This is a genomic window from Erythrobacter sp. S259, assembly GCF_057364965.1.
In genome coordinates, this window is the sequence record NZ_CP200286.1 from 1195034 (window position 1) to 1310376 (window position 115343).

Annotated in this window: 103 protein-coding genes, 2 tRNA genes and 2 pseudogenes (2 of these 107 running past the window's edge); 61 read left to right on the top strand and 46 right to left on the bottom strand. The window is 56.4% G+C overall.

What is annotated here, in order from left to right:
• Positions 1 to 366: the end of a glutathione synthase gene (gene gshB / locus AC0V60_RS05655; RefSeq protein ID WP_486177531.1), read on the top strand. The gene continues 585 nt to the left of window position 1, outside the view; the window shows 366 of its 951 coding nt (coding positions 586–951); the start codon falls outside the window, past its left edge; it ends in the stop codon at positions 364 to 366.
• On the opposite strand, the gene AC0V60_RS05660 is transcribed toward gshB, so the two are convergent.
• A complete protein-coding gene (locus AC0V60_RS05660; protein ID WP_486177532.1) occupies positions 363 to 1274 on the bottom strand; it encodes a tyrosine recombinase XerC in 912 nt (303 codons plus the stop codon). The genes gshB and AC0V60_RS05660 overlap by 4 nt on opposite strands.
• On the bottom strand, positions 1271 to 2422 hold the full coding sequence (hemW, locus tag AC0V60_RS05665) for a radical SAM family heme chaperone HemW (RefSeq protein WP_486177533.1): 1152 nt from the start codon (positions 2420 to 2422) through the stop codon (positions 1271 to 1273). Before hemW ends, AC0V60_RS05660 begins: the two co-directional genes overlap by 4 nt.
• 174 nt (positions 2423 to 2596) lie before the next feature.
• On the opposite strand from hemW, the gene AC0V60_RS05670 reads away from it, so the two are divergent.
• A complete protein-coding gene (locus AC0V60_RS05670; RefSeq protein ID WP_486177534.1) occupies positions 2597 to 3022 on the top strand; it encodes a CAP domain-containing protein in 426 nt (141 codons plus the stop codon).
• Here the strand turns inward: AC0V60_RS05670 and rdgB are convergent.
• Together rdgB and rph are read right to left on the bottom strand one after the other, a co-directional pair.
• Entirely contained in the window at positions 3019 to 3654 is a 636-nt protein-coding gene (gene rdgB / locus AC0V60_RS05675; protein WP_486177535.1) for an RdgB/HAM1 family non-canonical purine NTP pyrophosphatase, read from the bottom strand. The genes AC0V60_RS05670 and rdgB overlap by 4 nt on opposite strands.
• Positions 3639 to 4364, bottom strand: a complete 726-nt coding sequence (gene rph, locus AC0V60_RS05680; RefSeq protein ID WP_486177536.1) for a ribonuclease PH — start codon at positions 4362 to 4364, stop codon at positions 3639 to 3641. The genes rdgB and rph overlap by 16 nt, the downstream gene beginning before the upstream one ends.
• Before the next feature lie 83 nt (positions 4365 to 4447).
• Here rph and hrcA point away from each other — a divergent pair, with 83 nt between their 5' ends.
• Both hrcA and grpE read left to right on the top strand, forming a co-directional pair.
• Positions 4448 to 5512 (top strand): heat-inducible transcriptional repressor HrcA, encoded by a 1065-nt coding sequence (hrcA, locus tag AC0V60_RS05685; RefSeq protein WP_486177537.1) that lies wholly within the window; start codon positions 4448 to 4450, stop codon positions 5510 to 5512.
• A gap of 20 nt (positions 5513 to 5532) precedes the next feature.
• Positions 5533 to 6123 (top strand): nucleotide exchange factor GrpE, encoded by a 591-nt coding sequence (gene grpE / locus AC0V60_RS05690; protein ID WP_486177538.1) that lies wholly within the window; start codon positions 5533 to 5535, stop codon positions 6121 to 6123.
• 179 nt (positions 6124 to 6302) lie between these two features.
• On the opposite strand, the gene AC0V60_RS05695 is transcribed toward grpE, so the two are convergent.
• Both AC0V60_RS05695 and AC0V60_RS05700 read right to left on the bottom strand, forming a co-directional pair.
• Positions 6303 to 6740, bottom strand: coding sequence for a vgr related protein (locus AC0V60_RS05695; RefSeq protein WP_486177539.1), 438 nt, complete (start codon positions 6738 to 6740; stop codon positions 6303 to 6305).
• A 101-nt stretch (positions 6741 to 6841) separates the two neighbouring features.
• Positions 6842 to 7324, bottom strand: a complete 483-nt coding sequence (locus AC0V60_RS05700; RefSeq protein ID WP_486177540.1) for a copper chaperone PCu(A)C — start codon at positions 7322 to 7324, stop codon at positions 6842 to 6844.
• Between the two features lie 202 nt (positions 7325 to 7526).
• On the opposite strand from AC0V60_RS05700, the gene dnaK reads away from it, so the two are divergent.
• The 3 genes from dnaK to AC0V60_RS05715 all read left to right on the top strand — a co-directional run bounded on the left by dnaK (position 7527) and on the right by AC0V60_RS05715 (position 11676).
• Positions 7527 to 9464, top strand: a complete 1938-nt coding sequence (gene dnaK / locus AC0V60_RS05705; RefSeq protein WP_486177541.1) for a molecular chaperone DnaK — start codon at positions 7527 to 7529, stop codon at positions 9462 to 9464.
• Between the two features lie 69 nt (positions 9465 to 9533).
• Positions 9534 to 10676 (top strand): molecular chaperone DnaJ, encoded by a 1143-nt coding sequence (gene dnaJ / locus AC0V60_RS05710; protein WP_486177542.1) that lies wholly within the window; start codon positions 9534 to 9536, stop codon positions 10674 to 10676.
• 118 nt (positions 10677 to 10794) lie between these two features.
• Positions 10795 to 11676, top strand: coding sequence for an MBL fold metallo-hydrolase (locus AC0V60_RS05715; protein ID WP_486177543.1), 882 nt, complete (start codon positions 10795 to 10797; stop codon positions 11674 to 11676).
• Here the strand turns inward: AC0V60_RS05715 and AC0V60_RS05720 are convergent.
• The gene (locus tag AC0V60_RS05720; RefSeq protein ID WP_486177544.1) at positions 11673 to 14000 is read right to left on the bottom strand and encodes a patatin-like protein; all 2328 of its coding nucleotides are present in this window, start codon (positions 13998 to 14000) and stop codon (positions 11673 to 11675) included. The genes AC0V60_RS05715 and AC0V60_RS05720 overlap by 4 nt on opposite strands.
• 74 nt (positions 14001 to 14074) lie before the next feature.
• Here AC0V60_RS05720 and radA point away from each other — a divergent pair, with 74 nt between their 5' ends.
• The 8 genes from radA (at position 14075) to rnr (ending at position 23817) form a co-directional block, all read left to right on the top strand.
• Positions 14075 to 15442, top strand: coding sequence for a DNA repair protein RadA (gene radA, locus AC0V60_RS05725; protein ID WP_486177545.1), 1368 nt, complete (start codon positions 14075 to 14077; stop codon positions 15440 to 15442).
• A 14-nt stretch (positions 15443 to 15456) separates the two neighbouring features.
• Positions 15457 to 15990: a CvpA family protein gene (locus tag AC0V60_RS05730; RefSeq protein WP_486177546.1), complete on the top strand. Its 534-nt coding sequence runs from the start codon at positions 15457 to 15459 to the stop codon at positions 15988 to 15990.
• A 23-nt stretch (positions 15991 to 16013) separates the two neighbouring features.
• Positions 16014 to 16451: an iron-sulfur cluster assembly scaffold protein gene (locus AC0V60_RS05735; protein WP_486177547.1), complete on the top strand. Its 438-nt coding sequence runs from the start codon at positions 16014 to 16016 to the stop codon at positions 16449 to 16451.
• Positions 16452 to 16527: 76 nt separating this feature from the next.
• Positions 16528 to 18198: an MFS transporter gene (locus tag AC0V60_RS05740; RefSeq protein WP_486177548.1), complete on the top strand. Its 1671-nt coding sequence runs from the start codon at positions 16528 to 16530 to the stop codon at positions 18196 to 18198.
• Positions 18185 to 19219 carry an alanine racemase gene (gene alr, locus AC0V60_RS05745; protein WP_486177549.1) on the top strand — a complete coding sequence of 345 codons (1035 nt, stop codon included), beginning with the start codon at positions 18185 to 18187 and terminating at the stop codon, positions 19217 to 19219. Before AC0V60_RS05740 ends, alr begins: the two co-directional genes overlap by 14 nt.
• A gap of 94 nt (positions 19220 to 19313) precedes the next feature.
• Positions 19314 to 19901 carry a polyhydroxyalkanoate synthesis repressor PhaR gene (phaR, locus tag AC0V60_RS05750; protein ID WP_486177550.1) on the top strand — a complete coding sequence of 196 codons (588 nt, stop codon included), beginning with the start codon at positions 19314 to 19316 and terminating at the stop codon, positions 19899 to 19901.
• 52 nt (positions 19902 to 19953) lie between these two features.
• Positions 19954 to 21498, top strand: a complete 1545-nt coding sequence (proS, locus tag AC0V60_RS05755) for a proline--tRNA ligase (protein WP_486177551.1) — start codon at positions 19954 to 19956, stop codon at positions 21496 to 21498.
• A 33-nt stretch (positions 21499 to 21531) separates the two neighbouring features.
• Positions 21532 to 23817: a ribonuclease R gene (gene rnr, locus AC0V60_RS05760; RefSeq protein ID WP_486177552.1), complete on the top strand. Its 2286-nt coding sequence runs from the start codon at positions 21532 to 21534 to the stop codon at positions 23815 to 23817.
• A 16-nt stretch (positions 23818 to 23833) separates the two neighbouring features.
• Here the strand turns inward: rnr and AC0V60_RS05765 are convergent, their stop codons facing one another.
• Positions 23834 to 24286: a universal stress protein gene (locus tag AC0V60_RS05765; RefSeq protein WP_486177553.1), complete on the bottom strand. Its 453-nt coding sequence runs from the start codon at positions 24284 to 24286 to the stop codon at positions 23834 to 23836.
• Positions 24287 to 24458: 172 nt separating this feature from the next.
• Between AC0V60_RS05765 and AC0V60_RS05770 the strand changes: the two genes are divergently transcribed.
• The 3 genes from AC0V60_RS05770 (at position 24459) to lpdA (ending at position 27879) form a co-directional block, all read left to right on the top strand.
• A complete protein-coding gene (locus AC0V60_RS05770; RefSeq protein ID WP_486177554.1) occupies positions 24459 to 25859 on the top strand; it encodes a 2-oxo acid dehydrogenase subunit E2 in 1401 nt (466 codons plus the stop codon).
• A gap of 10 nt (positions 25860 to 25869) precedes the next feature.
• Complete coding sequence (locus AC0V60_RS05775; protein WP_486177555.1) at positions 25870 to 26298, top strand: hypothetical protein; 429 nt, start codon at positions 25870 to 25872, stop codon at positions 26296 to 26298.
• Positions 26299 to 26466: 168 nt separating this feature from the next.
• Entirely contained in the window at positions 26467 to 27879 is a 1413-nt protein-coding gene (gene lpdA / locus AC0V60_RS05780; protein ID WP_486177556.1) for a dihydrolipoyl dehydrogenase, read from the top strand.
• Between the two features lie 44 nt (positions 27880 to 27923).
• Here lpdA and AC0V60_RS05785 read toward each other — a convergent pair.
• Positions 27924 to 28013: transfer RNA gene (locus AC0V60_RS05785), tRNA-Ser, on the bottom strand.
• 69 nt (positions 28014 to 28082) lie between these two features.
• Here AC0V60_RS05785 and AC0V60_RS05790 point away from each other — a divergent pair.
• The 11 genes from AC0V60_RS05790 to mazG all read left to right on the top strand — a co-directional run bounded on the left by AC0V60_RS05790 (position 28083) and on the right by mazG (position 37840).
• Positions 28083 to 28997 (top strand): aminotransferase class IV, encoded by a 915-nt coding sequence (locus AC0V60_RS05790; RefSeq protein WP_486177557.1) that lies wholly within the window; start codon positions 28083 to 28085, stop codon positions 28995 to 28997.
• 5 nt (positions 28998 to 29002) lie between these two features.
• The gene (locus tag AC0V60_RS05795; protein WP_486179450.1) at positions 29003 to 29737 is read left to right on the top strand and encodes a sulfotransferase-like domain-containing protein; all 735 of its coding nucleotides are present in this window, start codon (positions 29003 to 29005) and stop codon (positions 29735 to 29737) included.
• Between the two features lie 53 nt (positions 29738 to 29790).
• Positions 29791 to 30852, top strand: a complete 1062-nt coding sequence (locus tag AC0V60_RS05800; protein ID WP_486179451.1) for a lytic murein transglycosylase — start codon at positions 29791 to 29793, stop codon at positions 30850 to 30852.
• A 55-nt stretch (positions 30853 to 30907) separates the two neighbouring features.
• Positions 30908 to 32080, top strand: coding sequence for a D-alanyl-D-alanine carboxypeptidase family protein (locus AC0V60_RS05805; RefSeq protein WP_486177558.1), 1173 nt, complete (start codon positions 30908 to 30910; stop codon positions 32078 to 32080).
• Positions 32077 to 32733: a dTMP kinase gene (tmk, locus tag AC0V60_RS05810; protein ID WP_486177559.1), complete on the top strand. Its 657-nt coding sequence runs from the start codon at positions 32077 to 32079 to the stop codon at positions 32731 to 32733. The genes AC0V60_RS05805 and tmk overlap by 4 nt, the downstream gene beginning before the upstream one ends.
• 49 nt (positions 32734 to 32782) lie before the next feature.
• Complete coding sequence (locus AC0V60_RS05815) at positions 32783 to 33703, top strand: DNA polymerase III subunit delta' (RefSeq protein ID WP_486177560.1); 921 nt, start codon at positions 32783 to 32785, stop codon at positions 33701 to 33703.
• Positions 33696 to 35261, top strand: coding sequence for a methionine--tRNA ligase (gene metG / locus AC0V60_RS05820; protein ID WP_486177561.1), 1566 nt, complete (start codon positions 33696 to 33698; stop codon positions 35259 to 35261). Before AC0V60_RS05815 ends, metG begins: the two co-directional genes overlap by 8 nt.
• Complete coding sequence (locus tag AC0V60_RS05825; RefSeq protein WP_486177562.1) at positions 35261 to 36037, top strand: TatD family hydrolase; 777 nt, start codon at positions 35261 to 35263, stop codon at positions 36035 to 36037. Before metG ends, AC0V60_RS05825 begins: the two co-directional genes overlap by 1 nt.
• Complete coding sequence (locus tag AC0V60_RS05830) at positions 36034 to 36816, top strand: MBL fold metallo-hydrolase (protein ID WP_486177563.1); 783 nt, start codon at positions 36034 to 36036, stop codon at positions 36814 to 36816. Before AC0V60_RS05825 ends, AC0V60_RS05830 begins: the two co-directional genes overlap by 4 nt.
• A complete protein-coding gene (locus AC0V60_RS05835) occupies positions 36813 to 36995 on the top strand; it encodes a hypothetical protein (RefSeq protein WP_486177564.1) in 183 nt (60 codons plus the stop codon). The genes AC0V60_RS05830 and AC0V60_RS05835 overlap by 4 nt, the downstream gene beginning before the upstream one ends.
• A 68-nt stretch (positions 36996 to 37063) precedes the next feature.
• A complete protein-coding gene (gene mazG / locus AC0V60_RS05840) occupies positions 37064 to 37840 on the top strand; it encodes a nucleoside triphosphate pyrophosphohydrolase (RefSeq protein ID WP_486177565.1) in 777 nt (258 codons plus the stop codon).
• A gap of 13 nt (positions 37841 to 37853) precedes the next feature.
• Here the strand turns inward: mazG and hflX are convergent, their stop codons facing one another.
• The 8 genes from hflX to dusB form a co-directional block, all read right to left on the bottom strand.
• On the bottom strand, positions 37854 to 39152 hold the full coding sequence (gene hflX / locus AC0V60_RS05845; protein WP_486177566.1) for a GTPase HflX: 1299 nt from the start codon (positions 39150 to 39152) through the stop codon (positions 37854 to 37856).
• 17 nt (positions 39153 to 39169) lie between these two features.
• Positions 39170 to 39763, bottom strand: a complete 594-nt coding sequence (hfq, locus tag AC0V60_RS05850; RefSeq protein ID WP_486177567.1) for an RNA chaperone Hfq — start codon at positions 39761 to 39763, stop codon at positions 39170 to 39172.
• 172 nt (positions 39764 to 39935) lie between these two features.
• Positions 39936 to 41321 (bottom strand): nitrogen assimilation response regulator NtrX, encoded by a 1386-nt coding sequence (gene ntrX / locus AC0V60_RS05855; protein WP_486177568.1) that lies wholly within the window; start codon positions 41319 to 41321, stop codon positions 39936 to 39938.
• A gap of 87 nt (positions 41322 to 41408) precedes the next feature.
• Positions 41409 to 43202 carry a sensor histidine kinase NtrY-like gene (locus AC0V60_RS05860; RefSeq protein WP_486177569.1) on the bottom strand — a complete coding sequence of 598 codons (1794 nt, stop codon included), beginning with the start codon at positions 43200 to 43202 and terminating at the stop codon, positions 41409 to 41411.
• Positions 43114 to 43656, bottom strand: coding sequence for a hypothetical protein (locus tag AC0V60_RS05865; protein WP_486177570.1), 543 nt, complete (start codon positions 43654 to 43656; stop codon positions 43114 to 43116). Before AC0V60_RS05865 ends, AC0V60_RS05860 begins: the two co-directional genes overlap by 89 nt.
• 84 nt (positions 43657 to 43740) lie before the next feature.
• Entirely contained in the window at positions 43741 to 45174 is a 1434-nt protein-coding gene (locus AC0V60_RS05870) for a sigma-54-dependent transcriptional regulator (RefSeq protein ID WP_486179452.1), read from the bottom strand.
• Positions 45175 to 45204: 30 nt separating this feature from the next.
• Positions 45205 to 46275, bottom strand: a complete 1071-nt coding sequence (locus tag AC0V60_RS05875) for a two-component system sensor histidine kinase NtrB (protein ID WP_486177571.1) — start codon at positions 46273 to 46275, stop codon at positions 45205 to 45207.
• Complete coding sequence (gene dusB / locus AC0V60_RS05880; RefSeq protein WP_486177572.1) at positions 46272 to 47294, bottom strand: tRNA dihydrouridine synthase DusB; 1023 nt, start codon at positions 47292 to 47294, stop codon at positions 46272 to 46274. The genes AC0V60_RS05875 and dusB overlap by 4 nt, the downstream gene beginning before the upstream one ends.
• 62 nt (positions 47295 to 47356) lie before the next feature.
• Between dusB and AC0V60_RS05885 the strand changes: the two genes are divergently transcribed.
• The 3 genes from AC0V60_RS05885 to AC0V60_RS05895 all read left to right on the top strand — a co-directional run bounded on the left by AC0V60_RS05885 (position 47357) and on the right by AC0V60_RS05895 (position 49727).
• Positions 47357 to 48595: a bifunctional 2-C-methyl-D-erythritol 4-phosphate cytidylyltransferase/2-C-methyl-D-erythritol 2,4-cyclodiphosphate synthase gene (locus AC0V60_RS05885; protein WP_486177573.1), complete on the top strand. Its 1239-nt coding sequence runs from the start codon at positions 47357 to 47359 to the stop codon at positions 48593 to 48595.
• On the top strand, positions 48595 to 49140 hold the full coding sequence (locus AC0V60_RS05890) for a hypothetical protein (protein ID WP_486177574.1): 546 nt from the start codon (positions 48595 to 48597) through the stop codon (positions 49138 to 49140). Before AC0V60_RS05885 ends, AC0V60_RS05890 begins: the two co-directional genes overlap by 1 nt.
• A gap of 74 nt (positions 49141 to 49214) precedes the next feature.
• A complete protein-coding gene (locus AC0V60_RS05895; RefSeq protein ID WP_486177575.1) occupies positions 49215 to 49727 on the top strand; it encodes a CinA family protein in 513 nt (170 codons plus the stop codon).
• Here the strand turns inward: AC0V60_RS05895 and AC0V60_RS05900 are convergent.
• Both AC0V60_RS05900 and lipA read right to left on the bottom strand, forming a co-directional pair.
• Positions 49688 to 50149, bottom strand: coding sequence for a type II toxin-antitoxin system RatA family toxin (locus AC0V60_RS05900; protein ID WP_486177576.1), 462 nt, complete (start codon positions 50147 to 50149; stop codon positions 49688 to 49690). The two genes, AC0V60_RS05895 and AC0V60_RS05900, sit on opposite strands and share 40 nt — an antisense overlap.
• Positions 50149 to 51105 (bottom strand): lipoyl synthase, encoded by a 957-nt coding sequence (lipA, locus tag AC0V60_RS05905; RefSeq protein ID WP_486177577.1) that lies wholly within the window; start codon positions 51103 to 51105, stop codon positions 50149 to 50151. The genes AC0V60_RS05900 and lipA overlap by 1 nt, the downstream gene beginning before the upstream one ends.
• 141 nt (positions 51106 to 51246) lie before the next feature.
• Here lipA and AC0V60_RS05910 point away from each other — a divergent pair, with 141 nt between their 5' ends.
• Genes AC0V60_RS05910 through AC0V60_RS05920 form a run of 3 tightly spaced genes read left to right on the top strand, consistent with a single transcriptional unit; the run spans position 51247 to position 53221 of the window.
• Positions 51247 to 52233 carry a sodium-dependent bicarbonate transport family permease gene (locus AC0V60_RS05910; protein WP_486177578.1) on the top strand — a complete coding sequence of 329 codons (987 nt, stop codon included), beginning with the start codon at positions 51247 to 51249 and terminating at the stop codon, positions 52231 to 52233.
• Complete coding sequence (locus tag AC0V60_RS05915; RefSeq protein ID WP_486177579.1) at positions 52230 to 52541, top strand: P-II family nitrogen regulator; 312 nt, start codon at positions 52230 to 52232, stop codon at positions 52539 to 52541. The genes AC0V60_RS05910 and AC0V60_RS05915 overlap by 4 nt, the downstream gene beginning before the upstream one ends.
• A gap of 38 nt (positions 52542 to 52579) precedes the next feature.
• Positions 52580 to 53221: a carbonic anhydrase gene (locus AC0V60_RS05920; RefSeq protein WP_486177580.1), complete on the top strand. Its 642-nt coding sequence runs from the start codon at positions 52580 to 52582 to the stop codon at positions 53219 to 53221.
• Between the two features lie 77 nt (positions 53222 to 53298).
• Here the strand turns inward: AC0V60_RS05920 and AC0V60_RS05925 are convergent, their stop codons facing one another.
• Positions 53299 to 54672, bottom strand: a complete 1374-nt coding sequence (locus tag AC0V60_RS05925; protein WP_486177581.1) for a hypothetical protein — start codon at positions 54670 to 54672, stop codon at positions 53299 to 53301.
• A 334-nt stretch (positions 54673 to 55006) separates the two neighbouring features.
• On the opposite strand from AC0V60_RS05925, the gene gyrA reads away from it, so the two are divergent.
• On the top strand, positions 55007 to 57790 hold the full coding sequence (gene gyrA / locus AC0V60_RS05930) for a DNA gyrase subunit A (RefSeq protein ID WP_486177582.1): 2784 nt from the start codon (positions 55007 to 55009) through the stop codon (positions 57788 to 57790).
• Positions 57791 to 57840: 50 nt separating this feature from the next.
• Complete coding sequence (locus tag AC0V60_RS05935) at positions 57841 to 58668, top strand: TauD/TfdA dioxygenase family protein (protein ID WP_486177583.1); 828 nt, start codon at positions 57841 to 57843, stop codon at positions 58666 to 58668.
• Here AC0V60_RS05935 and AC0V60_RS05940 read toward each other — a convergent pair.
• Positions 58665 to 59378, bottom strand: a complete 714-nt coding sequence (locus tag AC0V60_RS05940) for a lysoplasmalogenase family protein (RefSeq protein ID WP_486177584.1) — start codon at positions 59376 to 59378, stop codon at positions 58665 to 58667. The two genes, AC0V60_RS05935 and AC0V60_RS05940, sit on opposite strands and share 4 nt — an antisense overlap.
• On the opposite strand from AC0V60_RS05940, the gene trmFO reads away from it, so the two are divergent.
• Positions 59377 to 60762, top strand: a complete 1386-nt coding sequence (gene trmFO / locus AC0V60_RS05945; RefSeq protein ID WP_486177585.1) for a methylenetetrahydrofolate--tRNA-(uracil(54)-C(5))-methyltransferase (FADH(2)-oxidizing) TrmFO — start codon at positions 59377 to 59379, stop codon at positions 60760 to 60762. The two genes, AC0V60_RS05940 and trmFO, sit on opposite strands and share 2 nt — an antisense overlap.
• Here trmFO and AC0V60_RS05950 read toward each other — a convergent pair.
• On the bottom strand, positions 60759 to 61223 hold the full coding sequence (locus AC0V60_RS05950; RefSeq protein ID WP_486177586.1) for an EF-hand domain-containing protein: 465 nt from the start codon (positions 61221 to 61223) through the stop codon (positions 60759 to 60761). The two genes, trmFO and AC0V60_RS05950, sit on opposite strands and share 4 nt — an antisense overlap.
• A 43-nt stretch (positions 61224 to 61266) precedes the next feature.
• Positions 61267 to 61929: a hypothetical protein gene (locus AC0V60_RS05955; RefSeq protein WP_486177587.1), complete on the bottom strand. Its 663-nt coding sequence runs from the start codon at positions 61927 to 61929 to the stop codon at positions 61267 to 61269.
• Positions 61930 to 62145: 216 nt separating this feature from the next.
• Here AC0V60_RS05955 and AC0V60_RS05960 point away from each other — a divergent pair, with 216 nt between their 5' ends.
• The 3 genes from AC0V60_RS05960 to AC0V60_RS05970 are packed head-to-tail and all read left to right on the top strand — an operon-like array spanning position 62146 to position 65527.
• On the top strand, positions 62146 to 64227 hold the full coding sequence (locus AC0V60_RS05960; protein ID WP_486177588.1) for a Tad domain-containing protein: 2082 nt from the start codon (positions 62146 to 62148) through the stop codon (positions 64225 to 64227).
• Entirely contained in the window at positions 64224 to 64826 is a 603-nt protein-coding gene (locus tag AC0V60_RS05965) for a TadE family protein (RefSeq protein WP_486177589.1), read from the top strand. The genes AC0V60_RS05960 and AC0V60_RS05965 overlap by 4 nt, the downstream gene beginning before the upstream one ends.
• Positions 64823 to 65527, top strand: a complete 705-nt coding sequence (locus AC0V60_RS05970) for a TadE/TadG family type IV pilus assembly protein (protein ID WP_486177590.1) — start codon at positions 64823 to 64825, stop codon at positions 65525 to 65527. Before AC0V60_RS05965 ends, AC0V60_RS05970 begins: the two co-directional genes overlap by 4 nt.
• A 56-nt stretch (positions 65528 to 65583) precedes the next feature.
• Here AC0V60_RS05970 and AC0V60_RS05975 read toward each other — a convergent pair whose 3' ends face one another.
• The 4 genes from AC0V60_RS05975 to AC0V60_RS05990 all read right to left on the bottom strand — a co-directional run bounded on the left by AC0V60_RS05975 (position 65584) and on the right by AC0V60_RS05990 (position 69783).
• Complete coding sequence (locus AC0V60_RS05975; protein ID WP_486177591.1) at positions 65584 to 66936, bottom strand: pyruvate dehydrogenase complex E1 component subunit beta; 1353 nt, start codon at positions 66934 to 66936, stop codon at positions 65584 to 65586.
• A gap of 3 nt (positions 66937 to 66939) precedes the next feature.
• Positions 66940 to 68046 carry a pyruvate dehydrogenase (acetyl-transferring) E1 component subunit alpha gene (pdhA, locus tag AC0V60_RS05980; protein WP_486177592.1) on the bottom strand — a complete coding sequence of 369 codons (1107 nt, stop codon included), beginning with the start codon at positions 68044 to 68046 and terminating at the stop codon, positions 66940 to 66942.
• Between the two features lie 173 nt (positions 68047 to 68219).
• Positions 68220 to 68519: an FtsB family cell division protein gene (locus AC0V60_RS05985; RefSeq protein WP_486177593.1), complete on the bottom strand. Its 300-nt coding sequence runs from the start codon at positions 68517 to 68519 to the stop codon at positions 68220 to 68222.
• A gap of 103 nt (positions 68520 to 68622) precedes the next feature.
• On the bottom strand, positions 68623 to 69783 hold the full coding sequence (locus tag AC0V60_RS05990; protein WP_486177594.1) for an acyl-CoA dehydrogenase family protein: 1161 nt from the start codon (positions 69781 to 69783) through the stop codon (positions 68623 to 68625).
• A 180-nt stretch (positions 69784 to 69963) separates the two neighbouring features.
• Here AC0V60_RS05990 and AC0V60_RS05995 point away from each other — a divergent pair, with 180 nt between their 5' ends.
• The 6 genes from AC0V60_RS05995 (at position 69964) to ggt (ending at position 79262) form a co-directional block, all read left to right on the top strand.
• The gene (locus tag AC0V60_RS05995; protein ID WP_486177595.1) at positions 69964 to 70827 is read left to right on the top strand and encodes a mechanosensitive ion channel family protein; all 864 of its coding nucleotides are present in this window, start codon (positions 69964 to 69966) and stop codon (positions 70825 to 70827) included.
• A 49-nt stretch (positions 70828 to 70876) separates the two neighbouring features.
• Entirely contained in the window at positions 70877 to 71788 is a 912-nt protein-coding gene (locus AC0V60_RS06000) for a haloalkane dehalogenase (protein WP_486177596.1), read from the top strand.
• 29 nt (positions 71789 to 71817) lie between these two features.
• A complete protein-coding gene (locus tag AC0V60_RS06005; protein ID WP_486177597.1) occupies positions 71818 to 73041 on the top strand; it encodes an MFS transporter in 1224 nt (407 codons plus the stop codon).
• 510 nt (positions 73042 to 73551) lie between these two features.
• Positions 73552 to 76836: a VPS10 domain-containing protein gene (locus AC0V60_RS06010; RefSeq protein WP_486177598.1), complete on the top strand. Its 3285-nt coding sequence runs from the start codon at positions 73552 to 73554 to the stop codon at positions 76834 to 76836.
• A 55-nt stretch (positions 76837 to 76891) separates the two neighbouring features.
• Positions 76892 to 77461 carry a PepSY domain-containing protein gene (locus AC0V60_RS06015; RefSeq protein ID WP_486177599.1) on the top strand — a complete coding sequence of 190 codons (570 nt, stop codon included), beginning with the start codon at positions 76892 to 76894 and terminating at the stop codon, positions 77459 to 77461.
• A 10-nt stretch (positions 77462 to 77471) separates the two neighbouring features.
• On the top strand, positions 77472 to 79262 hold the full coding sequence (gene ggt / locus AC0V60_RS06020) for a gamma-glutamyltransferase (protein ID WP_486177600.1): 1791 nt from the start codon (positions 77472 to 77474) through the stop codon (positions 79260 to 79262).
• Positions 79263 to 79355: 93 nt separating this feature from the next.
• Here ggt and AC0V60_RS06025 read toward each other — a convergent pair.
• The 4 genes from AC0V60_RS06025 to grxC all read right to left on the bottom strand — a co-directional run bounded on the left by AC0V60_RS06025 (position 79356) and on the right by grxC (position 81082).
• Positions 79356 to 79432, bottom strand: a tRNA-Arg gene (locus tag AC0V60_RS06025).
• Positions 79433 to 79484: 52 nt separating this feature from the next.
• Positions 79485 to 79979: a DUF1178 family protein gene (locus tag AC0V60_RS06030; protein WP_486177601.1), complete on the bottom strand. Its 495-nt coding sequence runs from the start codon at positions 79977 to 79979 to the stop codon at positions 79485 to 79487.
• Between the two features lie 9 nt (positions 79980 to 79988).
• On the bottom strand, positions 79989 to 80807 hold the full coding sequence (locus tag AC0V60_RS06035; RefSeq protein ID WP_486177602.1) for a carbon-nitrogen hydrolase family protein: 819 nt from the start codon (positions 80805 to 80807) through the stop codon (positions 79989 to 79991).
• Between the two features lie 11 nt (positions 80808 to 80818).
• The gene (grxC, locus tag AC0V60_RS06040; RefSeq protein WP_486177603.1) at positions 80819 to 81082 is read right to left on the bottom strand and encodes a glutaredoxin 3; all 264 of its coding nucleotides are present in this window, start codon (positions 81080 to 81082) and stop codon (positions 80819 to 80821) included.
• A 173-nt stretch (positions 81083 to 81255) separates the two neighbouring features.
• On the opposite strand from grxC, the gene AC0V60_RS06045 reads away from it, so the two are divergent.
• Positions 81256 to 81744: an Hsp20 family protein gene (locus AC0V60_RS06045; protein WP_486177604.1), complete on the top strand. Its 489-nt coding sequence runs from the start codon at positions 81256 to 81258 to the stop codon at positions 81742 to 81744.
• A 466-nt stretch (positions 81745 to 82210) separates the two neighbouring features.
• Here AC0V60_RS06045 and pyrG read toward each other — a convergent pair whose 3' ends face one another.
• From pyrG to tpiA, 3 genes are all read right to left on the bottom strand, one after another.
• On the bottom strand, positions 82211 to 83848 hold the full coding sequence (gene pyrG / locus AC0V60_RS06050) for a CTP synthase (protein ID WP_486177605.1): 1638 nt from the start codon (positions 83846 to 83848) through the stop codon (positions 82211 to 82213).
• Positions 83849 to 83955: 107 nt separating this feature from the next.
• Positions 83956 to 84351 (bottom strand): preprotein translocase subunit SecG, encoded by a 396-nt coding sequence (gene secG, locus AC0V60_RS06055; RefSeq protein ID WP_486177606.1) that lies wholly within the window; start codon positions 84349 to 84351, stop codon positions 83956 to 83958.
• Between the two features lie 134 nt (positions 84352 to 84485).
• Positions 84486 to 85250: a triose-phosphate isomerase gene (tpiA, locus tag AC0V60_RS06060; protein WP_486177607.1), complete on the bottom strand. Its 765-nt coding sequence runs from the start codon at positions 85248 to 85250 to the stop codon at positions 84486 to 84488.
• 293 nt (positions 85251 to 85543) lie between these two features.
• Between tpiA and AC0V60_RS06065 the strand changes: the two genes are divergently transcribed.
• The 10 genes and pseudogenes from AC0V60_RS06065 (at position 85544) to lexA (ending at position 96057) form a co-directional block, all read left to right on the top strand.
• Positions 85544 to 87481 carry a peptidylprolyl isomerase gene (locus AC0V60_RS06065; RefSeq protein ID WP_486177608.1) on the top strand — a complete coding sequence of 646 codons (1938 nt, stop codon included), beginning with the start codon at positions 85544 to 85546 and terminating at the stop codon, positions 87479 to 87481.
• A gap of 78 nt (positions 87482 to 87559) precedes the next feature.
• Positions 87560 to 89072, top strand: a pseudogene (locus AC0V60_RS06070) (anthranilate synthase component I family protein).
• Positions 89069 to 89914 (top strand): phosphodiester glycosidase family protein, encoded by an 846-nt coding sequence (locus AC0V60_RS06075; protein ID WP_486177609.1) that lies wholly within the window; start codon positions 89069 to 89071, stop codon positions 89912 to 89914. Before AC0V60_RS06070 ends, AC0V60_RS06075 begins: the two are co-directional and overlap by 4 nt.
• Entirely contained in the window at positions 89914 to 90888 is a 975-nt protein-coding gene (pip, locus tag AC0V60_RS06080; RefSeq protein ID WP_486177610.1) for a prolyl aminopeptidase, read from the top strand. The genes AC0V60_RS06075 and pip overlap by 1 nt, the downstream gene beginning before the upstream one ends.
• Positions 90885 to 91493, top strand: a complete 609-nt coding sequence (locus AC0V60_RS06085; protein ID WP_486177611.1) for an anthranilate synthase component II — start codon at positions 90885 to 90887, stop codon at positions 91491 to 91493. The genes pip and AC0V60_RS06085 overlap by 4 nt, the downstream gene beginning before the upstream one ends.
• On the top strand, positions 91490 to 92482 hold the full coding sequence (gene trpD / locus AC0V60_RS06090; RefSeq protein ID WP_486177612.1) for an anthranilate phosphoribosyltransferase: 993 nt from the start codon (positions 91490 to 91492) through the stop codon (positions 92480 to 92482). Before AC0V60_RS06085 ends, trpD begins: the two co-directional genes overlap by 4 nt.
• Positions 92483 to 92494: 12 nt before the next feature.
• Complete coding sequence (gene trpC, locus AC0V60_RS06095; protein WP_486177613.1) at positions 92495 to 93283, top strand: indole-3-glycerol phosphate synthase TrpC; 789 nt, start codon at positions 92495 to 92497, stop codon at positions 93281 to 93283.
• A gap of 161 nt (positions 93284 to 93444) precedes the next feature.
• Positions 93445 to 93933 (top strand): cyclic pyranopterin monophosphate synthase MoaC, encoded by a 489-nt coding sequence (moaC, locus tag AC0V60_RS06100; RefSeq protein ID WP_486177614.1) that lies wholly within the window; start codon positions 93445 to 93447, stop codon positions 93931 to 93933.
• A gap of 5 nt (positions 93934 to 93938) precedes the next feature.
• The gene (locus AC0V60_RS06105) at positions 93939 to 95120 is read left to right on the top strand and encodes a molybdopterin molybdotransferase MoeA (RefSeq protein WP_486179453.1); all 1182 of its coding nucleotides are present in this window, start codon (positions 93939 to 93941) and stop codon (positions 95118 to 95120) included.
• A gap of 228 nt (positions 95121 to 95348) precedes the next feature.
• Positions 95349 to 96057 (top strand): annotated as a pseudogene (gene lexA / locus AC0V60_RS06110) (transcriptional repressor LexA).
• Between the two features lie 34 nt (positions 96058 to 96091).
• Here lexA and AC0V60_RS06115 read toward each other — a convergent pair.
• Positions 96092 to 98335 carry a ComEC/Rec2 family competence protein gene (locus AC0V60_RS06115; RefSeq protein ID WP_486179454.1) on the bottom strand — a complete coding sequence of 748 codons (2244 nt, stop codon included), beginning with the start codon at positions 98333 to 98335 and terminating at the stop codon, positions 96092 to 96094.
• 88 nt (positions 98336 to 98423) lie between these two features.
• On the opposite strand from AC0V60_RS06115, the gene gltX reads away from it, so the two are divergent.
• Both gltX and AC0V60_RS06125 read left to right on the top strand, forming a co-directional pair.
• Positions 98424 to 99854 (top strand): glutamate--tRNA ligase, encoded by a 1431-nt coding sequence (gene gltX, locus AC0V60_RS06120; protein WP_486177615.1) that lies wholly within the window; start codon positions 98424 to 98426, stop codon positions 99852 to 99854.
• A 42-nt stretch (positions 99855 to 99896) separates the two neighbouring features.
• Positions 99897 to 101186: a citrate synthase gene (locus tag AC0V60_RS06125; protein WP_486179455.1), complete on the top strand. Its 1290-nt coding sequence runs from the start codon at positions 99897 to 99899 to the stop codon at positions 101184 to 101186.
• A gap of 69 nt (positions 101187 to 101255) precedes the next feature.
• On the opposite strand, the gene AC0V60_RS06130 is transcribed toward AC0V60_RS06125, so the two are convergent.
• From AC0V60_RS06130 to AC0V60_RS06145, 4 genes are all read right to left on the bottom strand, one after another.
• Complete coding sequence (locus tag AC0V60_RS06130; RefSeq protein WP_486177616.1) at positions 101256 to 102725, bottom strand: sensor histidine kinase; 1470 nt, start codon at positions 102723 to 102725, stop codon at positions 101256 to 101258.
• Between the two features lie 10 nt (positions 102726 to 102735).
• A complete protein-coding gene (locus AC0V60_RS06135; protein ID WP_486177617.1) occupies positions 102736 to 103665 on the bottom strand; it encodes a hypothetical protein in 930 nt (309 codons plus the stop codon).
• Positions 103666 to 103726: 61 nt separating this feature from the next.
• Entirely contained in the window at positions 103727 to 104914 is a 1188-nt protein-coding gene (locus AC0V60_RS06140; RefSeq protein WP_486177618.1) for a hypothetical protein, read from the bottom strand.
• Between the two features lie 108 nt (positions 104915 to 105022).
• Positions 105023 to 105340 carry an Hpt domain-containing protein gene (locus tag AC0V60_RS06145; protein WP_486177619.1) on the bottom strand — a complete coding sequence of 106 codons (318 nt, stop codon included), beginning with the start codon at positions 105338 to 105340 and terminating at the stop codon, positions 105023 to 105025.
• Between the two features lie 73 nt (positions 105341 to 105413).
• On the opposite strand from AC0V60_RS06145, the gene AC0V60_RS06150 reads away from it, so the two are divergent.
• Complete coding sequence (locus AC0V60_RS06150) at positions 105414 to 107990, top strand: ATPase (RefSeq protein ID WP_486177620.1); 2577 nt, start codon at positions 105414 to 105416, stop codon at positions 107988 to 107990.
• A 41-nt stretch (positions 107991 to 108031) separates the two neighbouring features.
• Here the strand turns inward: AC0V60_RS06150 and AC0V60_RS06155 are convergent, their stop codons facing one another.
• The 7 genes in view from AC0V60_RS06155 to nuoL are tightly spaced (at most 37 nt apart) and all read right to left on the bottom strand, a layout consistent with a single transcriptional unit that may run on beyond the window.
• Positions 108032 to 108322: a DUF1467 family protein gene (locus tag AC0V60_RS06155; RefSeq protein WP_486177621.1), complete on the bottom strand. Its 291-nt coding sequence runs from the start codon at positions 108320 to 108322 to the stop codon at positions 108032 to 108034.
• Positions 108322 to 109986: a ribonuclease J gene (locus AC0V60_RS06160; RefSeq protein WP_486177622.1), complete on the bottom strand. Its 1665-nt coding sequence runs from the start codon at positions 109984 to 109986 to the stop codon at positions 108322 to 108324. Before AC0V60_RS06160 ends, AC0V60_RS06155 begins: the two co-directional genes overlap by 1 nt.
• 37 nt (positions 109987 to 110023) lie before the next feature.
• On the bottom strand, positions 110024 to 110821 hold the full coding sequence (locus tag AC0V60_RS06165) for a type III pantothenate kinase (protein WP_486177623.1): 798 nt from the start codon (positions 110819 to 110821) through the stop codon (positions 110024 to 110026).
• 27 nt (positions 110822 to 110848) lie between these two features.
• Positions 110849 to 111574 (bottom strand): biotin--[acetyl-CoA-carboxylase] ligase, encoded by a 726-nt coding sequence (locus tag AC0V60_RS06170; RefSeq protein WP_486177624.1) that lies wholly within the window; start codon positions 111572 to 111574, stop codon positions 110849 to 110851.
• Entirely contained in the window at positions 111571 to 113052 is a 1482-nt protein-coding gene (gene nuoN / locus AC0V60_RS06175; protein ID WP_486177625.1) for an NADH-quinone oxidoreductase subunit NuoN, read from the bottom strand. The genes AC0V60_RS06170 and nuoN overlap by 4 nt, the downstream gene beginning before the upstream one ends.
• Positions 113052 to 114596 (bottom strand): NADH-quinone oxidoreductase subunit M, encoded by a 1545-nt coding sequence (locus AC0V60_RS06180; RefSeq protein WP_486177626.1) that lies wholly within the window; start codon positions 114594 to 114596, stop codon positions 113052 to 113054. Before AC0V60_RS06180 ends, nuoN begins: the two co-directional genes overlap by 1 nt.
• 15 nt (positions 114597 to 114611) lie before the next feature.
• Positions 114612 to 115343: the final stretch of an NADH-quinone oxidoreductase subunit L gene (gene nuoL / locus AC0V60_RS06185; RefSeq protein ID WP_486177627.1), read on the bottom strand. The gene runs 1263 nt beyond the window's last position; the window shows 732 of its 1995 coding nt (coding positions 1264–1995); its start codon lies beyond the right edge, outside the window; the stop codon is at positions 114612 to 114614.

The window sequence follows — 115343 nt, forward strand, 5'->3', positions numbered from 1 at the left end:
CCCCATATGGTGCAGCCGTTCCTTCCCGAAGTGGCAGAAGGCGACAAACGCATCGTCTTGATCGACGGCGAGGTGGCAGGCGCGATCAACCGCATTCCGGGCGAGGGCGAGTTTCGCTCAAACCTTGCCATGGGCGGCAGTGCTGAGAAGTCCGACCTGACCGAGCGCGAACTTGAAATCTGCGACGCGATGGGGCCAGAGCTCAAACGCTTGGGACTGACCTTTGTGGGGATTGATGTGATAGGCGGCAAATGGCTCACCGAGATCAACGTGACCTCGCCCACGGGGATCGTGGCGATTTCCGAGTTTGACGGGACGGATCTGGCCGGGATGATCTGGGACGCGATTGAGGCGCGGTTGAACTAATCGCTTACCCGCGATTTGCGCGCTCTTGGATGTGCGCCTCGGTACGTCTCCAGCAAACTCGCAGCATCGACCTTCGTATAAATCTGCGTTGAGCCCAGAGATGCATGCCCCAAAAGCTCCTGCAAAGACCGCAAATCCGCACCCGCACTCAGCAAATGTGTCGCAAAGCTGTGCCGCAAGGCGTGGGGTGTTGCCGTATCCGGTAAACCCAATGCCCGCCGCGCTTTGGCCATCGCCTTTTGCACCATGCCAGGGGAGAGCGGCCCGCCTTTTGCGCCTTTAAAAAGCGCCTCGTCCGCGTCCATTGGATAAGGGCATTGGCCTGCATATTCTGCCACAGCTTCTGCCGTGATCGGCAGGATAGGCACGACCCTTTGCTTACCACCTTTGCCCATTACCATAAGCGTCTCACCCATTGGCACATCGCGGCCTTGCAGGGACAGCGCCTCGGCTATTCGCAGGCCGGAGCCGTACATGAGCAGCAAGACCGCACGGTCGCGCGCACCGATCCAGTCCTCTGCCGCTGTCCCGTCGATCAGGTCAGCGATGTTGACTGCATCATCAGGCGTCACAGGGCGGGGCAGCCCCTTTTTAAGCCGAGGTCCTCGCAGCCGTGGAGCGGCCGGATCTGGGTCGCCGCTTTGTGCTCTAGCAAAGGCGATAAATGATTTGAGCGCTGACAGTTCGCGTGCAGCGCTGGTATTGGCAAGTCCCTCTGAACGTCTTGCCGCCAAATGAGACCTGAGGTCTGCCGCTTCCACCTCGGCAATATCGGTCCATGAGTTTGCGCCCTTGGCATGCACCAAACGCTGAGCCGCTGCGACATATGCTCTGACAGTATGCGGCGAGCGCCGCTTGGCATCGGTGAGATGCGCGCGCCAAGCAGCGATAATCTGAGGCGCCTTCACGCTAGCACCAAGTCTTCAGAAACTACCTCGCCCAGAAGCGCATCGAGAAGGGGCAATCCTTTTGCTGTGACCCCGGCTCGCGTGCCGTCTCTCCAGAAAAAATCAAGGGACACCATCTGTTCAAGCTTATCGGTTTTGACCAACGAGGTGGGCGGCAAACCGAAGCGCTTTGCAATAACGCCAAGATCAATCCCTTCGACTAAGCGAAGGCCCATCAAAAGCGCCTCTGCTGCTTGCTCTGACGTCCTCAGGCTCTGTTGCACATTGATCCCGTGCCCCTTTTCCAGGATGGCGCGCAGATAATTTTCTGGTTTCTTGTGCCGCGTCGTCGCGAACCCATCTCGTCTGCCATGCGCGCCCGGGCCGATTCCGGCGTAATCCTGATACCGCCAATAGGTGAGGTTGTGTCGGCTCTCCTCGCCCGGCTTTGCGTGGTTGCTGATCTCGTAGGCGGGCACGCCTTTGGCAGCAGTCATCTCCTGCGTAATATCAAAAAGTTCGGCGGCAGCATCGTCATTCAGTGGCTCAAATACTCCGCGGCGCACATCTGTTGCAAAACGTGTTCCGGGCTCAATGGTAAGTTGATAGAGCGAGAGATGCGAAGTCCCCAGGCTCAGCGCGCGGGTTAATCGCGCCTCCCACGCCCGAGGTGTTTGATCGGGCAGGGCGTAGATCAAATCGAAGGTCACACGCCCAAAGTGCTCCTGCGCCACATTCAGGGCCGCCAATGCCTCTTCAGCGCCGTGCAGCCGCCCGAGCCACAAAAGCTCTTCATTGTCGAGTGATTGAACCCCGAGCGAGATCCGGTTGACGCCTGCGTTCGCCAAACCTGCGAAGTTGGCGGCTTCGACCGAGGAGGGGTTGGCCTCTAACGTGATTTCGATCGATGCATCAAAGCCCCAAAGCGCCTCTGCCTCAACGAGCAATTGCCCGACCACTTTGGGCGGCATCAGTGAAGGGGTTCCTCCGCCAAAGAAGATTGACGTCAAAGGACCGCTGCGCGCCGCTTTGGCCTCGGCGCGCATATCCGTCAGCAACGCCTTTGCCCAAACCTCATGATCCACCCTCGCTCGGATGTGACTGTTGAAGTCGCAATAAGGACACTTTTTGGCGCAAAATGGCCAATGGATGTAAAGTGCGCGGGCCAAGTTTGAGCTTTCAGTCTTTCGTTAAGGATTGCGTGCGCATTACCTAGGGCATGAAGACGCCTGCTACAATTCTGTCCGCATTGGGAGCTATAGTTTTAAGCTTTGGCGCCTCTGTCGCGGAGGCCAAAGATGGTCTTTCACGCGAGCAATCTGATTGGCTTGACGCTCATAACGATGCGCGCGAGATCCTTTGGTACGGCGCCGCTTCGTTGGTCGAAAGAGCTTGAACGCGGTGCCCGCCGTTGGGCTGACCGGCTTGCTCGTGAGAACACCATGCGCCATTCGCCGCAAGATACGCGCGGGCGTACGGGTGAGAACCTTTGGATGGGAACAAGCGGATATTTTACCGCGCGCGGCATGATCCAGTTTTTTGTCGATGAACAGCGGTATTTCCGGGCTGGCCGGTTTCCGCAGGTCTCCGCCACTGGCCGGTGGTCAGACGTCGGACACTACACCCAAATTGTATGGGGTGAGACCCGCGAGGTTGGCTGCGCCAAATCCAGCAATGCGCACAATGATGTGCTTGTGTGCCGTTATTATCCCGGCGGCAATGTTCTAGGGCAAATGATCGCGCCGCAGCGTCAGGTTGCGAAGCGCTAGCCCCCGAACTGATCCGCGACAAGTTTTGCAAAAGCATCGGCCCTATGGCTTATTCTGTGCTTCTCGGATGGCTCGATTTCAGCAAATGTCTGTGCACCGCTGAGGGCAGACGGCACAAACACCGGATCATAGCCAAAGCCCATTTGCCCTCGCGGGGGCCAAGTGAGCGCGCCTTTGCATCGCCCTTCGAATACGGCATGCTCGCTGTCCGGCCAAGCGATTGCAAGAACGCAGTGGAAGGCAGCGCTCCGGTCGGTATCCCGGCCCAGCTGCTGAAGCATGCCTTCAACCTTGCCCATCGCCATGTACCAATCACGGCCCGGATCACCTTCAAACCATTGCCGTTCAGCCCAATCGGCGGTGTACACGCCGGGGCGACCTTCTAAAGCATCAACGCCAAGTCCGCTGTCATCAGCAAGCGCAACAAGTCCGGAAGCCTCCGCAGCAGCGCGCGCCTTGATAAGCGCATTTTCCACGAAGGTCTTGCCAGTTTCAGGTGGCTCAGGCAGTCCCAAGGACCCGGCAGATATGCACTTCAATCCATAAGGATCGAGCAGCGCCGAGATTTCCTTGAGCTTGCCTTCATTGTGGGTCGCAATAACCAACGACCCGCCGCCTAGCTTGCGTGGCACTTTGTCGCTTCCAATTGCGCCTTGAAGATCGCATCGCAGCCAATGTTTGCGAGACGCAAAAGGCGCAAAAGGCCTTCTTCGTCGTAAGTTGCGCCCTCAGCGGTCGCTTGAACCTCTGCAATTTGCCCGCCGTCGATCAAAACGAAGTTTGCATCGGCATCCGCATCGCTGTCCTCTGGATAGTCGAGATCGAGGACCGGCGTGCCTTTGTAAATCCCGCAAGAGATCGCTGCGACCTGTGCGGTGATGGGATCTTCTTTGATAGCGCCCGCTTCCATCAGCGAATTGACCGCGAGCCTTAAAGCGACCCATGCGCCAGAGATCGAGGCGGTGCGAGTGCCGCCGTCGGCCTGGATAACATCGCAGTCGAGCGTGATCTGACGCTCGCCCAGCTTTTTAAGGTCCACGACCGCGCGTAAAGAACGCCCTATAAGCCGCTGAATTTCCTGTGTACGGCCAGATTGCTTACCTCGAGCAGCTTCGCGTGATCCGCGCGTGTGCGTTGCGCGAGGAAGCATAGAATACTCGCCCGTCACCCAGCCTTCACTTTTTCCGCGGAGCCAAGGCGGAATGCGTTCTTCAACAGACGCGGTACACAGCACGCGTGTATCGCCAAAGCTGATCAGGCAAGAGCCCTCTGCGTGTTTGGTAAAACCGGTCTCGATAGTGATAGCGCGCATTTCATCCGCGCTACGTCCTGAAGGGCGCATTATGGGACTCCGAATTAGATTTTCTGAAAGCCAAGTGACAGCCAACTCTTGCCGCTGCAAGCGCAAACACTAAGAATGAGAGCATGAGCGGTCCATCCATCACAGAACTCACAAGCCGAGCGCGCGATATTTTTCAGCGGGTGGTGGAAGAGTATATCGAAAACGGGCAACCTGTCGGCTCGAAAACCTTGGCCGCTGACGGGGCGCTCAATCTGTCACCTGCATCCATCCGGTCCGTTTTGGCGGAACTTGAAGGGTTAGGCTTTCTTGCTGCACCCCACACCAGTGCAGGCAGAATGCCCACGGACGCAGGACTTCGTATCTTTGTCGACGGTATGATGCGCGTGGCCGAACCATCGCGCAACGAACAAGCTCAGATTGAGGCGCGCATCGCCGAAAGCGGACCGGTTGAGCAGGCATTGCAGCAGACAAGCGCCCTTTTGTCGGAATTGTCGGGCGCAGCGGGCATGGTGATGGTGCCAACCCGCGAACAGCGCCTTTCTCAATTCAGCCTGGTTGATCTGGGGAAAGGGCGGGCGCTTGCGGTTCTGGTGGGAGACGACGGAGGCGTCGAAAACCGTGTTGTCGAGTTCGGACTTTCGCAAACGGGCTCGCTTGAGGCGGCCAGCAATTACATCAATGCGCACCTTGGCGGGCGCACGCTTGCCGAAGCTGCCGGTGCAATGCGCAAAGAGATCAAGGCGGGAAAAAGCCAGCTTGATGCAGCGAGCCGGGACCTGGTTGAACGCGGCCTTGCGGTGTGGAGCGAAGATGCGAACGAACGCCCTGTCCTTATCGTGCGGGGTGCCTCAAATCTGATCGACGAGACAGCGATGAGCGATATCGAGCGTGTACGATCGCTGCTCGATGATCTGGAAGACAAACAGTCCGTTGCGACGCTTTTAGAAAGCGCAAGAGAGGCCGATGCGACGCGCATTTTCATCGGCAGCGAGAACCGACTGTTCGGTCTTTCAGGCTCTTCTGTGATCGCCTCACCGTACCGCGATATGGAGGGCAGGGTGGTCGGCGTTCTGGGGGTGATTGGCCCCACACGCTTGAATTACGCCCGCGTGGTCCCCATGGTGGATTTAACGGCCCGTTCGCTAAGCAAATCGCTTGGTGGATCATTGGGCAAACTGATCGCGTAAACCGCAGGAAAATTAGACACATGAACGACGAAAATAAGCCGCAGGACGATGCGGCGGCTGAAGCTGAACTAAAAGGCGTGCCCGAGGAATTTCTCGAAGATGGGGGCTGCGAGGCACAAGATGACAGTGCAGATGCTATGGCTGAGGCGCTCGACGGCCTGCGCGGTGATTTAGAGGCCGCCAAACAAGACGTCCTTTACGCAAAGGCCGAAGCGCAAAATGTGCGCCGCCGCGCTGAAAAGGACATTCAGGATGCGCGCAACTATTCAGCCACCGGATTTGCGCGCGATGTGCTGAGTGTTTGGGACAACCTCAGCCGCGCGGTCGATGCCATCCCTGATTCTTTGCGCGAAGATGAAAAGATGAAAGGTCTTGTAGTCGGCCTCGAGGCAACCCAGCGCGAGCTTGAGAAAGTGTTCAAACAGCACGGGGTTGAACGTGTCGCCGCCGTTGGTATGCCGCTTGACCCCAATCAGCATCAAGCAATGATGGAAATCCCCTCCAACGACCACGAAGCGGGCACAGTAATTCAAGAGATGCAATCAGGCTGGGTAATCAAAGACCGCTTGCTGCGCCCTGCAATGGTGGGCGTCGCCAAAAAGCCGGATTGATCAATTTGTGAGCGGGTCTGGGGCCTTTATCGGACTGGCATTTATTGGGCTGGTGGCTTTGCTGCTTTGGGAGCAGGATTTGACGTCGCGAGATACTACGAATGCTCTCGTAGTGTTGAATATGGGGAGCCAATCACCCTAGCTTTCACCGAATTGCTGGATACGATGATTGGCGGCGGTTAGCTCTTCGTTGCTCCCGGGAACTGGACAAGTCTGTCATACGCAGCCTTGTCACCAACCCCCGGTATCTGCGCCCCGCGCCGCAGTAGAAATGCGTGTTTCACAATCTCGGCTTGCTGCTCAATTCCATAGGCAGCCAGCGGCGCGCCGGGTTTGAGCGAATAGGTGTAGCTGCAAAAGGGATGCCGGTGGAGGATAAGATACCAGCGCCCTCGTGTTTGTGTCTGCCAGACGTGCGTCAGTTCGTGGATGAAGAACGCCTGCACCTGCAGCGCGGCAGCGGCAAAATCATCGCAATAGGCATGCCCGCTGGGGTGGAAATACATGTGGCCATTGGGCGCCATGGTTATGCGGCGCGGTTGAAATGGCCACCATTTGCGGCGTTTGATCCGAACACTGCTGTAGTCAATTGCATCGCCAAAAATGGTTTTGGCCATAGTAATTTCGCCTATGGTCATGCTCCGCTCACCGCCAACCGGGCATTGCAGGGCCAAAGTATCTGCCTGCACCGATCGTTCAGTTGAAGGTGATGTGATGCTCAGCGCTCGTCTCCTGCGCTGCGTACTTCTGCTTGGAACGTCGTTTTAGTCCCATCAGACATGGAAAGCGTCACTCGCACCGTTTCCCTCGCCTTAATCTCCGCAGGGACACCCATCGCCATGACGTGCAGTCCGCCCGGCTCGAACTCGGCGGTCTCACCTGGAATAAGCTCTAAGCCCTCGACCTCGTTCATGATCATGCCATTTTCGGCGGCCTGAGTCCGGTGGATCATCGTATCCATCGCCCCCTCAACCGAGACACTTTCCAGCGTGAGTGCCGTATCTGCCGCGTAGGTAATATCGAAATACACCGCCGCAGGATTGCCCGACACAGGCGATAAAACCAAGCGCGGGTTTGCTATGTTTACGCCCTCAACCAATGCGTCAGTAGCGTTTTCGTCCAAGGCCTCTGGTCCGCTTGCTGCTGGCTGGCACGCACCGAGCAGGATTGCCGCTACAAGGCTCATCGCGATATTTCTCATTTCGGTTCCCATTTTAGGCGCGGATGGCGGGGCAAGGAAAATCGCCCTCGCTTGTGGATGATGCAAAAAGTAGGGGCCACAGTGCCTTGTGCCAAGCAAAACCGCACCTATATCCGCCTCATATTCGAGCCGCCGAGCTGTCTCGCCGCTTAAGGGAGGCACAAAGGCGCGGTGTCCAACAATGTACTAGGATCGACATAATATGGGTAAAGTAATCGGTATCGACCTTGGCACGACCAACAGCTGTGTCTCGGTTATGGATGGTGGCAAACCAAAGGTCATCGAAAATTCGGAAGGTGCACGCACAACGCCTTCGATTGTGGCTTTCACCAAAGACGGTGAGCGTCTGATCGGTCAGCCGGCCAAGCGCCAGGCAGTCACCAATCCCGACAATACTCTTTTCGCAATCAAGCGCCTTATCGGCCGCCGTTTCGACGACCCGCTGACCAAGAAGGACAAGGAGATCGTCCCTTACGACATCGTCAAAGGTAAAAACGGCGATGCTTGGGTGGAAGCGAATGGCGATGACTATTCGCCATCACAAATCTCTGCCTTTATTCTGCAAAAGATGAAGGAAACCGCTGAGAGCTATCTTGGCGAAACCGTTACGCAGGCGGTTGTGACCGTTCCAGCTTACTTCAACGATGCACAGCGTCAGGCGACCAAAGACGCAGGCGAAATCGCTGGCCTCGAAGTCCTTCGTATTATCAACGAGCCGACTGCTGCTGCCCTTGCTTACGGCATGGACAAGGAAGACGGCAAAACTATCGCTGTTTACGACCTTGGCGGCGGTACGTTTGACGTCTCGATCCTTGAGATTGGCGACGGCGTTTTCGAAGTGAAATCGACTAATGGCGACACCTTCCTTGGCGGTGAAGATTTCGACAATGCGATTGTTGAACACCTGGCCGATGCCTTCCAGAAAAAAGAAAACATGGACCTGAAAGCCGACAAGCTCGCGCTTCAGCGTCTTAAGGAAGCGGCAGAAAAGGCCAAAATTGAGCTTTCATCCTCGGCTACAACCGAAGTGAACCTGCCCTTCATCACCGCACGCATGGAAGGCGGCGCATCTACTCCGCTTCATCTTGTTGAAACCATCAGCCGCGCTGACCTTGAAAAGCTCGTCGGCGGTCTGATCGACCGCACGCTGGAGCCTTGTAAGAAAGCTCTCAAAGACGCTGGCGTATCCAAAAGCGAGATCGACGAGGTTATCCTTGTCGGCGGTATGACCCGTATGCCGCGCGTTCGCGAAGTGGTTGAGAAGTTCTTTGAAGCCAAGCCCCACACCGGCGTGAACCCGGACGAAGTTGTCGCCATGGGTGCCGCTATTCAAGCGGGCGTTCTTCAGGGCGACGTTAAAGACGTTCTGCTTCTCGACGTGACCCCGTTGTCACTCGGCATTGAAACGCTGGGCGGTGTCTTTACCCGGATGATCGACCGCAACACGACGATCCCGACGAAAAAGACGCAAACCTATTCAACCGCCGAAGACAATCAGAACGCCGTGACGATTAAAGTCTTCCAAGGTGAGCGTGAGATGGCCGCGGACAATAAAATCCTCGGCAATTTCGACCTCGTCGGCATTCCGCCAGCACCGCGCGGTGTGCCTCAGATCGAAGTGACCTTCGACATTGACGCAAACGGCATTGTCTCGGTTGCGGCGAAAGACAAAGGCACGGGCAAAGAGCAGACCATCAAGATCCAGGCCTCTGGCGGTCTTTCCGACAGCGACATCGACCAGATGGTCCAGGACGCTGAGAAGTTTGCCGAAGAAGACAAGAAGCGCCGTGCAGGTGCGGAAGCTCGTAACCAGGCGGACAGCCTTGTCCACGCGACTGAAAAGCAGATTGCGGACAATGGCGACAAGATCGACGCCGAGACCAAGACTGCCGTTGAGGAAGCAATCGCTGCGACCAAGACTGCGCTTGAAGGCGACGATCCTGAAGAGATCAACGCAAAGGCTCAAGAGCTGACGCAGGCCGCCATGAAAATGGGCGAGCAGATCTACAAGCAAGAGCAGGATGCTCAGGCTGCGGAAACGCCTGCGGGCGACGAGCCTAGCGCTGCTGACGAAGCCGATGAGGACGTTGTTGATGCCGAGTTTTCGGAAGTCGACGACGAGAAGAAAGACAAAGAGTAAACTTTGCGATCCCCCTGCCCTGAGCCAGCGTAATGCGGCTTAGGGCAGGGCGGTCTAAAGGGCATTCTCATGGCTGATTACTACCAAACCCTCGGTGTTTCCCGCGATGTTGACGCGGGCACGCTTAAATCCGCCTATCGCAAGGCTGCGATGAAGTGGCACCCGGACCGCAATCCGGGCGACGCGGAGGCTGAGGCAAAATTCAAGGCGCTTGGCGAGGCGTACGAAGTCCTCAAAGACCCTCAGAAGCGCGCCGCATATGACCGCTTTGGTCACGAAGCCTTTACCCAAGGCATGGCTGGCGGTGGTGGTCCCGGAAGCGGATTTGGTGGCGGCCAAGAGGGCTTTGGCGATATCGGCGATATTTTCGAGACCATTTTCGGCAGTGCCTTTGGTGGCGGCGGCGGAATGGGCGGCGGGCGCCAGCGTCAACGCCGTGGCGCCGATCTTCGCTATGATATGGAGATTAGCCTCGAAGAAGCATTCGACGGCAAAACCACCGAGATTGAAATCGAAGTCAGCACCGGTTGCAACAGCTGCGACGGCTCTGGCGCTACGCCGGGCACAGGAGAGCGCACCTGTACGACATGCCGCGGTGCAGGCGCTGTTCGCGCCAAGCAGGGCCTTTTTGTAGTCGAACGTCCGTGTCCCACTTGCGGCGGGCAGGGCGCAATCATCGAAGACCCATGCGGCGACTGCCGGGGTGAAGGCAGGGTCGACAAGGCCCAAACTCTTGAAGTTGAAATACCGCCCGGCGTCGACACCGGCACGCGCATTCGCCTTTCTGGTAAGGGCGAAGCAGGCGGCAGAGGCGCCCCTGCTGGCGATTTGTACATCTTCATTCACGTTAAGCAGCACGCATTGTTTGAGCGCGAGGGAACCACTCTTGCGACGCGCGTGCCCGTTACTTTCACCACGGCGGCGCTGGGCGGAAGCGTAGACATTCCCGATCTTGATGGTTCGACCAACACCATCGACATCCCGGTTGGCATCCAATCGGGCAAGCAGCTTCGCGTGCGCGGTGCCGGTATGCCTGTGCTCCAAGGGCGAGGGCGCGGTGACTTAGTCGTGGAAATTAAGGTCGAAACTCCGACCAAGCTTTCGCGTAAGCAGAAAGAGCTGCTCGAAGAATTCCGCGAAACGGAAACAGGCGACGAGTGCCCCGAAAGCAGAAGCTTTTTCACCAAGCTCAAGGATGCGTTTGGCGCTTAAACTCTAGGGCTGCTTAGGGCTCGAAAGAGTCGCCCTCAAATTGCAGTCATATGTGTCAGTATTGCTCGACACCCTTGCTCCGATTTCCTACGATCTGCGGGTCAAAGGAGTCATTGAGATGAAAACTATCCGCCGGATCACCACCACAATAGCCGCCGCAACATTGCTAGCCTCACCCGCATGGGCACAGCGTAATTTTGACGGCGTCGAGATCACGGCAGAGGAAATCGCGCCGGGTATCGCGGTCCTGTTCGGTGCAGGGGGGAACATTGGGGTGAGCCATGGCAGCGAAGCCACTCTTATAATTGACGATCAGTTTGCGCCGCTATCTACCAAGATCGAGCGCGCTATTGCGAATTTGGGAGCAACCCCTGTGAAGTATGTGGTGAACACCCATTGGCACTTCGACCACACGGGCGGAAACGAGCATTTCGGCAAGACAGGCGCGACGATCTTTGCGCACGACAATGTGCGCGTGCGTATGGCGAAAGGAACCGAGCGGATACCAGCTGCCTCGGCTGAAGCCTTGCCGGTTGTCACCTATGCGCAAGGCCTTCGCATTAATCTCAACAATGACACGATCAATTTGATGTTCTTCGGCGGCGGCCATACCGACGGAGACAGCGTCGCGATTTGGGAGAACGCCAATGTGATCCACATGGGCGATCTTTATTTCAACATTCCTGGATATCCCTTCATCGACACCAATTCTGGCGGCAACGTCTACGATGCGCTGCGGACGCTCGATGTTGTGCTTGCTATGATTGATAGCGACACCAAAGTCATTCCCGGTCACGGTCCGATGTCCAACACCGCAGAGCTTACCGCTTACCGTGCTATGATTGGTGAAGCCGTTGCCCGCGTTGATGCTTTGCGTGAGAAAGGGATGACCCTCGAAGAAACAGTCGCTGCAAAGCCATTGGACGGCATCGACCGAGGTGAGGGCGGATTCATCAGCGCTGACGCATTCGTCACGGCGATCTGGGACAGCAACCGCTAGCCCAGTTTCGCCTTCACCTCGCCCCGCAGTTTCGCGATGAGACCTTTTTCGCATCTCCCCGCTGCACTTTCCTCGTCTAAAATAGCGAGGAACACATCGCGCTTTGCTTTGCGCATGGCGACAGTTGGCATGGGGTGATCAAGGGTCGAGGTGATGAGGTCAATCATCCGTTCCGCCCCGTGCAAACGTCCCCACAGATAATCGTTCTCCCGGTAACTGCGGCTGAAGAACGCACCAAAGTTATAAAACTCAGTGCCTCGCAATGTGGCCTGTGTCCCGCCTTCTCGGATAGACCGTGCATCATCTGGTGAAATCCGGTCGATCTTGATCGGATTGTATTCATCAAGCCGCTCACTTTGCATCAAAGGCAAGGTTGCCACGTCGTAGAATGGGAAACCCAAATAGGTGAGGAGCATGCGTCTGCGCAGATTGCGGGGCATGTCTGATAAGGCTTCGCTTAAAAGCGTCTCTGCCTTGTCGTCCAGTTTCGCCTCCAGACGATGGACCGCCAGATAGTCAAGAACCGCCGCCGGGTTCACCAGCACATCTGCCGCTATCGCTGCGAAATCCTCTCCAAAATACAGCGGGTCATAAGCCTGGTTGTACATGGCCAGAATTTCGTAGATCTTGGTCCGCGCAATATCGAGAGCATCGTCCGGGATCTCCGGATCAATCTCCCAGTCACGAGATAGGCGCCGGGCTAGCAATTGCAGGCGCCGAACCCGGAAACCGACATCGTGCTTCTGGAAAAACGCAATCGCCTCAGCACTTGCGCCGCCCGCCTCTTGGCATAGATTAGCCAGCCCTTGAGCCTCGAGCTCGCGCCGGAACACTTCTGCGATGGTGGCTGTATCAGAAGTCTCGCCGCCGTCGGATGCGTCTAGGGTCAACTTCGCAAGCCGTTCCAATATCACGCTGTACTTGGTTTGAGCATAGGCGCTGAATGTATAGCCCGCGCGCTCGGCTGCTGCCTGCTGAGCTTTTGACCGCCAGCTTGAAAGCCGCTTGGGCGTTGGGCTGTCGAGGAAGAAAGTAAGCCCAAACAGCTTTTCCACCGCGCGGTCAATTTCTGGCCTTAGCCCAAGGATGATTTGGCGCAGACGGTGAGCATCGCGTGATTGCTTTTCAATCCGTTCAAGATCATCGCGGATTGGCTGCTCGCGCGGGATCGTTGAAAGCGCACCAAAGATGGTGCCGAACCAGCCCAGCGGGTCAGGCTTAGCCCGCTCAACGCCTTCGGGAGTGCTTACCGGCGCGCGGTCAGGCCTCGGCTCAATATAGACAAAACGGCGATCAACCTCGCGCTGGGATGTGCGTCCCTCCATCGCCTTTAGTGCGGCTCCAAACGGGGCATTCACCAGAACAGCGCCATCAATGAGGGCGACCTCGTCAATCGTACCGCTTCTCATATGGGCAGGCATCGTGCGCGCCAGAAAAGCACCGCGTGAGGCCCAGTGATGGCCTTTCGATGCGCCAAGCTGGTCTATTTCATCGAGGATTAGCGGGGGAAAGGCGCCTGGAAAACTGGCTGTCGCGCGCGCGGCTACAACAAGCTCAAGCCGGTCTGCCAATTCCTGACCACCGCTTACCGGAGCGTTCGAACAAAATTCAATTGGCATGCGGTGTTCAGTTTCCTGGACTACCTCAGGAGAATTCAGCCGCAGCCGCTCTGCGTGGCCTCTGAAATCCGTGGCAGTCACAAACAAATTCACCGGGTGGTGAGGCGGCAGGAGCACAGGGCCATGCTCACCCGCACTCATGCTTTCGAGCGCCTCGAACAGCATCTCTGAAAAGCGTTCGCCTGAAAATGGCGGCCCAAACCATCGCCCTCGCACCAGTGACGAAACCTTGTCCCGCACTTCATTGCGCGTTTCTGGGGCTACGGTTTCATCCACCGCATTCCCGTTTCTTCGCAGGAACAAGTCTGCAAACGGCTGCGCCCAAAACTTTGCAAAGCGCCAGACCGGTTTAGCCTCTGACGCAGTAAGCTCGCTAACGTCTGCATTGCGCAGCCAGAGGTCAGTGATGGGATCTAGAGATCCGCCAGAATACAGAGCCTGCGCCAGAAACACGGCGTTGATCCCGCCAGCGCTCGCTCCTGTCAAAATATCAGGGATAATCCTAAGACGCAGCTCATGCTCGGTTTCGATGCGCCCAAGCAGCGTTTTGTAGACCCCCGCCACACCGTCCAGCTCTTCGCCATCAAGGTGCGCGCGGCTGGCTCTGGCGACGTGCCAAATTTCTTTAGTGACGCCGTGCATATAGACCGCAAGACTGACACCGCCATAACAGACGAGAGCGAGGCGAAGTTCTTTTTGGCGCATTCCAAGGTCTTCATGGAGGGTTTTGTCACAGTTCGCAATTGCGTTCCTCAAATGTTCTGGTTATTCTTATTGATATGGCAAAGCCCAAAAAGAGATTTGTTTGCTCAAATTGCGGCGCGGTTAGCCCGCGTTGGCAAGGGCAATGTGCAGATTGCGGGGAATGGAACACGCTGACGGAGGATGTTCCCGCAACAGTTTTCTCGCAGAAACATGACCTTTCAACCGGGGGAAGGGGCATTGAATTTGTCCCTCTTAATCGGCCTGCTGAATTACCAGTGCGCAAATCCACTGGCCTTGCAGAATTCGACCGCGCTTTGGGAGGCGGCATTGTCCCTGGTTCAGCTGTGCTGATGGGCGGTGATCCGGGAATTGGGAAATCCACTTTGCTGCTTCAAACCGCTGCGACCATTGCGCGCGGCGGAAACGATGTGGTCTATGTCAGCGGCGAGGAAGCCACCGGACAGGTGAGGCTTCGCGCACAGCGGCTGGGCGTGGCCGATGCTCCTATCCGGCTGGCGGCTGAGACGTCTGTTCGCGATATCCTGACCACTTTGGGACAAGGAGAGCCGCCCGCGCTTTTGATCATTGATTCGATTCAAACAATGCACTCCGACACCATCGAAGGCGCGCCCGGAACAGTCAGTCAGGTGCGCGGCTGCGCTTTGGAGCTCATTCGTTTTGCCAAGGCGACCGGCACTGCGCTTGTGCTGGTTGGCCATGTCACCAAGGATGGAAACATCGCAGGGCCCCGCGTGCTTGAACATATGGTCGATGTGGTGATGAGCTTTGAGGGCGAGCGCAGCCATCAATACCGCATCCTTCGAGCGCTCAAAAACCGGTTTGGCGCTGTTGATGAGATTGGCGTATTTTCTATGGTGAGCGAAGGGTTGGAAGAGGTTTCAAATCCCTCAATGCTGTTTTTGTCAGGCCGTGATCAGCCGCTTGCAGGAAGCGCAGTTTTTCCCGCTCTTGAAGGAACGCGGCCCGTATTGGTTGAGATACAAGCGCTTATTGTACGCTTGCAGTCAGGTGCGACACCTCGCCGCGCGGTGGTGGGATGGGACAATGGGCGGCTGGCGATGCTGCTTGCGGTTTTGGAATCGCGGTGCGGTCTCAATTTTTCATCATGCGAGGTCTATCTGAATATTGCGGGGGGCTACCGGCTGGCCGATCCCGCTGCGGATCTTGCAGTCGCAGCAGCCCTTGTCTCTGCGCTCGCTGATAAGCCGCTGCCGGACAAATCTTCGTGGTTCGGCGAGGTGTCGCTGGCAGGCGAAATTCGGCCCGTCGCCCACGCTGACCTCAGATTGCGTGAGGCAGCGAAGCTTGGTTTTGCAAATGGGTACGGACCATCGGATGCAAAGACCGGCTCACCGAGGCTTAATTACAAAGGGATTGGACAGCTTTCCAATCTCGTTGACCAGATCATTGCAAAAGCATAATTCGCAAAACTATTATGACCGGGTTTGATATTATCGTTTTGATCATCGTCGCTGTAGCGGCGGTTGGAGGGTTTTTGAGAGGCCTTGTGCAAGAGGTACTCAGTTTAGGGGCGTGGATCCTGGCAGCTTGCTCGGTCTATTACCTGCACGGCGACTTGACCGGGTATCTGCTGCAACTCTATCCGCTTGATCCCGGCGCTAGCATTTTGGCTTTCGCAATCCTTTTGCTGATCCCGTATGCAGCGATGAAGCTTATTGCTGGCAATGTTGGGGAGGCATCGCGGGGCTCGATCCTTGGGCCCATCGACCGGGTTCTGGGGTTTGGCTTTGGCGCGATAAAGGGCTCGCTCATTGTTATCTTTGCCTTTTCGCTTCTCGTGCTCGGGTTTGACACGGTCTGGGGATATAAGGGCCGCCCAGACTGGATAGCGCAGGCGCGCACATATCCGGCAGCTGATGCGTTCTCGCGCGAGCTTGTTCAAATGATCGCAGAGCGCCGTTCAAAGCTGCTGGGCGAGAGTGAGAACGCCGATGATGGCGAAGGGTAGGCTGCAATGTCACTGAGCGCCCAGTGAGTAAGCTTTACACGCCCGGTCTCTTGGCTTTGGCAACGCAGCTCTCCGATTTTCCGTTGGATAAAGAGTTCACCTACCGCACACAGGCCCGCTCGCGCACCTGCGGCAGCTCTATCGCGCTTGGCGTGGATGTGGATAGCGAGCGCCGGATCACACAAATCGGCATGCAGGTGAGCGCGTGCGCCATCGGGCAAAGCTCCGCAGCCATCATGGCGTCGGGCGCAAGAGGGCGGTCTGTCGGCGAAATCAACGCGGCGCAAAAAGAGATCGAGGAATGGCTCGTCTCCGGCATCGCAGAGGAAGCAAAGCTTCCTGAATGGCCCGGTTTTGGCGCGCTTGAATCGGCGTTGCTGCATAAAGGCCGTCACGGCGCTTTGTTATTAGCGTGGACGGCCATCACACAGGCGCTTTCCACCGTGCAAAGCGCGCGCTAAACCCTTCATCTGAGGGAGCGCGCAGCGCATAACTGCGCCGGGCCAACAGTTTAGGGTCAAGGCAAACGGGGAACCCATGTCATCACCATCTGTAACAAGTGACGCAGCCGCACTCGCCGCGCGCCAACCGACGAAGAAAGAAATCCGCCTGGTCGTTGGGGCATCAAGCGCAGGGACCGTTTTCGAATGGTATGATTTCTTCATCTACGGAACGCTGGCTTACATTCTGAAAGACGCGTTTTACGATGTTGATGATCCGACGCTTGGCCTCTTGCTGGTCTGGTCGACCTTTGCGGTTGGATTTGCCTTTCGTCCGATTGGCGCGATCCTGTTCGGCTTTCTAGGCGATAAGCTTGGCCGCAAATACACTTTCCTGGTGACCGTCACCTTGATGGGAATAGCGACAGCAGGCGTTGGCTTTATCCCGACAGTCGACAGCATCGGTGTAGCGGCACCCATAATCGTGATCGTTTTGCGTGTCCTTCAGGGGCTGGCTTTGGGCGGCGAATATGGCGGGGCTGCGATTTATGTCGCCGAACATTCCCCACCCGATCAGCGCGGCTATTACACCAGCTATATCCAGGCGAGCGTGGCGGGCGGATTTGTTCTCTCGATCATTGTTGTTCTCGCTTGCCGTTTCCTTATTCCAGAGGCCGAGTTTGAGGCATGGGGCTGGCGTGTGCCGTTTCTTTTGTCCATTCTCTTGCTCGCGATCTCCTTGTGGATGCGACTGATGCTCTCTGAAAGCCCGGTGTTTCAGGCGATGAAGGAAGCGGGCGAGACGAGCGGCAATCCCTTCATTGAAAGCTTCACCTATCCCGGCAACAAAAAGCGTATTTTTGTCGCGCTCTTCGGGGTCACCGGGATACTCACCACGATTTGGTACACTGCGTTTTTCTCAGGCATGAGCTTCCTTCGCGGACCCATGCATGTTGATGCGTTCACGGTGGAGCTGATCTTGCTGGTTGCAGGCGCAATCGGAATGAGCTTTTACATCTTTGTCGGTAAATGGTCTGACAAAGTCGGGCGCAAGCTTCCCATCATGATCGGCGCTATCGCAACGCTTGCTTTGTTGTTCCCGGCGTTTTGGGGCCTTGGCAACCTTGCCAATCCCGCTCTTGCCGAGGCCTCTGAGAAAACGCCGATTGTGGTAACAGGGCCGGGCTGTGTGACCGATCCATTCGCAGAACTGTTTGACCGGGATCAGACCGATTGCGGCAAAATCCTTGGCACGCTGACTGCATCTGGTGTGTCCTACACTCTTGTGCCGGGAGACAAACTTTCGATCACCGTTGATGGCAATGACATTAATGATGAGCCCCAATGGTATGAAAGCGGCCAAGCACGAACCGAAGGTTTGCAAAATGCGCTAAGCCAATTCGGGTTCGATTTCTCAAAGCAGCAGCCCGGCTTTGCCAATGTCGTTGGCATAATCGCGATTCTGCTTATGTTAGCGATGCTATCAGCGCTCACATATGGATCAGTCGCGGCGCTCTTGTCAGAAATGTTTCCGCCCAAAATCCGCTACTCCTCCATGTCGATCCCCTATCATATTGGAGCAGGCTATCTCGGCGGGTTTTTGCCTTTGATCGCTGGCGTTATCGTTGCCAGCACGGGCAATATCTACGCGGGGCTTTGGTACACCTGGAGCGTGGTGGCGTTTGGTATGCTGGTGGCGTGGTGGGGCCTGCCAAGCGGTCCGCCAAGGGACTTTGAAGACGACCTTGGCGCTGATGCAAGCACCTGAGCCGACACTAAGGCTGCGCGTCGACCGCGAGGCGCTGACCCACAATTGGAAGGCTCTTGATGAGCTGTCAGGCGAGGCGTCTGCGGGCGCTGCGGTCAAGGCTGACTGCTACGGTCTGGGCGTCGATCCATGCGTGCCGGCTTTGCGCGGTGCGGGGTGCGAGAGCTTCTTTGCCGCGCATTGGAGCGAGGTTGCGGCCCTTTTAGACTATGTCCCTGGGCAGCAAATCGCTGTGCTTCATGGACCTGTGCGGGATAGCGATGTCGCCTATGCCAAGGCGGTGGGCGCGGTTCCGGTGATAAATTCCCTTGCCCAAGCGCGCCGATGGGCTGTTGGGGGCGGAGGGATCTGCCATCTCATGATCGACACAGGGATCAACCGCTTAGGGCTGGCACCAAGTGAACTCGGCGACCCTGCGATTGCCAAACTCGATGTTGATGTTGTGATGAGCCATTTGGCGAGCGCAGATGAAGACGGTGAGACCAATCGCCAGCAACTCGCCGCATTCAAGGCCTGCCTGCCGCAGGTCTCCCACAAGCGCGCTAGCCTCGCAAACAGTGCCGGAATAGTGCTCGGGCCTGACTATACGTTTGATCTGACACGGCCAGGACTAGCGCTTTACGGCGGCATTCCTCGCTTTGAGCTTAAACCTCTCATCAGGCAAGTCGCCCACCTTGAGGCAGCAGTCATGCAAGTGCGAGCGCTGAATGCAGGGGACGCGGTTGGATACAACGGTGAATTCGTAGCCAAGAGCAATCTTCGCGCCGGTACAGTGTCCTTGGGTTATGCCGATGGTTTCCTTCGCGCACGCGGGCCGGGCAACGCGCTCTTTTCAGGCGGCGCCCGGTTGCCGATCCTTGGTAAGGTGTCGATGGACATGGTTGTGGTCGATCTCTCCGCCGCACAGCACATAGGGGAGGGGGATTGGCTCCGAGTGCCCTTCGACCTCCCTTATGCTGCGCAGCAAAGCGCTTTTTCCCAATATGAATTGCTCACGACGCTGGGCACGCGTTGGGGCTGAAAAGAGCGATTTACCAACAGGGACAAGAGCGTTGTTGCACTGCACTTTGTGCACATGCTAAATATGATGCAAATTACACTTTTCAGGAAAACCCATGGCTCGCAAATCTTCAGAGGCGGTAATGAATGTGTCTGAAGGCACAATTGTCATCAAGAAATACGCCAATCGGCGGCTCTACAACACCGCTTCGTCGAGTTATATCACGCTCGAAGACCTCGCCAGGATGGTGCGTGAAAATGTCGAATTTGCCGTCTTCGATGCGAAGTCTGGCGATGACATCACCCATTCAATCCTCACCCAGATTATCATGGATGAGGAAGCCAATGGCGAGCAGATGCTGCCCGTCAGCTTCCTGCGGCAGCTCATCTCTATGTATGGCAATTCGATGCAGAGTATGATGCCATCCTATCTTGAGGCAACCGTGACGAACTTCCGCGAGAAACAGGGGGAAATTCGTGAGGCCTTTGAAAAGGGTATGCAGCACAATCCGATAAGCGCGATCCATGAAACCAATATGGCAATGATGCGCGCTGCAGCAGAGACCTTTATTCCCGGCGTGGGGGGCAAGGGCCCCGCAAAGAAAACAAATGCGCCGCAAGCAGGCGGTTCGAACGACGAAATCGCCGCGCTGCGAGAGCAAATGGCCGCAATGCAAAAGAAGCTGGACGACCTTGGCAAATAGGGGCAGGCCGCCCGCTCATGCTTAAGTGCTGCAACCAATAGGAAACACCAAAGTGTCTAACGTTCGCCACGCGCTCAATGTGAAGCGCGAAGCTGATTTTGCAAAATGGTACCAAGAAGTCATCACCGCCGCCGATCTTGCTGAGGAATCGGGTGTGCGCGGCTGTATGGTGATCAAGCCATGGGGCTACGGGATTTGGGAACGGGTTCAGCGTTTGATGGATGACCGCATCAAGGCCGCCGGTATTGCAAACGCTTATTTTCCATTGTTCATCCCGCTCGCCAATTTCGAACGCGAGGCGGATCACGTCGACGGGTTTGCTAAGGAGATGGCTGTTGTCACTCACCACCGCCTGATTGCGGATGGGAAGGGCGGGCTTATCCCTGACCCTGAGGCGAAGCTTGAAGAGCCGCTGGTGGTGCGTCCCACCTCAGAGACCATCATTGGCGATGCCATGGCGCGCTGGGTGCAATCGTGGCGCGATTTGCCGCTCATGCTCAACCAATGGGCGAATGTGGTGCGCTGGGAAATGCGCACGCGGATGTTCCTTCGCACCTCTGAATTTCTTTGGCAGGAAGGCCACACGGCGCATGCAACGCGCGAGGAGGCTTTGGAAGAAACCCACCGCGCTCTGGAGATGTACCGCGCGTGTCTCGAAGAAGACCTCGCCATGCCTGTGATCGCGGGCGAGAAGCCTGAGAACGAGCGTTTTCCCGGCGCAGATGAAACATGGTCGGTTGAAGCCATGATGCAGGACGGCAAGGCTCTGCAAGCGGGCACTTCGCATTATCTGGGCACCTCTTTCGCAAGCGCTGCTGGCATCAATTATCAAGACAAAGACGGAGAGCATCAGCTGTGCCACACCACAAGCTGGGGCACCTCTACCCGCATGATCGGCGGCGTTGTGATGACCCACGGCGATGATGACGGATTGCGCGTTCCCCCACGCATTGCGCCGCATCAGATCATCATCCTGCCGATGCTTCGCGATAAGCCGGAGGACGAGGCTGTTTTGGCCTATTGTGAGGAAGTTCGCCAATCGCTTGTCGGATCGGACGCTTTGGGTGAACCTATCCGCATACTGCTCGACAAATCCCCCGGTAAGGCTGCGACCAAGCGCTGGAATTGGGTCAAGAAGGGTGCACCCATTATCGTCGAGGTGGGCCCGCGCGATATGGAGAACGGTAAGGTCGCTGTGCTGCGCCGCGATGCGCTTTGGAATTTGGACAATGGCAAGGCCGCCATGGCCTTCACCCCCCGCGATGAATTCGCAGCAAATGCGGCTGAGCTTCTTGAAGACATCCAAAAGAGTCTGTTTAACGAAGCGAAAGAGCGCCGGGATGCAAACATCACCCGCGGGATGACCGACTGGCATGATGTGGTAAACTTCTTCCGCAAAGGCGGCAAATATCCCGGCTGGGTTGAGGTGCAATGGGCCAAACTTGGCGGCGATGAGCTTGCTGCTGTGGTCGAAAAGCTCAAAGCGGAGAAGCTGACGTTCCGCAACGTGCCACGCGGCGGCGAAGCGGCAGAGGGGACCTGCATATTCTCAGGCAAACCGGCCAGTGAGCGAATTCTGGTGGCGCGCGCCTACTAAATGGCCAATCGAAAATCTTCACATCCTCAAGGGATGCCAAGCAAAAAACAGATACTGGAGTTCATCCAGTCCTCTGATTTGCCCGCTGGCAAGCGCGAAATTGCGCGCGCCTTTGGGCTCAAAGGTCAGGAGAAGATCACTCTCAAGCGTATCCTCAAGGATATGGCGGAAGAGGGGCTAATAGATGGCAAGAAGACCGCCTATCACCGGATGGGCGGAGTGCCCAAAGTGACCGTTCTGCGAGTGGTAGAGATTGAAGATGGCGAGCCGATCGCTGTTCCCGACAATTGGTCGCCCGAAGCGCCCCAAGACCCGCCCCGCGTGACGCTGAAAGAGATGAAGCAAAAGGGCGGTAAACGCGCGCCTGCGCTCAAACGCGGCGACCGGGTGCTGTCTCGCACCGAAGAAACCGACAGCGGGTGGACAGCCTACCCCATGAAAAAGCTCCCGCCTCGCACCGAGGGACTGATGGGCATCGTTGAGCTGGATGGCACCGGCAAACCCTGGCTTGCGCCTGTCGATAAACGCGTGCGCAATTCGGCAAAAATCGTGGATTTGGGCGAAGCACAGGAAGGCCAGCTTGTCATTGCTGAACGGGCAGGGCGCTCTGAGCGAGCAGGCGTCAAAGTTGTCGAAGTGGTAGGCGATCCGCTCGCACCCAAAAGCTTTAGTCTTATCGCGATTGCCAAACACGGCATCCCTCACGTCTTTCAAAAAGGGGTCCACGAAGAGGCTGCCCTCGCCGCTGAGTTGCGGCTTTCCGAGGAAAACCGCGAAGACCTGCGCCATGTACCAATAGTCGCTATCGACCCTGCCGATGCGCGCGATCATGACGATGCAATCTGGGCGGAACCCGATGGAGAAGGCGGCTTTAACGCGCTCATCGCCATTGCCGATGTGAGCTTTTATGTGCGCCCGGGGTCAGCGCTCGACAAAGAGGCAAGGAAGCGCGGCAATTCGGTCTATTTTCCCGACCGCGTCGTTCCAATGCTTCCTGAGGTTCTCTCAGCAGATGTGTGCTCATTGCGCGAAAAGAAAGACCGCGCGGCCATGGTGTGTCATGTGCATATCGACGCGCAGGGTTCGGTCAAGACACAGCGTTTCACCCGCGCGATTGTGCGAATTCATCACAATATTGCCTATGAAGATGCGCAGGCCGCAGTGGATACGGGCAAACCGCCGGAATACCTTGAAAACCTATGGGGCGCCTGGAAACTGCTCGCAGCGGCGCGCGAGAAGCGAGATCCGCTTGAGCTTGAATTGCCAGAGCGGCGCGTTGTGCTGAACGAAGAAGGCCAGATCGCAGAAATAGCTGTGCGCGAGCGGCTCGATGCACACCGGGTGGTGGAAGACTTTATGATCGCGGCCAATGTCGCAGCGGCCAAGGCGCTTGAGGCGAAAAACGCTCCTGTGGTTTACCGCAACCACGAGGTTCCCGCACGCGAGAAGATGATTGCTCTTCGCGACTATATGGCAACGCTGGGTAAAAAGCTCGCGCTTGGTCAGGTGGTTACGCCGGGTCTTTTTAACCGGCTTCTTAAAGACATCGAGGATGAAGCTGAGAAGGCTCAGTTAATGGAGCAGGTGCTGCGCAGCCAGACACAGGCATATTACGGCCCTGCGAACACAGGGCATTTTGGCCTGGCGCTGGGATCTTATGCGCATTTTACATCGCCCATTCGCCGCTATTCCGACCTTTTGGTGCACCGGGCATTGGTAGATGCCTATAAGCTTGAACAGCCCAAACCACCAGGTTCGCTGCCTGACACAAGCGGTCTCTCCGACAAAGACCGCGCCAACATCAAGGAAGTATGCGACGCGATCAGCCAAACGGAACGCCGCGCGATGGAGGCCGAGCGTGACACCGTGGACCGCTATGTTGCCGCATGGCTATCAGGCCGGGTGGGCGAGCAGTTCGACACCCGCATCACCGGGGTGCAAGGTTTCGGTTTCTTTGCGACGATCCTTGGGCTTGGCGGAGACGGACTGGTGCCGGTCTCAACGCTGGGATCAGAGCACTTCCATTACGAAGAAGCAGCGCAGGCACTGGTGGGCGAAAACAGCGGGACGACTTATAAAGCGGGCGATCATCTGAGACTGCAATTGGCGGAGGCGAATGCGCTCACAGGCGCGCTCAAATTTGCGCCGCTTGATGCAGATGGGAATGTGATTGAGCCGCGAGGATCGAGACCGGCCCCGCGTTATAAACGGACCGGAGCCGGAAAGGGTGCTCGAAAAGCGGGGCCAAAGAATGGCAAATACACCGCAGGAAAGCGCGGACGTCCCGGCAATATCCGGCATCAGGGCCGCCGGCGTTAGATCAGATGGACGAGGCTCAACCCTCGTGGTCGCTGTTTTCCTCATCATAGTTTGACGGCACGACATAGAGCGGACAGGATAACGTACCCGCCTGCGCTGCGAAGTGGGTGACTAGCGGTCCGGGAGAGCTTCCCTTTGCCGCGCCCAAGATGAGCGCTGCAACTTCAGTGTGGCCGCTAAGAAACTCGGTCACAATTTTCGCCCCATTGCCAATCTTGACTGAGATCGTCGGGAGAACGCCGCTTTCCGCAAGCAGATTTCCCGCAACGCCGTGCGCGAGCATCTCTGCCCGGTCACGCGCCTCTTGTTCGATCGTGGCCTGAACCCCGCCAAACGCGCTCACACTTTGCTGTGCGACAATTGCGAGCAAATGCACAGCGCCGCCGACCGCCACCGCACGCCGCGCCGCATAGCGCAAAGCCGCGCGCGCTTCGTCGCTTTCGTCAACAATGACAAGGAATGTGCGCATGAATGCTCCTCTGACCCACCAATCAGCTGCGTAGATATCTCGTTATTCGCTTTGATTTGCAAGTTTGCACTCTGCTCGGCGTCGCACAAGTATCAAAGACTTGCCCTAAGGCCGTGCAAGCCGTACCGGAAAGTTGCACCTTTCATAAAACTGATGAGGATCATCATAGCCGATGGCGATTGAACTCAAGATGCCTGCCCTTTCTCCCACTATGGAAGAGGGAACGCTCTCACGTTGGCTCGTGAAAGTGGGTGACGAAATCGCCTCAGGCGACATTATGGCTGAGATTGAAACCGACAAGGCGACGATGGAGTTTGAAGCGGTCGATGAGGGCACTTTGGCTGCGATCCTGATCGAGGAGGGTACAGAGAATGTGTCGGTTGGCACGGTTATCGCGATGCTCGCCGAGGAAGGCGAGGATGCAGGCGATGTGAGCGCGCCGTCTGCGGCATCTGCGCCAACACCTGAACCTGCGCCAGCACCTGAACCTGCCAAATCACCCGCTGCAGAACCCGCCCCTACTGCCAGTACTGCGAACGCCCCGAAAGCGAGCCCTCTTGCGCGCCGGATTGCGGCCAATGAAGGTGTAGACCTTTCAGGCGTCGAAGGTTCGGGTCCTAAGGGTCGCATCGTCAAAGCCGATGTGGAAGCAGCAAGCGGAGGCAGTGCAAGTGTGCCGGTCCGTTCAGGCGACCGCGTTATTGCATCACCGCTCGCGAAAAAGCTTGCAGGCGACAAAGGCATTGAGCTCGCCGACGTGTCAGGTACCGGCCCCGGCGGCCGTATCATCAAGAGCGATGTTGATAATTACGTGCCCGCCGCTGCACCAGCATCTGCGCCAAGCGAAGCTCCCAAAACCGCCACTCAGGTGCCTGAATTCGGCGCTCCATTTGAGGAAGAGAAGCTCTCCAACGTGCGCAAAGTCATCGCGCGCCGCCTCACTGAGAGCAAGCAGACCGTTCCGCACTATTATCTCACCATGGATATCGTGCTCGATCCGCTGCTTAAACTGCGCAGCGAGCTGAACGCCGCTCTAGAGGCAGACGGCGTAAAGCTTTCGGTCAATGATCTGCTGATCAAAGCGCTCGCAAAGGCTCTTATTCGCACTCCGCATTGTAATGTCAGCTACCACGGCGACACCATGCGCAAATACACGCGCGCCGATATCTCGGTAGCGGTGGCCGCGCCTTCGGGCCTGATCACTCCGGTCATCACCGAGGCGGACACCAAGCCACTTGCGCAGATTTCAGCAGAGATGAAAGCGCTTGCAGGCAAAGCGCGCGATGGAAAACTGCAACCGCATGAATATCAGGGTGGTACGGCCAGCCTCTCTAATCTCGGCATGTTCGGGATCAAGCAATTCGACGCCGTCATTAACCCGCCCCAAGGCATGATCCTTGCGGTTGGGGCAGGGCAAAAGGTGCCCTATGTGATCGACGGCGAGATCAAGCCCGCCACCGTCCTCCACGCCAGCGGCAGCTTTGACCACCGGGCGATTGACGGGGCCGAAGGGGCTCAGCTGATGGAAGCGCTCAAGAGCTTGATCGAGAACCCGATGGGATTGGTGGTATAGGCATCCTCGAGTGAACCATTGGATCACAATCCTCGGCAAGGGCATACTCATCGGCGTTTTGGCAGCGCTAGCAGCCGTTGCATTTGCAGCCGTCTTTGGCGTCTTGATGGAACCTGGGCACGGCACTCACGCGGACAATGAGGAAGCTTGGGGCCTGATATTGTCATTCGCTTTACTCGGCAGTCTGACCGTTGGACTACCAATTGCTTTACTCACATTTTGGCTTGCAGGTTCCCAGCTCGTACAGACCCCGCGGCTGCTCCCACAGATTACCTGTCTGGCCGGTGTTATGCTTTTGCTTGCAAGCTATGCACTAGCGGGCAGGAGCGCTGTCGCAATTCTTGGATTTCCGGCATTCGTCGCCGCCGTCACATACGGCATACTCGGATGGTTCTGGATATTAAAACCGATGCAAAACCGCAGCCTAGATCATGAGTGAGGGTTCACCTACGCACATCATCACGTGCTTGGAGAAGGCGATTAAGTCGCACCTTCTTTTATCTCATTTTCATACACCATGGCCCTCACTCAAGAGAGCAGGTTTTCCGCCCCAGAACAGTGTGCCAAGTGCGCTAAGCCACGAAACAAACAAGAAGGTTTTATAGCGATGTCAAATGCTTACGACGTTATCGTGTTGGGTTCAGGTCCGGGCGGCTATGTGGCTGCTATCCGGTGTGCGCAATTGGGCCTTAAAACGGCCATAGTCGAACGCGAGCTGCTTGGCGGGATATGCCTCAACTGGGGCTGTATCCCAACCAAAGCGATGCTGCGCTCAGCCGAAGTCTTTCACCAAATGCAGCACGCCTCCGACTATGGCCTGAGTGTTGCTGGCGAGATTGAGGCGGATCTCGCTGCGATTGTGAAGCGGTCACGCGGCGTTGCAAAACAGCTCAATCAGGGCGTCACGCATCTGATGAAGAAGAACAAGATCACCGTTCATATGGGCGAGGGCGCACTGACCGGCCCGACCACTTTGACGGTGACTGGTGAGAAAGGCTCGGAAGAGCTGAGCGCCAAGCACATCATCGTTGCAACCGGAGCACGGGCCCGTGATCTTCCCTTTGCGCCCGCAGATGGAAAGCGCATTTGGACGTACAGACACGCTATGACGCCGCCTGAGAAGCCCACCAAGCTGCTCGTGATTGGATCGGGTGCGATTGGGATTGAGTTTGCAAGCTTCTACAATGACATCGGCGTTGATGTGACGGTTGTTGAGATGCTCGACCGGATCGTGCCGGTGGAGGACGCGGATGTCTCGACCTTCCTTGAAAAGAGCCTGTCCAAGCAAGGCATTACAATCATGACCGGGGCAGGGGTCGAAGACCTGAAAGTGGGCGACAAAGGCGTGACCGCTACAATCAAGGACAAGGCCGGCAAAGCTGAGACCACCGAGTTCAGTCACGTCATCAGCGCCATTGGGATCGTGCCTAACACTGAAAATATCGGCGTAGACACATTGGCCGAAATGGACCGCGGGTTCATCCAGATTGACCCTTACGGCCGCACGAAGTCAGCGGGTCTGTGGGCGATTGGTGATTGTACACCGGGACCATGGCTCGCCCACAAAGCGAGCCACGAAGGCGTGACTGCGGCCGAAGCTATCGCACAGGAGCTAGGCGACACCAATGTTCACCCGCACGCGCTCGACCGCTCAAGCATCCCGGGCTGTACATACTGCCATCCACAAGTCGCAAGCGTCGGCATGACCGAGGCGGCAGCCAAGGATGAAGGCTACGAAGTCAAAGTCGGCAATTTCCCCTTTATCGGCAACGGCAAAGCGATTGCGCTGGGCGAAGCGGAAGGCTTCATCAAAACCGTTTTCGATGCGAAAACAGGCGAGCTACTCGGCGCGCATATGGTGGGCGCAGAAGTCACCGAATTGATTCAAGGCTACACCGTGGGCAAAACGCTTGAGACGACCGAGGCCGAGCTGATGCAAACGGTCTTCCCGCACCCGACGCTGTCAGAGATGATGCACGAAAGCGTCTTGAGCGCTTACGGTAAAGCGGTTCATATTTGAGGGGGCAAACCTCAACCAGCAAAGCAGCAGGCTGATGGGAAAAATGGCGGACAGTCAGGGATTCGAACCCTGGAAGGGCTTGCACCCTTGCTGGTTTTCAAGACCAGTGCATTCAACCACTCTGCCAACTGTCCGCGGTCGGAACGCTCGCTAGCGATGTGTGAGCGGCTTGTCACTACTGTATAGTGCGATAGAATGAAAAAATGGCAAAAGGCACACATGATTTCGCCCCCGACCCGCGAAATGAAACCATCCTGATCAGTGTCAATGGCACCCTCGTGCCCCGCAGCAAGGCGAGCGTATCTGTCTTCGACAGCGGATTTATGCTGGGAGACGGCGTATGGGAGGGCCTTCGCCTTCATCGCGGCAGGGTTGCCTTTCTTGGTGCGCATATGGACCGTCTTTATGAGGGCGCCAAAGCCATTGCGATGGACATCGGCCTTACGCGCGACGAGCTGGCGGCGCGGATTGATGCGGCGATTGATGGCAACGCGATGCGCGGCGAAGAAGGCGTCCACATCCGCCTGATGGTAACACGGGGCATTCGCTCCACACCTTATCAGGACCCGCGCGTGGTCATCTCGCCTGCGACCATCGTGATCATCCCGGAGTACAAAAGCCCCCTACCGTCGACCATTGAAACAGGCATCCGTCTCTTTACTGTTCATGTTCGGCGCGGAGACCCGGCTGTGCAGGATCAAAAGCTCAACTCGCATTCAAAGCTCAACTGTATCACCGCTTGCATTCAGGCGACACAGGCAGGCGCGGATGAAGCCTTGATGCTTGACCCCCATGGCTTTGTCGCGACGTGCAATTCCACTCACTTTTTCATAGTGCGTAAGGGCGAAGTCTGGACGTCGAGCGGCGATTATTGCCTTGGCGGGATCACCCGAAGCAATGTTATCAAAGTGTGCCGCGAGGCCGGCATTCCGGTGTTTGAGAAGAACTTCTCGCTCACCGATGTCTACGGCGCGGATGAGGCTTTTGTGACAGGAACCTTCGCAGGCGTCGTGCCCGTCACGGATATTGATGGGAGAGCGATCACGCCCGGTCGAGGCACGATGGTTGAGCGCCTACACGGGCTTTATCGGGCGCTGATGGAGCGGGATGTCGCGTGAAGCATATGCCGCCTCCAGTCAGGATCGCCATGTGGTCCGGCCCCCGCAACATCTCGACCGCGATGATGCGCAGTTTTGGTGCACGGCCCGATTGTGCGGTGAGTGATGAACCTTTCTACGGGGCTTTCCTGAAAACCACTGGCGAACCTCACCCGCTCGCCAAAGAGACCATCGCCGATATGGATTGCGATTGGGTCAGCGTGCTGGAGGCCCAATTGGGCGCGGTCCCGAAAGACCTGCCCATCTGGTATCAAAAACATATGCCGCATCACATGGTGGGGCCGGTCACCATTGCCGATATGCCCGATCACACCCACGCGTTTCTCATCCGCGCGCCTGAGCGGGTCGTTGCCAGCTACCGGGCGAAGAACGAGCTGCGCTCACCAGAAATGCTGGGCTTTGCACAGTTGCGGCAATATTTTGATATCGAGGCCGAACGATCGGGCACAGCTCCTGCGGTCATCGATTCTGATACGATCTTGTTTGATCCGGCTAACGCGCTCAAGAAACTGTGTGAACGGATTGCGATACCTTGGGACACTGCCATGCTGTCTTGGCACAAAGGGCCGCTTCCCCAGGACGGTGTCTGGGGCGCACATTGGTATGACAAGGTCAATGCATCGACGGGTTTTGGCCGTCCCCCAGTGGCGCTGCCGCAGCTTGAGGGCGAATACCGGAAAACTGCGGAAGCATGCAGCGATGACTATGCCTATCTGCTAAAGCATGCCATTACCCTGTAACAGCTGACCGCTTGGTCATGATCTATTCAACCCCGCTGTATGATGGTCTCTTGATGATACTTCGCAAACTTACCTCTCTCGCTTTTGTGGCCGCCGCGACCATAAGTGTAGCCGCGCTCACACAGATTGCTCCCACAAGCCCCGCCAATGCGCAGATCGCCGCGCGTGATGGTATCGCTTTTGATGCCTATATCGAGCGGATCAAAGCCAAAGCGAGGGCGCAAGGTGTGTCACAAAGGACGCTTCAGCGCATGACCACCGGGCTCACACCCAATGCCCGCGTCATCCGACTGGACCAGGGACAACCGGGGCGGCCAACGCGCCGCGGGTATCCTGATCTTGCACCTTATATTTCCAAGCATGTGAACCCAACACGCATCAACGGGGGCCGTAATGTCTATCGCGGCAACAGCGGCATTTTGCGAGCTGTGGAGCGCGACTACGGCGTTCCTGCTGAGATAATCGTCGCGATTTTCGGGCATGAGACAAGCTACGGGCGCATCCGGGGCAATTTCGACCTGTCGCGCAGCCTTGCAACGCTCGCATGGGAAGGGCGCAGGCGTGAGCTTTTCGAGGGCGAGTGGATTGCTTTGATGAAAGTTGCTGATCGCGGCTTTGCGCGCTCCGAGCTTGTGGGCAGCTATGCAGGCGCATTTGGCAACCCGCAGTTCCTGCCTTCCGTTTATCTTCGCCTTGCGACCGATGGCGACGGCGATGGCCGCGCCAACATCTTTAGCAACCGTGCCGATACCTTTGCCTCGATTGCCAATTATTTCCGCGATGCCGGATGGCGCACGGGACAGCCTTGGGGCGTGCGCGCTTTTGTGCCCAGCGGTTTCAATGTAGATGCATACAAAACAAAACTGGTGTCGCCCGTTTGTTCGCGCGTTCACGAACGGCATAGTCAATGGAAAACGGTCGCAGAATGGCGTGCGCTGGGTGTTCAGCCACAGCGCCCCTTGGCCGATGATACACTAGTGTCTTTGTTCCAACCTGATGGTCCGGGGAAGCCAGCATGGCTTTTGACCGGCAACTACCGCGTAATCCTTGAGTACAATTGCTCAAACTATTACGCGATGAGTGTGGGCCTTCTGGCTGACGAAATCGTGAACTAACGCATTATGCGGCCTCGCTTCATGGCGGGTGCGCGGGTATGATCGCACGGTGATTGTGTCTCGAAATTCTGGATTGGTCCTTCTTCAGCGCTTTGTGTTGCTGCTTGCGATAGGGAGCCTGCCGGCAAGCGCAGCCGCACAAGCTGCGCCGACCATACCGTCTGCGCGGCAGGTCCCGATTGCGTTTCTCGTGGATGTGACAAACGATCAGGTTTTGTTTGCGCGCGGGGAAAAACGGCGGTTCGTGCCTGCATCCATAACCAAGATCATGACCTTGTATCACGCCTTCCAGCTCATCGAGGAAGGCAACCTTGACCCGCGTCAGCGTATTCAGATGGCACCGGAAACATGGAGAGACTGGTACCGGAAGGGTTCGACCATGTTTATCGAGGCCGAAGACCAAGTAGTCGTTGACGACCTTCTCATGGGAATCGCCAATGTTTCGGCCAATGACGGCTCGATGGCACTGGCAGAAGGGCAGGCCGGATCGCTTGATCGCTGGCTGGACGGGATGAACCGCCGCGCCCGCGAACTTGGCATGACGGACAGCCATTTTGGCACACCCAACGGTTGGCCCGATGAAGGGCGCACTTTCACAAATGCACGCGATCTTGCAGTGCTCGCCAAGGCGTTGGTAACACGTCACCCGGCGAAATATCGCCGTTACGTTGGTCAACCAGGATTTCGCTACAACAATATCGCTCAAAGCAACCGCGATCCTATGATTGGACGCGTTGAAGGGGCTGATGGCATCAAAACCGGCTATACCAACGAAGCAGGCCTTGGTTATGTCGGATCGGCCAAGCGGCTCGATCAAAGACTTGTCGTAGTTGTGGCGGGCGCAGATAGACAGGAAATCCGGTCGCAAGCAGCAAGCGGGCTCATTGAGTGGGGCTTTACTGCCTTTGACCGGGTCCAAATTGCGCGCAAGGGCCAATATGTCGGAGACGCCCGCGTCCAGAATGGCACTGCGCGCAAGGTGGCTCTCAAAACTGGCTCTCCGGTCTTTATCAATGTGCCGATTGGCGAGCGCCAGAATGTGCAGGTTTCTATTACTTATGACGGACCACTGCGTGCACCTATCACCGCCGGAACCAAGACCGCGACATTGAAGGTCATGGTGCCAGGGGCTGAGCCTGCCAATATCCCGCTATTGGCTGAGGAAAGTGTTGATACAGCAGGCTTTCTGGACAGGCTGAACAATGCATTCGCCGGATGGTTTTCATGAGCAATACTGTCCAGTCCGGGAAGTTCATTGCTCTTGAAGGCGGGGAGGGCACCGGCAAATCCACGCAAAGCAGGATGCTGGCTGATACCCTTGGCGAAGTGCACGCACTTGAAGTTGTCACAACGCGCGAACCGGGCGGAACGCCGGGCGCAGAGGCTATACGCGGGCTACTGCTTCATCCCCCCGGCGAAGGGTGGAATGCGCAGAGTGAGGCGCTTTTGTTCGCGGCCGCCCGCTCGGACCATGTCGATCGCTTTATCCGCCCGAAACTTAGCGAGGGTTTCTGGGTGATCAGCGACCGGTTTGTTGACTCAAGCCGCGCTTATCAGGGCGGTGCAGGCGGTTTGGGAGATGATGCAATTACCGCACTGCACGGCTTTGGAAGCGCGGGCATGCGCCCAGACTGCACGATATTGCTCGAGGTGGATGATACGGTGAGGGCCAAGCGCCTTGAACGAAGAGACGGCGATAACAGCGATGCGATTGGCGGCAGGAGCCTTGACTACCATAGGGCGGTCGCAGCGAGCTTTCGCAAATTGGCCAAAGCAGCGCCGCAAGGATTTAGCATCGTGGATGGAACCGGAACGCCTGGCCAGGTGCACGAGAGGATCATGGCAGCGATTACGCCTTTGCTTGATGAGTGCAAAAAATGAGCGATGCTTCGCAACTTGGCTGGCCGAACCACTCAGAGGCATGGGAAGAATGGCGCAGCGCCCAACAGAGCGCGCGAATGCATCACGGATGGATATTGGCCGGAAAAAAGGACTTGGAAAAGAAGATTTTGCCAAAGCGGCCGCGCGCGAATTGGTCGCAGAGGAGGGCATCCCCCAGCCTCAAGGCGATCATCCGGATATTATGACAGTCACATACGGGCCTAAAGACAAAAAAGCGCAATCCGCGCAAGAAGCCGGAAAACCTTACGAACTCGCGCGCAGCATTCGGATTGCGCAAATCCGCGATATGCAGCGGCGCTTGACGGTTCGGCCCACTTTGGGATCGCGGCGCGCCGTTATCATCAACCCTGCCGATGATATGGAGCGAGCAACATCCAATGCCCTTCTCAAAAGCCTTGAGGAGCCTCCGCAGGGCACATTTTTCTTGCTCGTCACGCATCGTCCCGCGCAGCTCCTTCCCACCATTCATTCACGCTGCCGCATCTTGCGGTTTCCCATTTTGACGCGTGGGGATTTGGAAAATATGCTCACAGCTGCTGGGTCCGGTGTGAATATGGCGGCTGCGCTTGACGCGGCTGAAGGATCGTTTGGCACCGCCATGCGATTTGCTGAGCAAGACCTTGGCCCGGTTTCAGCCCACATCACCAAGCTTCTTGAACAAGGCGATCAGGACATGACGGGGAAAGCAGAATTGTCGCGCCTGATTGGACCGCGCGCCGATCGTGAGAGGTTTTCGTCCGTGTTTGAACTGGCGCTGTTCATGGTCGCCAAGGCCGCTCGTGAAAGCCAAACCTCGAAAGCACGCGCCGCGCTCATCGAGACTCACGCCAAGCTCGTGACGCTCGCAGCCCAAGCCCCCAACTATAATTTTGACACAGGCCTCCTGTGCTTAGAAATCGGCACCTTGCTCTCGGGCGCTCACGTCGCTAGCGAACGCGCCCATGGCTGAACCCTTTTATATCACCACTGCGATCAATTATCCCAACGGCCGCCCACATATCGGGCACGCCTATGAAGGTATCGCTGCTGACGTCATCGCCCGGTTCCAACGGCTGAAAGGTCGCGATGTGCGGTTTCAAACCGGCACGGATGAACACGGGCTCAAAATGGCGCGAAAGGCTGAGGAGCAAGGACGCAATCCGCGCGGGCTAGCCGACGAAATGGCAGGCTATTTCCAAGACATGGATGCAGCTCTTAATATCAGCTATGATCGTTTCATCCGCACAGTAGAACCCGGTCACCACCGCGCTAGCCAAGCGCTTTGGCAGCGGATGGAAGAAGCGGGCGATCTTTATCTTGACCGCTATGAAGGCTGGTATTCGGTCCGTGATGAGGCCTATTACGACGAAAGCGAGCTAAAAGAGGGCGAGGGCGGCCTTAAGCTCTCGCCGCACGACACGCCCGTCGAATGGACGGTTGAAGAAAGCTGGTTTTTCCGTTTGTCCAAATACCAAGAACCGCTGCTAGCTCTCTTGCAAACACCGGGTTTTCTTGAACCCGCGAGCCGCCGTAACGAGATGATTGCCTTTGTCGAGGGGGGCCTTCGCGACCTTTCCGTCAGCCGCACCAGTTTTGATTGGGGGGTGAAGGTTCCAGGCTCTGACAACCATGTCATGTATGTTTGGGTTGATGCGCTCACTAACTATTTAACCGGGCTCGGGTTTCCTGATGAAACAGATGACATGGCCAAGTTCTGGCCGGCAGACTTACACTTAATCGGTAAGGATATTGTCCGCTTTCACACCGTCTATTGGCCTGCATTCCTGATGAGTGCGAAGCTCCCGCTCCCCAAAAAAGTGTTTGGGCACGGGTTCCTGTTGAATAAAGGTCAGAAGGAATCGAAGTCGCTTGGCAATGTGACCGACCCGTTGGAGCTGGCGGATCAGTTTGGCGTTGATCCCTTGCGCTATTTCCTAATGCGCGAAGTCGCCTTTGGCAAAGACGGGTCGTATTCGCCAGAGGCCATTGTCGAGCGCTCCAACGGCGAACTCGGAAATGCTTTTGGCAATTTGGCTCAGCGAACGCTTGGGTTCATCGCCAAAAACCTCGATGGACGCCTTCCGGCTATTCACGGGCATACAGATGCAGACAACGCTCTATTTGCAGCCGTAGACAAAGCCATTGCCAAAGACATCCCTCAAGCCTTTGAAACCTTAGCGCTTCAGCAGGCGGTTGAACTTTGGCTACAGGCGGTATTTGCCTGCAATGCCTATATTGACGCCGAGGCGCCGTGGGCGCTTCGTAAGACTGATCCTGAGAGGATGGAAACGGTTCTCGCAACCCTCTACATCTGCATCGCGCAATTGGGGGCGGCAATTCAGCCGGTCATTCCCGACAGCACCGCGAAACTCCTTACGATGATGGGCATTGATGAAAGCCTGCGGACCTATGAGGCGGTCTCTTCGCATTGGTATTCGCCGCTTGCGGAAAGCGGCTTCCGAATCGAAAAACCCACTCCGCTCTTCCCACGCCTTGAACTGCCAGAACCGGCAGAGGAGGGCGCATAGTGCTGGTCGATAGCCACTGCCATTTGGAGTATAAAGGGCTGGTTGAAGATCAGGCTGAAGTCCTTGACCGTGCCCGCAAGGCAGGGGTGGGGGCATTTCTCAACATCTCAACGAAACAATCTGAATGGAAACAGGTTATTGCCACGGCTATGCGTGAAGACGACGTTTTCGCAAGCGTTGGAATTCATCCCCATGAAGCCGATGATCACGCCGATTTGACACGCGGCACGCTCTTTGAAGCTGCACAAAAATTGCAGGTCATTGCTATTGGTGAAACAGGGCTCGACTATTTCTACGAATATTCAGACCGCGAAGTGCAGGCCAAGCTCTTTCGCATGCATATTGATGTGGCTCGCGAGACGGGTTTGCCTGTGATCATTCACACCAGAGATGCCGAAGAAGACACTTTCGAAATTCTCCAAGATGAGATGGAGAAGGGTGCATTTCTCGCTCTTATCCATTGTTTCACGGCCTCTGAAGATTTCGGGCGCAAAGTCCTCGATTTAGGGCTGACGATCTCTTTGTCCGGGATTGTTACGTTCAAGAATGCCAAAGACTTACAGGCGATAGCTGCGCAAATTCCAGAAGATCGACTGCTGGTAGAAACCGACAGTCCGTTTCTCGCACCTGTGCCGCACCGAGGCAAATCGTGTGAGCCTGCATTCGTGGCCGATACCGCGCGATTTGTGGCTGATCTGCGCGGTATTAGCGCGGAAACTCTCGCGCAGCAGACAACCCGCAATTTCGCCAATCTGTTTGCAAAGGCCTCCCTGTGAAGTTCATCATGCTTGGCTCAGGCACATCCACGGGCGTGCCGCGCGTGGGAGGCGATGATGGAAACGGAGATTGGGGCGACTGCGATCCAAATGAACCGCGTAACCGCAGAAGCCGGGTTTCTATCGCGGTTGAAAGCAATGACGGCTCGCGCATCCTGATCGACACAAGTTCAGACTGCCGAGCACAGCTTCTTGCAAATAAAATCAACCGCTTGGACGCTGTATTTTGGACACATGATCATGCAGATCATTGCCACGGGATCGACGATCTAAGGGTCCTACGCTATGGGCGCAGTGGTCCTATTCCAGGGTATGCACATACCGATACAGTGAGGCGGCTTCGCCAACGTTTCGGCTATGTTTTCGCAGGCCAGGATGGGTATCCGACGATTTGCTCTATCGACACGCTAGAGCGGCTGCGCATTGTTTCCGGCTTTGGTGTTGAATGGTGTCAGATGGAGCACGGACCGGGTGAGACGACCGGGTACAAGTTCGACGCAGACGGAAAGTCCGTCGCATACCTGACTGATTTCTCGTCAATTTCCGATCAAATGGTTAAACTGTGCGAGGGCGTCGACATTCTGGTGAGCGATTGTTTAAGACGCGATCCGCATCCAACGCATGCGCACCTTGCGATGGCAATCGAACTGGCTGAGCGGTCAAAGGCGGGCCATCTCGTCTTAAGTCATCTTGATAAAAGCATGGACTACCGCACATTGTGCACAGAAGTTCCGGAGTTCGTGACCGTAGGCTATGATGGATTGGAGATGACCGCATGAACGAAGGTATGATCATTTCAATCGTGGCGATGCTTGGTTGGCTGATCCTGGCCGGGAGCGCGCTTGCGAGCTTCAAGCTAGGCTGGGGAAGAATGGCGCAGATGGTGCTCATCTGGTTAGCGATTTTTGTAGGCTTGTTCGTAATTGCGGATCTGTTCGGGGTAACCCTCCCAGGTTAGACTGACAGGCCTATATTTAACATAAGATATATTATCATCCTTGAGGATGCGGTTAGGAGCTCTTCCAAATGACTACCCCTCCTGCATCCACGGAGGTCAACCGACTTCTTCAGATCATGGCCCGTTTACGCAATCCTGATACTGGATGCGAATGGGATACCGCACAGTCATTCGACACAATCGCGCCTTATACGATTGAAGAAGCCTATGAAGTTGCCGATGCGATCGAGCGGCGCGACATGGCTGAATTGAAGTCAGAGCTTGGCGATCTTCTGTTTCAGGTAGTGTTTCATGCGCAGATGGCCGCCGAAGCCGGTCACTTCACCTTTGATGATGTTGCGCGCTCCATCAGTGACAAAATGGAAAGCCGCCATCCGCATATCTTCGGTGATCAAAAAGGCACCATGACCCCAGAACGCTGGGAGAACATCAAAGCAGATGAGCGCGCCGAAACGGGCCAAACAAGCGCGCTCGACGGCGTGGCTCTCGCTTTACCGGCGCTAATGCGCTCCGACAAGCTTCAGAAACGCGCTGGCCGGGTCGGCTTTGAATGGCCCGATGTGGACGGTCCCAAGGCCAAACTGGAAGAAGAACTCAACGAACTTGAAGACGCCGCTGATGACGAAAAGCTGATGGAAGCAGGTGATGTTCTGTTCGTCGCAGTCAATATTGTGAGGCGCTACGGCGTCGATGCCGAGCAAGCGTTGAGAGCCGCCAATGGCAAGTTTGAGAGGCGTTTTCACACGATGGAGACACTTGCCACTGCTGACGGGGTCATTTTTGCTGACCTGTCACTCGATCAACAAGAGAGGTATTGGCAGCGCGCAAAGTCGGCTGAGAAATAGCGTTTGTTCAGGCCTATAGGGAGGTGTACTGTCCCAATTCCTTAGGGTTCAAACGCACTGTCATGCGGCGCAAGGGACCATCCTCCCCCTCCCCGGCATCCTCGTCTTCCAGAACATCACCATGGGCATGAAGCCAAGCGATCCGGCGCCCGTCTGAAACTGGCAGTATCACAGAAAGGTCGCTCGCTTTTTCTGTGAGCATATCTGTGATGCGCGCAGCAAACACCTCTAATCCTTGACCTTTGACAGCGGAAAGCAGTACCGCCCCCTGCCTCGCAGCCGCTTCACGCAGCTCCTCAAAACGGGTCTCTTCGAGCAAATCAGCCTTGTTCCAAGCCTCAAGGATCGGGATCTCGCTGTGCCCGCTTTCAGCATCAACTACACCGAGATCGGCAAGCACCGCCACAACCTGCTTTTTCTGAGCCGCATGGGCCGGATTGGCCATATCGCGAACGTGGCAGATGATGTCTGCGGCTGTCACTTCTTCGAGGGTGGCCCGGAAGGCGGCAACAAGCTGTGTGGGAAGATCGGAGATGAAGCCGACCGTATCAGACAAAATCGCCTTTTCGACGCCCGGTAGGCTGATCGCTCGCATAGTGGGATCAAGTGTGGCGAATAAAAGGTCCTCGGCCATCACCTCTGCACCCGTCAAATGGTTGAATAAAGTCGATTTTCCAGCGTTGGTATAACCGACAAGAGCAACCACAGGCCACGGTGCCCGGTCTCGCCTTTCCCGGTGCAGCGCGCGGGTCTTGCGCACCTGTTCAAGCTCCCGCCTGAGGCGCCCCATACGTTGACGTATCATGCGCCGGTCGGCTTCGATCTGGGTTTCACCCGGTCCGCCAAGGAAACCGAACCCGCCGCGCTGTCTTTCGAGGTGGGTCCAAGAGCGCACTAGCCGGCTCTGCTGATAATCAAGATGCGCAAGCTCTACCTGCAAGCGGCCTTCTGCAGTCGCGGCTCTTTCGCCAAAGATTTCGAGGATTAGGCCTGTGCGATCAATGACTTTGCGCTTTAACTTGTCTTCGAGGTTGCGCTGCTGGATGGGGGTGAGAGCGCCGTCTACAATGACGAGTTCACACTCATATTGCTCGCACAAGATACCGATGTTGGTTACCTGGCCAGACCCAAACAACGTGTTTGGCTGCATCTGACGCACTGGAAGAACAGCGCTATGAGCGATGATCACCCCAATCGCAAGCGACAGCCCCTCGGCTTCAGCCAACCTCTCTTTTGCGTCAAGGTCGTAAGAGAAGCTCTTGATATCGGGGCACAATACTAGGCAACGCGCACCGCGCGTCACCTCGTCCATCAAGGTGTCATCGAAACTCAGTAGTCACCCTCAAAATCATCGTCGTCCTCATCTTCACCATCGTAATCTGGATCATCGGAAAGGTCGACGGGGCTTGCTGGCTGGATGGTCGAGACGGCGTGTTTGTAGGCAAGCTGCACCGCGCCATCACGCTCAAGCAGCATGCAGAACAAATCAAATGCAGCGATCCTGCCTTGAAGCATTACGCCGTTCACAAGGAACATGGTGACCTGAACGTCAGAATCGCTGACCCGGCTCAGGAACACGTCTTGCAAAAGGCGCTGTTTGCCGGAGCCATTGCGGCTTTCAAACTGTTCCGCATCAACGCTTGCGCCAGGCATGATGGTGGAAATCGCATGCTTGTAGACAAGCTGCGATTGGCCATCCCTGCGAAGGAGGATCGAAAAATTGTCGAACCATGTAACAATACCCTGAAGTTTCACGCCTTTAACGAGAAACATGGTCACAGGTGTCTTGTTCTTACGAAGAAGGTTTAGAAAGGCATCCTGAAGATTGCCTTGCTGTTTACCGCCAGTATTGCCTGAGCGGTTGGACTGCCCTTCTTTCGGGGCTGGACGAGGGCGCGGAGAGAGGGTTCGCCCACTGGACATATGAGGCTCCTATTGTTCTTGGCGGCCGTCCTTACGGTCCGCATAGTCATCACTCCCTCATGAGGTGCTAGGAGCAACTGTCATCCTTAATGGGCATTGCAAACGCAACTCGCAATGGCTGATTCGACAGCGTGTCCAATAAATCGCGTTTTCTTTTGCAGTTAACGCGGCATTACTTGCGTTCGACTTCTCGCCGATCTGCCATACCCAAAAGTTTCAATTTGCGGTGCAATGCGGATCGTTCCATCCCAATAAAGGTCGCTGTTTTCGAGATATTGCCCGAAAAACGGCGAATTTGAATGGTGAGATATTCGCGCTCAAAACTTTCTCTTGCCTCGCGCAGAGGAACGCCCATCATCGCCGTTAACCCTTCGCCCGAGTTCATCAAGCGCCCGCCTGTAATCTCGGATGGAAGCATATCGGTTTCGACCTTGGTCAGGCGATCCCGCGGCGTCATGATGATAGTGCGCTCAACCACATTGCGCAGCTGTCGCACGTTACCGGGCCAATCGTATGCCTGCAAAGCTGCCATGGCTTCTTCGCCAACCTCAGGGGCGGCTATCCCCTGATCGCTTGAATAACGGGTGAAGAAATGGTCCGCGAGCGCAGGGATGTCATCGCGCCGTTCAGAAAGGGATGGGATCGCCACTGGCACAACATTGAGCCTGTAAAACAGGTCTTCGCGAAAACGCTTTTCCTCCATCTCTTGGGTCAAATCGCGCGAAGTGGACGACACCACGCGAACATCAACACCAATTTGGCGCGTACCGCCAACGCGCACGAAGCTTTGTTCCGTCAAGACCCTCAAAATGCGAGCCTGCGTCGATAACGGCATATCGGCAACTTCATCGAGATAAAGCGTACCGCCATCGGCAAGCTCAAGCAGGCCCGGCTTTACCTGACGCCCGTCAACCTCTTCTCCGAAGAGCTCTTGTTCGAACCGTTCCGGCGTGATGCGCGCCGAATTGACGAGGACGAAGGCTGCATCAGCGCGGTTGCTCCAAGCATGAAGCATGCGGGCTGCCACCTCTTTACCAGCGCCAGCAGGACCGGTGATCATAACCCGGCTTCCGGTGTTCGCAACACGCTTAAGAGTGGCACGTACAGTGTTGATGGCAGGCGAATTTCCGGTGAAATCAGGATTGCCCCAAGACGACTCGCGCAATTGCGAATTCTCTCGCCGAAGCCTTTCGGTCTCGGTCGCTCGTTCGACCAGCAGCAGGAGACGCTCAGCCTCGAAAGGCTTTTCGATAAAGTCCATCGCGCCCCGCCCCACAGCCGAGACTGCGGTGTCGATATTGCCGTGACCAGAGAATATAATGACCGGCAGATCAGGTTCGCGCGCCTTGATCGCATCTAGTGTCTCAAGTCCGTCCATCTCACTTCCGTGAAGCCAGACGTCGAGCAGAACCAGGCTTGGCCGCCTCTCATCGACGGCAGCCAGAGCGCTGGTTGAATCAGCAGCGGTGCGGCATTCATAGCCTTCATCACCAAGAACACCTGCGACAAGTTCGCGAATATCGCGTTCATCATCAACAATGAGGATATCAAGCGCCATGCGCGTCTCCGTGAGAAGTCGAAAGTTTTTCGAGGGTGATAAGGGGCAAAGCGCTATTGGCAGCTGTGCGGGCTCTGCATAGTGAAATCATAGTGCCGTCCCTTGATCCGAGGGTTGAGGCGTGCGGGCAAAGCGTAAGGTAACGCGCGTTCCGCCTTTAGGGGCACTAGCAAAGCTCATATCTCCGCCATGCTCATCGACAATCTTGTTAACGATTGCCAAGCCTAAACCTGTGCCTTTTTCGCGGGTGGTGACATAGGGTTCGACAATGCGTTCACGGTCGGTGGGAAGCCCGATACCATTGTCTTCGACCATCACAGCGATCCGGTCATCGTCGTCGGTAATGGTAACGGAAACGCGCCCTTCGTAACCGGGCTCTGCCTCGGTTGCCCGCGCCTCGACCGCTTCCACAGCGTTCTTCAGAACATTGGTCATCGCCTGACCCAATTGGTGCCGGTCGCATTGGATCGCGCGCTCTGAAAGACCGCCTGCATTCATCTCAAATTTGATCTGCGAATGGGCGACTTCCTGCAGAAAAACCCCTTGGCGAACCAGATCAAGCGCGTCTTCCATACGGAATACGGGTTTGGGCAAGCGCGCAAAGGAGGAGAACTCGTCAACCATTTTGCGTAGGTCTCCCACCTGACGCACAATTGTGCTGGTAAGCTCATCGAAAAGCTCCCCCTCACCGGCGGCAACCTGTTTGCGATAGCGGCGCTTCAAGCGCTCGGTCGCCAATTGGATCGGGGTCAGCGGGTTTTTGATCTCATGCGCGATCCGGCGCGCAACATCGGACCAAGCGGCCTGCCTTTGATCGAGCAATTGCCGGGTGATGTCTTCAAAGGTGATCACATGACCGCTGCTCCCCGGGGCTACCGTTACAGCGAGGGTGAAAAGTTCACCCTTGTGATCATGGCTGACAATGGCGCGCGGCTTGCCGTCGCGGATCATCTGCGCAATATCGCCTGAGAGCGTTTGAAGTGACTTGCCAACGGGGCTCGGCTCCCCATCATCGCAGAACAGTCCTTGAGCGGTGCCGTTCATCAATGCGACCCGCATGTCTTCGTCCACCGAGATAACCCCGGCGGTTACCGATTGCAGGACGGCTTCCATGAATGCGCGCCGCTCATCAATTTGCCTGTTGGCGCTCACCAATGCGTCGGTTTGCTTTTCCAACTGCGATGTCATTCGGTTGAATGCACGGTTCAGCAGCCCAATTTCGTCTGCCCCGGTGCGCCCTTCAACCCGGAGCGAGAAGTTGCCCTGCCCCACCTTGTTCGCAGCACCCATAAGCTCGGTCAGCGGTTCCACCTGGCGGTCTGCAAAACGAAGCGCAAACCAGACCGCAAGCCCCACCAAAAGCAAACTCATCGCGACAAGCGCGATATTGAAGCGAAGCTGCAAGATGCGTGCTTCGCTGGTGAGCGTTTCGTAAGCCATGCCGATAGCCTGTGCTCGCTCCCACGAATTGAACATCGTCTCCTCGGTGGTGCGCGCATTGTAGAGGTAGATGCCGCTTTCCCGGTCAATGGGAGCTATGGCGGCGATACGCTCAACACTGCCCTCAACCACGACAATTTCGCCTGCATCCAATTGCGGGAGCGCGGCTGTGCTAAATGAGAGGGGGCTATTGTCCTCCATAAGGTTCATAATGGCAGCGGTGCGCAAACTTCCGTCGTCTAAACGCTGGAGAATAGCGCTTTCACTGATTTCGCGGCCTTGTGCCTGGTATGCAAAGAAATCCGGAAAATCAGGGTCGGTGATCGGCACGCGGCGCAGGATAACGCCCATATCAACCGCCATCTGGATCGTGTTCTGCTGAACATCGCGCTGATTGGCATCGTAATAACTTTGAGCAAGCGCATTTGCATTTTCGAGCAATCCGCGCGATTCTGTCCGAGAACCAGAATGCGACGCCCGTTTGGAACAGGAAGGCTGCAAAACCAGCCACCAACAGGGTGGGAACGGCAGCCACCATGGAGAAGAAAAACACGAGCCTTACATGCAGGCGCGCGGTGCTGCCTGCTGCCCTGCCAAGAGCCATCCGTCTGCCAATTAAGACAAGGATCGCCATTGCTGGAACAAGGATAGCCACGAGCAGAAGGGACACCTCCAAGGAAGGCAAGGCGCCTGTGTCCTCGGGCGTGTTCATATAGGCGAGATAGTTCGCCCCAATCGCTGCCACGAGTGCCACGATTGAAAGCCATTCGAGGACGCGAAACACGTTGGTTCGGCGCGAAAACACAACCAATTCTCGCCACCACCGCGGCGATTGGCGAGTGACACGCACACCATCAGCTCCGTTAGAGCCCGCAGAATCCTGCGCTTTCGTCACCGCTGCTCCATTCATAGTGACTTTGTTTCAACGTGGGTGTTGCATTTACGCAAGGCAAAAGTGACATATTTGCCGCGAACTGCGTTAAAGCGGTCTGGAAAAGCGATCAGGTTCTATCAAAAGCTCGGTGACACGTTTGCGCAAAGTGTTGCGATTGATGCCCAGCAACTTGGCAGCCCGCAATTGATTGCCGCCGGTCTGGCGAAGCGCGTATTCGATCAATGGCTTTTCAAAGGCCGACAAGGCGTTTCCATACACCATGCCATGGGGTGGGTCTTGCCGCAAAAGCCACCTTTCAAGCGCTGCACCAATTTCCGCATCAGGATGGTCATCATCGGCATCAGGAGAATTAAACGCGCGCTCATCCCCAAGGGTGTCGATCAGGACCTCGTTGTCGATCTCATCCTTTCGGCTCATCACAGCCAAGCGGTAGATCGCGTTACGCAGTTCGCGCACATTGCCGCGCCAATGCCGCTTTGCAAGGCCTTGCGCAGCCTCGGCTGTCAGCAAACGCTGGGGCAAGCCCTCATCGGCTGCCTGCGCAAGGAAATGCTGTGCCAGAACCTCAATATCTTCGCGCCGCTCGCGCAAGGGAGGCAGTTCAATTGGCACCACGTTGAGGCGATAAAACAGGTCTTCGCGGAACTTTCCTGCTTCGATCAAAGGTACGAGATCACGGTTGGTCGCAGCGATAATGCGGACGTCCACCGCAATCTCCTGTCTGCCCCCGACCCGTCTTATGCGCCCCGATTGCAGCGCTCTTAGCAGGCGCGTCTGCGCTTCTTGGGGCATATCCCCTATCTCATCGAGGAAAAGCGTGCCGCCATTGGCCTGCTCAAATTTGCCGATTGCCTGCGCAACCGCGCCGGTGAAGGCCCCCTTCTCGTGACCAAACAGCTCGCTTTCCACCAGATCATGCGGAATGGCGGCAGTGTTGACGGCGACGAATGGTCCTGTGTGCCGGCTGCCAAGTTGATGGATCGCTTCTGCGACGAGCTCTTTTCCGGTCCCGCTTTCCCCGGTGACCAGAACGGTCAGATCATTGCGCAGCACCCTTGTCATCATGCGGTAAACCGACTGCATTGCCGCGCTTCGCCCCACGAGGGGCATGCCGTCCCCCTCCTCATTCTGAGGCAAAGCAACAGCCCGCTCCCGCCGGCTGTCCGCCGCTTGTTTCACCGCGCGAACAAGCTCATCCAGATCAAACGGTTTGGGGAAATATTCAAAGACATCGTTATCGCTTGCACGCACCGCTGTATCGAGCGTGTTTTGCGCCGATAAGACGATAATCGGCATATCAGGTGCGGCGCTCCGGACCGCAGAAAGGGTCTGCAAACCGTCGCCGTCTTCAAGCATCACATCGGTGAGCATCACATCAAAGGCGCGATCAGCTAGATAGATATCACGCCCGGCAATTGTGGATGAGCAGGTTATTTCAAAACCTTCATCTTCGAGCGCAGCTGTGATGACAATCGCAATCGCGCTGTCGTCTTCTACCAGTAGAATTGTTTGGGACATCATGCCTCTCGGATTTCTGCTTTGCGCCGATTAGCTGTCGGCTAGCGGCAAGTGGACGCGGAACCGGGTGATACCGCGCTTTGCATCGCGTTCGTGGCTGATTGAACCGTTCATGTCGTGAACAAGCTTTCGAACCAGAGCGAGGCCCAGACCCTGACCCGATTGTTTGGAGGAGACGAAGGGTTCGAAAATATGATCGCGCATCGCGGGATCAACCCCCGGCCCATTGTCACTAATGGTGATCTCAATCGGCAGGCGAACAGCCCTTCCAAACCGGATAGCACTAAAGGCAAGTCCGCTTATAAACCGGGTGCGCACCCTCACCTGGCCTTGTGTCGATGGGTTCACCGCATCGCGCGCGTTTGAAATGAGGTTGATAAGCACCTGCTCCAAAGCATCGCGGTTGGCGAGCACAGGCGGAAGTGAAGGATCGAACTCCTCGATAATTTCGGCCCTAGAGCTGCCCCCAGCGCGAACGGTTGCGATTGCCGAGCGGATAGCCTCATGCGGATTGCAGGCGGCTGTTTCCTCAGCAGTACGGGAGCCTAATTGCTGCATTCGGTCAATCAGACGAACAATTCGGTCCACCTCATCGGTGATCATTGTCGCCAGTTTCGTATCTGCCCCCGTGAGCTTGCGCGCGGCCAGTTGTGCCGCGCCGCGAATGGCAGCAAGAGGGTTTTTGATCTCGTGCCCAAGGATTGAGGGCGCGCCCATGGAAGAAGCAAGCTCATCCTCATTGCCGCTCTCCTCGTGCCCTAATTCCGACAGGGTTATCACGCGCCATCCGGGATGGCTGCTAAGCGGCGAGGCGGTTAAGTTTACGCGCTTGTCCATCTCGCCCGTAGTGATCGCGATTTCCCGCGCCACTAGGGGAGCATCGCTGATTGCTAGCCGCTGCTCTACGCGCGGGTCCAATGGACCGATGAACTCAATCAGGTTCTTGCCAAGGATCCGCTTGGCGCTTTTGCCCAGCAAGATCTCCGCAGATTGATTAAGCTGCACTACGCGCAAACCAGGATCAACGAGCAGCAACGCAAAAAGCAAACCAGCGATCTGCTCGCCAGCACCCGGGCTCCCCAAATGGTCCTGCTGTATCATGCAGCTTTGGCTGTGCGGCCCAAGAAGGGTTCATAAAACCGTTCAATTTCGCCCAGAACTTGGTCGGGGTTGTCGATAAAATTGGCCTTATTGCGAAAGTCGGCTGAGCCATGCATTCCCTTGGTGTACCAGCCCAGATGTTTGCGCGCGATTTTCGTGCCGACATCGCGGCCATAATGGTCAAGCATCCGCTCATAATGCTCAACCAGAACCCCATATTGCTCGTCAAAATTGGGTGTCGCAATGGACTGTCCTGTCCGCCACCAATGCATGACTTGGCCAAGCAGCCACGGCTTCCCATATGCACCTCGGCCAATCATGAGCCCATCTGCGCCCGATTGTTCAAGCGCCTTTGAGGCGTCATCAATGGTGCAGATGTCCCCATTGACGATCACCGGGATCGAAACTGCCTCTTTCACACTGCGGACAAAGGACCAGTCAGCGCTGCCTTTGTACATCTGATTGCGAGTGCGGCCGTGGACGGTAATCATCTTGACGCCCAAATCCTCAGCAATGCGCGCCATCTCAGGGGCATTGAGGCTCTGGTGATCCCATCCCATGCGCATTTTGACGGTAACAGGCACATTGACCGCTTTGACCGTCGCTTCCATCAACTTAGTCGCAAGCGGCACTTCGCGCATCAAGGCGGAGCCCGCCAATTGCCCGACCACCTTGCGCACCGGACAGCCGAAATTGATGTCGATGATCGCAGCGCCATTGCCTTCCTGAAGCTTTGCCGCCTCGCCCATAGAGCCCGGATCACATCCAACCAGCTGCATGGAAACGGGTTCCTCCGTCTTGTCCCACTCCGCCTTTTGCACCGATTGGCGCGTTTCTCGGATCGCGGCCTCGCTCGCGATCATCTCCGTCACATTGAGCCCCGACCCATAGCGTCTTACAAGAGTGCGAAACGGCATATCCGTCACCCCCGTCATCGGTGCGAGCAGGACAGGCTCGTCAATCGTAACAGGCCCGATGTTGATCGGCTTTAGCGCAGGTGGTTTCGGAATATCTGACATAATTTCTAAGGGGCTTTGGGTAGACAGGCTAACAGGGGTGCTCAAAATTTGTGCAGCGCATAGTGGATTGCCAAGTTTGCGTCCAGACCTTAAGCGCGAATGCCTCATGCCCAAGGCCACCCCCTCCCCCATTTGGCGCGCTTGTTGTTGCTGCTGGCAAAGGGCTTAGAGTGGGCGGAGACACTCCAAAACAATTTCGCCAATATCACGGCAGACCTCTTATTAGGCACTCGGTGGAAAGCCTGGCGGAAGCAGGGGCAGCGCCGTTGATTGTGGTGGTTTCTGCTGATGGTAAGGACGATGCGAGGCAAGCCTTGGACGGCATTGATGGACTAATTTTTATTCATGGCGGGGCAACGCGGCAGGCCTCTGTTCGTAACGGTCTTGAGGCCATGAACACAGCGGAAAACCCTCCGCCGTCCGTTTTGATCCACGATGCAGCGCGCCCTGATCTGCCGCAGCGCGTAATTGCCAACCTAATCGCAGCTCTGCAGGCACACCCGGGCGCCATCCCGGCGCTGCCGGTGGTCGATAGCCTTGCTGTAGCAAGCGATGATGGCACGATGGCAGGTACTGCTCAAAGAGAAGTTCTGCGCCGGGTTCAGACACCGCAAGCCTTTCGCTTTGCCGAAATACTATCGGCGCACCGCAGCTGGGACGCAGCAAGCGATGCTGGCGATGATGCACAAGTTCTCGCCGCTTACCTCAAAGACATGAGCGGTTCAGTTGCGCTGGTGCACGGCGATGAGCGACTGAAAAAGATTACTTTCGCCGAGGATTTTGAGGAAGATCGGAAACGCTCCATGAGCACACCCCCATTTCGCATAGGGCAAGGCTATGATGTCCACCGTCTCGAAGAAGGCGAGGAATTGTGGCTGTGCGGAATAAAGCTTGACCATTCCCACGGTCTGAGCGGGCACTCTGATGCAGACGTAGCGCTCCATGCGATTACCGATGCGGTTCTTGGCGGAATTGGCGATGGCGATATCGGCACACACTTCCCTCCCAGCGACCCGCAGTGGAAAGGTGCGCGTTCAGGGCAATTTCTCGAGCACGCGGTGAAACTTGCGAGCAACCAAGGCTACCAAATTGGCAATATCGACCTCACGATTATTTGCGAAGCACCAAAGATCGGCCCACACCGCACTGCCATGCGCACCGAGGTTGCAAAGATGACCGGCCTTGGAGAACCTGCAGTGAGCATCAAGGCCACCACCACCGAAAAACTTGGCTTTACCGGCCGAAATGAGGGGATCGCGGCGCAAGCTATCGTTTCACTCATCGCAAAGGAGACCCCGTGATGAAACGCAAATTTGTTAGCGCATGTGTTGCCCTTTCGGCCTTGATCAGCGCTCAAGCGGCAAGCGCCCAGGAGCAATGTGTCGCTCCTCAAGATCTCGCCGACACGGTCACTTATGCGTTGCCGATCGTCTACGAATCGATCCAGGCACCGTGTGCCGCAACATTCGCATCAAGCAGCTTCATGAAGAATGAGGCGGATGCTTTTATCAATCAATTCAGAGGCAAAGCCGATGCTAGCTGGCCCGGCACTTTGCGACTACTCAAAGTCTTCATGGCGTCGAACGCAGACAAGAACGGCGGGGAGGATCCGGTGGCGCAAGTGATCGCGCTAATGCCCGAGGACACGCTTCGCCCGCTTACCGATGTTATGCTTGACCAGATGGTCAACGACCGTCTTGTCAGCAATATGAAGGTCGAGACCTGCGCTGACATCGCCCAAGCTATGGAACTAATTGCGCCCCTCCCTCCTGAAAACATCGCCAGTCTGACCGCGTTTCTTGCTAAGCAATCCAATCTCGATAATCCTGAGATTTGTAAGAGCTAGGCGGCGACCTGCGTTGACGACGCCCTCGGTCAAGCGGCCACTAATTTGCGGCAAGCCATAGGAGCCTAAGAGCGATGAGCACCTATCTACTCCCCGATGAAATATCCGAGCTTGCTGCCCGCGTGGTCGAAGAGAACGCGAAAGCTGGCCGACTGGTGGCGACCGCTGAAAGCTGCACGGGCGGTCTCGTCGCTGGAGCGCTCACTGAGATTGCAGGCTCGTCTTCGGTTTTGGACCGGGGTTTTGTGACCTATTCCAACGAGGCCAAGATGGATGCACTCGGGGTTGCGCAAGACATCATCGAGACATTCGGCGCAGTTTCCATTGCTTGCGTGTGGGCTATGGCCAAAGGCGCGCTTGAGCGCTCGAACGCGGATGTCGCTGTTGCCATTAGCGGCGTTGCAGGGCCCGGTGGGGGCACCCAATTGAAGCCTGTTGGAACAGTTGTGTTCGCCCGCGTCACCCGCAATTCCGAAGGCGAGCCTGAGGGCGAGCTTAAACATTTCGAAGGCGGCGATGGCCCAGGTGGCCGCGCCGAAATCCGGCGTCAGGCGACGCTTTGCGCGCTGGAATTGCTGCTGCCGTAAAGTTCGCCTGCCCGCGTTTCAAAAGCGGCGACCATCTTGCGAAATGCGCGGTCAAAATATTGGCCTGCCAACGCCTGAAAAACCCGGTTCTTGAACTCAAAATTGACCACAAAGTCGATCTCGCAAGTGGTGTCATCGACAGCGCGGAAGGTCCAGACATTGTCAAGGTCGGACAAGGGCCCATCGACGTATGTGACTGCAATTTCGCTTGGGGGTGTTTTGATTACGCGCGAAGTAAAAGTTTCGCGGATCGACTTAAAGCCGACCACCATATCGGCGAGCATTTCGGTCTCGTTGTCAGAACGCACACGCGTCGCAATAACCCATGGTAAGAACTCGCGATATCGCGCGACATCGGCAACCAGATCGTACATCTGTTCAGCGCTATACGGCAGCCTGCGGGTTTCTCGAATTCCAACCATCAGAGGCTAAGGCGGTCTTTCTTGCGCAATTTCTCTTCGCGCGCTTTTTTCATCACCGCGAAATCATCGCCTGCATGATAACTCGAGCGCGTTAAAGGCGTTGATGCGACCTGAAGGAAGCCCTTGGCGCGTCCGATGGAGCCGTAAGCTTTGAACGCCTTAGGCGTTACGAACTCTTCGACCTTAGCGTGTTTGGGAGTGGGTTGGAGATATTGGCCCATGGTGATGAAATCAACCTCGGCAGAGCGCATGTCATCCATCACCTGATGCACCTCCAGGCGTGCCTCACCCAGGCCCAGCATAATGCCGGACTTCGTAAAGATCAGAGGGTTATGCGATTTCACTTCCTCTAGCAGTCGCAGCGATGAATAATAGCGCGCACCAGGGCGAATGGTGGGGTAAAGCCGGGGCACGGTCTCAAGGTTGTGATTGTAGACATCGGGGCCCGCCTCGCAGATCGCCTCAACCGCAGCGCGCATCTTGCCGCGAAAATCGGGAGTGAGAATTTCGATCGTTGTATTGGGCGTATTACGGCGCAGAGCTTCGATCACCTTTACAAACTGCCCCGCCCCGCCGTCAGGCAAATCGTCGCGGTCAACGCTTGTGATCACGATATGCTCCAGGCCCATTTTGGCCGCAGCAACAGCTGTGTTTTCCGGCTCCATCGGATCAGCTGCGCGCGGCATGCCGGTCTTTACATTGCAAAAAGCACAAGCACGCGTGCACACATCGCCAAGGATCATGACGGTCGCATGTTTTTTTGACCAGCATTCGCCGATATTGGGGCAAGCGGCCTCTTCACACACCGTATTTAGGTTGAGTTCGCGCATGAGCCTGCGCGTCTCATGATAGCCTTTGCTGACCGGCGCACGGACGCGAATCCAGTCGGGTTTGCGCTGGCGCTGTGGGCGTTCGCCCTCCGGTGCGGCCTCGGGCGTTTTCGATAGGTCGTTCATACACCTCCATTTAGGCGCGATGACTTCCTCCCGCAAGCAAGCTGGTGAATAGGCCGCGTGGTCTATGCCAGAAATGCTGGAACACTCACGGGCCAAAAGGATTAATGGGGTGCAACAGACACACCTCTTGCGGGGCACGTAATGCTAGAAACTGCAATTCAGACATTCTCATCGCCTGTAGTGTTATTCTTTGTGCTCGGCTTGTTCGCAGCTTTTGTGCGATCTGATCTCGCGATCCCCGAACCAATCGCCAAAGCGATGTCGCTTTATCTGATGGCAGCGATTGGTCTTAAAGGCGGGGTGGCTGTCTCTAAGTCAGGCATTGATGCGACCGTGGTTTCGGCGCTCGGAGCGGGAATTGTTGCCGGCTTCCTGCTGCCATTCTTTGCCTACGGTGTGCTCAAAACGTTTGGAAAGCTCGACCAGATCAACTCGGGCGCAGTTGCAGCGCACTATGGGTCGATAAGTGTGGTGACTTTTGTGACCGCCACAGAAATTCTCACCGGGCAAGCACGCGAACCCGCCGGCTATATGGTTGCCGTCATGGCAGCAATGGAAGCCCCTGCAATTCTAAGCGGCCTCATCCTCGCACGCGGTCTAGGCAGTTCGGGCGGAACTCAAACCACAGGCGAAATGCTACATGAGGTGTTCACGAACTCCTCGATCATGCTTCTTTTGGGAGCGTTCGTTGTCGGCATGATCGGCGGCGCAGAAGGGTTTGCTCCTGTGAGCCCCTTCTTCGAAGCTGGGTTTAAAGGCGTCCTTTGCATCTTCTTGCTCGATATGGGCTTGATCGCAGCGCGAAGGATGATGGACGCGCGTTCGGTCACTTGGCGTCTGGCCGCGATTGCGATCTTTTTGCCCATCGTAAACGGCCTTGTCGGAACCGCACTTGGCGTGGGGATCGGGCTTGATACAGGCTCGTCCGCCGCGCTAGGCGTTCTGTGTGCCAGTGCCAGCTATATCGCGGTGCCTGCGGCCATGCGGCTTGCACTTCCTGAAGCTGACCCGGGAATATATCTCACCATGTCTTTGAGCATCACCTTCCCTTTCAACGTGCTTATCAATATTGGTGTGATCAGCGCCTTTGCAGCCATGTTGACGGGCGTAAATGGAGGGGTTCTATGATTGAAACAGTCACTCGCAAACGCATCGAGATCCTTACCGATAAAGCGCTTCAAGCCCGCGTCACCGATGCGATTGAGAAGGTTGGAATTGCGGGGTGGACCATTCTGCCTGTAAGCTCGGGCAAAGGGCGTGAGGGTATTTGGCGCGAAGAAAGCGTGCTGGGGACTGATAAAGTCTTCGTTCTCACCATTGCTGCGGAAGATAAGGCTCAGGCTCTTGCAGAGGAGCTTGCACCTGTGCTTACACACTTCGGCTTCTTGCTAAGCATGGGGGATGTCCAAGTTATTCGCGGCGAGCGGTTCACATAAGAGCCCCACTCTCCGCGGCGCTCGCGGAGGGATGATACGTGCCAGAATATGCCGAGCTTCTGAAAGGCTATCGCCGGTTTCGAGAAGACACTTATCCGCGCCAAAAGGCGCGGTTTGATGAGACCATCGCGGATGGTCAGCATCCAAAGCTTTTGATCATCGGATGTTCGGACAGCCGCGTTGATCCCGCTCAAATTTTCGATGTGGATCCCGGCGATATCTTTGTCGTCCGAAATGTCGCCGCGCTGGTGCCGCCATTTGAAATCACTGGAGGTCAGCAAGGTGTCTCAGCTGCGGTCGAATTTGCGGTGCAGATGCTTCAAGTCGCCCAGATTGTGGTGATGGGCCACGGTCGGTGCGGGGGCTGCCAGGCGGCGCTCACAAAGGCGTTCGAGAGCGCCGATCCGGGTGAAGGTGCGTTTATCGCCAATTGGGTGGGCTTGCTTGACGAGGCGCGCGACAATGTGGCGCGCAAATACGGCACCGAAGGGCGCAAAGCGGAGCTAGCAATGGAGTTTGCCGCAGTCCGCCAAAGCCTCAGCAACCTTCGCACATTTCCTTGGATTGCTGAAAAGGAAGCCGCGGGAACTCTCAAATTGCGCGGTGCGCACTTCTCTATTGCTGAGGGCGTCTTGTATTCACTTGATGAGGAAACAGGCGCTTTTCTGCCCGAGTTATAGCTGCCAGCAGGCCCAAACAAAAAAAGGACGCCGAGAATAAAGTCCCGGCGCCCCCATTGTTACGTTTGTGCGAAATGTTACTCGCTCGTGCCCGCAGTTGCAGGAGCGCTTGAAGGCACCACGGCCGGGGCAGGTGCAGCTGCGGGAGCAGTTTCAGCTTGCTGCTGATTAGCATAGGCGGTCCACAAAAGCGCAATTGGCTTGCGCGTGCCTGTGATCCGGTCAAGCGTCGCAATTGCGTCTGTATGGTTGCCCATACCAATTTGCGCAATAGCAAGCCGGTTAAGCTCCTCGTTGACGTTCGCTCCCGGCATAGTGAGCGAGCGCTCGTAGAACTTGGCGGCCTTTGCATACTCGCCGTAGCTCAAGAATGCATCGCCAGCGGCCACAACCGTGCGGAGCCCTGCACCCGGCGCGGAGGCGTCACGTTCCAGCGCTGGAAGGTCTGCGCGGTCAGCCGCGAGCCGGTTGTTTGCGATGCCTAGCGATTCGGCGATAAACAGATTGCTGTCGAGCAGAACGCCCGCTGCCTTTCCTTCTGTGATTACGTTCTTGACTTCGCTGGGAAGCCGGCGGGCATCGGCCACCTCAACATAATAGTCATAGTCAGCCGCATCGCTGAGCGAACCAGCAGCGCGGGCAAGGCGGAAAAGATCAAGTATCTCGCCAGACTCAAAATCATTCAAGTTACGCGCAATATTTACCGCATCGCGCCAGTTCGACTTTGTCGGATAATCAGCGAGCCACAGGCTTGCGATCTCATAGACCATCGGAGAAAGCTCGTTTTCATACGCAACGGTGACCCCGCGCCGATACCAGGTTTCGTCAACTGGGAGACCTTGAGCTTTCTGGCCCGCGACGGCATCGCGCAGGTATGAATAGCCCGCTTCGTATTCGCCACTGCTGAAGAGATTTTCCATCATCGTCACCCGCATGATCGAGGGGTTGATCGTGGCCGTGGTGAAGTTGTCGTCGATAGCCGCTTGCAAATATGTGCGGGCTTTCTGGTTCATTTCTTGATGGTTGGCCAGCTGATAGGCGATGAAGTTGTAACGACCGGTTTGTTCAGCAGGAACTTTGCCGCTGCTGATCAGTATTTCCATACCACGCAACTGCAAACCTTTATCGTCTGCACGAATACCGGCGTTATAAATCAAATTGCCGCCCGCCATTTTCTCATCAGCTGAGATAAGAAGCGGGGTTAAAGCGTCAAACCGGGATGAAATACCCGAGATATCCGCTGTCTCATCTTTCAGAAGCTCTTCAATCGGCACGTAGACCTCGCGGAATTCCTGAGAATATCCGCCGCCATCGTTTTCATCTTTTTTCTTTTTGCGCTGCGCGCTAACCTCGGTCGGCATTACAGCGGTTGCAACAACTGCGCCGCCGGTTGCCAAAGCAATGGCGAGGGCGAGCGGAGAGGTACTTTTACGCGTGAGAAATGTGATCATTCTGGGTCCCTCTAGCAAATGGTTATTCAGCCGTCCGTTGGGGGTGCGGCTGCTTAAAGAATCTCTAGACCGCTCAATGAACGAGGCGGTGTCCTATTGCAATTGGTACTAGAGGAAGCGTGCTGAACGAGGATTGAATGGGGCGTACATATCGGTCTCAATCGCGCAATTATAGTTCGCAATTTCTCATCAAAGGTCCTTGGGCTGCCGTGCACAGTTCCAAATGTGGAAAAAGCCAAGAATGAACCGGTAACTTGGGGCCAGTCGGTGGCACTCGATCGCTTAAACGCCTACATTGAGCCTGAAAAAGTAGAGCGAGCGTAAAGGCACTTCCTTGAGCGACGATAACGACATTCTCGAACCCACATCTCCCGCGCCATCAGGAGACTACGATCGCATTGACATCGTCGATGAGATGAAGACCAGCTATCTTGATTATGCGATGAGCGTGATCGTCAGCCGGGCGCTTCCTGATGTGCGCGATGGGTTAAAGCCGGTGCACCGCCGCATTCTATACGCATCCAAGCTCGGCAATTTTGTCGCCGGGCGGCCTTATGTGAAGAGCGCTAAGATTGTCGGAGATGTGATGGGTGATTTCCACCCTCATGGCGATAGCGCAATTTACGATGCTCTGGCGCGTTTGACCCAAGATTGGTCGATGCGCGTGCCGCTGATTGATGGTCAGGGGAATTTTGGTTCGATGGACCCTGATCCGCCGGCCTCCATGCGGTACACCGAGGCGCGCCTTGCGCGGGTCACGGATACGCTGCTCGATGACCTTGACAAGGATACGATTGATTTCGTTCCCAATTACGATGGCCGTAAGAAAGAGCCTTCGGTTCTTCCTGCCCGTTTCCCCAATCTGCTCGTCAATGGCGCAGGCGGGATCGCGGTGGGGATGGCAACCAATGTGCCGCCGCATAACCTTGGCGAGGTGATCGACGGCTGCTTTGCCTTTATGGACAACCCGGCGATAACTTCGGAAGAGCTGATCGAGTATATTCCGGGACCCGATTTCCCGACGGCTCCGCTGATCCTTGGCACAAGCGGTGCGAAATCGGCCTACACCACGGGTCGCGGGTCGATCCTGATGCGCTGCCGTCATGAGATTGAGACGCGCAAAGGCGACCGCGAAAGCATCGTCTTCAAATCCATTCCTTATCAGGTCGGCAAGGCTGGATTGGTCGAGAAGATCGCCGATGCTGCCAAGGAAAAGCGGATCGAGGGTATCTCCGACATCCGAGATGAAAGCTCGCGCAATGGCGTTCGCGTGGTCATCGACCTTAAGCGTGATGCGACCGCAGAGGTGGTTCTGAACCAAATCTGGCGTCACACCCCTGCGCAGTCCAGCTTCCCTGCGAACATGCTGGCCATTCGCGGTGGGCGTCCTGAAACGCTGATGCTGCGCGACTTCATCCAGGCGTTTATCCAATTCCGTGAAGAGGTGATCACTCGGCGGACCAAGTTTGAGCTGAACCGTGCCCGTGAACGTGCACATATCTTGCTCGGCCTTGTAGTCGCGGTCTCCAACCTCGATGAGATTGTCGCGATCATTCGCGGCGCACCAAACCCGGCAACCGCACGGGAACGCTTGCTAGCTAAAGAATGGCCGATCGGCGATATAGCGCAATACATCCGCTTGGTTGAGGCTATCGAGCCTTCCGCTGACCAGGAAGGCGGCACGTACCGCCTGTCCGTGCGTCAGGTGAAAGCGATCCTCGATCTGCGCCTCCACCGCCTCACTGCGCTTGGCCGCGATGAGATTGGGGATGAGCTTAAAGAGCTCGCCGATCAGATTGAAGAATACCTTTCAATCCTTGCCGACCGGGCGAAGCTCTATGCTGTCATGCGCGAGGAGCTTGAGGCGATCCGTGCGACTTATGCAACTCCGCGTGTCTCTGAAATTGCGCCTGCCTGGTATGGCCTCGACGACGAAGACCTGATTGAACGCGATGATATGGTCGTAACCGTTACGTTGGACGGCTATATTAAACGCACGCCGCTCAGCACCTTCCGCGCACAAAATCGCGGCGGTAAGGGGCGCGCTGGCATGTCGACCAAGGACGAGGATGCCATCGCCGAGATGTTCGTCACATCGACGCACAATCCTGTGCTGTTCTTCTCAACCGCTGGCAAGGTGTACCGCCTCAAGGTCTGGAAACTGCCCGAAGGCGGGCCAACCACGCGCGGGCGTCCGATCATCAACCTGCTTCCAGCCTTGGATGACGGCGAGACGATCCAGACCGTTCTGCCGCTGCCCGAAGATGAGGACACTTGGGGCGCGCTCTCGGTCGTGTTCGCCACGGCCAAAGGCAATGTGCGCCGCAACTCGATGGATGCTTTCAGCAATATTCCATCCAACGGTAAATTCGCCATGCGGTTCGACGAGAGTAGCGACGACCACCTTATCGGTGTGCGCTTGGTCGAAGCGGGCGATGATGTCATGCTCGCTTCCAAGACCGGCAAGGCAATCCGTTTTGCCGCAGAGGACGTGCGCGAGTTCACGTCTCGCACTTCAACCGGCGTCCGGGGCATGAAGCTTGCCGATAACAATGAGGTCGTCTCGCTCTCGACGCTCAGCGCCACCGGCACCGACGCCGAGGAACGCGAGCAATATCTCAAATTCGCACCTTACAAGGCGGACCGCGAAGGCGAGCCCGATATGACGCCGGAGCGCTTTGAAGAGATCACCGGCAAAGAGCAGTTCATCCTCACCGTATGCGCCAATGGGTATGGCAAGGTGTCGAGCTCCTACGAATACCGGAAAACCGGGCGCGGCGGGCAAGGCGTGGTCAATATCGACAATATCGAGCGCAATGGGCCGGTCGTCGCGAGCTTTGTCGTGGCCAAAGGCGACCAGTTAATGCTCGTTACCGATCAGGCAAAGCTAATCCGCATTGGGCTTGAGAGCTTGCGTGTCCTTGGCCGCAACACCGCCGGTGTGCGCCTGTTCAACGTGGGCAAGAACGAACATGTCGTCTCAGCTGTGAAAATCGACGAAACCGAAGAGCCTGAGAACGTAGGCGAAGAAGCGGTGGTCGAGGAAATGGTCGAACGGCGCGGCGGCGGGGATGAAACGTCTCCTGAAGGGCCGGAAGGCACGAGCGAGACCGAGTGAGCTTGCGCTAAATCCCCCTCCCCTTAGCCTCACGGTTCAGGGAGAGGGATATGATCGTAGAACCATCGGGCGCAGCGTGCGGCGCGACCATTCGCGGCGCCGATTTGGCAGGCGATCTTAGCGCTGAGCTCATGGCTGAAATCCAAAAGGCTTGGCTTGAGCACAAGGTTATTGTCTTTGCGGATCAGCGGATGGACGATGACGCGCTTGAACGCTTCAGCCTGGCGATGGGTGAATTTGGCGATGACCCCTTCTTTGCCCCCATCGAAGGCCGAAAGAATATAGCAGCGATTCAGCGCGAGGCCGATGAGACCAGCCCGCTGTTCGCCGAACAATGGCACTCTGACTGGAGCTTTATGGCGCAGCCTCCCAAGGCCACATGCCTGATGGCCGTCGCAATTCCTCCTGTCGGCGGTGACACCATTTTCTGTGATCAGGCGGCCGCTTTCGCCGCCCTACCCGAAGCCCGCAAAGAGGAGCTGCGCCAGATCAAAGCAGTGCATTCCGCAAGGCGTGGTTACGCACCTGATGGTCTGTACGGCGACAATGACAAAGGTCGAAGCATGGCCATCCGTTCTGGCGAGGCAGCGTTGGCAACCTATACCCATCCGCTGATCAAACCGCATCCCGAAACAGGCGAAGAGGTGCTGTTCTTCTCGATCAGCTACACCATCGGCTTTGAAGGATATTCAGACGAAAAGGCGATGGCATTGGCCATGGAGCTCCACCAATGGTGCGAGCAGGAACGGTTTCATTACGCTCACAAATGGGAGCCCAATATGTTGGTCATGTGGGACAATCGCTGTCTCAACCACAAGGCAACGGGAGGCTATGAAGGCCACCGGCGCGAATTGCACCGCACGACCATCGCTGCTTAGCGTACGGGCGTTTCCCCGCGCAGGCTTTGCACAACTCCGGTAGCGATCATCAGCTGGCCTGCAAAATATAGGGGCCAGACGAGCAGGTCCGGCAAGGGTGCAAAATCGTAAGGCCCGAAGCGGCTAAAGATCAACCAATCGCTGACCACGAACAACAATGCCCCGATACCCACACGATAACGCGGGAACCGGCTCGTCCATGCGGCGGCTGCCATCCCGCCAAGGATAAGCGCGTAGACGGCAATATCCACGCGCCCGCTCAGGACATAAGAGAACGCCGGCACCGCGACCAATAATGCGAGACCCAGCAAGCGCTGGCTAAGCGAAGTCCTTTCCCTGCGATTGCGCATGTAGAGGACAACCGCGACCAGGTGCGACGCGGCGAAAAGCGCCCCGCCCACTTCAAACCAAAGCTCAAGCGCCATGTCAGCGGCCGCCGACAATGCAAGCGCGATCGTGAGGATCATACCATCGGTGCCAGGTGCCCGGCGCCACGCATAGAAGGCAAGAAAACCAACGCCCGCCCCTTTAAGAGCAATCTCAATCGGCTCAACCTTGATGCTGCCTTGCAGCACGTAATATGCCACCGCCGCGATCACTCCGACAAGCAACCAAGGGCGATGCTCCATAAGCGCGCGATTGGCCATTGCTGCGTCTACCTCTCTTCTTGCCTTGAATGCGAGGTAGCACGCGGCTACTTCGCCCGCCATGACAACTCCTCCAAACACTCATGATGTCCACATCATCGGCGGCGGCCTCGCCGGATCAGAGGCCGCTTGGCAGCTTGCGAACCGCGGGGTGCAAGTTCGGCTGTCTGAGATGCGCGGATCGGGAGAAATGACCCCTGCGCACCAGACTGATGGGCTTGCTGAATTGGTGTGCTCCAACTCTTTTCGCTCCGACGATGACACCAAGAACGCCGTGGGCCTGCTCCACCACGAAATGCGCGAGCTAAACTCTATCGTAATGCGCGCAGGCGAAGTCGCCCGCGTGCCAGCAGGAAGCGCCATGGCCGTTGACCGCGATGTGTTTTCTGCCGAGGTGGAAAAAGCTCTCCAAGACCACCCCAATGTGGAAGTGGTGCGGGAACGGGTGGATCAGCTTCCAGATACTGGCCTCACTATCGTTGCGACAGGCCCACTGACCGCGCAAAAGCTTGCTGAGAGCATTATCGGGACCACCGGCCAAGAACGACTCGCCTTCTTCGATGCCATCGCCCCCATCATCCACCGCGAAAGCATTGATATGTCCAAATGCTGGGTCCAATCGCGCTGGAACAAAACGACAGCGGCGTCCAACGAAGACGGCGACTATATCAATTGCCCGATGACCAAGGAGCAATACATCGCCTTTCACCAAGGGTTGATGGACGGCGAAAAGGGCGAATTTCAGGAGTGGGAAAAGGACACGCCCTACTTCGATGGATGCATGCCCATTGAGGTGATGGCGGAGCGCGGGGTGGAGACGCTGCGTTATGGTCCGATGAAGGGCGTCGGGCTCGACAACCCGTTCGATACCAATGAGGAATTTCCGCAAGGCCGCTGGCCCTATGCTGTGGTGCAGCTGCGCCAGGACAATAAACTGGGCACGCTTTGGAACATGGTCGGTTTCCAGACCAAGCTCAAATACGGCGCGCAGGTTGAACTGTTCCGCACCATTCCGGGCCTGGAAAACGCTGAATTTGCAAGGCTCGGCGGGCTCCACCGCAACACTTTCCTAAATTCCCCCGAAGTGCTCGACCGTCAATTGCGGCTCAAAGCTGCACCTCACATCCGTTTTGCCGGGCAAGTCACGGGGTGTGAGGGTTATGTAGAGAGTTCCTCCATCGGTCTGGTGGCGGGGATGATGGCCGCGTGTGAGCTGGCCGGTGAGGAATGGACACCCCTTCCCGCGACAACGGCGCTAGGCGCATTGCTCAGCCACATTACGGGCGATGCAGATGCGGCGACGTTCCAACCGATGAATGTGAACTTCGGCCTCTTCCCGCCTCTTCATGAGGTAAAGAAGAAGCAGCGCAAAGAGGCGTACACCTCGCGCGCCAAAGGGGATTTGACCAACTGGATCAGTAAAATGCGCGAACCGGTGCCTGCTTAACAGCGGCAGGCAGGCTTACGCTTAGGCTTTGGAGCAGAGGTTGCGAACTCAGCCGCCGTCAGTTCCGCATCCCCGTTCCCGTCCATCTCGGCAAAGCGGTCTGATGTGCGCACCGCCCATTCCTCAAAGGTCAGCAAATTGTTGCCGTCTTTATCAAGCTTGCGGAACGCTTCAGCGCGGGTGGACAGCATTTCATTGCGCGTGATCTTACGGTCGCGGTTACGGTCATAGCGGAAGAAACGACGTTCCTCGCGGGTGAGTTCGCTCGCTTCAGGAGGCGCTGGCCCCAGCATCTCTCCGGGATCGCTTTCCGGCAAAGCATTGGGATCGACCTCCACGATCTCTTCTGGCTCAGGAGGCGGTGGAGCATTGGCTTCAACTTGCGCGCGGCCTTGCCACCAAAATACTCCGACACCGGCAAAAGCAAGGCCTAAGAAGACACCAAGAACAGTTTGACGCATTGTGATCCCCTTTTGTGTCTCACGCGAGTGAGAATACATGGGATTAGCGTCCAAAGAAAGCCGCTCTTAAAACTGTTAAAGACGCACCCCGCCCCTCCATCAAAGGACGTCCGCCTTTCTCAAGCGACCGCTTAGCCAAAGCACCCAAAATTCTCACGCCTTTTAGCGGTGCCGGCACGGAAGGTTGATCGCTCGCTTCGCTCAAGCCTACCGCAATGAGCATTTCGCGCTCTTCATCGTGCGAGACGTTGCATGCAAGATCAGCAATCGCCCATATGCGCGCCAATGACGCAGCGCCGGTTTCATCCCAGAGACATTCTGAGCCTGCAAAACTGGCGCGCAAACCTGCCCATCGGCCGTCCGCAAACGCGCGAGCATGCTGTGCACTTAAGGGTGGCTCCTGAAGAAGATATTCCCAACCATCCACCAGCTTGATGAGCCCTTCTTCATGGCCTTCCCAAACCTCGCCAATGGCATCAAGAACCGCGTCGCCGCTGGGCCGATCCACGAGAGGCTTTGCCAAAGTATCTCGCCACCATGCAAGGCGCATCTGGCCAAGCATGGGCTCACTCGTTCCCGCGACGATTCGGGCCAAGCGAGCATCGAGGTCAAAGAAAATCCTTAACGAACGGCGGTGAAATGCCGGGGAATGGGCGAGAGCCAGCTCAAGTTCTGGCGGCAAAATCTCTTGATGAGCAGGTGACATGAACGGTGCGTTTAGGGCGGCAATGCCCCAATTTGTCAAGCGCTCGCGCCCTTGGAGCACCCCTGAGCATCAAGGTTAAATAATGAGCCAGACGTCAAGCTTTTATTAACCACCTTACTTCGCAAACCGCTTACCCGCCTTCGTTTATAGCCGAGTGGAATAACCAAATGAGTCCGTTTTTTTAAGCGTGGATCAAGCACCAAGGATTACGGCACTATGAGCCAGAACAAAAATAACAGCACAGGCTTCTTCCGGAAACTCGCCACAGATGCGACTGCGAACACGCTTGCCATATCTGCCGCCTCTCTTGTGCCGGTTATGGCAATGGTGGGCGGTGGTGTTGATGCCAGCCGTTATTATCTAGCTGAAGCGCGGCTTCAGGCTGCCTGTGATGCGGGCGCTCTTGCAGCTCGCCGTGCCATGTCGCGCGCTGATTTTGATGACACACATCGCGAAATCGGTGACAGGTTTTTCGCTAACAACTTTGCAAAAGGCCAATTTGGCGTCGAGAACCTCTCCCATACTTACTCTGGGACCGATGATGGGGAAGTTTTAGGCGAGGCGAGTGGGAACTTGTCCACCACTATCATGGCTGCTTTTGGCTTCGACAATTTCGACCTATCTGTAAATTGCCAGGCCGACATCAACATCTCCGATACCGACGTTATGATGGTGTTAGATGTTACTGGATCAATGGGTCTTGCTGCTAACGGAACATGCCCAGGCGGCAGGAACGGCAACAATGAATGTACAAACTCACGCATGCAAAACCTGCGCGATGCGGTCGAAGCATTCTACACGACCATACAAGACAATACGTCCACCAATGCTCAGGTCCGCTATGGGTTTGTTCCCTATGCAGCCGAAGTGAACACGCGAGATTTCATGCGCGCTGAATGGTTGGCGGACAGGTTTACATACTCATCGCGTGTGGGGCGCACTACCGACGCCGAGTCTGAAACAACCAATATTGACGCGGTCCGGACAGGCGCTCCAGGAAGCTTTACACGAATATCGGGCACCGAAAACGTCGTAACCTTTGTTCCTTCGATTGAAGATTGTCGTGACCTCTTTTTTAACCCACCAGATGGCCCACCGACCAACAATAACCGATATGTCCGGCATGATGTCGACGATTTGACGCTGGTATCTGAAAGCAATACCCCGACTTCAACCGGCTTTACCAGGGTACGCGAATACACGGGGCCAGTAACATTTTTGGCGCTTTCAGCGAGCAACGGCACATACAATAGCTCCTCTGATCGTTGTAATATGTTCTTTTTCCGGGATGAGTATTCTCAAGAAGCGACGATCACTATCACTGAAAATGTCGTCAGTGGTTTCGAGTGGGAGTATGGTCGTTTTGAACATGATGTATCAAACGCATTTTCCGGCACGGTGACAACGCCCACTGGATGGCGCTTTGAAAATGAACCCCATATTTGGAATGGATGCGTCCAGCATAATACAGTCAATGTTGCTAACTTTAATCCGGCCCCCGCTGGTGCGAATGACGTGGATATCAACCTTGTTCCGGTCGCAGACACGGACAAATGGGGTCCATCTCTGCCTTCGCTGCTTCGGGCGCGCTATCCAGACGGTTCCTACGAAAGCAACGGTAGCAACGACTGGAGCCTAGGTTTTCTTAGAAGCTTCCAATTTGAGAATATCAGATCCCCAGAAGACAAAAGAACGCGTCCGACCGATTGCCCATTAACAGAGGCACGAACGCTTCGAGAAATAGATGACGTGTCAGAAATTACCGAATATCTCTCCCCCGCCGAAGGCTTCAGACCAGCAGGTAGTACTTTCCACAATGTGGGACTCCTGTGGGGTGCGCGCTTGATGTCCCCTAATGGCATTTTCGCATCCCAAAACGCAACAGCGCCCGGAGGAAACCCGATCTCGCGTCACCTTGTCTTCATGACCGACGGAGCGATGACTGCTCAAGTTTACGCTAAATCTGCGTATGGTATTGAAATATTGGATTACCAAACGACGCCCAACCCGGATGCCGCATTTGATATTGCGGGATCAAACGGCAATAATATCCCACGACACGAAGCTCGCTTCCAGGAAATCTGTCGTGCTGTTCGAAATGAGAACATCACGCTGTGGGTCGTCGCTTTTGGAGCAGAACCCGCATTTACCGATGATGAGGGCGAGCCGATTGTACCGGACAACTTGCTTCAGTGCGCAACACCAGGCCGTGCCTTTGTTGCCAAGGATGCAGATGACCTCAACGCACGTTTCGCCGAAATCGCACAGACGATCGCAGCTTTGAGGTTGACACGATGATCACCTCACCAATTCTCCACAAACTCTACCGAGATAAGGTCGGCGCTGCTCTGACCGAATTTGCCATCGTGGCTCCGGTTCTCATGATAATGATTATGGGAGTGTTCGATATGGGGCACACGCAATACAGCAACGCTTTGCTGAACGGAGTGATGCAAAAAGCTGGGCGCGACTTAACCTTGCAAAGCGGTAGTGCCAATGAAGATGACATCGAAGCGGCAGTTCGTCGTCAGGTCAGCAACGTCCTTCCAAGCACTGCGACAATTCAACTGGAGAAACTATCGCATTTCGAATTCGAAGATATCGGCGAAGAAGAACAATACGACGATGATAACTCAGACGGGCAGTGCAATAACGGCGAGCGTTACGTTGATTACAATGCAAACGGCCAATGGGATGCTATCCGCGGTATCGACGGCATCGGCGGGGCGCGCGATGCAGTCTTGTTTACAGCGATCGTAAAATACGATCGGCTTTTCCCAATGGCGGGCTTGATTGGTTTGTCTGAACAAGTCGAAATCCGGGCCTCTACCGTTCTTCGCAATCAGCCGTTCGACGAACAAACTGAGCTAGTAGCTCCAGAAGGGAATTGTACATGATCCGCCCAGTTTCCAAAACTGCAAAATGGCTCCGGTCAAAGGTTCGTCCTTTGCACAAGCTTCGTGACGACAATTCTGCTGTTGCATTAGTCGAATTTGCGTTTTCAGCGCCACTTGTGCTGAGTATGGGTCTGCTTGGCACAGAAACGGCAAATTATGCCGTCACCCACATGCAGATCAGTCAGATTGCGATGCAGGTTGCTGATAACGCTGCAAGAGTAGGCGAAACGCAGCTGGCTTCGAAAGTTGTGTTCGAAGATGATGTCACGGGCACTCTTGTCGGTGCTGAAAAGTTAGGCAAACGCTTTGATATATTTGGGCGAGGCCGGATTATTATTTCAAGCCTGCAGCGCAACGCCGAAGGCGGTCAATGGATCGCGTGGCAACGGTGTCGCGGCGCCAAAGTCTACGATTCACAGTTTGGTTCAGAAGGCACAGGAGCCAGCGGGCAAGACTTCAAAGGTATGGGACGCCCAGGACAACTTATCACTGCGAGCCCTGGCACAGCTGTGATGTTTGTGGAAGTATCTTACACGTATGAGCCAATCACACCGTTTGGAATTTTTGGCAGCGACGAGATGAATTACTCAGCAGCGTACAACATCCGTGACACACGTGACCTTAGCGGACTAAGGCAGAGACAGCCTGAACCAGTCCCTGTCGCGGCCTGCGATGTGTATTCTGCTGACCGTCCGGCATAAACTTTTTACCAACGAGCGAAAGGAAGGGCAGTAATTGTCGCCCTTCCCCAAGCCGTTTAAACGTAGCAGACCTTTTTGACCGCCTCGACAATACGCGGCGGATCGATCAGCGCGAGCTTTTCAAGATTGCCAGCATAAGGCAACGGCACGTCCTCGTTGCACACGCGGGTTACTGGCGCATCAAGGTCGTCGAACCCTTCTTCCATGCAGATCGAGATGATCTCAGAGGCGATGGAGCAGGTCGGCCAACCCTCTTCCGCGATCACCAGACGATTGGTCTTGGCAAGACTTTTGAGGACGGCTTCCTTGTCGAGCGGTCGCAGAGTTCGAAGGTCGATAACCTCCGCATCAATGCCCTCACCCGCAAGCGTATCCGCCGCTTCGAGCGCAAAGCCCACACCGATGGAATAGCTGACGATCGTCACATCCTTACCCCCGCGCATAATCCGCGCTTTCCCGATGGGAAGGACGTGGTCGTCAAGGTCAGGCACTTCAAAGCTGCGACCATAAACAAGCTCATTTTCGAGAAAGACCACAGGGTCCTCTGACCGGATTGCCGCTTTCATCAGGCCTTTGGCATCTGAGCTATCGTAAGGCGCAATCACAATGAGACCTGGAACGCTGGCGTACCATGGCCCGTAGTTTTGCGAGTGCTGAGCGCCCACGCGGCTCGCCGCACCATTGGGGCCGCGAAACACAATTGGACAGCGCATCTGACCGCCAGACATGTAATTTGTCTTGGCAGCCGAGTTGATGATGTGGTCAATCGCCTGCATTGCGAAATTGAACGTCATAAACTCCACGATCGGACGAAGGCCGCCCATCGCAGCGCCTGTGCCGATACCTGCAAAGCCATATTCGGTGATCGGCGTATCGACCACGCGCTTGGGACCGAACTCATCGAGCAGGCCCTGTGTCACTTTGTAGGCGCCCTGGTATTCGGCGACTTCCTCGCCCATGACGAAGACACGCGGGTCGGCGCGCATCTCCTCGGCCATACCGTCGCGAAGGGCTTCGCGAACCGTGGTCGGGGTAAAGCTGGTGCCGTCTGGAATCGCCGGATCGCTTGCCCGAACCGCTGCCGCTGGGGCAGAAGCGGGTGCCGGGGTGGGCGCAGGTGTTGGTGCGGGCGCAGGTGTTGGCGCGGGCGATGCGGCAGCCTCTTCCCCCTCACCTTCCATATTGGCGATTACCGTGCCGACTGCGACATTTTCAGTGCCTTCTGCAACAAGGATCTTCGAAAGCACGCCTTCGTCGATAGCCTCGAATTCCATCGTAGCCTTATCGGTTTCGATCTCAGCGATGATATCGCCTGGTTCAATCGTATCGCCTTCGGATTTGAGCCACCGCGCGAGCGTGCCTTCTTCCATTGTGGGAGAAAGAGCGGGCATTTTGAGTTCAATAGCCACGGATCAATACTCCCCCACCAGAATGTCGGTGTAGAGTTCGCCCGGCGCTGGTTCGGGCGAACTTTCCGAAAAGTCAGCCGCTTCTGTTACGACCTTGCGAATGTCTTTATCAATCGCCTTAAGGTCCGCCTCATCGTGACCGTTCTCAACAAGAACCTTCTTGAGGCGCTCAATCGGATCATGATTTTCGCGCTGTTCCTGAACCTCATCACGGGTGCGGTATTTGGCCGGATCAGACATTGAGTGCCCGCGATAGCGGTATGTATTGCACTCCATAAGGACAGGGCCCTTACCTTCGCGCACATGTTTGAACGCGACTTCAGCAGCCGCACGCACCTCGAGAACGTCCATACCGTTCACCTCCATGCCCGGAATTCGGAAGGCCGTACCCCGGCGATGGAAGCGCGTTTCCGCTGAGGAACGCGAGCTGGCCGTGCCCATCGCGTATTGATTGTCTTCGACGACAAAAACAATCGGCAGGTTCCAAAGCGCCGCCATGTTGAATGTCTCATAGACCTGGCCCTGATTCGCTGCTCCGTCGCCGAAATAGGCAAGGCACAGTCCTCCGTCTTCATTATACTGGTGGGCAAAAGCCAATCCGCCGCCGAGAGAGACCTGCGCGCCCACAATGCCGTGGCCGCCATAGAATTTATGCTCGGTCGAAAACATGTGCATCGACCCGCCTTTACCCTTGGAGATACCAGCTTCGCGGCCAGTCAATTCTGCCATGATGACCTTGGGATCAATTCCATAGGCGAGCATGTGGCCATGGTCGCGGTAGCCGGTGATCACGCTGTCGCGGTCATTGTCGAGCGCAGATTGAAGCCCAATTGCGACCGCTTCTTGTCCGATATAAAGGTGACAAAAGCCGCCAATGAGGCCGAGCCCATAAAGCTGACCCGCTTTTTCTTCAAAACGCCGGATAAGCAGCATTTGTTTGTAAAACTCGAGCAACTGCTCTTCATTTGCGGCAAAGCTTTTCGCTTTTTCAAACTCTTCTTGAAGTGAGTGCAGGATAAAATCCGGATCGTCCAAAGGCGCAGTGCTTGCTGGGGTTTTTTTAGCGGGCTGCTTTGCTTCGGGTTTGGGGGCTTTGGGCTTTTGTGCCAAGTTGGAAGTTCCCTTCTCTCATATCTCTCGCTTTGGCATCGCACCAAAACGGCGTCGGGGAACGAACTATAGGCAGGGCGCGCGAGGTTACGCAACGTCAACGCGTCGGTATGGTCGTTAAATTACCGGTATGGTTAAAAATGAGAACCCAGCGAACCGGGGCGAGGTGATTTTCACTCGTCTTCGAGTGTTACCACGATCTCATCAGGATGAATCACGCCAAGATCCTTGCGCACCAACTCACCCACAAGGTCCGGATCGGCGCCGTTTGGGTCAAGCAAATCAACTCGATTTTTAAGCGCATCGCGCTTTTCGGTAAGCATTGCGATATGAGCCTGACGCTCCGATAGAACCTCAGAATTTTCGGCCCACGCCAAAAGACCCGTTGGCCCCGCAATTGCGCCGACCGTAAGCACAACAAGCAAAACCAGCGCGAAGCTTTGTTTCACATGCTCTTTAGATTGCTTCCGCATTGGTGCCCCAGCTCCTCGTTGAACCCCACAGAATCACAGTTGGCGCGCCACTGCAAGAAAAATGCGCTTAAACCGGGAAAATCGCGGTAATTTGAGCAACGCCCTAGTACGAACGCGGTAAACCCAAAACGTGTTCAGCAAGGTATGACAAAATCAAATTGGTTGAGATCGGAGCAACGGTGTACAGCCGCGCCTCGCGGAACTTGCGTTCAACATCATACTCTTCGGCAAAACCAAATCCGCCAAAGGTCTGGACGCACATATCAGCCGCAGCCCAGCTTGCCTCTGACGCCAGCAGCTTGGCCATGTTGGCCTCTGCGCCCGGATTGCCGCCCTCATCATAAACCTTGGCCGCGTGGTGTACCATAAGCTCGGCCGCGCAAGTCTGCGCATACGACCGGGCAATAGGGAATTGTACGCCTTGATTCTGGCCAATGGGCCGCGCGAACACATTGCGGTCGCTGGCGTAGGTACGGGCTTGCTCGATGAACCATTTCGCATCGCCAATACACTCTGCGGCGATAAGGATGCGCTCTGCATTCATGCCTGAGAGAATATAGCGAAAGCCCTTGCCCTCTTCACCGACAAGACTGGATGCCGGAATGCGCAGATCATCGAAGAACACCTCGCATGATGAATGGTTCATCATGGTGCGGATCGGCTTGATACTCATTCCCATTTTGAGCGCTTCTTGCATATCGACGAGAAAGATCGAGAGGCCTTCGGTCTTCTTCGCCACCTGATCGCGCGGCGCCGTGCGGGCGAGCAGCATCATAAGATCGGAGTGTTCAGCGCGGCTGGTCCAAATTTTCTGCCCGGAGATAATATATTCATCGCCATCTCGAACCGCCTTGGTTTTAAGGCTCAGCGTATCAGTACCGCTTGCCGGTTCAGATACGCCAAATGCCTGAAGCCTAAGATCGCCCGATGCAATCCGTGGCAGGTATTGCTCTTTCTGCTCGTCCGAGCCGTAGCGCAGCAACGTATTCATGATGTACATTTGTGCATGGGCAGAGCTGCCATTGCAGCCAGACGCCTGAATTTCTTCCATGATTACGCAGGCCGCATCAAGACTAAGCCCACTGCCGCCATATTCAGGAGGAATCAGCGCAGCAAGAAAACCCGCTTTCGTCAGAGCGTCGACAAATTCGCCCGGATACTCCCTAGCGGCGTCCTTAGCGCGCCAATATTCACCCGGAAAATCATCACACAAAGCTCGAACCGCGCGGCGTATTTCCGCAAGTTCTTCGCTCTCAGCAACCATAACATCTCTATCCCTTGCCTATTGCCGTGCCCTGCCTCCTCACCAGCGCCAAGTCCACTGTCAATTAGACGAAGCCACTAGGATGCGTTATGCTGCACCTGCGAACAAATTTTGCGACATTTGGAACGAACGGGCGATTGCGCCCTTTGTTCATTTGTCGAAAGGAGACACATCACTTTTATGTTAGAACCGCTTTTTGATCAGATTAATGCCATGCTCGCCGGCGCGGTGGCTTCAATTCCTTCTCTTTTGATTGCTGCAATTATCCTCACTGTTACATGGGTTTTTGCGAAGTTTACCAGCAGGATTAGCCACCGCATCATTGGTAGAACGGACCTGCGCCCTTCTCTGCGTGCGCTCATCGAAACCGTGGTCCGGCTTGGTATGTGGCTCACCGGCGCAATGCTTGCTGCGCTGGTTGTATTTCCGAATTTCAGCCCTTCTGGCCTGCTTGCAGGACTGGGCATTGGCGCGGTTGCAATCGGCTTTGCATTTCAGGACTTCTTTGAAAATTTCCTTGCCGGCGTGATGATCATGCTGCGCGAGAAGATGGAAATTGGCGATGTTGTCAAAACGGGAGATATTCACGGCAAGATCGAGTTTATCTCGCTTCGCGAAACCCATATCCGTGCGTTTTCAGGCGAACTTCATGTCCTGCCAAATGCGATCCTTTTCAAAGAACCGCTCGAGGTCGTCACCGATCTTGAGGAGCGCCGCTTCGAGGTCATGATTGGCGTATCATACGACACTGACCTAGAGCATGCGAACAGCGTTTTGCATAGGGCGGTGAAAAGCGTGGATCTCGTAAGCAAGGACAAAGACATTCAGATCCTCGCTGACAATTTCGGCTCAAGCTCGGTCGATTTCCGCGTGCGTTGGTGGGCTGCCTCCTCCGGGACCGATGCGGTGATGAACCGTGACCACGTTGTGCGCGCAATCAAACGCGAACTCGACAACGCGAAGATCGAAATCCCCTTCCCCTACATCACCCATACGTTCAAAGAAGATGTGCCCGTGCAGGAAGGATTGCGCAAAGCGGCTTGATCGCCGCCTGTTTGATCTCTTCTTGTCCCATGTGACGGAGAGATCAACAATGCAAATTTTGAAATATGAACCCGCCCGGTTTGATGCTGTTCCGGATTACCCTTTTGAGGAGAACTGGCAGAGCGTCGATCTGGGCGAGGGTTTTTCCGCCCGAATGCACTACGTTGACGAGGGGCCAAGAGATGGTCCCGCTGTCCTGCTCTTCCACGGTGAGCCAAGCTGGAGCTTTCTCTACCGCAAAATGATCCCCGTTTTGGTCGGTGCCGGTTTCCGTTGCCTTGCGCCCGACCTCATTGGTTTTGGCAAAAGCGATAAGCCTGATGACATCGGTTTTTATACCTACGATCGGCACATTAGCTGGCTTAGCCAGTGGCGCGATGCGGTTGTGCCCGATGTAGCAGGTCTGTTTTGTCAGGATTGGGGCGGGCTTTTGGGCCTTCGCATGGTGGGTGAGGCACCTGATCGCTTTCAATATGTGGTGGCATCTAACACCTTTCTTCCCACGGGCGGCACGCCTTCACCCGCATTTCTGGCTTGGCGCCAGTTTGCCAAGACCTCTCCCGAATTTGAGATCGGAGAACTGCTTCAACGCGCCACCGCGACGCAGCGGAGCGCCGAAGAGGTTGCGGCCTATGACGCGCCATTTCCCGATGAGCCTAGCAAAGCGGGCGCCCGCGCCTTCCCTGCGCTTGTGCCTGTCGAAGATGGAATGGACGGGATTGAGCAAAACAAAGCGGCTTGGAAAGGTCTTGCTGGCTTCGACAAACCGTTCCTGACCTTATTTGGTGAGGATGACCCTGTCACTGGCGGTTTGGCACAGCCCCTTATTGACAATATCGCGGGCGCGGTGGGACAGCCCCATGGCATGCTTTCTACCTGCGGGCATTTTTGCCAGGAAGATCGCCCGGCCGAGCTAGCGCAAGGGGTAATCGACACGGCCAAAGAAGCAGGTGTGCTCTGAGCGAGACGGCGAACGCTGCCCCAGCTAAATTGAGCAGCGTCACTCCTCAACACCTAAGCCGGCGGCAAGAATTTGGTCTTGCGGTCACCGTTTCGGTCGTCTGCGCCAATGCGTACTACATCCACCCGATTATCAGCGAGGTGGCTAAGGCTTTTGGCGTGAGCAACGCGCAAATCGGCATTGTGCCTGCGCTCAATCAGTTGGCGCTTGCCCTGGGCATTTTCCTGCTTCTGCCTTTGGGTGATCGCTACTCAAACCGGCGCTTGTCTATTTTTTTCGTGGCAGCTCAAACCGTCTTCCTTCTGGGAATGGCGGTTTCGGAAAGCTTTGCGCTTTTCACGCTTGGCTCCACTCTATTGGGATTTGTCACGATCGCCCCTTATCTGATCCCGGCATTTGCCTCAAAGCGCGTCGCACCCGAACGGCTCGGACAAGTCACCGCATTGCTGACTGCGGGACTCGTGTTTGGAGTGCTATTCTCCCGCGTTGGGGCTGGCATTGTCGCGGAGCTTTACGGCTGGCGCACGGTGTACTGGGTCGCTGTGATCCTCATGATAATAGTGAGCGCCTTTCTGCCTCTCATCATGCGAGAGGAACAGGCGGGTCTTGCACAAAAGCCTAGAGCCCAAAATGATAGCTATGGCGCGCTTCTCGCCTCGGTCTTTACTCTCGCAAAATCGAACCGCGATATGCTCATGTCAGGCATCATTCAGGGGCTCAATTTTGGGAGCTTTATTGCACTTTGGCTTGGCATAGCCTTGCACATCACCAGCGAGCAAATGGGGCACGGCGTCGATGTTGTCGGTTATCTCGCTGGCATTGCCCTCGTCAGCGTATTTATGACGCCGCGCCTTGGACAGTGGGCTGACCGCGTAGGGGCCAAACGCGCGCGCCTCAGCGTTGCGATTGTGCAGGTTGTCGGCATCGCTTTGCTGTATCCGTTCGGGGGAAATGTGTGGGGGCTGATTGTTCCTCTGGTCATAATAAATGCAGTTGGCCCCACTGTCGATGTGACAGGAAGAATGACCTTTCTCATTCAGGAACCCGAAATCCGCACACGGCTTAGCACCACCTACATCGTTATCATGTTCTTGGGCGGCGCGATGGGGAGCATTTTGGGGACAAGCGTTTATGATTTGGGCGGCTGGGAAGGCACCTGCGCATTGGTCCTAGGGATGTCGCTTACGATTGTGACACTGTGTTTTGCCGCCCGCCGAACGGAAAAGGCGCAGGACAAAAGCGCATCTAGGTAACAATGCCTAGGGTATTGCTAGTGCTCTTTAGCAACCATATGCCTAAAGAGGTGAAGAGCTCGCTACGGAACTCGCCGAAGGAGGAAAACCCTAACCTTTCTCTCTCTCAGGCTTCCGCCGAACGATCTCGAAAAGCCATCCTGGTTTGCTCGGTAGAGCAACCGACATATGAAGGGCGCTGCGGCATCCATTTCCGAACGGTTCGGTTCTTCCGGGCGCTGTTGACGGAAATTGCCGAGCGCCTTTCTCTTTGGCGCTGTCATCTAAGACCTTACGCGGTGTAGCTCGTCCGACAGACTTTACGCTTGGTCGGAATTTCCTTGCGCCTGCAGGACAGAAAAATGCGTCCATCTATCCACGATAAGGCGTGGGGCAAATCTGTTTGGCAGTTGATGCAGAGCTGATGAGAGCCTAGCCATGTTACATAAAAGGGGTTGGCGCTGAGTCTTCACCCCATTGTCGATTACAATCCTCGCGGCAGTTTCACGGTTCCGCGAACTGGGGGGCTGAATGTCGCTACAAAAACTTTTCCTCGCACTCCTTGCCGCCTTCAGTTTGGCTATCTCTGGCCTTGGAACTGCTGCTTTAGCGCAAGATGAAAAAGACAAGCCAGCGCTATCAAGCGGCACGTTTAACGCGTTTAAGCTGCGCGGCATCGGCCCGGCCTTTATGTCTGGCCGGATCGCTGACATCGCGATTGTACAGGACGATCCGGCGACGTGGTATGTGGCTGTGGGCTCTGGCGGTGTTTGGAAGACGGAGAATGCGGGCACCACTTGGAAAAGCTTGTTCGACGGACAAACCTCTTATTCCATTGGCTCGCTTGGCTTAGACCCGAGCGATCCTAGCCGCATTTGGGTTGGCACAGGTGAAAACCATGGCGGCCGTCACTTGGCCTATGGTGATGGCATCTATCTTTCCGAAGATGGCGGTCAAACCTGGAAGAAGAAAGGCCTCGAGGCCTCAGAACGCATCGGCAAGATCATCGTGCACCCCGAAGATTCAAACACCGTTTGGGTAGCAGCTCAAGGCCCGATCTGGAGCGCTGGCGGCGAACGCGGCGTTTACAAAACCACCGATGGCGGTGAGACGTGGACCCAAGTTCTCTCCTCTGACAACGGGCACACCGGTGCTGGCGATTTGATGATTGACCCGGGCAACCCGGACCGCCTCTATGCCACCACATGGCAGCGTCACCGCACGGTTGCCGCCTATGTTGGCGGCGGCCCGGAAAGCGGCATATGGCGCTCAGAAGACGGCGGTGAGACTTGGACTGAGCTCAAAACCGGCCTTCCCAAAGGCAATATGGGCAAGATCGGCATTGCGATCTCTCCGATCCAAACCGACGTTGTTTATGCCGCAATTGAGCTGGACCGGCGCGAGGGCGGTATTTGGCGCTCTGATGATCGCGGTTCGAGCTGGACCAAGATGTCTGACACCGTGTCAGGCGGCACCGGCCCGCACTACTATCAAGAGCTCTACGCAAGCCCGCACTATTTCGACCGCATCTATCTGATGTCGAACACAAGTCAAATTTCAAACGATGGCGGCAAGACTTTCAGCAACCTCAACAATGAATTGAAGCACGTTGATGATCACGCCCTCGCCTTCCGGCCGGATGATCCTGAATATGTGCTGTTTGGTTCTGATGGCGGCCTTTACGAAAGCTATGACCACACCAAAACGTGGCGCTTCATCAACAATCTGCCTGTGACCCAGTTCTACAAGGTTGCCGTCGATGATGCTGAGCCATTCTACTACGTTTATGGCGGGACACAGGATAACAATTCGCAAGGCGGTCCATCGCGCACTGATAACCGTCACGGCATCCGCAACGATGATTGGTTCATCACGCTGTTTGCCGATGGACACCAGTCTGCGACTGAGCCAGGCAACCCCAACATTATGTATGCGCAGTGGCAGCAAGGTAATTTGGCGCGCGTTGACCGTATCACCGGCGAGGTGGTCCACATTCAGCCGCAAGCTGCTCCCGGTGAGCCGATCATGCGCTGGAACTGGGATGCGCCTATTCTGGTGAGCCAGCATGAGCCCACCCGCATCTATCACGCATCGCAAAAACTGTGGCGTTCGGATGATCGCGGCGACACTTGGCGCGCGATTTCACCAGACCTCACCCGCGACGAGAACCGTCTGCGTCTGCCCGTTCAGGGGCGTCAGCACAGCTGGGATGCGGGCTGGGATATTCTCGCCATGTCACAGTACAATACTATTGCGAACATCGGGGAGAGCCCGCTGGATGAAAACCTGCTTTACGTGGGCACCGATGACGGCCTTATCCAAGTCACAGAAGACGGCGGCAACACATGGCGGCGTTTGGAAGTGGGCTCCATGCCCGGTGTTCCTGACACCGCCTATGTGAACGACATTCGCGCCGATTTGTTCGATGTGAACACGGTCTATGCCGCGCTCGACAACCACAAATATGGCGATTTCAAACCGTATTTGCTCAAGAGCACAAACCGCGGCCGCACTTGGACCTCGATCAAGAGCAATATCCCTGACCGTCACCTCGTATGGCGCATTGTTCAGGATCACAAAAACCCCAACCTGCTCTTCACCGCCACCGAATTTGCGCTGTTCTTCAGCGTCGATGGCGGGGCAAAATGGGTGAAGATGACCGGTGATGCTCCAACAATTGGGTTTCGCGATCTGACGATTCAGCGCCGCGAAGATGACTTAGTCGCCGCCAGCTTTGGCCGTGGCTTCTTCATCGTCGACGATATTTCGCCGTTGCGCGAAGTCAGCGAAGCAAGCCTGCGTTCAGAAGCCATGCTCTTCCCGGGCCGCAAAGCGTGGTGGTATATTGAACAGCACCCGCTGGCCTTCTCCGAAGGCGGATCGCAAGGCCATGGTTACTACCGTGCGCCTAACCCAGAGTTTGGAGCAAACTTCACCTATTATCTGGCGGACGATATTCAGTCGCTGAAAGACATTCGCCAAGAGCGGGAAAAGCCGATTGCCAAAGAAGGCGGCAACAACCCGTTCCCTAGCTTTGATAGCCTCACACAGGAAATCCTTGAAGAGAAGCCAGCGATCTACCTCACCGTTCGCGATAGCGACGGCAATGTGGTGCGCCGCATCAAAGGACCGGCCACGAAAGGCTTTCACCGAGTGAATTGGGACCTTCGTTTCCCAAGCCAATCTGCGGTTACCCGCGCGCCGGGACCAAACTCGGATGGCAGCGGGTTTCTTGTGAGCCCCGGCCAATACACCGTCTCGCTGTCCAAGCGGGTTCGCGGTGTAACCAGTGAGCTGGTCTCAGGTCAGCCATTCAACGTCGAACGCCTGCGTGACGGTGCTTTGCCAGCGCAGGCCGATGCGGCTGATTTCTGGAGAGAAATCTCGGCCTTTGACCGGACAGTCTCGGCGGCCAATGCGACGCTTGAGAACGCCAAGAGGCGCATTGATCTAATGAGGGTTGCGGTAAGCCGTGCTGGCGGAGACGTCACAGCGCTCGACGACCGACTTACCGCGCTTCGCAGTGAGGCCAATACGCTTGATGCGTTGATGAATGGGAACCAAGCGCGCAATGCCATCGCAGAGCGAACTCAGCCGACCGTTCGCAGCCGCCTTGGCACGGTCATGTTCGGGGTCAGCGCCTCGACCTATGGTCCAACCAATACGCACCGCGAGCAGTTCGGTTTTGCACAGTCTGAATTTACCGAAATCAAGAACCGCTTGCGCACTCTTACAGAAAACAGTCTTCCTGCTTACGAACGTGAGCTTGAAGCAGCTGGTGCACCTTGGGTCGCTGGAAGCGCTCTTCCTCAATAACGATAGGCTTAAAGGGGGCTTGCCTTAGGGCGGTCCCCACCTAAAACGGGTCCTCATGAACGCAAAACGCCTGTTTCGTCAGGTCCACTACTGGCTTTCGGTCGCTGTCTTTATTCCTGCTGCAATCATGTTTGTCGCTGGCGGCATGCTGATGCTCAAAAAAGAGATTGAGTGGATCCAACCCGGCACTGAGCGCGGGGTGGTTGAAGACACCATTCCCACCATCTCCTACGATCAAATGGTCGAGGCCGCGCGCGCGCATCCCGAGGCTGGCATTGCAGACTGGACCGACATCGACCGCATCGACCTTCGTGTGGACCGCGGTGTGGCCAAACTTCGGGCGAACTCTGGCTGGGAAGTGCAGATCGACACCAGCACCGCTGAGGTCCTCAAAGTCGCCTACCGACGCTCGGACACGATTGAGGCCATTCATGACGGATCGTGGTTTGCCGATTGGGTGAAACTCTATGTTTTTCTGCCCATTGGTGTCATCCTCATCATCATGTGGGGAACCGGCGGCTATTTGTTTTTGTTACCCTATTTAGCGAAGTCAAAAAAGAAGCGCGCCAAAAAGGTCGCCCCAAAAAATGGTACACCGACCAGTACTCCGCCCGCCACCAATTGAGGGAAATCTCATGAGAATTCTTGCCGCCGCTGCCTCACTGTTCGCCCTTGTAGCAACGCCCATTTCAGCGCAGGAAACGCGCCCCGTTGAGGAGCAAATCGGTGCTGGCGGGCGTCCCGTAGGTGCCAATTGGTCACGCAGCCCGGTCTATGCCGAAAACGGCATGGCTGCGACTGCTCACCCATTGGCGACGCAAATTGCCCTCCAGGTGCTTCGCGAAGGCGGCAATGCAGTGGATGCCGCGATTGCAGCGAACGCAGCGCTCGGCCTGATGGAGCCAACCGGTAACGGCATTGGCGGTGATCTGTTTGCTATAATCTATGATCCCAAAACTGATCAGCTTTACGGCCTCAATGGCTCTGGCCGCTCGCCGGCAGGTCAGTCACTCGATCAACTGCTTAAGAAGTTGGACGGTGCCGATGCGCTGCCAGTTGTGGGCCCCCTCCCCGTCACTATTCCCGGAACGGTCGATGGATGGTTTGAAATGCATGAGCGCTTTGGCTCGATGCCGATGAGCGACGTGCTCGCACCTACTGTTGAATATGCACGCAATGGGCACCCGGTTGCCCCGGTCATTGCGATGTATCTCGACCGTTCCTTGCGATCCTATACGCGGCGGCTTGAGACTACGGCGTTCGAGTTCGACAATGCCCGTACCACCTATTTTGCCGACGGAGCACCGGAAGCTGGCGACATCTTTAAGAACCCTGATCTCGCCGATACGCTCGAGACCATCGGGCGCGAGGGCCGCAATGCGTTCTACCAAGGCGATTTGGCCAAGGTTATGGTCGACTATCTCCAGCGCCAGGGTTCAGCCTTCACAATGGAAGACTTCGCCGCGCATGAGAGCGAGTGGGTCGATGTGGCCTGTGCAGGTTACCGCGACGGGTTTGAGCTATGCGAGCTTCCACCAAACTCACAAGGCTTTGCCGCCTTGCAGATGGTGAACATCCTCAAGAATGTGGACCTGCGACAATGGGAACGCGGCAGCCCAGAGGTCATTCACTACATCACCGAGGCTAAACGGCTCGCCTATGCCGATGTAGCGCGGTTTTATGCCGACCCTTCGTTCTCCACTTTGCCTGAAGAATTGCTGAGCGAAGAGTACGGCAAACAGCGTTTTGCACTGATTGATCCTGCCAAAGCGACGCCTGTGTTCGCTCCGGGTGAGCCTGCGCCTGAGCCAAAGTTAGAGGGCGAAGGCGACACCACATACCTCACCGTGACCGACAAAGACGGCATGATGGTGAGCCTCATCCAATCCAACTATCGCGGCATGGGCGGCGGCCTTGTCCCTGATGGATTGGGTTTCATGCTGCAAGATCGCGGCGAACTTTTCAGCCTCGATCCTGAGCACCCCAACGCTTACGAACCTGGCAAACGCCCCTTTCACACCATCATTCCAGCCTTTGTGAAGAAGGACGGCAAACCCTTTATGACCCTTGGCCTAATGGGCGGCGGGATGCAGCCTCAGGGGCATGTGCAGGTTCTGATTAACATGGCCGACTATGGCATGAATGTTCAGGAAGCGGGCGATGCCGCGCGCATCAATCATGACGGCGGACGGCAGCCTACAGACACGCTCAGCGGGCCAATTGATGATGATCTGGGAACGCTCAATGTCGAACCCGGCATCCCGGCTGAAACCATCGAAGCCTTGCGCGCCATGGGTCACAATGTGCGCGTGGTCGATAACGGCATCATGTTTGGCGGCTATCAGGCAATCGTGCGCGATGCGGAAACAGGCGTTTATGCAGGCGCGACCGAGATGCGTAAGGATGGTCAGGCGAGCGGGTATTGAGGCCGAACGGACCGATAGGTCCGCAAGGGCGACCGCCCGCCCGCAGCGGTTCCGCAGCGTAGCGAAGGAAGTCTAGCGAGGATTTGCCGAAAATGGTGATCCCGGCAGGATTTGAACCTGCGGCCTTTGGATTAGGAATCCAACGCTCTATCCACCTGAGCTACGGGACCGACCATCTGCTCCCATAGCATTATGGAGCGCGTGATCAATTCAGCTCTCGCGTCAGTTTAGCTTTTCTGGCGGAGCCACGGGAAGCGGCAGCGGCGCGACGGCCACGCCTTCATCGACAAGCTCTTTGGCCTCTTCAAGGCTCGCTTGTCCGTGGATTACCTCAGCATCGCGCTCACCATAGTGCATTTCGCGGGCCTGCTTGGAGAAGTCCTCGCCCACATATGTGCTATTTTCGAGCGCTTTAGCCTGCGCTTTTGCCAGCGTTTCGATGGCTTTTTTGACCTCAGCGGGCGGCTCAGCATTGGAGACGGCTTGCCCTTCGCCTGATACCGGCTGAACGGGCTGCTGCGGTGTTGGTGCAAGGTCCCGCTTGGTATTGCCTTTTGCGGGCACGGCCGGCGCCATGGGAGCTTTGCTCACCGCAGCCGTCTCACACTCAGGGCACGTCACAAGGCCGCGCGCCTGTTGCTCCTCAAATGCAGAGGATGACTTGAACCACCCTTCAAAGCGGTGGCCGTGTTCACAAGAAAGGTCGAATACGATCATTGTGCGGGACTAATTGGGGATTTTGCGGCGGTTGGCAAGGCTTGGGATTTGCGAGCGTACCTCTGCGATGCGGCCAAGGTCGATCTCGCAAAAACCAAGGCCCGGTCCATCCCCGCCCATATCAAGGAGAACCTTGCCCCAAGGGTCTACCACAAGCGAGTGGCCATAGGTCTCGCGCCCATCCTCGTGTTTGCCCACTTGCGCTGCTGCAATGACAAATGCGCTCGCTTCTATGGCGCGGGCTCGGAGGAGAACGTGCCAATGCGCCTCGCCGGTAGGCCTAGTGAACGCAGCAGGCACAGCGATGGTGTCGCATTGCCTTTGGCCTAGCTTCTCGAACAACGCCGGAAAGCGCATATCATAACAGATCGCAAGGCCCAGCCTCCCCACTGGCGTATGGGAGATAACGACAGCGCGCCTGCCTGACTCGTAAGCGTTGCTCTCTCGCCAGCTTTCACCGTTTTCCAGATCAACGTCGAACATATGGATTTTATCGTATGTTTCCGGCTCTCCCAAGGTCCAGCGCAAGTAATGTGAACGGTTCGCCCATTTGCCTGAATGAGCTCGGACCGGCAGAGAGCCTATAGCGACATCAATCGCCCAATCGTTCGCTGATAGCTGGAGCGAAGTGATCATCTTTGCTGGCGCATTGCTTTCAATCCAAGGCCCTGCGCGATTTCGATCCTTGTCGAGCAGGAGAGACATCTCCGGAGTGAATAGGACTTCGGCTCCAGCTTCAGCAGCCTTTTCCATAGCGTCTTCGATGATGAGACAATTCGCCTCAGGATCAATCCCTGAAGTCATCTGCAAGACAGCAATCTTTGGCACGTTGCAGTGTCCTAGCCCGCCAGAAGCGCGTCGAGCTTCCCTTGCGCCTCAAGCGCGGCAAGATCATCAGAGCCCCCCACATAGGTCTCGCCGATAAAAATTTGCGGCACGGTGCGCGCTTGCGGGGCGCGAGAGATCATCTCATCGCGCTTTTCACCGTCCACGGTGATGTCGAATTCGTTGTAGGCGGCGTCCTTACTGTCGAGCAGGTGTTTGGCCCGCACACAGAAGGGGCAGCCGAATTTGGTGTAGATATCAATCACTGGCGTTGTCATAATTTTCCAATCCCAAAGCCTCTTGAAAGGCACTTTCGCATTACTAACTAATGTGTGTCGCCGCATTTCGCCAGTCTTGGGAGATGCAACAGCGGCAAATAGCCAGCAGACGCCGCATGCAACGCGGGTCTGCGAACACAACCAAATTGCTCAAACAAGAGGATTTGTACATTATGTCACGTCTTGATTTTACTCCCTATCGCCGCAGCACCGTCGGCTTTGATCGTCTCTTCGACATGCTCGAAAGTCAGGCGCGCGCGAGTTCCGGGGACAATTACCCCCCTTTCAACATCGCTCGTAACGGCGAAGACACCTACCGCATCACTCTGGCCGTGGCCGGTTTCCGCCCGCAGGATATTGATATCACTGCGCAGGCGAATTTGTTGACCGTTCAAGGCCGCAAGCGCGAGGATGCTGATGAGGGCGCTGAAATGCTCCATATCGGGATTGCGAACCGCGGGTTTGAGCGCCGCTTCGAGCTTGCCGACTATGTGCGCGTGGACAACGCAGCGCTTGCCGATGGCCTTTTGGTGATCGACCTTGTCCGCGAAATTCCTGAGGCGATGAAGCCGAAGAAAATCGCTGTGAACGCCGCTGCGACCCTCGCCGCTGTTCCCACGCGGGAGCCTGAGGATGGAACGTCCGAAGCGGACGCGGCTTAGGCGGCGGGCCTCAAGGCGGATAAAACCGAGCTTTTAATCCAGCCTTTTACAGTCAGTATGACAAGAACGGCGGCGGCTCCGATTGAGCCGCCGCTTATGTGCCCTAAAAAAGGCGGCAGCCCCGATGGAGCCGCCGCCTGTATAGTTGATAAAGGGACGGCTCCGATGGAGCCGTCCCTGCGACTGTTGTCGCCCCGACCAAGTATGGCCGTCCGGGTCGCAATAGACGGCCATTCCCCAGTTCGAGCTCAATGCAGCTGAGGGCATCTTTGCCCACCGGTTCCTAACCTGCTGCCTAAACCACTCGCCTCGCTTTAACGGGCGTGAACTTTGTTCAGGATGCGGCATCAAACGCTTAAGATCGTCAGACCGGCACCCGAGAACCACTCTAGGCCTAACTGCGATTTGCTAACTTGTACGTATGCGACAAAGTCACTTTGGACACAAAAGTGCCGATATTTGTGCCCTAGACAAGCCGCGATTGCTCGAGAGCTGCTTCGATAAACCCAGCAAAAAGCGGATGGGGATCGAATGGCTTTGATTTGAGCTCCGGGTGGAATTGTACACCCACGAACCACGGATGATCGGGCCGCTCAACAATCTCAGGCAAGAGGCCGTCCGGCGACATGCCGGCAAACACCAAGCCGCCGCTTTCGAGCGGCTCGATGTAAGCGCTGTTCACTTCGTAGCGGTGGCGGTGGCGTTCTGAGATAGCCTCAGCCCCGCCATAAATGCGTGATGTGTGGCTGTTTGAACCGAGCTTTGCTTCGTAAGCGCCTAGACGCATGGTGCCGCCCATGTCGCCGCCCTCTTCGCGGCTTTGTAGGCCTTCCTCGGTCATCCACTCGGTGATGATACCGACGACCGGCTCTTTGGTCTCGCCGAATTCGGTAGAGGACGCATCTGTAATGCCAGCAGTGCGCGCGCCTTCGATGCAGGCCATCTGCATGCCGAGGCAAATCCCAAAGAATGGCACTTTGCGCTCGCGGGCGAAGCGGACAGAGGAAATCTTGCCCTCGCTTCCGCGTTCACCAAAACCGCCGGGCACAAGGATGCCGTGCATAGGCTCAAGGGCTGAGACGATATCCGCCTCATCGTCGCCCTCGAAGATTTCAGCGTCGATCCATTTGATGTTGACCTTTACCCGGTTGGCAAGGCCGCCATGCACGAGCGCTTCATTAAGGCTCTTATAAGCATCTGGAAGGCCGACATATTTGCCTACTACACCGATTGTAACTTCGCCCTCTGGGTTGAAGTATCGGTCGGTGACGTCGTTCCATGAGGAAAGGTCGGGTGCGGGCGCATCGGTGATACCAAAGCCGCGCAGTACCTCTTCATCAAGGCCCACCTCGTGATATTGTAGTGGGACCGAATAGATCGACGGCGCGTCCAGCGCAGGGATCACAGCCTGTTTGCGCACGTTACAGAAGTTCGCAATCTTCTGACGCTCGCCATCAGGGATTGGATGTTCTGCGCGGCATAGCAACACATCAGGCTTGATCCCAAGCGAGGCCAGTTCGCGCACAGAGTGCTGTGTCGGCTTGGTCTTCAGCTCTCCTGCCGCTGCAATATACGGTACAAGGGTCACATGAACGCTGAGCGTTTGGAACGGCTCCAGCTCGTTACGGATCTGGCGGATCGCTTCCATGAAGGGCAGCGATTCAATGTCGCCGACGGTGCCGCCGATCTCACATAGGATGAAATCATGGTCGTCCTGATCAGCTAAGGCGAACTGTTTGATCGCATCGGTTACATGCGGGATCACCTGAACCGTCGCGCCCAAATAATCACCGCGCCGCTCTTTCGCGATAATGTCGCGGTAGACGCGCCCTGAGGTGATGTTGTCGCTCTGGCGCGCGGAGACGCCTGTGAAGCGTTCGTAATGCCCCAGATCAAGGTCCGTTTCAGCCCCGTCATCGGTCACATAGACCTCGCCGTGTTGATACGGGCTCATCGTGCCTGGATCGACGTTCAAATAAGGGTCAAACTTGCGGATACGGACCTTGTACCCGCGCGCCTGTAAGAGGGCAGCAAGACTTGCTGCCATGAGACCTTTGCCGAGCGAGGAGACCACGCCGCCGGTGATAAAAATGTACCGCGCCATGGGAGGCAAGCCTTAAGCGTGTGAGGGGATTCGGGGCAAGTAAATTGCCGCGTCATAGGGCTCGCAATCCACAAGTGTGGTCTTGGGCTCTTGAAATATTGGCGAAATTATTCGCTCAGCGGATCGTCGCTTGGTGTCTCTGCGCCATCCTGCGCGGCATCTTCGCCTTCGCTGAGCAGATCATCGCCGGTCGCATCATCAGACAGCGCATCACCGAGAACATCGGGAGCCGACAAATCGCGGTCGAGTGTGGTTGTCACATCCCCAACGCTCGATTCGCTCACAGCAATCGCTGCCAAAACGATCGAAAGCGTCACAAAAGCCACCGCAAGCCACTTAGTCGACCGGGTCAGAAAATCTGCCGCACCGCGCGCACCGAGCGCTCCTGAAGGGTTGCCTCCAATTCCAAGTCCCCCGCCTTCGGAGCGCTGCATAAGCACCACGCCCACAAGCGCGGCAGCAATCATGGCCTGAATGACAGTGAGAATAATGAAAAGCGACATGGGCTGGTTCTTCTAATTGGTGAGCTCTTGCAAAGCGCACTTAGTGATAAGCGCCGCCTGCGACAAGGTTGGTTAGAAATTCACTGCGTTGCGGTGCGTCTGCTCACCGCCGGTGAGTGACACCCAATACACAATTAGTCGTCGGGCGTCTCTGCTGCTGCAAGAGCAATTCCCATAAAGCTATCCGCGGTGAGGCTGGCACCGCCCACAAGCGCGCCGCCAACATTGGCAACGTTAAAAATTTCGCCCGCGTTTTCAGGTTTCACTGATCCGCCATAAAGGATCCTCACCGCGCCGCCATGCTCTTCGCCGTACATCTTGATCAAAAGATTGCGAATTTCGCCGTGCATTTCCTCAATGTCGGCCGCCTGCGCCGTCTTTCCAGTACCAATCGCCCAAATGGGCTCATAGGCAACAGCAAGCGACTCCGCTGGTTCCTCGATCTCAACGGGCAGCGATGCTTTGAGTTGACGCGTTACAAAAGTGATCGCATCGCCTTTATCGCGGGTTTCCTCGCTCTCTCCGCAGCACATGATGATGCGCAAGCCAGACGCAAGGGCCGAATGCGCCTTTGCCTGCACCAAAGCATTGGTCTCTTTGTGCGCTTGCCTGCGTTCTGAGTGTCCAAGGATTACAAACTTGCCGCCGGCATCCGCCACCATGGCCGCAGAAATATCGCCTGTATGCGCGCCGCCATCGTGCTCATGGCAATCCTGCGCACCAACAGCGATCTGTTCAGCCTCGCGGTGAATGGGATGGATCAAAGTGTAGGGAGGAGCGATCGCCACCTCGACCTTCATAAGGCGCTGAGCGGCCCGATCTATCGAACGCGCCTCAGACAGCATGGCCCGCGTGCCATGCATTTTCCAATTTCCAACGATGTATGGGCGCTGGGACATTCAAATTCCTGCAATCATAATGTGTCGAATCTTCGCTCGGGATGTACGCATGAGCGGCCCGGTCGGCTAGCGGAGCGATTAAGTTTAGTCAAAACCCCTTTCAACCTGTTGCCGCGAGGTCGCATGCCCGATAAAGCGCCTTGGAACTTAGTTTCTATCAGAAAAACGCTGTTTTCTCATATTCCAATGCCTTTAATATTCGATTTATACCTTCAGGCCGCACCGACAGTATCCAATTGGTGCAAAATGAAAATGCCAAATCGCTTGATAAAAAATATCGGGAATTGACCTAAATGATTTCGCTTCTCCGCAATTTCTTTCAGTCGAAGATCGGCCTGCCAATCTTTATCGGCTTTCTTGTCATCGTGGCGCTCGCGTTTGCCGCAAGTGATATTTCAGGTTCGGCAACCTTTGGCGGGTTAAGCGGCGATGACAAAATCGCAGCCGTTGGCGGGGATACTATTTCGGCCAATGAAGCAAATGGCGCGATGAACAACGCGGTCACCCGTGCTCGGCAGCAAAACCCCACAATTACCATGCCGCAATTTATTGAAGAGGGCGGTTTCGAGAATGAACTTGAGGTTTTGATCGACCGATATGCGCTTGGCAAATTTGCACAAGACTACGGGCTTCGCGCAGGCGATAACCTCGTAAACAGCGAAATCCTCCAAATTCCGGCATTCCGCAATCTCACAGGCGATTTTGATCAGGACACCTATCAAGCAGCCCTTCGCCGCCAGGGGATTACCGATTCCGTTTTGCGCAAAGATATTGCCGATGGCCTTTTGGCACAGCAAATTTTGCGCCCCGCCCTGGCCGCGCCAAGCCTGCCGCGGGCCGCAGCCAAGCAATACGCAGCGCTCGCTCTTGAGCGCCGCCGGGGACAAATCGCGGTGATTTCGAGCCTTGCCTACGCACCCGAAGACGATCCCAGCGATGAGACGCTCGGCGCTTTTTATGCTGAGAATCAAGAAACATTCGTGGTGCCTGAACGCCGCACTTTGCGTCTTGCACGCTTTGGCGCGGAAAATGTGACCAGCGATCTGACCCCAAGCAGTGAAGCAATTGCTGCGCGTTTTGAACGCGACGCTAAGATTTACGCAGCCCAAGAGCGCCGCGCATTTACCTCTTTCGTGGTCCCCACCGAAGAAGCTGCCAAAACGATCACAGCCCGCATCATAGGCGGTGTAAGCCTTGAGGCGGCGGCTGCGGAAGCCGGCTTCAATGTGTCGGTCGCAGAGCTTCGCGATCAAGAGCAGACCGGCACAGCCACCAGCTTTGCGGTTGCCGAGCAATTGTTTCAAACGGATCGCGGCAATCTCATCGAACCTGCACGAAGCGCGCTTGGTTGGTATGTTGCGCGCGTTGACCAGATCGAGCGCAAACCGGCGCGGCCCCTTAGCGAGGTTCGCGGCGAAATCTCTGAACAACTTCGCGCCGAAGCGCTTGCGGGACAGCTTGCGGAGCTGAGTTCTGAGATTGAAGAGCTGGTGGATACTGGCACATCGCTTATTGATGTCGCCCAGGAATATGGTCTGCAAGTCGATGTCACTCCTGATATTACGGCAGACGGTGCGGTCTTTGGTGCACCGGGACAATCCATCGCACAGGCGGTTCGTCCAATTCTCGAGACTGCCTTCCAAATGGAGCAAGGCAACCCGCAGCTCGCTGTCCTTAGCGCTGGCGAACAATTCCTTATCTTCGATGTCTCCAATATCACTGAAAGCGCCGCGCCTCCTCTTGATGAGGTCCGCGAACAGGCCGCCGCAGCTTGGCGTATCTCGGAAGGAAGCAAAGAAGCGAAGAAAGTGGCCGAGAAAGTTCTCGAAAGCATGAAAGGCGGCGCCTCTGTCACGGACGCATTGGCCAAAGCAAACGCACAGGGTCAGCGGGTCGAACAGATTGATCTTACCCGACAGGAACTGATCGCCAATTCGCGGCAGGGCCTGCCATCGTCTTTGGTGCTCATGTTCTCTATGGCGCAGGGATCGGCAAAGCTGCTTGAGAACGAAAACCAACTGGGATGGTTTGTAATCAACCTTGATGAGATAGCGGTTGACGAGGTTGCTGACGATAACCCGCTTCTGGCACAAACCCAGTCGCAAATCTCCGCTGCACTGAGCGCTGAATATGCAGCCCAGCTTTCCGCTGCTGTCCGTGCAGAAGTCGGGGTGGAGCGCAATGAAGACGCTATCAAAGCCCTTCGCCGCACGCTCGCTGGTGAAAGTTAAGCAGCCCTTGCTGCAAGCAACGGATCGACGGCGGTGACACAGACACAATCTGGCGGGCCATCGCAATTTTCGGCGCAGGTGGAAAACGCCGCCGAGGCAGCGAAGGCCCTTGGCGCGGGCAAACCTGCTCTGGTCTGGCGCAAGATTGTCGCTGATTGCGACACACCAGTGGGAGCTGCGCGTCGGCTGATTGAACCGGGACGCGGCGATTTTCTGCTAGAATCGGTGGAAGGGGGCGAGGTGCGGGGGCGCTATAGCCTGCTGGGGCTCGACCCTGACCTTGTGTTCCGCGCAAGCGATGGCGAAGCGGCGATCAATGCCATGTGGAAGCATGACCGCTTCGCGTTTTCGCCATGCGAGGGCGACGCCATGCAGGAACTGCGCGACCTTTCGCAGCGGTGCCGGATCGACGTGCCAAAGGGACTTCCCCCTGCCCTTGCCTGCCTTGTGGGGTATTTCGGATATGAGACCATCGGCCTTGTCGAAAGGCTCCCCCGCGCGCCGCAGAGCGAATTGGCGCTGCCGGATATGCTATTTGTTCGGCCTACGATCATTCTTATCTTTGATGGGCTGTCCGATGAGCTGTATTGCGCGGCGCCGATCTGGGATGCGGCCAATCCGCAAAGCGCGATTGAGCGGGCATCTGATCGTATCGACAACACTCTTAGGGCTCTGACACGCGCCGCGCCCGAAGAGCCCCGTGCTCTGCCAGGCGCAGATGAGCCAGAGCTTGAGCCTGTCATCGACTGCAGTGAGTACAAGGCGATGGTTGCCAAGGCTAAGGACTACATCCTTGCAGGCGATATATTTCAGGTGGTTCTGGCGCAGCGTTTCACCTGTCCTTTTGAACTCCCCCTTGGCGCTTTACCGGAGCCTTCGCCGGGTAAACCCATCGCCATTTCTGTATTTCCTTGATCTGCCGGGTTTTGCGATTGTTGGATCCAGCCCAGAAATCCTTGTGCGGGTGCGCGACAATGCAAAGGGAGACCCCGAAGTGACCATCCGCCCTATCGCGGGCACACGCCCTCGCGGCGCTGATCGGCAAGAGGACGACGCTAACGAAACCTCGCTTCTGGCTGATCCAAAGGAGCTTGCTGAACACCTCATGCTCCTCGATCTTGGGCGCAATGATGTGGGGCGCGTGGCGTCTAGGGGCAGCGTCGAGGTCACCGACAGCTTCACCATCGAGCGTTACAGCCACGTCATGCACATCGTCAGCAACGTAATTGGCAAGCTTGCTGATGATAAGGACGCATTGGATGCCGTCTTCGCAGGCTTTCCCGCTGGCACGGTCTCGGGCGCTCCTAAGATCAGGGCGTGTGAGATTATTGCAGAGTTAGAGCCTGAGACACGTGGGGCCTATGCCGGGGGCGTTGGATATTTCGCGCCCGATGGCTCTGTTGACAGTTGCATCGTTTTACGCACGGCTGTGGTCAAAGATGGTACGATGCATGTGCAGGCGGGGGCCGGGATCGTTGCCGACAGCGACCCGGACTATGAGCTTGCCGAATGCCGCGCGAAAGCCGGCGCGTTGATAGCGGCGGCGCGAGAAGCTGTGCGCATCGCAAGCGAACCGGGGTTTGGCCAATGAAGCGAGCAGTATTCTTAGCAATCAGCACTCTGGCCCTCAACGCTTGCGAAGCTCAACCTTCAGGTGAACCGGTGGTTCGCTCCGAGATCGGTGATGCTGTGCCGCGTGAAGCTCAGGAAACGGTCCAAGCGGTGGAAGCTGTGGCTGAAGCGGATCAGGCCGAAGCTGGCACAGGCGGCGTGTGCAATACTGTCACCTTCGAAGGCATCACGCTTACCCATTGTATCGCTGATCCGGCGGCGCACCGCATCTCAACCGGGCTTGCCCCATCTAGCGGACCGAATTTTGGCACTATCGAAGGCTGGGCAGCGGGCCGCGATGAAAGTGCGATCGCCTTCGTCATGAATGGCGGCATGTATAATGATGCATTAAAGCCGCTCGGCTATTTCGTGCGCGATGAGGACCGCCTTGCAGAGCTCGACCGCGGTGATGGGAGCGGAAATTTCTACCTCAAGCCCAACGGGGTTTTCTTTGGCACGGCAGGCAAGTGGCGCATTCTTGATACCGACACCTTCCTGCGCACCATAGGCACACGGCCTGAATTCGGGACGCAATCAGGCCCCATGTTGGTGATCGGCGGTAAGCTGCACCCCGAAATTCAGGCAAACGGCCCCTCCAAAGCGATCCGCAACGGGGTTGGCGTGGACAGTTCGGGCAAGGCACATTTCGTGATCTCGAACGAGGCTTTGAGTTTTGGCCAACTCGCACGCTATTTCCGCGATGAACTCAAAACACCCAATGCGCTCTTTCTTGATGGCAATGTATCATCACTCTGGGACCCGGCTTCAGGCCGCATGGACAGCCGCCGGGTAGGCCCTTTGCTCGTGGTGAAAACGAAGTAATGAACAGCAATTTGCTCAGCTACGAACGCACGCTTTACCCTGAGATTGAGCCCTATGAAACGGGCATGTTCGATGTGGGCGAAGGGCACTCACTCTATTACGAGCGCGCGGGCACGCCGGGGGCGAAGCCGGCGGTCTTCCTCCACGGCGGGCCAGGCGGCGGAATGAGCCCTTCCCACCGCCAACAGTGGGATCCAGCAAAATACGACGTGCTCCTGTTTGACCAGCGCGGCTGCGGACAATCCGTGCCCTTTGCTGAGATCGAGAACAACGACACATGGCGCATTGTCGCCGATATTGAGCGCCTTCGCGAAATGTGTGGCCACGATGCATGGCAGGTGTTCGGCGGCTCTTGGGGCTCGACCCTCGCGCTGGCCTATGCACAGAAACATCCTGAACGTGTCACCGAGCTAGTCCTTCGCGGGGTATTCCTTGCACGGCTGGCGGAAAAGCAGTGGCTTTATCGTTACGGCGCAAGCGAGATTATGGCTGAGCAATGGGACCAATTTTCCGGACACATCCCTGAAAGCGAACGCGGGGACCTTGTGAAAGCATATTACGAGCGCCTGACCAGCGACGATGAGCCTACTCGCCTTGCGGCTGCGACACAGTGGTCTTTGTGGGAGGGCACGGTTGCGACGCTTCTTCCCAATGACGATCTGCTCGCCGATTTCGAAGAGCCCGCAAAGGCAGTCCCTTTTGCCCGGATTTGCGCGCGCTTCTTCCTCGAAGACTTCTTCCTCGAAGAAAACCAACTCCTGCGCGATATGGAAGCGGTCGCCCACATCCCCACCATCATCGTACAAGGCCGCCACGACATCTGCACCCCGCCCAGTGCTGCATGGGCAGTCAAAAAGGCAATGCCCAACGCTGAGCTCTGGATGATCCACGACGCAGGCCATTCGGCAGGCGAACCGGGGATTGTGGATGGGTTGGTGCGAGCGACTGATAAGTTTGCGGAAGGGTCTCAATGAGCCAAATATTGGTCATCGACAATTACGACAGCTTCACCTTCAACCTTGTCCATTATCTGATGGAGCTGGGCGCGGACGTGCGGGTTGAGCGCAATGACGCCCTGACGGCCAATGAAGCGCTGGCGACAAAGGCAAAAGGCTTTCTTATCTCGCCGGGCCCCTGCACTCCCAATGAGGCCGGCGTCAGCCTTGATCTGGTGGCGGCTTGCGCTGATGCGGGAAAGCCTTTGATGGGCGTGTGCCTTGGCCACCAATCCATCGGGCAGCACTTCGGCGGCACCGTCACACGTGGCGGATTGATGCATGGGAAGACCTCGCCTGTCACACATGATGGAAGCGGGCTTTTTAAGGGCGTCCCAACCCCCTTCACCGCCACGCGTTATCACAGCCTTGAGGTGGTCGATGTACCGCCGAGCCTTATCGCCAATGCCCATGCTGATACGCCTGGCGAAGATCACCCAAGTGTTATGGGTTTCCGCCATGCCCAGCTTCCCATTCACTCGGTGCAATTCCACCCGGAGAGCATAGCGACTGAGCATGGCCATGCTTTGCTTGCCAACTTTATGACGATCTGCGGGCTTGAGCCAGAGGAGATGGCCTCATGACCTCATTGCCACTCGACGCCCCCACCCTCACCCGCGCCGAAGCGGATGAAGTGTTTGCCAATATCCTTGATCTGAAGGTTAGTGCGGAAGAAATCGAAGCCTTCCTCATCGCCCTGTCCGCACGCGGGGAAACCGCCGTGGAAATCGCTGCCGCAGCAAGCGCCATGCGCGAGCGGGTCAGCGGCATTGAGGCACCTGACAACGCGGTCGATTGCTGCGGCACCGGCGGCGATGGGCAGCATACCCTCAACGTCTCCACCGCCGTCAGCCTTGTGGTTGCCGCTTGCGGCGTGCCGGTTGCAAAGCACGGCAACAGAGCTGCATCGTCCAAATCAGGTGCAGCAGATACTTTGGAGGCCTTGGGGCTTGATCTCGATGCCGCTGTCAGATGCGCGCAGAAGACACTGGACGAGGTTGGCATCTGCTTCCTCTTTGCCCGTGTGCACCACCCTGCCCTTGGACCCATTGCGCCGATCCGCGAGAAAATCGGCAAGCGCACCATTTTCAATTTGCTTGGCCCCCTCACCAATCCCGCTGGCGTAAGGCGGCAGTTGATTGGTCTGGCCAGCCCTGAACTTGTGCCGATGTATGCAGAGGCAAAGGCGAGCCTTGATCCTGACCAATGCTTTATTGTTTCGGGCGATGAGGGGCTGGACGAACTCTCACTTGCTGGCGGAAACACCTTGGCCGACGTTCGCGGCGGCGGCGTCACTATGCGCCGAATTGAAGCCGGTGATATTGGCCTTGCGAACGCCCCGCTCGAAGCCATTCGAGGCGATGATGCGACGTACAATGCCGCTGCTCTCACGCGCTTGCTTGATGGTGAGAAAAGCGATTACCGTGATGCCGTGCTGCTCAATGCGGCGGGCACTCTCGTGGTTGCAGGCGTTGCGGCTGACTGGAATGAGGGCGCGGCCAAGGCGGCAGAGGCTCTCGACAGCGGGGCTGCAAAAACGCTCCTCGCCAAATGGATTGAACTCACGGTATAGCTCGGCGCTCGCATGAACAAACTCGACGAAATCTGCGCCAACAAGCGCGAAGAAGTGGCCGCACGCAAATCCGCGACCACCATTGCCGCGCTTCAAGCCCTCGCCGCCAAACAAACCGCTCCGCGAGGCTTTGAGGCGGCTCTTCGCGCCAAGGCTGAGACCGGCTTTGCCCTTATTGCTGAGGTCAAGAAAGCAAGCCCATCCAAGGGCCTAATCCGCCCGGATTTCCATCCCGCAGATCACGCTCGCGATTACGAGAAAGGCGGTGCTGCTTGCCTTAGCGTCCTTACCGATACGCCTTATTTCCAAGGGCATGAAGACTTTCTGGTCGAAGCGCGCGCCGCATGCGCTCTCCCAGTTCTACGCAAGGATTTTATGGTCGACCCGTGGCAGTGCCTTGAAGCGCGCAGCATCGGGGCGGACGCGATCCTCATCATTGTGGCGGCTCTGGACGACACCGCTATGGCCGAAATCGAGGTGGCAGCGCGTGAACACACAATGGATGTGCTCGTCGAGGTTCATGATGAAGCGGAAATGGAGCGCGCTCTCACCCACCTTGAAAGCCGCCTGATCGGCGTCAACAACCGCGACCTTAAAACCTTCACCACGTCGCTTGAGACCACAGAGCGACTTGCCCCTATGGTTCCGGACGGCACCATGCTGATCGGGGAAAGCGGCATCGCGAACAATGCCGATTGCCAGCGGCTTGCTAAAGCGGGCGTGCGCGGGTTTCTGGTCGGGGAAAGCCTTATGCGAGCCGATGATGTAGCGGGCGCTACACGCACTCTGCTCGGCGGATAATGTCCTAAATGGCCAAATCATGCCATAAGCATGTCCATGACAAACGCAGCGCTCTCTTTTCACAGCACAATTCTGATCGAGAGCCTCCGTTTAGGACAGCAAGGTTTTGGCTCTAGGACAATGTGCCAAGCGTGCCAAACGTCAGTTAAAGGCCAAGAAAGATGAACAAGCTCACCCATCTTGGAGAAGACGGCTCAGCCCATATGGTCGATGTCGGCGGCAAGGCTCAAACCCACAGGGTTGCAATTGCAGGCGGCGTAATCACCATGAGCGAGGCAGCGCTGACGGCTATCCGCGCAGGAGACGTGCTCAAGGGCGATGTTTTGGGCACTGCGCGAATTGCCGGGATCATGGCGGCCAAGCGCACAGGCGATCTCATCCCGCTTTGCCACCCGCTTGGGCTTGAGGCGGTGACTGTCGACTTCACCTTCGAGGAATGCGCCATCCGCGCAACCGCAAGCGCCTCTCTTACCGGCAAAACCGGCGTTGAGATGGAGGCGATGGTTGCAGTCTCGACCGCCCTTCTCACCATCTACGATATGGCCAAGGCGATCGACAAAGGCATGGTGATCGGCGAAATACGCTTGATCGAGAAGCGCGGCGGCAAGTCGGGCACATGGAAAGAGCAAACTGACGAGAGCGCCGCTTGAAACCAATGCTCTGCCTGGAAGAGGCGCAGGAAAGGCTCCTCGCACTCGCACCTCCACCGCGGTCTTCGCGTGTCGGGATCAGCGATGTTTCCCACTTTCCGAACCAATGGCTTGCCAGCGATCACAACGCCGCCCGCACTCAGCCACCTTGCGACCTGTCGGCGATGGACGGTTATGCCATCTGCGGCGCGGGTCCATGGCAAAAGGTAGGCGAAAGCAGAGCGGGGGCGCCGTTTGCGGGCTCGCTTTTGCCCGGACAATGCACGCGGATATCAACCGGCGCTCACATGCCCGAAGGGGCTGTGGCCGTGCTCATCCAAGAGAATGCCGAGGTTGAGGGTGAGGTGGTTAAGTCCGTGCACCCACCTCAAACCGGCCAACATGTACGGCGCAAAGGCTTCGACTTGAAGGACGGTCAGCTTGTGCTTCCCAAAGGCAGCGCGGCAACGCCTGCGACCCTTGCTTTAGCGATCTCGGCTGGTGTCAGCACGCTTGATGTGGTGTCTCCGCCCTCGGTCGCGATCCTTGATAGCGGGGACGAGTTGGTCGAGGCTGGCCAGCCCTGCGCATCGCACCAGATCCCGGCAAGCAATGGGGCAATGCTGTCAGCGATGCTGCAACCCTATATGGGCACCGCGGACCGGCTCGGCCCCGTACCCGACAACCGCGCTCGACTGGCGGAAGCTCTGGGTCAAGCCGACGAACATGATATCCTTATAACCTCAGGCGGCGCATCGGTGGGAGACCATGACCTTGTGCAGGACGCTCTGCGCGAATGGGGCGCTCAAATCGACTTTTGGAAGGTTGCGATCAAACCGGGCAAACCCTTGATGGTGGCAACGCGCAAGGCGCAGTGGGGTGAGCAAATCATCCTTGGCCTTCCCGGAAACCCCGTGTCGAGCTTCGTGACTGCCTTCCTCTTTGCCCTACCCCTTGTGCGCAAGTGCATGGGGTCACCAAAACCATTGCCTAAGCGCATGCCGCTGATAAGCGCTGTAGACTTGCCCCCAACGGGCCCGCGTCAAGAATTCCTGCGGGGTATCAGCGAGGGCCCGATGGTAAGCCTTGCCTCTTCACAAGATTCAAGCGCTCTGCTTGCCTTGGCATCGGCCAATTGCCTGATTATCCGGCCCTCAAATGCTCCTTCCGTGAAAGCTGGTGAGACGGTTGAGGCATTTATGCTCTGAAATGGCGGCTTTCTGGTGGTTTCCTATTGGTCCTTCGGTTGACACACGTTTCGAAGTTGCCTATTCGTTCCGCATTCGTTCACCATATTGGTGCACGGTTAGTGTTCTGTATTGCACCTGTTCTGCTTTAGTAGACCCGGTGCCTCTGTAGGGCGCGTGATCTTGGCACTGTGTGCTGCGCCCTTGACAGGTGCTTCATGCGAAGAGTGCGGCTGATGGAGTTTGCCAATGCTTACGGCAAAGCAACATGAATTGATCCGTTTCATTCAGGAGCGTCTGGAAGAAACCGGCATTTCACCCAGTTTTGAAGAAATGAAAGAGGCGCTCGACTTAAAGAGCAAATCTGGTGTCCACCGATTGATCTCTGCCTTAGAAGAGCGCGGCTTTATTCGGCGTCTGCCCAACCGGGCCCGCGCGCTTGAGGTGATTAAGAACCCCGAGGATTCTACACCTATTCCCCGTGCAGCTCCCGCTATGGTTGCCAATGATACGGCGGCCAGCGGTGTGGTCGGCGGTGCATCTGCAGCCAAGTCAGCCCCCGAACCTGCAAATGATGTGATTGAAATCCCCTTGCATGGACGGATTGCCGCAGGCGCCCCGATTGAGGCGCTGGAGGGGCAAAGCTCGCTTCCGGTCCCTGCAGCATTGCTCGGACCGGGGGAGCATTACGCGCTTGAGGTCTCGGGCGATCTCGATGATTGAGGCCGGTATCTTTGATGGCGACTTTGCTCTTGTCCGCCGCACCAATTCGGCCCGCGATGGCGAAATCGTGGTGGCTCTGGTTCGCGGGGAAGAGGCAACCCTCAAATACCTTCACAAAGACGGCGGCCTTGTGCGGCTCGATCCGGCCAATGCGACCTATGACCCGCAGGTCTACGGCCCTGATGAGGTTGAGGTCCAAGGCAAGCTTGCAGGGCTATTGCGTCGCTATCACTGATGTAGGAGAAGCCCGGGTGTGGATGAGGCCAAGCCTATTCGCGCCCGGGGCTCCACCATCCGTGCTGCCCTTGGGTCTCGCTGACGCTAGTGATTTCTTGGTCGGCTAGATTGAGAGCAAGCCCCCCGGTTTGCTCGAGCAATCGGCGGTCCGCCTTAAGCCAGCGAGGCTTGCACGACCGAGGGAGAAAACGGTCTGCGACGACAATGTCGGTCTGCTCGCACGCTGCCGCCAATGAGCGTTCTTCGATCATCTCACGGTTGCGTGCGAGCAGGAGCGTCCAATCGCGCCCTCCCCGCTCTAGTACGATGGAGCAGAACTCAGGCGAGCACCGAGCTCCCATCCATTCTGCCAATGGGACAGGCTCAGACGTAACGCCGGAAAGCTCGAGCAGATTATCCCGCGAGTAAGACGATCGGCTATCGCGCAATGACAGGAGCGTCCGCCCACCCTGATCATCCACCATTGTGATACCCACATGCCGCCCCTCACGCCCGATCAGGACATCGGGAATAGGCGTCGCAAGCAAAAGCAAGGTGGCTATGGCTGCTGGGACAAATCCGAGCAGCCGGGCGCGACCTGTCCAAAGTGCAAGCCACAAACCGCCAGCGGTGAACAGCGCAATCGTAAAGCCGCTCATCTGGGGCATAAGCTTTACCGCTCCGGGCTGCGCAGAGGTGAAATGTGCGATGCCAAGCAACAAGTTGAGCGACTGCTCAGTGAGCCACCAAAATGGTGCGCCAAGCCCCACGATATCAAAAACCAGTCCCAGCGCGATTAGCGGCATCGAAACAAATGTCACAAGCGGGATCGCGATGACATTGGCAAAGGCGCCGTAGAGACCCGCCCGGTGAAAATGGAACAGCACGATGGGCATGAGCGCGATCTCAATCACCAGGCCAGTCAGAAAAAGCATCGCCGTGCCCCTACCAAACCGGGCAAGTCCGTTCTCCTCGCGCGGCGCGAGGAATGCCTTTACCGGGGCGCTTGAATGCAAAGCAACAATCGCCAGAACCGCTGAAAAGCTCATTTGGAAGCTGGGCCCGATAACGCTCTCTGGCCAGATAAGCAGTACGAAAACGGCGGCGACCGCAACCATTCGCAGACTCAAGGCATCACGGCCGCTTGCAAGAGCGATAAGCACAAGCATAGCAGCAGCGCACGCGCGCACCGTAGGGACCTGCGCCCCGGTCAACAGTGTGTAGCTGATGCCAGCAACAGCCCCGGCCCCGGCTGCGATCACCGGCAATCGGACACGCAAGGCAAGGGAGGGAAACAAAGCGAGCAATTTGATCGCCACAAAATAGGCAGCCCCGATCACGGCCGTGACGTGCAATCCGCTGATCGCTAACAGATGGGTGAGACCCGCATCGCGCATAGCCTCCCTGTCTATTTCTCCTATTGCTCCCCTGTCGCCGCTTGCAAAAGCCGCAGCGATGGTCCCGGCAGACCCATCGACCTTATTCCTAACATGAGCCGACAAGGCCCGCTGCAGCTGAGCAATGAAGCCGCCGCTTTCACCCTGCTGGATGACCTCCACAGGTCCAACCACACTCCCTGTTGCGGCAAGCCCTTTGAACCAGGCCGCGCGCGCAAAGTCGTAAGCGCCCGGCAACATAGGGCTGGCAGGCGGCATAAGCCGAACCCGCATACGCACGACAGCTCCCTCGACAAGTGCGCTTTCCCTTTCGTTATCTGCATATTGCGCATCCGCCTCAACCAGGGTTTTCAAAGGAATGTTGACCCGGATTTTACGGCTTTGTGCCGTCTCGGCATCGCGTACCGCTAGAACCAAACGGATGCGGTCTTGGGAGGGCTGATCCTGTCTCGACAACACAAACCCTTGAACCCGCTCGACGCTCGGCCGCTCGATTGCGCCTGCGCCCACGAATTCCGAGCGCATCCAAATCACGCTCACGCCTGCGGCAAACACCAAAGCGCACGCGATAGTGGCGGTGCGCAAGTGATCTCTTCCCGTTACGCCGCGCCACGCCGCAAGGGCGGCGAGCGCCAACAATAATGCCAAACCAATGGCACTCGCCCATTGCCAAGGCGTTTTAAGGGCAAACCAGGTAAGGATACTGCAAGCAAAGATGACGGCGAGCCACGGCGCGCGGTCAAACCCCGCCTCTGACAGAAAACGCTCAGCCTGATCTCCCACCCCGCCCCAAACGCTGGACAATCCAGCGCCCCTTTGCCACAGGCCGCGAGACGCCTCATGAGGCGAAAGTGGGATACCTACCGCACCGGCATTCGGCCTTGCGGGTTCGTCTCCCATTGGAATAATCGGCGCATCGGCCATCGGCTCGCTTCCCTTTTGGGTAGGCACCGTTCCTTTGCACCAAACGGACAGGAACATTAAATCTATGGCGACCCAATCGTCAAACGCTTTGGACAGTTCGTCCGTCGTCACGCGTTTCGCTCCCTCGCCTACCGGTTTTCTACATATCGGCGGGGCGCGCACAGCTTTGTTCAATTGGCTGTTTGCCCGGCATCATGGCGGCAAAGCGCTTTTGCGCATCGAGGACACAGACAAGAAGCGCTCAACGCAGGAAGCAATTGATGCGATCCTTGATGGTCTTCAATGGCTTGGCCTTGATTACGACGAAGAGCCTGTCTTCCAGTCAAAGCAAGCCGAACGGCATGCCGATGTTGCGCATCAGCTTCTCGCTGCAGGCCGCGCTTACAAATGTTTTGCATCGCCCGAAGAGCTTGAAGCTATGCGGGCAGAGCAGCGCGCCAATAAGCAGCCGCTGCGATATGATGGGCGTTGGCGTGAGCGTGATCCTTCAGAGGCACCAGAAGGCGCACCGTTTGTTATCCGAATTAAGACACCGATCGACGGCGAAGCGACCATTGATGACGCGGTTCAGGGCCGAGTCTCGGTGAAAAATGAAGAGCTTGATGATTACATCATCCTTCGCGCCGATGGGACACCCACCTATATGCTTGCGGTCGTGGTCGATGACCATGACATGGGCGTCACTCATGTCATTCGCGGCGACGACCATTTGAACAATGCTTTCCGCCAGCTCCCAATCTATCATGCAATGGATACAATCGAGGGCAGTTGGCCGGAGCCAATTTATGCGCATGTGCCGTTGATCCATGGCGCTGATGGGGGGAAATTGTCCAAGCGTCACGGCGCTCTGGGCGCTGAAACGTACCGGGACGAATTTGGCATTCTTCCCGAGGCCCTCTTCAATTATCTCTTGCGGCTTGGCTGGGGGCATGGGGACCGGGAAGAAATCACCCGCGATGAGGCGATTGAGCTGTTTGACATTTCCGGAGTCGGTAAAAGCCCATCGCGCTTTGACCTCAAAAAGCTAGAAAACCTAAACGGCCATTATATTCGCGAAGCCGATGATGCAAAGCTTGCACCTTTAGTTGCAAAACGCATTGGAACACATGCGGATATTGCGCTTTTGACTAAGGCTATGCCGGTGCTTAAAATGCGTGCAAAGAACCTCGATGAACTTGCTGAAGGAGCTGGGTTTTTGTTTGCCACGCTTCCTCTTGAAATGACCGAGAAAGCTGCGAAATTTCTTGATGACGATAGCCGTGCGCGGCTTGCGTTGATCTCTGATGCATTATCCGCTGAAAACTGCTGGACAATTGAGGCACTCGAAGCCACTACAAAGGCGCTTGCTGAAGACTTGGAACTTGGCTTTGGCAAGTTGGCGCAGCCAATGCGCGCTGCCCTTACTGGGACGACAACCTCGCCCGGCATTTTTGATGTACTGGTCCTGTTAGGTCGGGACGAATCCTTGGCTCGTATTGATGCGCAGGCCTTGTGACTTTCTATCGGCCAAGGATGGGATTGATTGAGTAGGAGACTTATGGTGGCTGATAGGCAAGCGAATCTCGAACTTGGCGGTGCAACACAGGAATTTCCGGTGTTACAAGGCAGTACGGGTCCTGATGTTATCGACATTCGCAAGCTGTACGGTGCAACAGGTGCCTTCACATTCGATCCAGGCTATAAGTCGACGGCAAGCTGCGAAAGCGCGCTGACCTATATTGACGGGCAAGAAGGTATCTTGCTCCACCGCGGTTATCCGATTGGTCAATTGGCAGAGAACTCCAGCTTCATGGAGGTCAGCTACCTTCTCTTGAACGGAGAGTTGCCAAACGCCGATGAACTGAGCACGTTCGAAAACACGATCACGCGGCACACCATGCTACATGAGCAGTTGATGACGTTCCTTCAGGGTTTTCGCCGCGATGCGCACCCAATGGCGATCATGTGCGGCGTTGTTGGCGCTTTGTCTGCTTTCTACCATGACAGCACCGACATCTCGGACCCAGAGCATCGCAAGATCTCCTCGCATCGCTTGATCGCAAAAATGCCGACGATTGCGGCGATGGCGTATAAGTATTCTATTGGGCAGCCATTCCTTTATCCTGACAATTCCTTGTCTTACACCGGCAATTTCCTGCGTATGACATTCGGTGTCCCGGCTGAGGAATATGAGGTTCACCCGGCTATTGAAAAGGCGATGGACCGGATTTTCATCCTTCACGCCGACCACGAACAGAACGCGTCGACCTCGACTGTGCGTCTGGCTGGCTCTTCTGGCGCTAATCCGTTCGCGTGTATTGCTGCGGGGATCGCTTGTCTTTGGGGCCCAGCGCATGGCGGCGCTAACGAGGCGGCGCTGAACATGCTGCAAGAGATCGGTACGCCTGACCGAATTCCTCACTATATTGAGCGCGCGAAAGACAAGAACGATCCGTTCCGTCTCATGGGCTTCGGGCACCGTGTTTACAAAAACTATGACCCGCGCGCGACGGTGATGCAGCAGACCCTTCGTGATGTGTTCGAGGCTCTCAAGACGACCGACCCTGTGTTCGAAACTGCCCTCCAACTTGAAGAGATCGCACTCAATGACGATTACTTCAGAGAGAAGAAGCTGTTCCCGAATGTCGATTTCTATTCTGGCATCATTTTGAGCTCGATCGGTTTCCCGACAACCATGTTCACCGCGCTCTTCGCGCTGGCACGCACGGTTGGCTGGGTTGCGCAGTGGAATGAAATGATCTCTGATCCAGCTCAGGTCATTGGCCGTCCGCGCCAGCTCTACACCGGCCCAACGCAGCGCGATTACGTCCCGGTTGGCCAGCGCTGATTGCAAGAACACACGTTTGAAAAGACACGGCGCGCCTTTGGGTACGCCGTGTCTTTTTCGTTTGCGCCGCTATGAACTGAGGCTTGGCAGTGTCAGTTTGAACTGAGCGCCAACCAATTCATCGTCCGACTGAGAGTGTATGACTTCAAGGTCCCCGCCCATTGCGAGCGCAAGTTTTCGCGAGATGAATAGACCGAGCCCAGACCCTGTGTCATTCCCGCCATCGCTGTCGCGGCCAAGACGCTCAAATTTCTCGAAAATCTTTGCGGCCTGGTCCTGCGTAACGCCGGGCCCCTGATCGGTAACCGTCACACAAACAGTTGCTTCGGTTTCTCTAAAGATATCCACTGTTACCTGGCTGTCTTCCGGAGAGTAGGCGATTGCGTTTCCGATAAGGTTGATCAGAATTTGTAAGGACCGCCTGAACTCAGCCATTGCATAGAGCGGCTCGTCACGCTTGGTGACATGTACGGCAATGCCCCTCGCCTGTGCCCGCACACCCAAAATGCCCGCCGAACGCTTTGCCACATCAGCTAAATCTACGCGTTCTTTCGCGGTCTTAAAGCCAGGAGCTTCGACAACTTCTAGGTCCGCCAAGTCATCAAGCATACCCGATAAATGCTGACCAGCAGCAGCAATGTTGGCGGCGTATTCGCTATATTCCTCTCGTAGAGGTCCAGCGAGACGGGAATGGATCGTCTCCGCATTGGCGATGATCCTAGCAATAGGCTGCCTGAGAACTGGCGTAAGCGCACTTCCGATTAGGCGGGAATGCTCTGGCCCCTCGTGATCGCTCCCATGTAATTTGCCATGTGATCGGCTCTGCGAGTCGCCTGCCTGATCGCTCAATGGCTCATTGGCAATAAAGAGCAGCTCAAACCCTTGAGGTGCCGACCCAGAAGGACCCACCGGCATCATACGGACACGCCAGTTGCGCTGCGAACCGTCGATCTTTGCCTTAGCGCCGTCTAACAGCCGCCAATGGAGCGGTTGCTCGTGTGCGATGCCTTGAATTTCGACATACTCACTCCAAAGCGCGGCCGGTCTTGCATCTATGGCCTCGCGCAGTTCGCGCGCATCGGCACTGGATGAGACCAGGAACAAAAGGTTTTGACGCGCATCAAGCCTGGCTGAAATCTCAGCCGCCGCGCGGTCCGATGCGTCTATCATGGCTGCCGCTTGGCGCGGATTTCCTTCATCGGCAGCAGCACTAAACCAGTTTTCGATCTGAATTTGGCAGCCGCCTAGCGCCTCAGCGGGGATTGCATCGCCAACCAAGCCAGTGTCTGCCACCGGATTTATCCGCACAAAACCAGAGACAATATCTTGGCCATCAAAAGCGCTGAAGTCGCGCGCGATGCGAAGGCCCAGTGTGCGGCATTGATGTACGAGTTCAAGCAGTTCAGGGATGGCAAGCGCACCAGAAATCCGGCCACCGCACGCTTCGTGCAGCTGCGCGAGCGGTTCATCAGCACCAACAAGACGATCTTTCTCGTCGGTCCAGCCTTGCACGGCGATGATGGATTGAAGGCGGTTCATAGCCCCTGCGCTAGACCTCGCTCATTTCGCGAAGTGACGATTGTGCATGCGCTTGTGACATAGAAACAAGTTCTAAGGGCAAACCCTTGATCCCACCTAGAAAAGCCATTTGGGCCTCAATAGCATCAGCGCTCTGTCCCGCCGCTTTCAGGGTAAGCGCAAGCCTTATGGATTGGCTTTCATGGCATGCGAAAACCACACGCTCTCTATTTTGCTGGGTCAGGGATGCGGCCGCACTGACAAATAGGGCAAAACCTGCATGGCTAAGATCTAAAGCCGCAATTGCCCCACCGCGCATGGAAGATGCCAAGCTTGCGAGAAGAGCAAACCTGCTCGCCCCTTCGTCATAGTTCGATTTGAGCGCATCGACCGATAGTTCGGCCAGATCATCGGTAAGCCCAAGATTTGCTGCGAGAAATTTGTCCAGAACACTGCTGAACAGTTCAAACGGCAGTTCCCCGATGGAAACCTCCATGCGGGACTGGTTTTGGCAAAATCGCGACTGCGCGGCAAGCGTCGCCATGGCCAATTCCGCCGTTTGATTGCGTTCTGACGCGATCAACTCCTGAAGTAAGGGTGATAGGACAAGGTCCATCGAGGTTCTCTTCTCAAGCCGCTGCGTCAAAAGCCCTTCGAGCGCCAGAGCGTAAAGGTGCGTTACCAATTTGTCGTCGCCGGCCAGATGACCTGCCAATTTCGCGCGTGATTGCGCCAAATCCAGTTTAGGATCAAAACGCGTTTCGCCCTCTGGCAAGAGCTGATCGGCAAGAGCGTTTAGCATTCCGCGAAGACGCGCCAAAACCGCGTCGCTGATAAGGCTTGGACCTTCACAATCGAGAAGATGTCTTGCAACCGGCGCGAGCGAGAGTAGCGCGCGGTTGCCGCGTGCCATTTCATCCCGCAGGAGTGCGTCCACCGGAGTGGCCTCAGATCGGTCCATCGACATATTGCCCATTGCGTACCCTATACAGGGTCATGGTTAAGCCACCGTTAGCTTAAGCTCACTTCGCACGCAGCACCAATTGCGCAAGCGCCCCAAGAGAAAACACCAGCAGCATCTGCGTGAATATGCCAAAGTAAGCCGCCAAAGCAAATGCCGCCAAATGCGTCGGCGTGTCGTTCCAGAACGATGAAAACGCTGATGGTTTTTGTCTGCCCGCCAACCATGCCAGACCCGCAGCAATGACCGGCACAGCGATCAGTGCGCTCCAGCCTTCAATTGAAACACTGGCTGATACCAGGATGAGGCAGCTGAATAAGAGCGTATATTTTGCGAATTTTGACGCCGGCGAAGGCGGGGCATTTGCAAAAATTCCATCGCGCAATTCCATTGCAGCAGCACAAAGCCTCGCGACAAATGCACCGATCGCGCCAATGCACAAAGCTATCACGCTGTATCCAAAGCCTGCAATCACCGCCGCGGTCACGAAAAGGCCAAGCGCGCTCAGGGCCCAGAACGCATTTTTCTCTCCAAGCCATGACAATGCCGTCGCGCGCACGATCCGTGTAGCAATGGCCGCGCTGGGCCCAGCCCATGGTGTGATAGCAAGGTTTGCCTGCATCAACGCGTGGCTTCGCCGAGCAACCGATTGCGGCTCGGCGGCTAAAAGCCATTGGTCATTATCGAGCGTCCCTTGCGCGGCATTTACGCATTTCACCCGCGCCTGAAGCGCAAGGCGGAGCAGCATCGACATAGCGTCGGCATCACCCGGCGCACCTTCAAGCATTCCTGCACACGCGCCTGGAATAGTCGCAATTCCGGCCCAGTGCCGATCCCTATCAATGCGTTCAAAATCTTCAGGGTACAATTCAGCAAGGCCATGGTCAGCGTCAAAAACGAAAATCGAGGGCTTTTGCGGCTCTGAAGCGCACATGACCTGCTCCGAAGCATCGCCGCCGAGAACCAGCCCATCAAGCTGCATCATTATCTCATCATCTTCGCGAACCAGACTTGCAAGCTGCGAGGGGGAGCGCACAGCATGGAACGCCATTCCCTTATCCTCAATCCGCTTTTGCTCAGCGATGACCTCGCTCAGATGCGTTTTGCACAGGCACAAGATCCGCTCGCATCCCGCGGCGAGGGCCAGATCCACCTGCCATCCTACCACGCTTCGCCCGGCGAGCATCTGCACACTGCGCAGTTCACCATTTGCCGCGCGTTTCACCGCAGAGATCAGACCGATACGCAAAAAGGCAAACTCCAGTGCTGAGTAACAATAGCAAAGCGCTACGCCCTCGACCGCCTATGCATCAAGCGAGAGGTTCACCGGGTATCCACTATTTTGAGACAATTGGGTCTAGAAGCGGCCCATTGTGTTACCATTAAAGCGGTCGAGCACAGCTTCGATCCTGCGAATGGCGGTTGGTTCGCCTGGCGCGCATGCGAGGGCGTGATCCGCTGCATCGAGCAATTCTTGCGCATGGAAACTGGCCGCAAGTCCCTTCAAGCGAAGAGCAGCCACGTTCCAATTTCCGTCGCAGCGCGAGCGTTTAAGGAGATCAACAAGATTTTCTGCGCTCTCTAGAAAGGCCGCACGCAATTCCCCGATCAAAGCCGAGTTATCGCCAGCTGCCGCCGCCAGAGTCGCATCGAGAGCACCACTTTCATACGCCATAGTGGGAGGGCATAACCGGATTCTGAGTTAATGTGGGGTTTATCCCGCGCGTTCCTGTGGTAATTGTGTAGATATGACAGGTGGGAAACATATCCGCGCGGTTGGCCAAGAGGCCGAAACCAAGGCGCAGTCTGATGTCAACGCGAGCGCGGAGAAGGCGAGCGAAGGCGTGTCGTTCAACGATGCTATCGAGCCTGATGATGAGCTTGAATTGACACCTGATGACTTTGAAACTGAAGAAGAAATTTATGGCGAGCGGCACTCGTCAGACTGGCTTGCCCCTGCGTTAGCGATGGTGGCAGTGGCGGCGTGGACCGGATTTTACGGATGGTCTATCCAGGATCAGGTCTTGGGCGGCTCGCTTGGTGCGCAGGGCTGGCCCCGACTATTGATCGACTGGTCAGTGCCTATTTTGCTTATCGGTGTCGCTTGGCTTCTTGTGATGCGTCATTCGCGGGCTGAAACCAATCGCTTCGCGCAAAGCGCTGCATTGCTCTCTCATGAAAGCCGTGAGCTCGAAAGCCGCCTGACGGTGGTAAACCGCGAACTTAGCCTCGCGCGCGAATTTCTAGCCGCGCAGTCCCGAGAGCTTGAGACGCTTGGCCGCATCGCGGGGGAGCGAATTTCGGCCCATGCCCAGACACTGCAAGATCTGATCAAGGATAACGGCGAACAGGTCGATGCCATTGGAAATGCGAGCGAAAGTGCGCTGTCGAATATGATGCACCTTCGCGATGATCTGCCAGTCGTCGCCAATTCGGCGCGCGATGTATCCAATCAAATTGGCGCTGCTGGGCGCTCAGCCCGTGACAATTTGGGTAAACTCTCAGAAGGGTTTGAAAGGCTCAACCAGTTTGGCAAGGCAAGCGAAAACCAAGTTGCCTCGTTTGACAGCAAGGTTGGCAAAATCCTCACAAGCTTCCAAGAGCAGCTCACCCAAATCGAAGAATCCGCCGGCGCCCGGCTCGAAGCTGTCGAAGCGCGCGCGAAAGACTATCGAAGCGAAGTCGAAACCGCAGAGAGCGTAGCCGTTGATGTGTTGAGCGAACGCATTTCGGTTCTCCAAAGCGAGACGAAATCGGTTAGCGAGAAATTGCGCGAGGCCGAAGATGGAGCAATGAAGCAGCTCACCGCTTCAAAGGTTCGATTTGAAGGTGAAATTGTTAAGGCGATCGAGAGCCTCGACGCGGTCGATGCGCAGGCCATTGATCTTGCGCAAAAACGCGTTGAGGAGCTCAACGCCAAAGTCACCCTCTTCACCGATCAGCTCGAAGCGCGCGATCGCCAGTTCAACGAGCAGGTCAGCCGCGTGCAAGAAACCTTCTCGACGCAAGAGGCGCAAGCAAGCGAAGTTCTGGCGCAGCGTTTGGCAGCGCTCGATGACGCTCTTGCTCAAAGACGCGAGGCCCAAAACGCCGAGACAGCGAAACTGACGGCTCACTCGAATATTATTACTGAGCAAATTGAGAAGCTTACCGCCCTGATTGACGCAGCAAACACACAAGGCAGCACGGCTAAGGAGGCCCTTTCGTCTGGTCTGAACGTGCTCGATACTCAGCTCGAAGAGAAACGCGAAAAGCTTCGCGAGACCGAAGCAGAGATCGCAAGCCTCACAGAAGCCGGTGTGCGCCTGCTCGAAATCATCCAGTCCAGCGCCACCTTCACGCGCGAGGATTTACCCGAGGCGATGAAAGGCGCACTTGGCAGGTTGAGCGAGGTTGAGAGCCGCGCTCAGGAAGTCGATACATTGATGCTTGCAACCAACGATAAGGCGAAAGACCTGTCTGATTATCTTATAGCAGCGCGCTCAAAGGTGGACGACAATGACGAGGCGATTGATACGCTTCAGGGCAAGATTGCCTCGCAATCAGAAGAGACCCTTACAAAGATTCAAGGGCTTAAATCTGGTCTAATGAATCTATCCGAGCAAAGCGGCAATCTTGCAGGTGAAACCGAAGAAACCCTCGTTACCGCAATCAGCAAGCTTGAGGACACTACGAAGCAAGTCTTTGAAACGCTTGAAACTGGCGCCCGTGACAAGGTGGATGCATTGGCGAGTTCGATCTCTGAGCGCGCCGTCTCAGAGCTTGAGCGGTCGCTTCGCAACGATACAGCCGAGGCTGTCGGGAAGCTGGAACAGGCAGCGGCCCATGCATCGGGTGTCGGGCGCGAGGCTACGGTGCAATTGCGCGATCAGCTTGCCAAAGTGAACGAGCTTACGGTCAACCTCGAGCAGCGCATAGCGCGGGCACGCGAGCTTGCCGAAGAACAGGTCAACAACGACTTTTCGCGCCGCATGGCTCTTATCACAGACAGTCTCAATTCCTCTGCAATCGACGTGGCCTCGGTGCTCTCTCATGAAGTTTCGGACACATCATGGGATGCCTATCTGAAAGGGGACCGGGGGATATTCACTCGCCGTGCTGTGCGTTTGATTGACAGCACCGAAGCTAAAGAAATCGCTGATCTTTATCAAAGTAATGATGAGTTCAAAGCGAATGTCAGCCGCTACATCCATGATTTCGAAGCCATGCTGCGCTCGGTCCTGTCGACCCGAGATGGGAAGGCTTTGGGCGTGACGGTGCTGGGTTCAGATGTGGGTAAACTCTACGTTGTGCTGGCCCAATCGATTGAGCGTCTGCGCCAATAGGCCTCTACGCAGCGCCGCGCTTGGCCTTTTTGCACACCGATCTATTGTGCGCCAGCGACGCTACCCGGCGGCTTTGGCAGGATGTCGAGGTCGCTCACGCTCACCCACCCATATTCGTAGTTCACCACGAACAGGCTCGTCAAAATCATAGCAATCACCGTTGCGCGAATGAGGAGCTTACCTGGCTTAAAGGTGGAAGGAGCGCTTTCTGCCTGCCCGGGCACCAACGGCTCGCCCACCTCTTCGGAGGTGCGTACGCCAAAGGGCAGCATGATAAACGCGCTCATCATCCAGATAAGAAAATAGACCGCAAGGATGGACGTCCATTGCACTAACGGTCGTCCTTTTTCAGCCCCGGCATCAACACACGCACTTGCGGATTTTTGCCCGACCACCGCCGTGCAGCACGGCGCGCTGCGAGGCGCGCGGCCTCATGGACGGCTGCTGGATCCTGGGCATCGCGCCCTTTGAGCCGGCCGATGGCTTTTAAGATATCCTCGCTGGTTTCCTCGGTGAACTCGGCCAAGTCCTCATCAAGCGGAAGACCTATGGCCTCGACGAGCGGCGCTTCTCCGCGCGCGAGGACGACCACCACAAACCCCTCAAACGAGATTCGGCGGCGCATAGTGACCGCCTCACCGTCAGCAGGTGCGATAATGTCGCCGTCAAGCACGAGACGCCCGCTACGCACCTCGCCAAGCTTGCCAGGTTCGCCGGGGGCAAGACGAACGATATCTCCGTTGGATTGAACGACATTGCTCGGGATGCCGAACTCTTTGCCGACCCGCGCCTGTTCCCGCATATGCCGCATCTCACCATGAACCGGGATAAGCACCTCGGGACGCAGCCAGCCATAGAGCGCCTCGAGTTCCGGCCGTCCTGGATGGCCTGAGACGTGGATGAAGCTTTGCCGGTCGGTGATCATCTCGATCCCGCGCGCGGCAAGCTGGTTCTGCATCTTGCCCACAGCAATCTCATTGCCGGGAATGAGGCGCGAGGAAAACAGGATCACGTCGCCGGGCACCAGCTCCAACGGGTGATTGTCATCAGCGATCCGGGCAAGAGCAGCACGAGGCTCCCCCTGCCCGCCGGTCGCCAAAATCATCACCTCGCCGCGCGGCAGCCGCATGGCGGTGTCGAAGTCGACCGGTGTTGGGAAGTCCTCGAGATAACCATTGTCCTGTGCCACCTCGAGGATGCGATCAATCGAGCGGCCGGCAACACAGACTTGGCGTCCCGTTTCGCGCGCAACCTCGCCAAGGGTCTGGAGCCGAGCAACATTGCTAGCGAAGGTTGTGACGAGGACACGTTTGCCCTTGTGCTTGGCAACCTCTTCCATCAGACCCTTGTGAACGGCGCCCTCTGACCCAGAAGGTTCGGGATTGAAGACATTAGTGCTGTCGCACACCAGCGCCAGCACACCTTCATCGCCAATTTCGCGAAGCTCCTCCTCAGTTGTCGGCTCTCCGATGATGGGATCTTCGTCGAGCTTCCAATCACCGGTGTGGAATACGCGGCCATAAGGCGTGTCGATCAGGAGCGCGTTGCCTTCGGCAATCGAGTGAGCGAGCGGAAGATACGTTATCTTAAAAGGCCCAATATCAATCTGACCATGGTCTTCTTCGATGATGTTGAGTTCAACCTTGCCCAGAAGGCCTGCCTCTTCGAGCTTCCTTGCCACCAGATCGGCTGTGAACGGCGTCGCATAAAGAGGCACGCCAAGTTCGTCTGCGAAGTAAGGCACCGCGCCGATGTGATCTTCATGTGCATGGGTCAGGACAATGCCGAGCAGGTCCTTGGTCCGCTCCTCGATGAACTCAAGGTCGGCAAAAACAAGGTCCACGCCGGGGTACTCGCCGCCTGAAAATGTCATGCCAAGGTCGACCATCAGCCATTTCCCGTCGCACCCATACAGGTTGACGTTCATGCCAATTTCGCCTGAGCCGCCAAGGGCCAGGAACAGCAGCTCTTCTTCCGGAGTATAGTTCTTTTTCACTTGGGTGTTATCGTTCTTTTATAGGAGTTTGAGCACTTCAGGACAGGGCTTGTTTCGCAAGGATCGCCAGACCCTCGATGGTCAAATCCGTGTCCACTTCATCAAAAATGTCGGTCGCTTCATCAAACAGAATCGCGAGGCCGCCGGTTGCTACGACCTTGGCAGGACGGCCAATTTCCGACTTCATGCGCGCCACAATCCCTTCCATCATAGCAACATACCCCCAGAACACTCCAATGAGCATTTGGTCTTCGGTGTTGCGTCCAATGACGCTCTGGCTGGCAGGGGTAGCGATAGCGATGCGGGGCAGCTTTGCAGTCTTACCCACCAATGCGTCGAGCGACAGATTGATCCCAGGCGCGATGGAACCGCCCTTATAGGTGCCGTTAAAGTCAATCGCTTCAAACTTGGTCGCGGTGCCAAAGTCGATCACGATCAAGTCGCCGCCAAACTTGTGGTGTGCTGCCAAGATATTGAGCGCCCGATCTGCGCCAAGCGAGGTGGGCTGATCTACATCGGCCACAAATGGCCAGGCTGCTTTGCCATCGCCCGCCTTCAAAGGCGTGATGCCAAAGTATTTTTGGGCGAGCACTGTCAAATTGTGGTCAGCGCGGGGGACGACCGAGGCGTAAATAATCCCAGTAATATCCTCGCGCGTAACGCCTTCAATCGTCAGCAATTGCAGCAGCCACACCGCATACTCGTCCCCTGTGCGCCGAGGGTCAGTTGCTATTCGCCAGCGCGCTTTGGGAGGTGTAACAAAGCCGCCCTCCCCATCCGGTTCGAACAGCGCAAAGACAACATTGGTATTTCCAACATCAGCTGCCAGCAGCATCAGCTATGCTCCTTCAAGAAACCACGCTCAAGAAATGTCCCCTGCCCGAATGACACGTTCCGAGCCATCCGCCAAGCGCAGCCGCAAAGCCCCGTCACTTTCTTCCAGACCTACGAAGGTCCCGGTGATATAAGTGCCATCTGTATCGTGCACCGTCACGCTTGATCCGCTGGCGTGAATGGAGCGTGCGAGAAACTGGGAAAGCAGCGGGGTGAGGCCGTTTTCGCGCCACTGCACGAGCCAATGAGCAAACCTTGCTGCCAGGGTTTCGGCAAAACCCAAAAGCTCAATCGGGCCAGCGATATCCGAGAGTGCAGAAGTTTTGCGCTCTCGCAGATCGGGCGCTTTGGCCAGGTTCACACCGATACCCGCCACAATCTTCCCGCCTACCAGTTCCAGCAGAATGCCGGAAAGCTTGCCCCCATCCAGCAGAACATCATTCGGCCATTTCAGGCGAAGCTTTTCGGTGTCCGGCAAAGCTGCTGCGGCTGCGTCATACACCGCCATCGCTGCAACAAAGCTCAAAGAGGCAGGGGGCGGATCGCCCGCGTTCAATTCAACGACGCGGGAGCCCATGAAATTGCCCGAACCATCGAACCACTCGCGCCCTTGGCGACCTTTTCCCGCACTCTGGCGTTTGGCGACAAGCCATTCCCCCTCTTGCGGTTCCTCACCTGAGCCGACCGCGCGAACAAGGTCAGCATTGGTCGAGCCGGTTTCTTCAACGACTTTGATTGATGATGGGGGTATCAAATCGCCAGGAACAGCGAAGACGCAGCCTTATTGGTGAGGTCCGTCAGCGATCCGGTGAGCAAATAGCCAAGCGGCGAGATGATCACTGCACAGACGCCCAGAAGCACCCAATGCGACGTCTCAGCTTTACCGGTGGCAACGCCTGCGGGCTCATCGAAGAACATGACCTTCACAAACTTGATGTAGTAGAAAGCGCCGATAACGCTAGCCGCAATGGCAATAGCGGCGAAAACCACGAGGTCTGCCTCGACTACAGCCTGGAAAACCACAAACTTGCTGTAGAAGCCGAGGAGCGGCGGGATACCGGCAAGGCTAAACATGAAGATTAGAAGCGACCACGCAATTGCGGGGCGGGTCACAGCGAGCCCTGCGATATCGCCGAATGTCTCGAACAGCTTGCCGTCTTCACCGCGAAGCATAAGGAGCGCGGTAAAGCTGCCAAGGCTCATGACGACATAGATAAAGAGGTAGACGAGCATCGAGCTTGCACCAGCGGGCGTGGCAACAGCCAGCCCCAGAAGGATAAAGCCGATGTTGTTGATCGAGGAGTAAGCGAGAAGACGTTTCAGATTGTCCTGTCCAATAGCGCCCAGCGCGCCGAATACGATGGAAGCGAGTGCCGTGAACATTACAATCTGCTGCCAAGCCTGAACTTGGCCGCCGAAGACTTCGAACACCACGCGTGCGGTGAGCGCTACTGCGGCCACCTTCGGAGCAGTAGCAAAGAACGCGGTCACGGGTGTAGGCGCGCCCTCGTACACGTCCGGGGTCCACATGTGGAATGGCACCGCAGCGATCTTAAACGCGAGGCCTGCCATCACAAAGATCAGGCCGAAGAGCTGTCCGGTCGAAAGCTCGCCTTCAAGCCCAGCGCGGACGCTGGCGAAGTCGGTGGCGCCGGTGAAGCCGTAGAGCAGGCTCATCCCGTAAAGCAGGATGCCCGATGCAAGCGCGCCGAGCACGAAATATTTGAGGCCTGCCTCTGTTGAGCGTACATCCTTGCGAAGGATTGCGGCCAGCACATAGGCGGCCAATGAATTGAGTTCGAGCCCCATGTAGAGCGTCATAAAGTCGCTTGCCGAGACCATAATGCTCATGCCCACGGTCGCGAACAGGATCAGTACTGGGTATTCCGCACGAAGCCCGCGCTCGCTCGATGCGGCGGGTCCATTGAAGAAGGAGGGCGCCACAACAAGCGCGCCAATGGCCGCCAGGTAGGTCAGAGCTTTGGCAAAAAGCGCAAAACTATCGACCTTCATCAATGTGCCGAAGGCATAGCTATCAGGCCCGTCTACCCCAAGGTGAAGGCCGGGAATGGTGAAAAGCCCTGCGACAAACAGCGCTCCAGCTGCAATGATAGTCACCGCGCGCGCGGCCTTATCGCCAACCCATGCAGCGACGAGCAATAGGACAAGGCCAGTACCGATAAGGATAAGCTCAGATGTGATCAGGGCGAAGGATGATGGGAAATCAAGCATCAGTGATGGCCCTCCCCTTCGTGGCTCTCAAATTCGATAGCATTAGCCGCTTTGTCCAAGGGCTCTCCGCTGGCAAGCGCTGCATCGCTGACGGGCGCTGAAGCTGCAAGCCGCGCATCTAGGGCGGCGATATCAGCGCGCATGGGAGCAAGGAAGCTCTCAGGATAAACGCCCATCCAAAGGACCACAGCGGCAATCGGGGTCATCATAATCCATTCGCGCGCATTGATGTCTTTCATCGCGGCAGCATCTGCGTTTTTCTGATCGCCAAATGCCACGCGGCGGTAAAGATAGAGCATGTAAGCTGCGCCCAAGATAATGCCAGTGGTGCTGACCAGCGCCACGAGGCTAGAAGTTTGGTAAATGCCTGCAAGCGAGAGGAACTCGCCCACAAAACCGCTTGTGCCGGGCAGACCGATGGAAGCCATGGTGAACAGCAGGAAGAACAGCGCGTAGTATGGCATGTTGATGGAAAGCCCGCCGTAGCGTTCGATCTCACGGGTATGGAGACGGTCGTAAATGACGCCAACGCAAAGGAAGAGCGCGCCGGATACTAGGCCGTGCGAAAGCATAACGATCATAGCGCCTTCAAGGCCCTGCACGTTAAATGCAAAGAGACCCACGGTCACAATCGCCATGTGAGCGACCGAAGAATACGCAATCAGCTTCTTCATATCCGCCTGAACCAGAGCGACCAGCGAGGTGTAGATCACCGCGATCATCGAGAGGATGAAGACAAACCATGCAAAGTCGGCGCTAGCTTCTGGGAACATCGGCAGACTGAAACGGATAAAACCGTAGCCCCCCAATTTCAGAAGGACGCCTGCAAGGATCACAGACCCTGCAGTTGGTGCCTGAACGTGCGCATCGGGAAGCCAGGTGTGGAACGGCCACATCGGCACCTTCACCGCAAAGCTTGCAAAGAACGCCAGCCACAGCCACGTCTGCGCCCCGCCGGGGAAGTCATACTGCATCAGCGTCGGAATGTCCGAGGTGCCTGCCTCGCTCACCATCCAGAACATCGCGATCAGCATCAGAACCGACCCGATCAGCGTGTAGAGGAAGAATTTGTACGAGGCGTAAATGCGGTTATCGCCGCCCCACACACCGATGATCAAATACATCGGGATCAGGCCAGCTTCGAAAAATATGTAGAACAGGAACAAATCTTGCGCGGCAAACGTCCCGATCATCAGCACTTCCATAAACAGGAAGGCAGCCATGTATTCGCCCACACGCTTCTTGATCGAATCCCAGCTGGCAAGAATGCAGATAGGCATCAAGAAAACGCTGAGCATGATGAGCATCAAGGCAATACCGTCGATCCCAAGTGCGTAGGAGAAGCCAGCGACTAGCTCGTACTTCTCTTGGAACTGCCACTGCGCGCCGCCAATGTCGTAATTGGCCCAGAGCATGACGCCGAGGCCAAATGTCACAAGCGTTGCCGCCAAGGCGATCACTCGCGAGGCTTGCCCGGCGAACAAACTTGCAATCGCTGCCGCTAACGGCACCAGCATCATGGTGGTGAGGATGGGAAAGTCCATTACGCTCAATGACCCCTAGAGCAGCACATAAGTGACAGCGGCGATCAACCCGAGAAGCATGATCAGCGCGTAGGTGTAGAGATAGCCCGACTGGATCGTCTTGGCCGCGAGCGAGCCGCGCTGAACCACAGCGGCTATGCCGTTGGGGCCGAAGCGGTCGATGATCCCAATGTCGCCCAGTTTCCAGAACTGGCGCCCAAACCAAAAGGCAGGCTTTACGAAAATCGCATCGTACAGCTCGTCGAAATACCATTTGCGGAATACGAAGTTGTGGAGCCATCCGAAGCTTGCAACGAACTTGGCGGGAATATCAGGCTTCGCGATATAGGCGATATAGGCTCCGACAAAGCCCAGAACCATGACCACAAAGGCGGAATACTTCACCCAATACGGCACAGCGTGAAGCGCGTGGATGAGGTTCTCATTGTAGAAAATCGAACCAGCCCAGAAGCTCGCATCGTCAATGAAGCTCGGTGCGAAGACTTGGCCAGCAAGCACCGCGCCTGTGGACAGCACCACAAGCGGGATGAGCATCGCAATCGGGCTTTCGTGCGGGTGATAGCCGCCGGTTGTGTCTTCGCCAGCCTCTTGAGGCGTCTTGTGGACACTGTGCTGAATATGCTCGCTCTCAATCCAGCGCGGCTTGCCCCAGAAAGTAAGGAACATCAGACGCCAGCTGTAGAAGCTCGTGAGAAGCGCTGCGGTAACACCTGCCCAAAATGCGATGGTGCTGGTGGTCGTGCCGCG

Coding starts and splice junctions, on each gene's coding strand:
- AC0V60_RS06015 (WP_486177599.1), top strand. CDS start 76,892: ATGAACGCAAAACGCCTGTTTCGTCAGGTCCACTACTGGCTTTCGGTC.
- AC0V60_RS06145 (WP_486177619.1), bottom strand. CDS start 105,340: ATGGCGTATGAAAGTGGTGCTCTCGATGCGACTCTGGCGGCGGCAGCT.
- mazG (WP_486177565.1), top strand. CDS start 37,064: ATGACTACCCCTCCTGCATCCACGGAGGTCAACCGACTTCTTCAGATC.
- alr (WP_486177549.1), top strand. CDS start 18,185: ATGCAAGCACCTGAGCCGACACTAAGGCTGCGCGTCGACCGCGAGGCG.
- trpD (WP_486177612.1), top strand. CDS start 91,490: ATGACCTCATTGCCACTCGACGCCCCCACCCTCACCCGCGCCGAAGCG.
- AC0V60_RS05800 (WP_486179451.1), top strand. CDS start 29,791: ATGATACTTCGCAAACTTACCTCTCTCGCTTTTGTGGCCGCCGCGACC.
- AC0V60_RS05900 (WP_486177576.1), bottom strand. CDS start 50,149: ATGGTTGGAATTCGAGAAACCCGCAGGCTGCCGTATAGCGCTGAACAG.
- AC0V60_RS05915 (WP_486177579.1), top strand. CDS start 52,230: ATGATTGAAACAGTCACTCGCAAACGCATCGAGATCCTTACCGATAAA.
- AC0V60_RS05940 (WP_486177584.1), bottom strand. CDS start 59,378: ATGGCGGGCGAAGTAGCCGCGTGCTACCTCGCATTCAAGGCAAGAAGA.
- nuoN (WP_486177625.1), bottom strand. CDS start 113,052: ATGCTTGATTTCCCATCATCCTTCGCCCTGATCACATCTGAGCTTATC.
- trmFO (WP_486177585.1), top strand. CDS start 59,377: ATGACAACTCCTCCAAACACTCATGATGTCCACATCATCGGCGGCGGC.
- hrcA (WP_486177537.1), top strand. CDS start 4,448: ATGAGCGGTCCATCCATCACAGAACTCACAAGCCGAGCGCGCGATATT.
- AC0V60_RS06030 (WP_486177601.1), bottom strand. CDS start 79,979: ATGATCGTATTCGACCTTTCTTGTGAACACGGCCACCGCTTTGAAGGG.
- AC0V60_RS05790 (WP_486177557.1), top strand. CDS start 28,083: ATGGCAAAAGGCACACATGATTTCGCCCCCGACCCGCGAAATGAAACC.
- AC0V60_RS05715 (WP_486177543.1), top strand. CDS start 10,795: ATGAAAACTATCCGCCGGATCACCACCACAATAGCCGCCGCAACATTG.
- AC0V60_RS05985 (WP_486177593.1), bottom strand. CDS start 68,519: ATGCGGAAGCAATCTAAAGAGCATGTGAAACAAAGCTTCGCGCTGGTT.
- AC0V60_RS06125 (WP_486179455.1), top strand. CDS start 99,897: ATGGTGGCTGATAGGCAAGCGAATCTCGAACTTGGCGGTGCAACACAG.
- AC0V60_RS06010 (WP_486177598.1), top strand. CDS start 73,552: ATGTCGCTACAAAAACTTTTCCTCGCACTCCTTGCCGCCTTCAGTTTG.
- phaR (WP_486177550.1), top strand. CDS start 19,314: ATGGCTCGCAAATCTTCAGAGGCGGTAATGAATGTGTCTGAAGGCACA.
- dusB (WP_486177572.1), bottom strand. CDS start 47,294: ATGTCAGATATTCCGAAACCACCTGCGCTAAAGCCGATCAACATCGGG.
- tpiA (WP_486177607.1), bottom strand. CDS start 85,250: ATGTCCCAGCGCCCATACATCGTTGGAAATTGGAAAATGCATGGCACG.
- AC0V60_RS06000 (WP_486177596.1), top strand. CDS start 70,877: ATGCAAATTTTGAAATATGAACCCGCCCGGTTTGATGCTGTTCCGGAT.
- AC0V60_RS06165 (WP_486177623.1), bottom strand. CDS start 110,821: ATGCTGCTGGCAGCTGATGTTGGAAATACCAATGTTGTCTTTGCGCTG.
- AC0V60_RS05720 (WP_486177544.1), bottom strand. CDS start 14,000: ATGCGCCAAAAAGAACTTCGCCTCGCTCTCGTCTGTTATGGCGGTGTC.
- AC0V60_RS05695 (WP_486177539.1), bottom strand. CDS start 6,740: ATGGCCAAAACCATTTTTGGCGATGCAATTGACTACAGCAGTGTTCGG.
- secG (WP_486177606.1), bottom strand. CDS start 84,351: ATGTCGCTTTTCATTATTCTCACTGTCATTCAGGCCATGATTGCTGCC.
- AC0V60_RS05730 (WP_486177546.1), top strand. CDS start 15,457: ATGACCGGGTTTGATATTATCGTTTTGATCATCGTCGCTGTAGCGGCG.
- grpE (WP_486177538.1), top strand. CDS start 5,533: ATGAACGACGAAAATAAGCCGCAGGACGATGCGGCGGCTGAAGCTGAA.
- AC0V60_RS05670 (WP_486177534.1), top strand. CDS start 2,597: ATGCGCGCGAGATCCTTTGGTACGGCGCCGCTTCGTTGGTCGAAAGAG.
- hflX (WP_486177566.1), bottom strand. CDS start 39,152: ATGGACGAGGTGACGCGCGGTGCGCGTTGCCTAGTATTGTGCCCCGAT.
- AC0V60_RS06045 (WP_486177604.1), top strand. CDS start 81,256: ATGTCACGTCTTGATTTTACTCCCTATCGCCGCAGCACCGTCGGCTTT.
- AC0V60_RS05990 (WP_486177594.1), bottom strand. CDS start 69,783: ATGGTTGCTGAGAGCGAAGAACTTGCGGAAATACGCCGCGCGGTTCGA.
- AC0V60_RS05770 (WP_486177554.1), top strand. CDS start 24,459: ATGGCGATTGAACTCAAGATGCCTGCCCTTTCTCCCACTATGGAAGAG.
- rph (WP_486177536.1), bottom strand. CDS start 4,364: ATGCGCCCTTCAGGACGTAGCGCGGATGAAATGCGCGCTATCACTATC.
- AC0V60_RS06105 (WP_486179453.1), top strand. CDS start 93,939: ATGCTCTGCCTGGAAGAGGCGCAGGAAAGGCTCCTCGCACTCGCACCT.
- AC0V60_RS05700 (WP_486177540.1), bottom strand. CDS start 7,324: ATGAGAAATATCGCGATGAGCCTTGTAGCGGCAATCCTGCTCGGTGCG.
- ntrX (WP_486177568.1), bottom strand. CDS start 41,321: ATGGCGCTTGATATCCTCATTGTTGATGATGAACGCGATATTCGCGAA.
- pip (WP_486177610.1), top strand. CDS start 89,914: ATGAACAGCAATTTGCTCAGCTACGAACGCACGCTTTACCCTGAGATT.
- AC0V60_RS05870 (WP_486179452.1), bottom strand. CDS start 45,174: ATGTCCCAAACAATTCTACTGGTAGAAGACGACAGCGCGATTGCGATT.
- AC0V60_RS06085 (WP_486177611.1), top strand. CDS start 90,885: ATGAGCCAAATATTGGTCATCGACAATTACGACAGCTTCACCTTCAAC.
- moaC (WP_486177614.1), top strand. CDS start 93,445: ATGAACAAGCTCACCCATCTTGGAGAAGACGGCTCAGCCCATATGGTC.
- AC0V60_RS05740 (WP_486177548.1), top strand. CDS start 16,528: ATGTCATCACCATCTGTAACAAGTGACGCAGCCGCACTCGCCGCGCGC.
- rnr (WP_486177552.1), top strand. CDS start 21,532: ATGCCAAGCAAAAAACAGATACTGGAGTTCATCCAGTCCTCTGATTTG.
- AC0V60_RS06135 (WP_486177617.1), bottom strand. CDS start 103,665: ATGGACCGATCTGAGGCCACTCCGGTGGACGCACTCCTGCGGGATGAA.
- AC0V60_RS05955 (WP_486177587.1), bottom strand. CDS start 61,929: ATGTCACCTGCTCATCAAGAGATTTTGCCGCCAGAACTTGAGCTGGCT.
- AC0V60_RS05965 (WP_486177589.1), top strand. CDS start 64,224: ATGATCACCTCACCAATTCTCCACAAACTCTACCGAGATAAGGTCGGC.
- AC0V60_RS05935 (WP_486177583.1), top strand. CDS start 57,841: ATGATCGTAGAACCATCGGGCGCAGCGTGCGGCGCGACCATTCGCGGC.
- AC0V60_RS06150 (WP_486177620.1), top strand. CDS start 105,414: ATGACAGGTGGGAAACATATCCGCGCGGTTGGCCAAGAGGCCGAAACC.
- AC0V60_RS06115 (WP_486179454.1), bottom strand. CDS start 98,335: ATGGGAGACGAACCCGCAAGGCCGAATGCCGGTGCGGTAGGTATCCCA.
- AC0V60_RS05970 (WP_486177590.1), top strand. CDS start 64,823: ATGATCCGCCCAGTTTCCAAAACTGCAAAATGGCTCCGGTCAAAGGTT.
- AC0V60_RS05890 (WP_486177574.1), top strand. CDS start 48,595: ATGAAACGCAAATTTGTTAGCGCATGTGTTGCCCTTTCGGCCTTGATC.
- hfq (WP_486177567.1), bottom strand. CDS start 39,763: ATGTCCAGTGGGCGAACCCTCTCTCCGCGCCCTCGTCCAGCCCCGAAA.
- AC0V60_RS06075 (WP_486177609.1), top strand. CDS start 89,069: ATGAAGCGAGCAGTATTCTTAGCAATCAGCACTCTGGCCCTCAACGCT.
- AC0V60_RS06065 (WP_486177608.1), top strand. CDS start 85,544: ATGATTTCGCTTCTCCGCAATTTCTTTCAGTCGAAGATCGGCCTGCCA.
- dnaK (WP_486177541.1), top strand. CDS start 7,527: ATGGGTAAAGTAATCGGTATCGACCTTGGCACGACCAACAGCTGTGTC.
- tmk (WP_486177559.1), top strand. CDS start 32,077: ATGAGCAATACTGTCCAGTCCGGGAAGTTCATTGCTCTTGAAGGCGGG.
- gltX (WP_486177615.1), top strand. CDS start 98,424: ATGGCGACCCAATCGTCAAACGCTTTGGACAGTTCGTCCGTCGTCACG.
- AC0V60_RS06180 (WP_486177626.1), bottom strand. CDS start 114,596: ATGGACTTTCCCATCCTCACCACCATGATGCTGGTGCCGTTAGCGGCA.
- AC0V60_RS05950 (WP_486177586.1), bottom strand. CDS start 61,223: ATGCGTCAAACTGTTCTTGGTGTCTTCTTAGGCCTTGCTTTTGCCGGT.
- AC0V60_RS05765 (WP_486177553.1), bottom strand. CDS start 24,286: ATGCGCACATTCCTTGTCATTGTTGACGAAAGCGACGAAGCGCGCGCG.
- AC0V60_RS05910 (WP_486177578.1), top strand. CDS start 51,247: ATGCTAGAAACTGCAATTCAGACATTCTCATCGCCTGTAGTGTTATTC.
- AC0V60_RS05875 (WP_486177571.1), bottom strand. CDS start 46,275: ATGATACAGCAGGACCATTTGGGGAGCCCGGGTGCTGGCGAGCAGATC.
- grxC (WP_486177603.1), bottom strand. CDS start 81,082: ATGACAACGCCAGTGATTGATATCTACACCAAATTCGGCTGCCCCTTC.
- AC0V60_RS05895 (WP_486177575.1), top strand. CDS start 49,215: ATGAGCACCTATCTACTCCCCGATGAAATATCCGAGCTTGCTGCCCGC.
- AC0V60_RS05925 (WP_486177581.1), bottom strand. CDS start 54,672: ATGATCACATTTCTCACGCGTAAAAGTACCTCTCCGCTCGCCCTCGCC.
- AC0V60_RS05815 (WP_486177560.1), top strand. CDS start 32,783: ATGGCGCAGCGCCCAACAGAGCGCGCGAATGCATCACGGATGGATATT.
- radA (WP_486177545.1), top strand. CDS start 14,075: ATGGCAAAGCCCAAAAAGAGATTTGTTTGCTCAAATTGCGGCGCGGTT.
- AC0V60_RS05960 (WP_486177588.1), top strand. CDS start 62,146: ATGAGCCAGAACAAAAATAACAGCACAGGCTTCTTCCGGAAACTCGCC.
- ggt (WP_486177600.1), top strand. CDS start 77,472: ATGAGAATTCTTGCCGCCGCTGCCTCACTGTTCGCCCTTGTAGCAACG.
- AC0V60_RS06130 (WP_486177616.1), bottom strand. CDS start 102,725: ATGAACCGCCTTCAATCCATCATCGCCGTGCAAGGCTGGACCGACGAG.
- lipA (WP_486177577.1), bottom strand. CDS start 51,105: ATGAACGACCTATCGAAAACGCCCGAGGCCGCACCGGAGGGCGAACGC.
- lpdA (WP_486177556.1), top strand. CDS start 26,467: ATGTCAAATGCTTACGACGTTATCGTGTTGGGTTCAGGTCCGGGCGGC.
- pyrG (WP_486177605.1), bottom strand. CDS start 83,848: ATGGCGCGGTACATTTTTATCACCGGCGGCGTGGTCTCCTCGCTCGGC.
- AC0V60_RS05835 (WP_486177564.1), top strand. CDS start 36,813: ATGAACGAAGGTATGATCATTTCAATCGTGGCGATGCTTGGTTGGCTG.
- AC0V60_RS05995 (WP_486177595.1), top strand. CDS start 69,964: ATGTTAGAACCGCTTTTTGATCAGATTAATGCCATGCTCGCCGGCGCG.
- metG (WP_486177561.1), top strand. CDS start 33,696: ATGGCTGAACCCTTTTATATCACCACTGCGATCAATTATCCCAACGGC.
- AC0V60_RS05795 (WP_486179450.1), top strand. CDS start 29,003: ATGCCGCCTCCAGTCAGGATCGCCATGTGGTCCGGCCCCCGCAACATC.
- trpC (WP_486177613.1), top strand. CDS start 92,495: ATGAACAAACTCGACGAAATCTGCGCCAACAAGCGCGAAGAAGTGGCC.
- dnaJ (WP_486177542.1), top strand. CDS start 9,534: ATGGCTGATTACTACCAAACCCTCGGTGTTTCCCGCGATGTTGACGCG.